Origin of the sequence: Halorubrum sp. Ib24 (assembly GCF_002252745.1) — an archaeon.
In the GTDB taxonomy this organism is placed as follows: domain Archaea; phylum Halobacteriota; class Halobacteria; order Halobacteriales; family Haloferacaceae; genus Halorubrum.
Map to the genome: position 1 here is coordinate 55,094 of NZ_NHOX01000024.1, position 84,410 is coordinate 139,503.

General features: G+C 67.7%; 79 protein-coding genes, 2 tRNA genes and 2 pseudogenes (1 of these 83 cut by a window edge). 45 read left to right on the plus strand and 38 right to left on the minus strand.

Annotated features, from left to right (window positions below; translation table 11 throughout):
* A protein-coding gene (locus tag DJ82_RS05685) for a YeeE/YedE family protein (RefSeq protein ID WP_094525479.1) crosses the window boundary here: on the minus strand, positions 1 to 825 show its 5' portion. 384 nt of this gene lie to the left of the window's left edge; the window shows 825 of its 1,209 coding nt (coding positions 1–825); the start codon lies at positions 823 to 825; the stop codon falls past the left edge of the window.
* Between the two features lie 155 nt (positions 826 to 980).
* On the opposite strand from DJ82_RS05685, the gene DJ82_RS05690 reads away from it, so the two are divergent.
* The 4 genes from DJ82_RS05690 (at position 981) to DJ82_RS05705 (ending at position 5,080) form a co-directional block, all read left to right on the plus strand.
* Positions 981 to 2,360 carry a twin-arginine translocation signal domain-containing protein gene (locus DJ82_RS05690; RefSeq protein WP_094581268.1) on the plus strand — a complete coding sequence of 460 codons (1,380 nt, stop codon included), beginning with the start codon at positions 981 to 983 and terminating at the stop codon, positions 2,358 to 2,360.
* Positions 2,338 to 3,537, plus strand: coding sequence for a sulfurtransferase (locus tag DJ82_RS05695; RefSeq protein WP_094581269.1), 1,200 nt, complete (start codon positions 2,338 to 2,340; stop codon positions 3,535 to 3,537). Before DJ82_RS05690 ends, DJ82_RS05695 begins: the two co-directional genes overlap by 23 nt.
* Complete coding sequence (locus DJ82_RS05700) at positions 3,534 to 4,598, plus strand: YncE family protein (RefSeq protein WP_094581270.1); 1,065 nt, start codon at positions 3,534 to 3,536, stop codon at positions 4,596 to 4,598. Before DJ82_RS05695 ends, DJ82_RS05700 begins: the two co-directional genes overlap by 4 nt.
* 98 nt (positions 4,599 to 4,696) lie before the next feature.
* Positions 4,697 to 5,080 (plus strand): SaoD/DsrE family protein, encoded by a 384-nt coding sequence (locus DJ82_RS05705; protein WP_094525475.1) that lies wholly within the window; start codon positions 4,697 to 4,699, stop codon positions 5,078 to 5,080.
* Between the two features lie 86 nt (positions 5,081 to 5,166).
* Here the strand turns inward: DJ82_RS05705 and cmk are convergent, their stop codons facing one another.
* Together cmk and DJ82_RS05715 are read right to left on the minus strand one after the other, a co-directional pair.
* Positions 5,167 to 5,781: a (d)CMP kinase gene (gene cmk / locus DJ82_RS05710; RefSeq protein WP_094525474.1), complete on the minus strand. Its 615-nt coding sequence runs from the start codon at positions 5,779 to 5,781 to the stop codon at positions 5,167 to 5,169.
* 237 nt (positions 5,782 to 6,018) lie between these two features.
* Positions 6,019 to 6,306: an amphi-Trp domain-containing protein gene (locus DJ82_RS05715; RefSeq protein WP_094558142.1), complete on the minus strand. Its 288-nt coding sequence runs from the start codon at positions 6,304 to 6,306 to the stop codon at positions 6,019 to 6,021.
* Positions 6,307 to 6,658: 352 nt separating this feature from the next.
* Here DJ82_RS05715 and DJ82_RS05720 point away from each other — a divergent pair, with 352 nt between their 5' ends.
* On the plus strand, positions 6,659 to 7,027 hold the full coding sequence (locus DJ82_RS05720; RefSeq protein ID WP_094522319.1) for a hypothetical protein: 369 nt from the start codon (positions 6,659 to 6,661) through the stop codon (positions 7,025 to 7,027).
* 249 nt (positions 7,028 to 7,276) lie between these two features.
* On the opposite strand, the gene DJ82_RS05725 is transcribed toward DJ82_RS05720, so the two are convergent.
* Complete coding sequence (locus DJ82_RS05725) at positions 7,277 to 7,867, minus strand: DUF4397 domain-containing protein (protein ID WP_094558141.1); 591 nt, start codon at positions 7,865 to 7,867, stop codon at positions 7,277 to 7,279.
* Between the two features lie 520 nt (positions 7,868 to 8,387).
* On the opposite strand from DJ82_RS05725, the gene DJ82_RS05730 reads away from it, so the two are divergent.
* Positions 8,388 to 11,291, plus strand: a complete 2,904-nt coding sequence (locus DJ82_RS05730) for an ATP-dependent helicase (protein ID WP_094581271.1) — start codon at positions 8,388 to 8,390, stop codon at positions 11,289 to 11,291.
* A gap of 24 nt (positions 11,292 to 11,315) precedes the next feature.
* Here the strand turns inward: DJ82_RS05730 and DJ82_RS05735 are convergent, their stop codons facing one another.
* Entirely contained in the window at positions 11,316 to 11,504 is a 189-nt protein-coding gene (locus DJ82_RS05735) for a hypothetical protein (RefSeq protein WP_094522322.1), read from the minus strand.
* A 104-nt stretch (positions 11,505 to 11,608) separates the two neighbouring features.
* Positions 11,609 to 12,592, minus strand: a complete 984-nt coding sequence (locus tag DJ82_RS05740) for a formyltransferase family protein (protein ID WP_094581272.1) — start codon at positions 12,590 to 12,592, stop codon at positions 11,609 to 11,611.
* A gap of 180 nt (positions 12,593 to 12,772) precedes the next feature.
* Here DJ82_RS05740 and purS point away from each other — a divergent pair, with 180 nt between their 5' ends.
* The 3 genes from purS to DJ82_RS05755 all read left to right on the plus strand — a co-directional run bounded on the left by purS (position 12,773) and on the right by DJ82_RS05755 (position 14,222).
* The gene (gene purS / locus DJ82_RS05745; RefSeq protein ID WP_004595793.1) at positions 12,773 to 13,024 is read left to right on the plus strand and encodes a phosphoribosylformylglycinamidine synthase subunit PurS; all 252 of its coding nucleotides are present in this window, start codon (positions 12,773 to 12,775) and stop codon (positions 13,022 to 13,024) included.
* A gap of 73 nt (positions 13,025 to 13,097) precedes the next feature.
* A complete protein-coding gene (gene purQ, locus DJ82_RS05750) occupies positions 13,098 to 13,775 on the plus strand; it encodes a phosphoribosylformylglycinamidine synthase I (RefSeq protein ID WP_094581306.1) in 678 nt (225 codons plus the stop codon).
* A gap of 54 nt (positions 13,776 to 13,829) precedes the next feature.
* Complete coding sequence (locus DJ82_RS05755) at positions 13,830 to 14,222, plus strand: VOC family protein (RefSeq protein WP_094526783.1); 393 nt, start codon at positions 13,830 to 13,832, stop codon at positions 14,220 to 14,222.
* Positions 14,223 to 14,235: 13 nt separating this feature from the next.
* On the opposite strand, the gene DJ82_RS05760 is transcribed toward DJ82_RS05755, so the two are convergent.
* On the minus strand, positions 14,236 to 14,781 hold the full coding sequence (locus tag DJ82_RS05760; protein ID WP_094526782.1) for a YfcE family phosphodiesterase: 546 nt from the start codon (positions 14,779 to 14,781) through the stop codon (positions 14,236 to 14,238).
* Between the two features lie 138 nt (positions 14,782 to 14,919).
* Between DJ82_RS05760 and ilvD the strand changes: the two genes are divergently transcribed.
* Positions 14,920 to 16,713 (plus strand): dihydroxy-acid dehydratase, encoded by a 1,794-nt coding sequence (gene ilvD, locus DJ82_RS05765; RefSeq protein ID WP_094581273.1) that lies wholly within the window; start codon positions 14,920 to 14,922, stop codon positions 16,711 to 16,713.
* Positions 16,714 to 16,801: 88 nt separating this feature from the next.
* On the opposite strand, the gene DJ82_RS05770 is transcribed toward ilvD, so the two are convergent.
* Positions 16,802 to 17,053 (minus strand): hypothetical protein, encoded by a 252-nt coding sequence (locus DJ82_RS05770; protein WP_094522327.1) that lies wholly within the window; start codon positions 17,051 to 17,053, stop codon positions 16,802 to 16,804.
* 176 nt (positions 17,054 to 17,229) lie between these two features.
* Here DJ82_RS05770 and DJ82_RS05775 point away from each other — a divergent pair, with 176 nt between their 5' ends.
* Positions 17,230 to 17,784 (plus strand): NYN domain-containing protein, encoded by a 555-nt coding sequence (locus DJ82_RS05775; RefSeq protein WP_241881434.1) that lies wholly within the window; start codon positions 17,230 to 17,232, stop codon positions 17,782 to 17,784.
* Between the two features lie 14 nt (positions 17,785 to 17,798).
* Here the strand turns inward: DJ82_RS05775 and DJ82_RS05780 are convergent, their stop codons facing one another.
* Positions 17,799 to 18,461 carry a S26 family signal peptidase gene (locus DJ82_RS05780; RefSeq protein ID WP_094581274.1) on the minus strand — a complete coding sequence of 221 codons (663 nt, stop codon included), beginning with the start codon at positions 18,459 to 18,461 and terminating at the stop codon, positions 17,799 to 17,801.
* 145 nt (positions 18,462 to 18,606) lie between these two features.
* On the opposite strand from DJ82_RS05780, the gene gcvT reads away from it, so the two are divergent.
* A complete protein-coding gene (gene gcvT / locus DJ82_RS05785; protein ID WP_094581275.1) occupies positions 18,607 to 19,788 on the plus strand; it encodes a glycine cleavage system aminomethyltransferase GcvT in 1,182 nt (393 codons plus the stop codon).
* 18 nt (positions 19,789 to 19,806) lie between these two features.
* Here the strand turns inward: gcvT and DJ82_RS05790 are convergent, their stop codons facing one another.
* The gene (locus DJ82_RS05790) at positions 19,807 to 20,457 is read right to left on the minus strand and encodes a hypothetical protein (protein ID WP_094522330.1); all 651 of its coding nucleotides are present in this window, start codon (positions 20,455 to 20,457) and stop codon (positions 19,807 to 19,809) included.
* Positions 20,458 to 20,687: 230 nt separating this feature from the next.
* Between DJ82_RS05790 and fdhF the strand changes: the two genes are divergently transcribed.
* Positions 20,688 to 22,835 (plus strand): formate dehydrogenase subunit alpha, encoded by a 2,148-nt coding sequence (gene fdhF, locus DJ82_RS05795; protein WP_094522331.1) that lies wholly within the window; start codon positions 20,688 to 20,690, stop codon positions 22,833 to 22,835.
* A 68-nt stretch (positions 22,836 to 22,903) separates the two neighbouring features.
* Here the strand turns inward: fdhF and moaC are convergent, their stop codons facing one another.
* Both moaC and DJ82_RS05805 read right to left on the minus strand, forming a co-directional pair.
* Positions 22,904 to 23,416 (minus strand): cyclic pyranopterin monophosphate synthase MoaC, encoded by a 513-nt coding sequence (gene moaC, locus DJ82_RS05800; RefSeq protein ID WP_094581276.1) that lies wholly within the window; start codon positions 23,414 to 23,416, stop codon positions 22,904 to 22,906.
* On the minus strand, positions 23,409 to 24,881 hold the full coding sequence (locus DJ82_RS05805) for an NAD(P)H-hydrate dehydratase (protein WP_094581277.1): 1,473 nt from the start codon (positions 24,879 to 24,881) through the stop codon (positions 23,409 to 23,411). Before DJ82_RS05805 ends, moaC begins: the two co-directional genes overlap by 8 nt.
* Before the next feature lie 325 nt (positions 24,882 to 25,206).
* On the opposite strand from DJ82_RS05805, the gene DJ82_RS05810 reads away from it, so the two are divergent.
* From DJ82_RS05810 to DJ82_RS05820, 3 genes are all read left to right on the plus strand, one after another.
* Positions 25,207 to 26,241, plus strand: a complete 1,035-nt coding sequence (locus DJ82_RS05810) for a glycosyltransferase (protein ID WP_094522334.1) — start codon at positions 25,207 to 25,209, stop codon at positions 26,239 to 26,241.
* The gene (locus tag DJ82_RS05815) at positions 26,242 to 27,891 is read left to right on the plus strand and encodes a DUF2070 family protein (RefSeq protein ID WP_094581278.1); all 1,650 of its coding nucleotides are present in this window, start codon (positions 26,242 to 26,244) and stop codon (positions 27,889 to 27,891) included.
* Between the two features lie 132 nt (positions 27,892 to 28,023).
* Positions 28,024 to 28,488 carry a pyridoxamine 5'-phosphate oxidase family protein gene (locus DJ82_RS05820; protein ID WP_094522336.1) on the plus strand — a complete coding sequence of 155 codons (465 nt, stop codon included), beginning with the start codon at positions 28,024 to 28,026 and terminating at the stop codon, positions 28,486 to 28,488.
* Positions 28,489 to 28,557: 69 nt separating this feature from the next.
* On the opposite strand, the gene DJ82_RS05825 is transcribed toward DJ82_RS05820, so the two are convergent.
* Entirely contained in the window at positions 28,558 to 29,571 is a 1,014-nt protein-coding gene (locus DJ82_RS05825) for a lysylphosphatidylglycerol synthase transmembrane domain-containing protein (protein ID WP_094581279.1), read from the minus strand.
* 123 nt (positions 29,572 to 29,694) lie between these two features.
* Between DJ82_RS05825 and DJ82_RS05830 the strand changes: the two genes are divergently transcribed.
* The 11 genes from DJ82_RS05830 (at position 29,695) to DJ82_RS05880 (ending at position 41,916) form a co-directional block, all read left to right on the plus strand.
* Positions 29,695 to 30,561, plus strand: coding sequence for a hypothetical protein (locus DJ82_RS05830; protein WP_094522338.1), 867 nt, complete (start codon positions 29,695 to 29,697; stop codon positions 30,559 to 30,561).
* Between the two features lie 103 nt (positions 30,562 to 30,664).
* Complete coding sequence (locus DJ82_RS05835; RefSeq protein WP_094581280.1) at positions 30,665 to 31,660, plus strand: glycosyltransferase family 4 protein; 996 nt, start codon at positions 30,665 to 30,667, stop codon at positions 31,658 to 31,660.
* A gap of 96 nt (positions 31,661 to 31,756) precedes the next feature.
* Positions 31,757 to 32,533: a pyrroline-5-carboxylate reductase gene (proC, locus tag DJ82_RS05840; RefSeq protein WP_094581281.1), complete on the plus strand. Its 777-nt coding sequence runs from the start codon at positions 31,757 to 31,759 to the stop codon at positions 32,531 to 32,533.
* Positions 32,523 to 33,413 (plus strand): glutamate 5-kinase, encoded by an 891-nt coding sequence (gene proB / locus DJ82_RS05845; RefSeq protein ID WP_094522341.1) that lies wholly within the window; start codon positions 32,523 to 32,525, stop codon positions 33,411 to 33,413. Before proC ends, proB begins: the two co-directional genes overlap by 11 nt.
* Positions 33,406 to 34,740 (plus strand): glutamate-5-semialdehyde dehydrogenase, encoded by a 1,335-nt coding sequence (locus DJ82_RS05850; RefSeq protein ID WP_094581282.1) that lies wholly within the window; start codon positions 33,406 to 33,408, stop codon positions 34,738 to 34,740. Before proB ends, DJ82_RS05850 begins: the two co-directional genes overlap by 8 nt.
* A 200-nt stretch (positions 34,741 to 34,940) precedes the next feature.
* Positions 34,941 to 35,774: an MBL fold metallo-hydrolase gene (locus DJ82_RS05855; RefSeq protein WP_094581283.1), complete on the plus strand. Its 834-nt coding sequence runs from the start codon at positions 34,941 to 34,943 to the stop codon at positions 35,772 to 35,774.
* A 101-nt stretch (positions 35,775 to 35,875) separates the two neighbouring features.
* Positions 35,876 to 37,561, plus strand: a complete 1,686-nt coding sequence (locus DJ82_RS05860) for a hypothetical protein (RefSeq protein ID WP_094581284.1) — start codon at positions 35,876 to 35,878, stop codon at positions 37,559 to 37,561.
* A 126-nt stretch (positions 37,562 to 37,687) separates the two neighbouring features.
* Positions 37,688 to 38,593, plus strand: a complete 906-nt coding sequence (locus DJ82_RS05865) for a hypothetical protein (RefSeq protein ID WP_094581285.1) — start codon at positions 37,688 to 37,690, stop codon at positions 38,591 to 38,593.
* A gap of 509 nt (positions 38,594 to 39,102) precedes the next feature.
* Positions 39,103 to 39,483, plus strand: a complete 381-nt coding sequence (locus DJ82_RS05870; RefSeq protein WP_094581286.1) for a DUF5805 domain-containing protein — start codon at positions 39,103 to 39,105, stop codon at positions 39,481 to 39,483.
* Positions 39,476 to 40,510 (plus strand): tyrosine-type recombinase/integrase, encoded by a 1,035-nt coding sequence (locus DJ82_RS05875; RefSeq protein WP_094581287.1) that lies wholly within the window; start codon positions 39,476 to 39,478, stop codon positions 40,508 to 40,510. Before DJ82_RS05870 ends, DJ82_RS05875 begins: the two co-directional genes overlap by 8 nt.
* A 311-nt stretch (positions 40,511 to 40,821) precedes the next feature.
* Positions 40,822 to 41,916 (plus strand): radical SAM protein, encoded by a 1,095-nt coding sequence (locus DJ82_RS05880; protein ID WP_094581288.1) that lies wholly within the window; start codon positions 40,822 to 40,824, stop codon positions 41,914 to 41,916.
* 64 nt (positions 41,917 to 41,980) lie between these two features.
* On the opposite strand, the gene DJ82_RS05885 is transcribed toward DJ82_RS05880, so the two are convergent.
* From DJ82_RS05885 to DJ82_RS05900, 4 genes are all read right to left on the minus strand, one after another.
* Complete coding sequence (locus DJ82_RS05885) at positions 41,981 to 42,784, minus strand: MarR family transcriptional regulator (RefSeq protein WP_094526766.1); 804 nt, start codon at positions 42,782 to 42,784, stop codon at positions 41,981 to 41,983.
* A gap of 214 nt (positions 42,785 to 42,998) precedes the next feature.
* Entirely contained in the window at positions 42,999 to 44,198 is a 1,200-nt protein-coding gene (locus tag DJ82_RS05890) for an LEA type 2 family protein (protein ID WP_094522354.1), read from the minus strand.
* A 52-nt stretch (positions 44,199 to 44,250) separates the two neighbouring features.
* A complete protein-coding gene (locus DJ82_RS05895; RefSeq protein ID WP_094522355.1) occupies positions 44,251 to 44,448 on the minus strand; it encodes a DUF5800 family protein in 198 nt (65 codons plus the stop codon).
* 106 nt (positions 44,449 to 44,554) lie between these two features.
* A complete protein-coding gene (locus DJ82_RS05900; RefSeq protein ID WP_094522356.1) occupies positions 44,555 to 44,737 on the minus strand; it encodes a DUF5786 family protein in 183 nt (60 codons plus the stop codon).
* A gap of 220 nt (positions 44,738 to 44,957) precedes the next feature.
* On the opposite strand from DJ82_RS05900, the gene DJ82_RS05905 reads away from it, so the two are divergent.
* Positions 44,958 to 46,190, plus strand: a complete 1,233-nt coding sequence (locus tag DJ82_RS05905; RefSeq protein ID WP_094522357.1) for a polymer-forming cytoskeletal protein — start codon at positions 44,958 to 44,960, stop codon at positions 46,188 to 46,190.
* A 28-nt stretch (positions 46,191 to 46,218) separates the two neighbouring features.
* Here DJ82_RS05905 and DJ82_RS05910 read toward each other — a convergent pair whose 3' ends face one another.
* Complete coding sequence (locus DJ82_RS05910; protein ID WP_094581289.1) at positions 46,219 to 46,983, minus strand: ribonuclease H-like domain-containing protein; 765 nt, start codon at positions 46,981 to 46,983, stop codon at positions 46,219 to 46,221.
* A gap of 111 nt (positions 46,984 to 47,094) precedes the next feature.
* On the opposite strand from DJ82_RS05910, the gene DJ82_RS05915 reads away from it, so the two are divergent.
* A complete protein-coding gene (locus DJ82_RS05915) occupies positions 47,095 to 47,859 on the plus strand; it encodes an SOS response-associated peptidase (protein WP_094522359.1) in 765 nt (254 codons plus the stop codon).
* Between the two features lie 35 nt (positions 47,860 to 47,894).
* Positions 47,895 to 48,176: a hypothetical protein gene (locus DJ82_RS05920; RefSeq protein ID WP_094522360.1), complete on the plus strand. Its 282-nt coding sequence runs from the start codon at positions 47,895 to 47,897 to the stop codon at positions 48,174 to 48,176.
* 61 nt (positions 48,177 to 48,237) lie between these two features.
* Here DJ82_RS05920 and DJ82_RS05925 read toward each other — a convergent pair whose 3' ends face one another.
* The 4 genes from DJ82_RS05925 to DJ82_RS05940 all read right to left on the minus strand — a co-directional run bounded on the left by DJ82_RS05925 (position 48,238) and on the right by DJ82_RS05940 (position 52,570).
* Positions 48,238 to 49,680 (minus strand): small ribosomal subunit Rsm22 family protein, encoded by a 1,443-nt coding sequence (locus tag DJ82_RS05925; protein WP_094581290.1) that lies wholly within the window; start codon positions 49,678 to 49,680, stop codon positions 48,238 to 48,240.
* 46 nt (positions 49,681 to 49,726) lie between these two features.
* Entirely contained in the window at positions 49,727 to 50,500 is a 774-nt protein-coding gene (locus DJ82_RS05930; RefSeq protein ID WP_094522362.1) for a prephenate dehydrogenase, read from the minus strand.
* 52 nt (positions 50,501 to 50,552) lie between these two features.
* Complete coding sequence (locus DJ82_RS05935) at positions 50,553 to 51,803, minus strand: MFS transporter (RefSeq protein WP_094581291.1); 1,251 nt, start codon at positions 51,801 to 51,803, stop codon at positions 50,553 to 50,555.
* An 86-nt stretch (positions 51,804 to 51,889) separates the two neighbouring features.
* Entirely contained in the window at positions 51,890 to 52,570 is a 681-nt protein-coding gene (locus tag DJ82_RS05940) for a thioredoxin domain-containing protein (RefSeq protein WP_094581292.1), read from the minus strand.
* A 115-nt stretch (positions 52,571 to 52,685) separates the two neighbouring features.
* Here DJ82_RS05940 and DJ82_RS05945 point away from each other — a divergent pair.
* Positions 52,686 to 52,979 (plus strand): annotated as a pseudogene (locus tag DJ82_RS05945) (DUF5779 family protein); the annotation flags it as partial.
* A gap of 79 nt (positions 52,980 to 53,058) precedes the next feature.
* Complete coding sequence (locus tag DJ82_RS05950) at positions 53,059 to 54,033, plus strand: sugar phosphate nucleotidyltransferase (protein WP_094581293.1); 975 nt, start codon at positions 53,059 to 53,061, stop codon at positions 54,031 to 54,033.
* 48 nt (positions 54,034 to 54,081) lie between these two features.
* Here DJ82_RS05950 and DJ82_RS05955 read toward each other — a convergent pair whose 3' ends face one another.
* On the minus strand, positions 54,082 to 54,309 hold the full coding sequence (locus DJ82_RS05955) for a hypothetical protein (RefSeq protein WP_094522367.1): 228 nt from the start codon (positions 54,307 to 54,309) through the stop codon (positions 54,082 to 54,084).
* Between the two features lie 83 nt (positions 54,310 to 54,392).
* Positions 54,393 to 55,862 (minus strand): DHH family phosphoesterase, encoded by a 1,470-nt coding sequence (locus DJ82_RS05960; RefSeq protein ID WP_094581294.1) that lies wholly within the window; start codon positions 55,860 to 55,862, stop codon positions 54,393 to 54,395.
* A 193-nt stretch (positions 55,863 to 56,055) separates the two neighbouring features.
* Between DJ82_RS05960 and DJ82_RS05965 the strand changes: the two genes are divergently transcribed.
* Positions 56,056 to 56,129 (plus strand) — tRNA-Lys (locus DJ82_RS05965).
* A 202-nt stretch (positions 56,130 to 56,331) separates the two neighbouring features.
* Here the strand turns inward: DJ82_RS05965 and DJ82_RS05970 are convergent.
* Positions 56,332 to 56,748 carry a thiol-disulfide oxidoreductase DCC family protein gene (locus tag DJ82_RS05970; protein WP_094522369.1) on the minus strand — a complete coding sequence of 139 codons (417 nt, stop codon included), beginning with the start codon at positions 56,746 to 56,748 and terminating at the stop codon, positions 56,332 to 56,334.
* A gap of 164 nt (positions 56,749 to 56,912) precedes the next feature.
* Here DJ82_RS05970 and DJ82_RS15685 point away from each other — a divergent pair.
* The 3 genes and pseudogenes from DJ82_RS15685 (at position 56,913) to DJ82_RS05985 (ending at position 61,003) form a co-directional block, all read left to right on the plus strand.
* Positions 56,913 to 58,601: pseudogene (locus tag DJ82_RS15685) on the plus strand (HTTM domain-containing protein).
* A gap of 115 nt (positions 58,602 to 58,716) precedes the next feature.
* The gene (locus DJ82_RS05980; RefSeq protein WP_094581295.1) at positions 58,717 to 59,457 is read left to right on the plus strand and encodes an SDR family oxidoreductase; all 741 of its coding nucleotides are present in this window, start codon (positions 58,717 to 58,719) and stop codon (positions 59,455 to 59,457) included.
* A 247-nt stretch (positions 59,458 to 59,704) separates the two neighbouring features.
* Positions 59,705 to 61,003, plus strand: coding sequence for an MFS transporter (locus DJ82_RS05985; RefSeq protein WP_094581296.1), 1,299 nt, complete (start codon positions 59,705 to 59,707; stop codon positions 61,001 to 61,003).
* 61 nt (positions 61,004 to 61,064) lie between these two features.
* Here DJ82_RS05985 and DJ82_RS05990 read toward each other — a convergent pair whose 3' ends face one another.
* The 4 genes from DJ82_RS05990 to thrS all read right to left on the minus strand — a co-directional run bounded on the left by DJ82_RS05990 (position 61,065) and on the right by thrS (position 66,370).
* Positions 61,065 to 61,787, minus strand: coding sequence for a methyltransferase domain-containing protein (locus tag DJ82_RS05990; RefSeq protein WP_094581297.1), 723 nt, complete (start codon positions 61,785 to 61,787; stop codon positions 61,065 to 61,067).
* A gap of 145 nt (positions 61,788 to 61,932) precedes the next feature.
* Positions 61,933 to 63,042, minus strand: coding sequence for a guanosine monophosphate reductase (locus tag DJ82_RS05995; RefSeq protein WP_094581298.1), 1,110 nt, complete (start codon positions 63,040 to 63,042; stop codon positions 61,933 to 61,935).
* A gap of 93 nt (positions 63,043 to 63,135) precedes the next feature.
* Entirely contained in the window at positions 63,136 to 64,296 is a 1,161-nt protein-coding gene (locus DJ82_RS06000) for an alanine--glyoxylate aminotransferase family protein (RefSeq protein WP_094522792.1), read from the minus strand.
* A 97-nt stretch (positions 64,297 to 64,393) separates the two neighbouring features.
* Positions 64,394 to 66,370: a threonine--tRNA ligase gene (gene thrS / locus DJ82_RS06005; protein ID WP_198948020.1), complete on the minus strand. Its 1,977-nt coding sequence runs from the start codon at positions 66,368 to 66,370 to the stop codon at positions 64,394 to 64,396.
* Between the two features lie 123 nt (positions 66,371 to 66,493).
* Between thrS and DJ82_RS06010 the strand changes: the two genes are divergently transcribed.
* The gene (locus DJ82_RS06010) at positions 66,494 to 67,474 is read left to right on the plus strand and encodes a PLP-dependent cysteine synthase family protein (RefSeq protein ID WP_094581300.1); all 981 of its coding nucleotides are present in this window, start codon (positions 66,494 to 66,496) and stop codon (positions 67,472 to 67,474) included.
* 19 nt (positions 67,475 to 67,493) lie between these two features.
* On the opposite strand, the gene DJ82_RS06015 is transcribed toward DJ82_RS06010, so the two are convergent.
* The gene (locus DJ82_RS06015) at positions 67,494 to 67,916 is read right to left on the minus strand and encodes a CoA-binding protein (RefSeq protein ID WP_094522786.1); all 423 of its coding nucleotides are present in this window, start codon (positions 67,914 to 67,916) and stop codon (positions 67,494 to 67,496) included.
* 158 nt (positions 67,917 to 68,074) lie between these two features.
* Positions 68,075 to 68,677, minus strand: a complete 603-nt coding sequence (locus DJ82_RS06020; protein ID WP_094522784.1) for a recombinase RecA — start codon at positions 68,675 to 68,677, stop codon at positions 68,075 to 68,077.
* 209 nt (positions 68,678 to 68,886) lie between these two features.
* Between DJ82_RS06020 and DJ82_RS06025 the strand changes: the two genes are divergently transcribed.
* Together DJ82_RS06025 and DJ82_RS06030 are read left to right on the plus strand one after the other, a co-directional pair.
* Positions 68,887 to 68,961: transfer RNA gene (locus DJ82_RS06025), tRNA-Arg, on the plus strand.
* A 350-nt stretch (positions 68,962 to 69,311) separates the two neighbouring features.
* A complete protein-coding gene (locus tag DJ82_RS06030) occupies positions 69,312 to 70,328 on the plus strand; it encodes an NAD-dependent epimerase/dehydratase family protein (protein ID WP_094557248.1) in 1,017 nt (338 codons plus the stop codon).
* A gap of 134 nt (positions 70,329 to 70,462) precedes the next feature.
* Here DJ82_RS06030 and DJ82_RS06035 read toward each other — a convergent pair whose 3' ends face one another.
* Positions 70,463 to 70,885, minus strand: coding sequence for an ester cyclase (locus tag DJ82_RS06035; RefSeq protein WP_094522726.1), 423 nt, complete (start codon positions 70,883 to 70,885; stop codon positions 70,463 to 70,465).
* A gap of 90 nt (positions 70,886 to 70,975) precedes the next feature.
* On the opposite strand from DJ82_RS06035, the gene DJ82_RS06040 reads away from it, so the two are divergent.
* Complete coding sequence (locus DJ82_RS06040; protein ID WP_198948021.1) at positions 70,976 to 71,887, plus strand: winged helix-turn-helix domain-containing protein; 912 nt, start codon at positions 70,976 to 70,978, stop codon at positions 71,885 to 71,887.
* Positions 71,888 to 72,048: 161 nt separating this feature from the next.
* Here the strand turns inward: DJ82_RS06040 and DJ82_RS06045 are convergent, their stop codons facing one another.
* Positions 72,049 to 72,855 (minus strand): winged helix-turn-helix domain-containing protein, encoded by an 807-nt coding sequence (locus DJ82_RS06045; RefSeq protein ID WP_158217281.1) that lies wholly within the window; start codon positions 72,853 to 72,855, stop codon positions 72,049 to 72,051.
* A 135-nt stretch (positions 72,856 to 72,990) separates the two neighbouring features.
* Here DJ82_RS06045 and DJ82_RS06050 point away from each other — a divergent pair, with 135 nt between their 5' ends.
* The gene (locus DJ82_RS06050; protein WP_094581301.1) at positions 72,991 to 74,385 is read left to right on the plus strand and encodes an FAD-binding oxidoreductase; all 1,395 of its coding nucleotides are present in this window, start codon (positions 72,991 to 72,993) and stop codon (positions 74,383 to 74,385) included.
* A 204-nt stretch (positions 74,386 to 74,589) separates the two neighbouring features.
* On the opposite strand, the gene DJ82_RS06055 is transcribed toward DJ82_RS06050, so the two are convergent.
* Complete coding sequence (locus tag DJ82_RS06055; RefSeq protein ID WP_094525841.1) at positions 74,590 to 75,012, minus strand: ester cyclase; 423 nt, start codon at positions 75,010 to 75,012, stop codon at positions 74,590 to 74,592.
* 236 nt (positions 75,013 to 75,248) lie between these two features.
* On the opposite strand from DJ82_RS06055, the gene DJ82_RS06060 reads away from it, so the two are divergent.
* Positions 75,249 to 76,046: a winged helix-turn-helix domain-containing protein gene (locus tag DJ82_RS06060; protein ID WP_094581307.1), complete on the plus strand. Its 798-nt coding sequence runs from the start codon at positions 75,249 to 75,251 to the stop codon at positions 76,044 to 76,046.
* A 728-nt stretch (positions 76,047 to 76,774) separates the two neighbouring features.
* On the opposite strand, the gene DJ82_RS06070 is transcribed toward DJ82_RS06060, so the two are convergent.
* The 4 genes from DJ82_RS06070 to DJ82_RS06085 all read right to left on the minus strand — a co-directional run bounded on the left by DJ82_RS06070 (position 76,775) and on the right by DJ82_RS06085 (position 79,714).
* On the minus strand, positions 76,775 to 77,272 hold the full coding sequence (locus tag DJ82_RS06070) for a hypothetical protein (protein WP_094525845.1): 498 nt from the start codon (positions 77,270 to 77,272) through the stop codon (positions 76,775 to 76,777).
* A gap of 5 nt (positions 77,273 to 77,277) precedes the next feature.
* Positions 77,278 to 78,045, minus strand: coding sequence for a methyltransferase domain-containing protein (locus DJ82_RS06075; protein ID WP_094581302.1), 768 nt, complete (start codon positions 78,043 to 78,045; stop codon positions 77,278 to 77,280).
* Positions 78,046 to 78,058: 13 nt separating this feature from the next.
* Positions 78,059 to 78,664 (minus strand): OsmC family protein, encoded by a 606-nt coding sequence (locus DJ82_RS06080; protein ID WP_094581308.1) that lies wholly within the window; start codon positions 78,662 to 78,664, stop codon positions 78,059 to 78,061.
* A gap of 237 nt (positions 78,665 to 78,901) precedes the next feature.
* On the minus strand, positions 78,902 to 79,714 hold the full coding sequence (locus DJ82_RS06085) for a winged helix-turn-helix domain-containing protein (protein ID WP_094581303.1): 813 nt from the start codon (positions 79,712 to 79,714) through the stop codon (positions 78,902 to 78,904).
* Positions 79,715 to 80,074: 360 nt separating this feature from the next.
* Between DJ82_RS06085 and DJ82_RS15475 the strand changes: the two genes are divergently transcribed.
* The 3 genes from DJ82_RS15475 to DJ82_RS06100 form a co-directional block, all read left to right on the plus strand.
* A complete protein-coding gene (locus DJ82_RS15475; protein WP_254921573.1) occupies positions 80,075 to 80,200 on the plus strand; it encodes a hypothetical protein in 126 nt (41 codons plus the stop codon).
* Between the two features lie 1,683 nt (positions 80,201 to 81,883).
* Complete coding sequence (locus DJ82_RS06095; protein WP_094581304.1) at positions 81,884 to 83,068, plus strand: sodium:calcium antiporter; 1,185 nt, start codon at positions 81,884 to 81,886, stop codon at positions 83,066 to 83,068.
* Between the two features lie 126 nt (positions 83,069 to 83,194).
* The coding region (locus DJ82_RS06100; protein WP_094581305.1) for an ABC transporter substrate-binding protein at positions 83,195 to 84,410 on the plus strand (1,216 nt) is incomplete at its 3' end.

The following is an 84,410-nucleotide window of genomic DNA, read 5'->3' on the forward strand; positions in this document are numbered from 1 at the left end:
GCGCGCCTCGCTGCCGGTGATCGCCCAGTGGCCGTGCACGTAGAACCAGAGGCTCGCGACGACCGCCATCGCGACGCCCGCGGTCCGCGCGTCCCACGAGTCGCGGAGCCGGACTCTCACCGGTCGGTCGTCGCCGCGGAGGCCGCGGACGTACTCGACGGTGCCGTCGGCGATGCCACGCAGGCCGACCGAGACGGCCGAGAGCGTCCGAGAGGCGCCGAGAACGGCCTGCGCGCGTGTGTCGGCCCCCACGCCGGTCCCGCCTGAGGGGTCGTCCGGGAGCCGGCTCCGCCCCTTCACGAACGCGTACGCGACGGTGCCGGCCGCGACCGCCAGCGTCCCCGTGATCGCCGGCGAGAACGGCAGCGAGAGGTACAGCGTCCGCCCTTCGAACGGGTTCAGCGTCTGGAAGTAGTACGTCTCCGCCACGGGGAACGCGAACGCGAAGAGGACGTACCCCACGAACATGAAGAGGAGGACGAGCCAGAACTGGAGGTACCCCTGTCCGGCCCGATAGAGGGTGCCGGACGCGCAGCCGCCGGCGAGCGTCATCCCGAGGCCGAAGACGAAGCCGCCGAACAGCGACCCCAGCCCCCACGCGGGCGTCCAGAAGCCGCGGAAGTAACCGAACGTGGCCTGCAGGCTCCAGAACACGGTCATCACCGCGAGCCCGGCGAGCAGTCCCTTCAGCACGCGCGTGTCTTTGAACGCGACGAAGTCCCGGAACGCGCTGACGAAGCAGAACCGCGCCTTCTGTAACAGCACGCCGAACGAGAGGCCGACCGCGATCGATATCCCGACGTACGCGACGGGAGACAGTATCATTACGCGGGTCGAGTGCTCCCCGGCGTAAAACGTCGCTGAAGACGGTAACGGTGCGCGATGATCAGAGGAACAAACAACACTTGCCGCTATTTGACACACGGGGCAACGAAGCGCGCCTCCGGGAGCCCTTTAGGCGCGAGCCGCGTCGTGCGGATATGAGCGACGACTGCGGATGCGGATCGAACGACTCGGCGCCGCGCGACTCCGGCGAAGCCGCGCCGGACGCGTCCGCCGACGCGGGGCCCCGTTCCGCGAAGGGGAGCGGGCTGGCGAACGACGACCGGCGCAACCCCTTCGCCGACGGGATCGACCGGCGACGACTCCTGCAGGCGTCGGGCGCCGTCGGCGCGACGACGGCGCTGGCCGGCTGTTCCGGCGGCGGTGGCGGCGGTGACGGCGACGAGCCCGCGCCGACGATGTTCGTGTTCAACAACGGCGACCGAACGCTGAGCGTCATCGACACGGAGAGCGACGAGCTGCTCAACACCGCGTTCCTCGGCACGACCGCCTCCTTCCCGGCCAACCAGTACGCCACGGGCGTCGAGGACGAGCACGACGTGCTCTGGCTGAACGTCTCCGGGGGCGTCCGCGCGTTCGACCAGCGCACCCTCGAGGAGCTCGCCTTCGTCGAGACCGGATACGGCCCGAACTATCCGAACGTGACGCCCGACGGCGAGCACCTCCTCATCGCCTCGGGCGGGACGACCGGAATGGCGCCCGAGGGCGACGAGGCCCACGCTATCTTCCGCGTCGACGCGGACCGCGACAGCGACGCGTTCGGCGAGGTGACCGCCGAGATCGAGACCGGCTACGTCGGCCCCTGCGACATGACGCTCGGCCCGGACGGCGACTACGCCTTCGTCGTCGACGTCGCCGACGAAGCGGTCCGCGTGCTGAGTGTCGACCCGTTCGAGACGGTGACGCGGGTCGACGCCGGCGAGCCGGTCACCGAGGGCAACGTCCTCCCCTTCATGTGCACCGCCTCGTTCGACGGGGAGCTCCTGCTCGTCGAGAACGGGGAAGGGACGCTCGGCGGCGACCCCGAGGTGCCCCGCGAGGGCTCCGAGAGCGTCTGGGACATCTCCGACCCGGAGAACCCGGAGGAGATCGCGAAGGTCACCCGCGACGACGGGCTCCCGGGCGCGCCGATCACGAGCGAGGTCGCCCCGGACAACTCGGCGGCGTACCTCTTCATCCCCGGCGAGGGGGTCGGCGTCGTCGACCTGGAGGCGAACGAGTACGCGACGACGCTCGACGTCGGCGGCAGCAGCATCGCCGGCGCGTGGGGGCCGAACCGCGAGAAGCTGTACGTCCCCGTGCAGGACGCGAACCAGGTCGCCGTGATCGACCACGCGGAGCGGGAGGTCGTCGCGACCGTCGAGGCCGGCGAGGCGCCCACCGGCGCGGTCGCCGGCACGGTCCGCCCGGAGGAGGACGCGGTGTCGAGCCTCCAGGCGTCGCTCGCCTCGCTCGGCATCGCGTTCGGCGAGATGGAGGCGTCGTGGTGCATGGATGACCACTGCTACTGCGGGTAGATGGCCTCGGATAACGTGCGCGACGACGGTCCCGCCGACCCCGCCGAGAGCGACTCGCCCCGCCGACCCCCGCCGAGAGCGACTCGCCCGCCGACCCGCCGAGAGCGACGCGGCCGGAGCAGACGAGACGAGCGGGTCCGATCCCGCGTCGACTCGCCGAGGCCTCCTCCGCGCCGCGGCGGGTGCGACGGCCGCCGGCGCGGCGAGCACGGCCGGCTGTCTCGGGATCACCACCCCGGCCGACACCGCCGCGCAGTACGGGCTGAGCGGGAACGTCTCGCACTTCGTCGGACCGAGCTGGCTCGCCGAGAACCGGGGGGACGTCGTCGTCCTCGACGCTCGCGACACCGAGCGCTTCCGCGAGGAGCGGATCTACGGCGCCAGGCGCGTCCCGTTCGACGCGGTCACGAGCCGAGCGTCGACCGACGCCGGACTGGTCCCGGACGTCGAGGCGCTCGCCGACGCGTTCGGCGGAGTCGGCGTGTCGCCCGACGACGACGTCCTCGTCTACGGCGCCAGCGTCGGGTCGCGAGTCACCCGGACCGCGTTCGCGCTCGTCGCCTTGGGCCACGCCGGATCGGTCCGCGTCCTCAACGGCGGCCTCTCGGGCTGGAACGGTCGGCTCGGAACGGGCTCCCGCGACCGGGTCGAGCCGACCGAGTACGAGGCCGACCCCGCCGCGTCGGCGTGGGTCACCCGCGAGTGGCTCGCCGACCGCGTCGGGACGTTCAACGGCGACGGGCCGGGGCTCGTCGACGTGCGCGTCCCGGAGGCGTACCTCGGAGCGCCCGCCGCCGACGCCCTGAATCCCGACAACGACCGCCACGGACATCTCCCCGGGGCGATCGGCGTCCACTGGGTCGGCAACGTCGACGGCCGGCAGATGACGGACCCGGGCGAGCTCGTGCAGCTGTACGAGAACCGGGCGGGGCTCGACCGCTCGGGCACCGTGGTCGTCTACGGCGACGACAACGTCGACCCCACGTCCACGTGGCTGACGCTGCGGGCGATCGGCTTCGAGGACGTGCGGCTGTACGAGGGCGGGTTCGGCGAGTGGTCGAACGTCGAGGGGGACCGCGGGCGGTACCCCGTCGAGACCAAGACGAGCGCCGTGATCGAGACGGAGGGGAGCGTCGGCGGCGACGACGGCGGCGGCGACTTCTCCTGTACCGGATGAGCGAGAGCGGCTCAGACGGTCCGCCCGACCGAATCGTCGCGGTCCCCTGCGAGGGCGACGACGCGCTCGCGCTGTTCGCGCTCGCCGACGGCGCGCCCCTCGGCGAGGTCCCGGTCGGCAGCCACCCGGTCCACGCGACGACCCGCGGGGGACGGACGTTCGTCGCGACGATGGGCGAGCGAGCGGTCACGGCGGTCGACGCGGACGGCGCCGTCTCGCGGGGCGAGACGGGCGTGCTCGGCCCCTCGCACTTCGCGACCGCGAACGGGGAGCTGTTCGTCTCCTGTACCGCCGGCGACGCGCTCGCCGTCGTCGACCCCGAGTCGCTGACCCTCGTCGCCCGGATCGGGGTCGGCGCCGAGCCCCACGAGGTCGCCGTCTCTCAGGACGGCGATCGGCTCTACGCCGGCAGCCGCCGGGAGGGCGTCGTCGACGTCGTCGACCCCGCGGCCCGCGAGCGACTCGGCGCCGTCGATGTCGGTCCCGACGCCCGAGTGCAGGGCGTCGCGGTCGGCCCCGAGGGCGACCGCGGCTACGCCGTGGATCAGGCGGGCGCCCGCGTCGTCGCGTTCGATCCGGAGGGAGTCGACGCGCCGGGAGGGGCCGACGCGCCGGGAAGGCCCGACGCGGCGGGAGGCGCCGACGAGCCGGGCGACGCCTCCGACGCTTCCGTCCTCGGCGAGGCCGCGGTCGGCGCCGACCCGTACGACCTCGTCGTCACCGCGGACCGGGTGTTCGTCCCCGGCCGCGGCGACGGCGTCGTCCACGAGTTCGACCGCGACCTCGGGCTCGCGGCGGTCCACGAGGGGTTCGACCGGCCCGTCGACCTGTTCAGGATCGGCGGCGAGCGGTGGGTGCTCGACGCGGCCGCCGACGGCCTCCGTTCGCTTTCGGGCGCGATCGTCGACACCCCGGCGCCGGGGCTCGCCGCGACCCGCGTCGGCGACCGGCTGGTCGTCTCGCACTACGACGACGACCGGGTCTCGCTCGTCGACGTCTCGCGGGGTCCGATATGGACGGCGGAGACGGGCGCGTATCCCTTCGGGTCCGTCGTGGTCTGAGCGCGGTCCGGCGGTCGGGGCCGCGAACCGTCGTCACAGACACCGGGGAACGCTGCCGATGCCCGCGGAGCAATCAGCGGACCGCTCGACCACGCGGTATGAAGGTCGCTTACGTCTTCGCGACGGCCGGACAGACCATCGACTACGTGCTCGGGGACATGATCCTCCCGCAGCTGGAGGCCGACGCGCACGGCGCCGACGTGGTCGGGATGTTCTTTTTCCACGACAACACCTACGCGCTCCGCGGGGGCGACCCGCTGGGGCAGCGGCTCGCCGACGTGGCGGCCGAGCGGGACATCCTCCTCATGCTTTGCGATCAGTGCGCGACCCGCCGCGGGCTCGCCGAGTTCGACCGCACCGACGAGCACGGCCGGGACCGGTACGAGCCGACGAACACGGTCGAGGGCGCGACCGTCGGCTGCTTCCCCGACCTCTACGCGGCGCTCGGCGAGGTCGGCGTCGACCACGTGATCACGCTGTAGGCGAGGGACCGCAGGGCGAGAAGGACGGGTCCGGAAAGACAGGGCGAGAAGGCCGGGCCCGGAAGGACGCGGGCCGAGAAGGTCCGCTAGATCTCGAAGTCGGGCGTGTCGAACGCGCCCTCGTCGGCCTCGACGTCGTAGCCCTCGATCGCGGTGAGCGCGACGTCGAGCGTCGTCTCCGGATCCCACCGTCCCGTGTTGATCGCGAGGTCGTAGATGGAGCGGTCGGAGAGGTCGATCCCGTAGTACGACTTGTACCGCTTCTCCTCTATCACCTCGCGGACCTGCATCTCGGAGGTCATCTCCTCGCGGTCGAGCGTCCGGTCGGCGCGCACCTCGTCGGGCGCGTCGAGCCAGATCCGGACATCGGCGCGGTTGCCGGCGATCCAGCCGGCGAGGCGCGACTCCAGGATGAACGCCTTGTTCGCGGCGCCCCACTTCTCGGCGATCCGGCGGAGCCGGCGGTCGAGCGCGCGGTCGATCTCCTCGGACTCGCCCGTCTTCGCGATGAGCTGCGAGAGGCTCATGTCGCGCTCGGCGGCGATCTCTCGGAACAGCTCCCCCCCGGAGACGTAGCCGCAGTCGAGCGCCTCCGCCAGCGCCTCGACCAGCGTCGTCGCCCCGCAGCCGGGCGGGCCGGAGACGGTGACGAACAGGTTGCGGTCGATCTCCCGCTCCGTCGCCGGCGAGGTTCCACTCATACGTGCGCCGCCACGGACGGATCCCGGATAAACGGGCCGGTTCGCACACCGCGACGAGGGGGCCGCGTCCGGGGCGTCGGCGGAAGCGGTCGGCTCCACCGACACGGCGGCTCTCTTAAAATCGTCAGTGATTGATCGGTTCCGGCTGCTGTATATAGAGGGTGAAGTAAGCACAGAGGCTACATTTGTTCCAGAGAAGTTCGCTTGAACCACCCGCTCAGCGTGCGTGCGGAGTGACTACTCGATTTCTAACTGATCACTTCCGCCACCCTCCTCACCGTCGTTCTCATCCCATTCGAGTTCGAACTCGATACTTCGTTCAGTCATGTTGCCAGCCGGGCCTTCGCGTTCAGCTTTGACTTCGAAGGTCGGTCGGGCCGGGGGATTCAGCGTTACAGACTCGGAGCCTGCTTTCAGGTTGATAGCATCTCCGCTGTCGAGAGTATCTGCGACTTTCCGAAGGTACGATGCGATCTCTTCTCGACTCTGGTCGCTCTCTGATTTGAACAGAACTTCTTCAGGCATACAAGAGAGAGTACACAGCCTGCACCAATAAATGCGCCCGCCAAACCGACCAATCTGATTGAATCGGCAGATATTCTGTGCGAGATACGCGCCTTGTATCTTGCACGTCCGATTCAACGTTTTCGGAAGCTGTCAGAATAAGCGTGCAAGACTCAGAGCGTACAGTCAGCGCGGGGATTGCGTTATTTTCTCCATCTGAATCCTGAATTAGCCGATAGAATTCGCTTACACACTGAGCAGTAGACTCGTGGCTTCACTACCGAGAAGAATGAGTTGTTGATCTACGTCTAAACAAGGTCGGACGATGAGAACATACCTTATTTAAACATGTGATTAAAAATATACTAATCGAATGCCCTCCCCCAAACGTCGTATTCAGATAGGAGCAGCGCTAATCGTAGCCGGCGTCGTTGCGCTTCTATATTCGATAGTCGTCACACAGGAACTCCTCCTTGGCGTGAGCATCGCACTCTCGTTCCTCGTTATTGCTGTGTTCGTATATTATGGAGGTACTGACCGCAAGACACTCACCCGTGTCACAATCGGTGTCACAATCGTCTACGGCGCTGTCTCACTACAACTTCCTCTCGCCATCATCGCCGCCTGCGCTGTCTATCTCTCCGCATGGCTGACTGGGCCGGATAGTCCATTTGACGCACCTGACACGGAGATTTTTCCAGTCAAACAAACAGCTACAGAAGACACCGGTGAGGAACAATAGAGCGTCTGTACTGAGCAATTACTCTCTCCCGTAACTCGGCCTCGGTTCGTACCACATTCGCGCGCTGTATTCAGCAGGACACCGAGAACAGATCACTTGTTGAGAATTTCAACGGAGCCGTAGCGAGGCATTTCAAACTCGGTGAGTGCTGCTCGTTCATATTGGTGTGTAACGCATGGAGACATCGTGCGAAGCCGACTAAGCGGCCAGCTCTAGCGACCAGTAGCGTGAAAAATCGAGGTCGGGAGACTACTGGGTGTCGTCCGCGAACACTGCGCCGAGCGAGTCGTCACCTGCCTGCCCAACCGCGATTGCTGAGACTGCGGCGCCGCCGTCAAGTTCGGTGTCAGGCAGCGAGAGCGCGATGTCGTCGCTTCCGTGCGGGAGGACCTCAAGATCGTAGGAGCCAGCGTCAACAGGAACGTACTCGCTGGCGCTTCGGAATTCGATATTTTCACACAGGGTCGGACCACCGTTAGCGACTCGCACGTCGACGGCGGGAGCGTCCGGTGAGGCGTGGACAAACCGGACGTGAGTTTGGTCGGCTGCGACATCACCGGGGGCGTCGGAAAGTACTGTACACTCGGCTTCAGCGAGCATACCAGTCGCAAGCGCCGAGTACGCGCGGTCTGCCTCAAGTTCGACTGTCAGATCGAGGACTGCCTCGTCGTCGCCATGCGGCGTGACAGCGATCTCGTGGCTTTCAGCTGGCAGCTCGGCGTACTCGCTGATGGTTTCGAATGGCACGTCTTCGAAGGCGATTTCGCCGTCGACGTGGACATCGACGTTCGGTGCGTCCGGACAACAGTGACCAACGCGGACGGATGCGGTTTCTGCCATAGCAATTCCTATTGCTCGCGCCAGAAGTTTCAATCTGTATATGTGAACAAAATATATTATATATGGGTATGAGCCGTACGGGGGACACCGGAGCACGCAGTTCGTGCTCCCCGAAGCGGCGTTGTATACCGACTTCAGCTACAAAGCTGAAAGCGACCGCAACACCAACTCGGCCAGCGAGCGATGGACCGGGTCCGAGCAGGACATCGGTCAGGGGGCCAGTCGTTTTCGTGTGCGTGAGACCAGAACCGACTCAGGTTATCGAAGACGAAGGGCGCGTCGCGGGCCTGTCTTCTCATCAGACTCATCGGTTTCCTCGCTGTCTCGGCATTGGACTGGAGCTGCCGCGTGGTCGTCCAGCGAGGGTTCATCGGTGTGCTGTTCCGCTCTGGTCGAGATAGTCGTCTGGGTGCTCGACTCGCGCCCTGTAGTCAGCGTAGCCTCTCCAAACCATCAGCGGCCGAGGGCTTCTACAGAGCCGACACAACCGATATCCCTCCGCACGCCCACGTACGCGGTAGTGAGCGAACTCACGGATCGCGAGGCGGAGCGGCCCTCAGCGCGAGCGCTCCTCCGGGAGGCGCTCGCCGGGGACAGCGAGGGACGAAGTCCCTCTAGCAGTCGGACGCAGTCCGACGACGGAGAGGTGCGAAGCGCCTCCGGCGACGGCGCCCCGACCGTGGAGTTCGACCCGGAGACGGTGCCGCTCCCGGACGCCGACGTGCTCGACCGGCTCTCGCCCCCGGTCCGCCGCTGGTGGGTGTCGGAGTTCGGCGCGTACGTCGGGGAGAACGGCGGCTTCTTCACCCCGCCGCAGCGCGAGGCGATCCCCCACGTCGACGCCGACCGGAACTGCCTCGTCGCCGCGCCGACTGGCAGCGGCAAGACGCTCGCCTCCTTCACGGCCGTGCTCGACGACCTCTTCGCCCGGGAGCGAGCCGGAGAGCTGGAGAACTCGGTGTACTGCCTGTACGTCTCGCCGCTGAAGTCGCTCGCGAACGACATCAAGCGGAACCTGGAGGTCCCGATCGAGGGGATCGCGGCAGAGACGTGCTCCGGAGACTGGGACGGAGAGGGAGACGGGGACGGGGACGCACACGACCCCGGCGTCCGGCAGGCGATCCGCCACGGCGACACGAGCAAGGCCGACCGGCAAGCCATGTTGGAAGAGACGCCGCACGTGCTCAACACCACGCCGGAGACGCTGGCGATCCTGCTCAACTCCCCGAAGTTCAAGGAGAAGCTCCGGACCGTCGAGTACGTCATCGTCGACGAGATCCACTCGCTGGCGGCGAACAAGCGCGGCACCCACCTCTCCGTCTCGCTGGAGCGGCTGACGGAGCTGGCCGACGGGTCGCCGACCCGCATCGGCTGTTCCGCGACGGTCGAGCCGCTCGACGAGGTCGCCGAGTTCCTCGTCGGCCGCGAGCGCGTCGCCGGCGGGGTCGGCGACGAGTCCGGCCTCGAACCCCGACCGTACGAGCTGGTGGACGCGCGGTTCGTCCGGGAGTTCGACCTGGAGCTTCGCACCCCGGCGGCCGACCTGATACACACCCCCCGGTCGGCCGTCACCGACCGCTTCTACGACGCGCTCCACGAGCTTATCGCCGACCACGAGAACACGCTGGTGTTCACGAACTCCCGCTCCGGCGCGGAACGCACCCTGCAGGAGCTCCGCGAGCGGTACGGTTACGACGAGTCGGACTCGGGCTGTCACCACGGGAGCCTCGGCGAGGGGCAACGCACTCGGATCGAGGAGGGGCTGAAGGCGGGTGACCTGGACGTGGTCACCACGTCGACGAGCCTGGAGCTCGGGATCGACATGCCCCACCTCGACCTGGTCGTGCAGGTGGGCTCGCCGAAGTCGGTCGCGGCGCTGCTCCAGCGCGTCGGCCGCGCGGGCCACAGCCCCGGCGAGACGGTCGAGGGGCGGGTGTTCGCACTGGACCGCGACGAGCTGGTCGAGTGCGCGGCGATGCTCGCCCGCGCCGAGGACGGCTTCGTCGACCGCGTCTTCCTCCCCGAGGGCGCCTACGACGTGGCCGCCCAGCACGTGTACGGGATGGCGATAAACCGGATCCGTCCCGACCGCGAGGTCCGCGAGATCCTCCGGCGCGCCCACCCGTACCGCGACTTCGGCGAGGCCGACTACGAGCGGCTGATGCGGTACCTCACAGCGGGCTACGAGGGGCTCGCGGACCGCAACGTCTACCCGAAGGTGTGGCGCGACGAGAACGACCCGCCGGGCGGGGAGCACCACCACGAAGAACATCCCGTAGGCGAACTCCTCGTGGGGAAGCGCGGCCGGCTGGCGCGGGTGATCTACATGACGAACGTGGGGACGATCCCGGACTCGTTCAGCTGTCAGGTGCTCACGCGCGACGGGGAGCCGGTCGGGACGCTCGACGAGAGCTACCTCGACACGCTCGATCCGGGCGACGTGTTCGCGCTGGGCGGCGAGCGGTTCGCCTTCCGGTACCGCCGCGGCTCGAAGGTGTACGTCGACCGGACGAGCGAGCGCCCGACCGTCCCCTCGTGGTACTCCGAGCGGCTCCCGCTCTCCTACGACCTCGCGCGCGAGGTGCTCGCGTTCCAAGGCGAGCTGCTCGACCGGCTCCGGGACGGGGGGCCGCCCGCGGTCCGCGCGTGGCTCCGGGAGTTCCCTCTCGACGGGAGCGCGGTCCGCGCGATCACCCGGATGTACGACGAACAGGTCGCGTACGCCGGCGCCGAGAGCGTGCCCACCCCCGGGCGGCTCGTCGTCGAGGAGGAGCTCGACCGCGCCGAGTACAAGCGCCGGTTCTACGTCCACTCGAACTACGGCCGGCGGTTCAACGACGGCCTCTCGCGGCTCGTCGGGGCCCGGGTCGCGAACCGCACGGACGCGACCGTCGCGGTCGCGGTCGCCGACCGCGGCTTCTCGCTCGCGCTCCCGCTGAACCGCAAAGTAGACGTCGCCGGGATCCTCCGGGAGCTGTCCCCCGACACCGTCCGCGAGGACCTCCGGGAGGCGGTGCAGGGGACCGACCTCCTCCAGCGCTACTTCCGCATCGACGCGGCCCGCTCGCTGCTCATCCTGAAGCGCTACAAGGGGTACGAGAAGACGGCGGCCGAACAGCAGGTGTCGGCGGAGATGCTGCTCTCGTTCGCGGAGGAGCTCGACGAGTTCGCCGTCACCGAGGAGACGTACCGGGAGCTGTTGGAGGACCGGCTCGACCTCGCCGGCATCCGCGAGGTGCTCGTCGGGGTCGCCGACGGCGACGTCGACGTCGTGCACCACACCGTCGACTCGCCGGCCCCGCTCTCGTTCGGGCTCGCGACGCTCGTCGACTCCGACACGGTGCTCGCCGACGACGAGTCGGCGGTCCTCCGGGAGTTCCACGCCCGCGTCACGGAGTCGATCGAGGACGGCGACGGCGAGTGAGCGTCGACGTCGGAGCGCGCCCGCTCACGGTCGCGGGGGCTCCGAGGGGATCACCTCCGGAAGCCCGTCGAGGATCAGCGTGGTGTAGTGGAGGAACACGGCGAGGGCGACCACCGAAAGAAGCAGGAGGAACAGCAGGATCAGTCGCTCGTCGCTCCGGACGACGGCGCGGGCGTCGCCGGCGATTTCCGAGAGAGATCCGCCGATCGGCATCGCCCGCTCGTACGCGCCCGGTACGGTAAAAGGGTCGCACGACGCGAGTCGGAACCGCGTTACACGGAGCGAGTCGGTCGGCGGTCGCCGCCGACTGCCGCCGGTCAGTCGCTCTCGACCGGCGGCGTCCCCGAGCGCGACAGCGGCTCGCCGTCGACCGGCTCGTCGGGGTTGGCGTCGATCGCCGCCTCGCTGAGCCCGAGCCGGGCGTCGACGTCGGCGTCCTCGCGCACGTGGACCGTGCCGCGGTGGATCGCGATCGCGTCGGCGAGGTGGAGCCGGACGGCGTCGAGCAGCACGTCGGCCTCGAGCGGTTGCCCGCGGCGCTTGATCTCGTCGACGCCCGCGCCCGCGGGGACATCGAAGGCGCGCTGGGAGATCACGGGCCCCTGATCGAGGTCCGTGGTCACGTAGTGGGCGGTGACGCCCGCGATGCGGACGCCGGCGTCGTTCGCCTGCCGGTACGCCTCGGCGCCGGGGAACGCCGGGAGCAGCGAGGGGTGGACGTTGATGATCCGCCCCTCGTAGCGGAAGACGACCTCGGGCGAGAGGATGCGCATGTAGCGGGCCAGCGCGATCAGGTCGACGTCATACTCGGCCAGCAGGTCGAGCAGCCGCCCCTCGTCGGTGTTGCCGTTGCCGTCGCCAACGTCGTAGAAGGGCTTGTCGTAGCGCTCCGCGAGCGAGCGGAGGTCGCCGCGGTTGCCGATGACGACCGGGATCTCGGCCTCCTCGCCGTCTTCGGCGAGGTCGCCGTTGGCCTCCGCCTCCAGCAGCGCCTCGGGCGCGTGCGTCTCCTTCGTGACGAGCAGCGCGATCCGGCGCGCGTCCCGGTCGCTCGGGAAGCGCACCTGGATGTCGACGCCGAGCTCGCGACCGAGCTCCGCGAGGGCGCGGCGGAGCTCGCCGCGCGAGGTCTCCATCTCCGAGGCGTCCACGCGGGTCGTCATCCGGAAGACGCCCTCGCGGACCGCCTGGTCCAAGTCCTCGATGTTGATTCCCCGCTCGAACAGCAGGGAGGTGACCCGCGCGATGAGTCCGGTCTTGTCTCCTCCGACGACCGTGATCTCGGTCAGTTCGCGGGTCATGCGACGATCACCTCCGCGGGTTCGAGCGGCTGCATACACTCCGGCCAGAGCGCGGAGGGGTTTGCCCCTTTCGTTCCGCGCGGGGTCTGCCACCGGCATGATCGACCAATATATACCCACGAACATGGATATAAGAGGCGTTCCAAAACGGTTTTTACACACGACTTCGCAGTATCGAGCATGACGGCATACACCGCGACGGTGACGGTCCGGCTGAAGCGGGGCGTCCTCGACCCGGAGGCCGAGACCACCCAGCAGGCGTTGGAACGCCTCGGGTTCGAGCTGTCTGACCTCCGGTCGGCCGACCGCTTCGAGGTGGACCTGGATGCGGCCGACGCCGACGAGGCCGCCGACCGCGCCGATGAGATGGCAGAGCGGCTCCTCGCGAACCCGACCATCCACGACTACGACGTCGCGGTCGCGGAGCGATGACGGTCGCCGTCGTCGAGACGACGCCGCTCGTCACCGGCGCGGTCGTCGCGGCCGCCCACGCGGGGTGGTCGGCGTGACGGTCGCCGTCGTCCAGTTCGGCGGCTCCAACTGCGACCGCGACGCGGTCCGCGCGCTGGAGCACCTCGGAGTCGAGGCCGAGCGCGTCTGGCACGAGGACGGTCTCCCGGCCGACACCGAGGGCATCGTCCTCCCCGGCGGCTTCTCGTACGGCGACTACCTCCGCGCCGGCGCGATGGCCGCCCGCGCCCCGGTCATGACCGAGGTGCGGGAGGCCGCCGCCGACGGCGTCCCCGTGATCGGCGTCTGTAACGGCGCGCAGATCGGCGCGGAGTCCGGGCTCGTCCCCGGCGCGTTCACCACCAACGCCTCCGCGCGCTTCCAGTGCGAACCGGTCCATCTGCGCGTCGAGCGCGCGGACACGCCGTGGACCGCCGCCTACGACGAGCGCGACGTCATCGAGGTCCCGATCGCGCACGGCGAGGGGAGATTCGAGATCGGCGAGGACGCCCACGCCGACCTCGTCGCCGACGACCGCGTCCTCTTCCGCTACTGCGACGTCGACGGGAACGTCACCGACGCGGCCAACCCGAACGGCTCGACCGACAACGTCGCCGGCGTCATCGGCGAGCGGGAGACGGTCGCCGTCCTCATGCCGCATCCCGAGCGCGCCACGCTCCCGGACCTCGGCCGGAGCACGGACGGGGCGGGGATCCTGAAGGCGTTCGCCTGACGGGTCCCGTCGCCACCGCCGCACCTTTTGCGCCGCGCCGACAAATCTCCGGGTATGCAGGCACGTCACATCGACCACGTCAACGTCCGGATCCCCGAGGACGGCGTCGCCGACGCCCGGGAGTTCTACGGCGAGCGGCTCGGCTTCGGCATCGAGGACGCGCTGTACGCGGCCGACGAGAAGCCGTTCTTCGACGTGCGGCTGTCGGCGACGGCGGTCGTCCACCTCTGGCCGACCGACGAGTTCGAGCCGCCGACGGCGACGAACTACGACCACGTCGCCGTCGTCGTCGAGGAGTCGATCGACGAGATCGAGGCCGAACTGGACGCGGCCGGCGTCGAGATCGAGAAGACGCTCGACGAGCCGCTCGGCGCGACCGGGGAGGCGCCGGCGGTGTACGTCAGGGACCCGTTTGGCTACCGGGTCGAACTGAAGGCGCGGGTGTGAGTTCGCGGGCCGCTCAGGCGGTGTGGTCCGTGACGTCGACCTCCCCGGCCGCGACCTCGGCCGTCAGCATGGTCGCCGGGACGTCCTCGCCGCCGACGCCGGTCGCGGTCCCCGGGTTCAGGACGGTGACGTCGCCCCGCGTCTCGGTTACGACCTCGTGAGAGTGACCGGCGACGCCCACGAGGGTCTCGTCGCCGTCGGCACGCGCCCGAGCGACGTCGACGACCGCGTCGAACCAGTCGTCCTCGTCGAAGACGACGCCCTCCGTGCTCCCGATCGCGCGCTCGACGAAGTTGACCATCCCGTGTGAGGCGACGAACGAGACGCCCTCCACGGAGACGGAGGCGACGGGGGGCAGGTCGATCTCGGCCGGGTCCGCGTTCCCGTACACCGCGGTCAGTTCCGTCGCCGCCGACCGGACCGCCTCGAACGCCTCGACGGAGCCGAAGTCGCCGGTGTGAACGACGTGATCCGCCGTCGCGATCCGATCGCGGAACGGCTCCGGGAGGCCCTCCGCCTGTTCGGGGACGTGCGTGTCGCTGAGGATTGCGAGTTCCACGCTCGGTACAGCCGGCCCGTTGACATAGTTCTTCGGTCGGTCGAGGGACCGATCGGACTGGGCCCGAACCGGTTCGTCTCCGCGAGCAACCCTCGCCCCCTTGCGGTCGTTTAAGACCCCCGAGCGACAGGGTCAGGTATGAGCGAACAGCAGCCACGATCCGACGAGGGGGAGGCCCCTCGGCGACGCGGAGGCGACGCGGACCGGTTCGCGGGGGAGAAGGACGAGGACCTGCGGAGCAGAGACGTGACGGAGGGCGCCGAGCGCGCCCCCCACCGCTCGATGTTCCGGGCGATGGGGTTCGACGACGAGGACCTCTCCGCGCCGCTCGTCGGCGTGCCGAACCCCGCCGCCGACATCACGCCGTGTAACGTCCACCTCGACGACGTCGCCGACGCGGCGATCGACGGGATCGACGCGGCGGGCGGGATGCCGATCGAGTTCGGAACGATCACCATCTCGGACGCCATCTCGATGGGGACGGAGGGGATGAAGGCGAGCCTGATCTCCCGCGAGGTCATCGCCGACTCGGTCGAGCTCGTCTCGTTCGGCGAGCGCGTGGACGCGCTGGTGACCGTCGCCGGCTGCGACAAGAACCTCCCCGGCATGCTGATGGCGTCGATCCGCACGGACCTCCCCTCCGTGTTCCTCTACGGCGGCTCGATCATGCCCGGCGAACACGAGGGGCGCGACGTCACCATCGTCCAGGTGTTCGAGGGCGTCGGCGCCTACGCCGAGGGCGACATGAGCGGCGAGGAGCTCGACGAGCTGGAGCGCCACGCCTGCCCCGGCGCGGGCTCGTGCGGCGGGATGTTCACCGCCAACACGATGGCCTCCATCTCCGAGGCGCTCGGGATGGCGCCGCTCGGCTCGGCCTCCGCGCCCGCCGAGGACAAAGAGCGCTACGAGGTCGCGGAGCGGGCCGGCGAGCTGGTCTTGGACTGCATCGAGAACGACCGCCGCCCCTCCGACGTCCTCTCGCGGGAGTCGTTCGAGAACGCGATCGCTCTCCAGACCGCCATCGGCGGTTCGACGAACGGCGTCCTCCACCTGCTCGCGCTGGCCGCCGAGGCCGACGTCGACCTCTCGATCGAGGACTTCGACGAGATCTCGCGGCGCACGCCGAAGATCGCCGACCTCCAGCCCGGCGGGAGCCGCGTGATGAACGACCTCCACGAGGTCGGCGGCGTGCCGGTCGTGCTCCGCCGCCTCCTGGAGGCCGATCTGCTCCACGGCGACGCGATGACCGTCACCGGCCGCACCCTCGCCGAGGAGATCGCGGAACTAGAGGAGAGCGGCGCGCTCCCCGACGACTCGGAGATCGAGGCCGACTTCCTCTACACCGTGGACGAGCCGAAGGAGGAGGAGGGCGCGATCAAGATCCTCAAGGGGAACCTCGCGCCCGAGGGCTCCGTGCTGAAGGTGACCGGCGACGACGAGTTCTACCACGAGGGGCCCGCCCGCGTGTTCGAGCACGAGGAGGACGCGATGGAGTACGTCCAGTCGGGCGCGGTCGACTCCGGCGACGTGATCGTGATCCGCAACGAGGGGCCGACCGGCGGGCCGGGGATGCGCGAGATGCTCGGCGTCACCGCCGCCGTCGTCGGCGCGGGCCACGAGGACGACGTGGCGCTCCTCACCGACGGGCGCTTCTCCGGCGCGACGCGGGGCCCGATGATCGGCCACGTCGCCCCCGAGGCGGCCGACGGCGGCCCGGTCGGCCTCATCGAGGACGGCGACCACGTCACCGTCGACATCCCCGAGCGCGACCTCAGCGTCGACCTCTCCGACGAGGAGTTCGAGGAGCGCCGCGAGGCGTGGGAGGCGCCCGCGCCGCAGTACGAGGGCGGTATCCTCGCGAAGTACGCTCGCGACTTCGCCTCGGCGGCCGACGGCGCGGTGACGAACCCGCGGCTGACGCGGGACCGTTAGGTAACCGGAGTTCGTTTGAGATAGAGGGCGAGGAAAGACCTGAGGCGCGCGGCCGTGAGAGCGGCGAGACCGGACGATTCGCCGCCGTCTACTCCCGTTTTCCCCCGTCAGTGTGCGCGGTCCGGACCGACTCGGCGCGCCAGACGTTGCTGCGGCGACCGGCGCGCGACAGCTCCATCTTGACGACCGAGCCGACCGGCAGGTCGGCCACCTCCTCGCGGGCGTCGTCGTCGGCGTAGTCGACGACGTGGTACGTCTCGTTGCGCGGATGTGCACGAACCGTGGTGCATTCGTGATCGTTCTGTTCGGAAATTACAGTGAAGGTGTCGTAGTTCGACATCTTAACCCGTTATTCTTGGACATACTACTTTAATTCTCCGTATATTCACTACGGTCGTCAATCAGGTGGTAAAACGGATATAAGGTGTATAACGCCGCTGGCGACGCGGGGAACGGAGCGGTCGGCGGTCGTCTCGGACCAGCACGCATATTTCCGCCCGCCGCCGACCCCGACGCATGGAATCCAGTCGGGAGGACGAGGAGCCGGTCGGCGTGGCGCTGTTCGTCGACGGACCGAACGTGTTGCGCGAGGAGTTCGACGTCGACCTCGACGACGTCCGACGGGCGGCCGAGGCCGAGGGGCCGCTCGTGACGACGCGGCTCTACCTCGACGAGCACGCGACCCCGGGGCTGATACAGGCCGCGGAGGCGCGCGGGTTCGAGGTCGTGATCACGAGCGGCGACGTCGACGTGAAGCTCGCGGTCGACGCCGCCCAGTTCGCGGCCGAGAACCGGATGTCCGTCCTCGCGATCGCCTCCCGCGACACCGACTTCAAGCCCGTCGTCGAGACGGCGAACGGCTACGGGATCCGGACCCTCGCCATCGCGCCCGGCGAGTTCGGGCGGTCCGACGCCCTGCGGAACGCCGCGACCGGGTCCGTGACGCTCGACGAGGTCGGCGCGGACGACGGGGAGGCCGGCTCGGACGGCGGCGAGCCCGGCGAACCGAACGCGGTCGAGGGGGACGCGGCGATCGGGTCGGACGCGGCCGCGGACTCCCAACCCGAGTAACGTCCGGCACCGAGCTACCTCCGCCCGCCGCCGCGAACGCGACCCGCCCACCCGATCAGCACCGCGCCGAAGCCGCCCGCGATCGCCGCGGCGCCGCCGATACCGACGGCGGTCGGGAGGAGCCCGAGGCGGGCGAGCGCGGCGTCGACGCCGACCCGGAACCAGCCGAGGTTCGGGACCGACACCAGCGCCTTGGCGGAGATCCACTCCTCCCGGACGACCGGGGCGATCCCCGCGCTCTGGTCGTACTCGCCGTTCGCGTCGCCGAAGGTGATGTAGCCGTCGTAGGGCGCGGGACAGCTCGCCAGGTCTGCGCAGTCGCCGTCGAGCAGCGCGGGGTCAGCGCGGTCGGTCCAGTCCTCGCCCGCGCTGACCCGGAACGCGAGCCGGTGGAGGATCGGCCGCGTCTCCCCGTCCGGGGGGTCGAAGACCACTACGTCTCCCGCGCCCCCGAGCCGCGCGGGCGCGTCGGGCTCGGCGTGTCCGACCAGCCCGCGCCAGGGGAACCGCTCCGTCGCGGTGACGACCACGAGGTCGCCGCGTTCGACGGTCGGCTCCATGCTCCCGCTCTCGACGGCGACGAACGGGGGCCACACGCCCGCGGCCGCCGCGACGACGAGCGCCACGAGCAGGACCGCCGCGGCGGGCGCGAGGAGTTCGGAGACGTTCCGCTTCACGCGAGTCAGGGAGTGGGGAAGCGGCTTGAGCCTGTCGGCGCCCCCGCCCCTTCCGGCGGCGGTCGGGCGCCGAGACCCTGCGACTCCGGGCGCCGAGACCGCCCCGATGGCAAGACCTTAGGCGCGTCCCGGCGACCGTTCGGCCATGACCGATCGGCTTCCACCCCTCCACGAGACCCACGAGGCGCGCGGCGCGAAGTTCACCGACTTCGGCGGCTGGCAGATGCCGGTCGAGTTCGGGTCGATCCGCGAGGAGCACGCCGCGGTCCGAGAGTCCGTCGGCGTCTTCGACGTCTCGCACATGAGCGAGGTCGAGGTGTCCGGCCCGGACGCGACGGCGCTGATGAACCGCCTGACGACAAACGACGCGGCGGCGCTCGATCCGGGCGACTCGCAGTACGCGGCGATCACGGACGAGGAGGGGGTCATGCTCGACGACACCGTCGTCTACCGGCTCCCTGACGGGATCGAGGCCGGGACGGGCGCCGACGCGCTGGCCGGCATGGACCGCGACCTCGACGCCGCCGCCGGCGACCCCGCGTACCTCTTCGTCCCGAACGCGGGCCACGACGACCAGATGACCGACCGGTGGACGGAGTACCGCGACGAGGCGGGGCTCGACGCGACCGTCGCGAACGTCACCGACGACTGGGCGATGCTCGCGGTGCAGGGCCCGGACGCGGCCGACGCGGTCGACGACGCGACCCCCGCCGACCGCGTGGTCGGCCTCCCGAAGTTCGAGGCGACGGTCGCCGCGGTCGCGGGCGCCGACAGCTGGGTCGCCCGAACCGGATACACCGGGGAGGACGGGTTCGAAATACTGTGTCCGACCGACGCGGTCGAAGACGTCTGGTCGGCGTTCGCCGGCGAGGGCGGAGCCGAGCCGGCCGCACAGCCGTGCGGGCTCGGCGCGCGAGACACCCTCCGGACGGAGATGGGCTACCTCCTCTCCGGGCAGGACTTCGACCCCGACGACGAGCCCCGAACCCCCTACGAGGCGCGGATCGGGTTCGTCGCGAAGCTGGACACGGAGTTCGTCGGCCGCGACGCGCTCGAGCGACAGAAGGCGGAGGGGGTCGACGAGCGGTTCGTCGGCGTCCGCCTCCTGGAGCGCGGCGTCCCCCGCGGGGGCTACGCGGTGACCGACGGCGACCTCACTCGGATCGGACACCTCACCTCCGGGACCATGAGCCCGACGCTCGACGAGCCGATCGGCCTCGGCTACCTCCACGAGAGCTACGTCGAGCCGGGGGCCGAGGTGAGCGTCGTCGTGCGCGGCGACGAGAAGCGCGCCGAGATCGTGATCCCGCCGTTCCTCGACCGGTAGCCGTCCGGCTACTCGCGGTCACCCGTCGGCGTCGCCGCCCTCGCCGCCGAACTCCTCCGCGTACACCCGCTGTATCACCATGTAGAGTCGCCAGTGGTCGACGCCGAGCCGGTCCGCCAGCGTCCGGGCCGCGTCGAGGTAGCGGTCGTACGCCGCCGGCGTCATCGGGTCCGGATACGCCGGGTCGAGGTCGGTGAGCGCCGCGACGACTCGCCACTCGCGGTCGCCGACGACGAGGAACCGGTCCGGGTCGAGGAACCAGAGCAGCGCGGAAGCGATCGCGACGTCGACGCCGGGCAGGTCCGCGAGCGCGTCGAGGGCGCGGTGGTGGGCGGGCGCTCGCGGGTCGCCGTCGCCGCCCTCCTCGGGGGCCGCCTCGTCGAGCGCGTCGATCGCGTCCCACATCGCCCCGCGGAGCTCGCTCGGGTCCGCGTCCTCGACGGCCCCCTCGACCGCCCGACGCTCTTCCTGGTCGATCGCGTCGACGCGGCGCCGGAAGTACCAGCGGACGACCCACTCGACGTCCCGCCTGCCGTAGTCGCCGGCGCGGAACGCGTCCGGGAGCGTCTCGATCGACTCCGCCTCGACCGGGTGGAAGGGGGCGGTCTCGCGGTACGTCTCGACGTGCTCGTCCACGCGCGCCTCGACGTCGGCGAGTGTCGTGTCCATACCGGCCGAACGCCGGCCGTCGACAAAACGGTTCGGCGGGCGTTGGCGGCGAGCGTCCGGAGTGCGAGCGTGCAGCGAGGGGGCGTTGGGAGCGGGCGTCCGGAGTCCGAGTCGGCCTTCGCGGGCGCGCCGCCCCCGCTCACGACGCATCACACTGTTGAAACGACCGATACACTGATGCAGGAGGCATCACAAATCGTGATATATGACTGCACGTCAGGGTGAGTACCATGTCGACTGAGGGAGACGAGGCGGTGAAAACGATCTGCCCGTACTGCGGCGTCGGGTGCGGGATCAAGGTGAACCAGGGCGACGACCCCGGCGACGTAAACTTCATGCCGTGGGGCGAGGCCCCGGTCAACGAGGGGCGCGTCTGCATCAAGGGCGGCGCGGCGACGCAGGTCGTCGACCACGAGGACCGTCTCACGGAGCCGCTCATAAAGGAGGACGGCGAGTTCCGCGAGGCGACGTGGGAGGAGGCGTACGACCGGATCGTCTCGGAGATGGAGCGTATCCGGGACGACTACGACCCCGACGCGATGGGCTTCTTCGGGTCCTCGAAGACGATGAACGAGGAGAACTACCTCCTCCAGAAGCTCGCTCGCCGGTACGGCACCAACAACGTCGACAACTGCACGCGGATGTGCCACGCCTCGACGGTGTGGGCGCTCCGGACCAGCCTCGGCGCGGGTGCGATGACGAACAGCATGGAGGACCTCGAGGAGGCGGCCGACGTGTTCTGGATCCAGGGGGCGAACCCGGGCGAGCAGCACCCGATCGCCAACAGCCAGTACTTCCGGCAGGCCGTCCTGGAGGGCGCGACCGTCATCCAGGTCGACCCCCACGCGAACAAGACGACCCGGTCGTTCGAGATCGACGAGACCGACCGGCACATGCACCTCCAGTTGAACCCGGGAGCCGACATTCCTCTGCTCAACGTCGTTCTGAAGACGATCCTCGAACGCCACGAGGAAGAGCCCGACGCGGGCTGGATCGACGAGGAGTTCGTCGAGGAGCGCACCGAGGGGTTCGAGCACTTGAAAGAGACGCTCGCGGACTTCGACAAGGAGGCGGCCGCCGAGGAGGCGGGCGTCCCCCTCGAGGACATCGAGCTCGCCGCGGAGAAGTACGCGATGGCGAACAACGCCGCCATCTTCACCGGGATGGGGATGAGCCAGCACACCTGCGGCGTCGACAACGTGCAGAACGAGATCAACCTCGCGCTGATCACGGGGAACCTCGGCCGGCCCGGCACCGGCGTCAACCCGCTCCGCGGCCAGAACAACGTCCAGGGCACGTGTGACGTCGGTGCGATGCCGAACGTCCTACCGGGCTACCAGCTCGTCGACGACGACGAGGCCCGGAAGAGCGTCGAGGACGTTTGGGGCTTCGAGGTGCCCGACGAGCCCGGGCTCACGAACGTCGAGATCTCCCACGAGGCGGGCCACTCCGTCCACGGCCTGTACGTCATGGGCGAGAACCCCGTCATGAGCGAACCCGACGGCAACGAGGTCGAAGAGCGGCTGAAGTCGCTGGAGTTCATGGTGGCCCAAGACATCTTCATGACCGAGACCGCGAAGTTCGCCGACGTCGTCCTGCCGGCGACGACGTGGGCAGAGCGCGGTGGCACAGTCACCAACACCGACCGCCGCGTCCAACGGATGCGCGGCGTCGACACGGTCCACGAGAACACGAAGCACGACCTCGACATCCTGATGGAGGTCGGGAGCCGCCTCTTCAGCGAGGACGAGTTCCGCTTCGAGGACGCCGAGGCCGTCTTCGAGGAGCTCCGCCGGGTGTGTCCGAGCTACCACGGGATGACCTACGACGCGCTCGGCGAGGAAGGGATCCAGTGGCCCTGCTACGAGGAGGGCGACGAGGGCGATCAGTACCTCTACGAGGACTCCTTCGACACGGAGAACGGCCTCGGTCAGATCGAGGGCGTCCGCCACCAGCCGCCGGCCGAGGTGCCGGACGAGGAGTACCCGCTGATCCTCACCACCGCGCGACTCGAGGAACACTACAACACGGGGACGATGAGCCGGCGCTCGCCGACGCTGTCGCGTCAGCACCCGGAGAACTTCGTCGACGTCCACCCGAACGACGCCGCGGAGTACGGCATCGAGGACGGCGACGTGGTCACGCTCCGCTCCCGTCGCGGCGAGATCGAGGTGAAGGCGCAGGTGACCGAGGACATCAAGGAGGGCGTCGTCTGGACGACGCCGCACTTCGCCGCCGCCTCGGCGAACCGCCTCACGAACGACGTGCTGGACGACCGCGCGAAGATTCCGGAGTACAAGGCCGCGGCGGCGGACATCGCGGTTACCGTGACAGACGGCGGAGAGTCCGCGGACGACGCGGAGCCCGCGGACGACTGACGGGACGGACCGCTCCCGTCCGCACCGGGACCGTCGCTTCCGGCCCGCCGTCGCCTCGCCCGGAGCGGTTACCCGTCGATCGCCCGCTTCGTCTTCTCGACGACTTCGACGTCCGCGATCCGCGTGTCGGGGTAGCCGCCGTCCGCGTCCTTCTCGGCGGCCTTCACCATGTCCCAGACCGTGTTGAGCCCGGTGGTGACGCCCTCCAGCGCCTCCATCTCACAGCCGGTCTTGCCGGTCGTCTCCACCGCGACGGTCAGCTCGATCCGGTCGTCGCCGACCGCGAAGTCGGTGTCGACGTTCGTGATCGGGATCTGGTGGCACATCGGGATCGTCTCCCACGTGTGTTTGACGGCCTGCACGGCGCCGATCCGAGCGGTCGCGAGCACGTCCCCCTTCCCGACCTCGTCGGCCTCGACGGCCGCGATCGTCGAGGGCGTCAGTCGGATCTCGCCGCGCGCGACCGCGCGGCGGCTCGTGTCCGGCTTCGCGCCGACGTCGACCATCCGGACCTCGCCGGAGTCGTCGGTGTGGGTCAGCTCGTCGGTGGCTCCGTCGGCGGGCTCGCGCTCGTCACTCATCACGCATCGCCTCGGGAAGCCGGTCGGGTAAGTCCGTCGCCACGAGGCCGTTCCCGCGGGCGGTGGCCGCGGCGTCGCCGGCCCGCCCGTTGACGTACGCCCCGATCGCGGCCGCCCGGAACGGGTCGGTGACGGCCGCCAGCGCGCCGACGGTCCCGGCGAGCACGTCGCCCGTTCCGCCGACCGTCATGCCCGGGTTCCCCGTCCGGTTCAGTCGCACGGCGTCGCCGTCGCCGTCGCTGATCACGTCGACCGCGCCCTTCACGAGCAAGGTGTGACCGAGGTCGGCGGCGAACGCCCGAACGAGCGCCGCGCGCTCGTCGGGGTCGGCCGCGGTCTCGCCGCCCATCCCGACGAGTTCGCCCTGATGGGGCGTACAGACCAGCGTCGCGTCGGTGTCGACCTCGGGGACCGCGCGGAGCGCGTCGGCGTCGACCACGGCCCGGCCGTCGTAGCCGGCGAGGAACTCGCGGACGAACTCCAGCGTGGCGTCGTCGTCGCCCAGTCCCGGCCCGAACACGACGACGTCGTTGTCGGCCGCCAACTCCGCGACGCGGTCGACGTGGGCCGGGCCGAGCCGGCCGCCCGGGAGCCCGCGGACGATCAGGTCGGCCGAGTACCCCTGCACCTCCCGCGCGACGGTCTCCGGGCAGGCGACGCGCACGAGGTCGGCGCCGGCCCGGAGCGCGGCCCGCGCGGCCAGCGACGGCGCGCCGGTGTAGGGGCCGCCGGCGACGACGAGCACCTCGCCGTTCTCCCCTTTGTGCGAGTCCGGGTCGCGACCGAGCGCGAGCAGGTCGCCGGGCCCGGTGTACCGCTCCGCGGCCGCCGGGATTCCGATGTCCGCGACCGTCACCGCGGCGTCGAGCGCGCCGAGCCCCGGCTTCTCGTCGTGGAAGGTGACGACGCGGTCGGCCTCGACGCGACGGCCGGCGTCGGCCCGGCCGTCCGAACCGCCACCGGCTCCCGTCGGTTCGCCCGTGTCGGCGTCGATCCCGGAGGGGACGTCGACGGCGACGACCGTCGCGTCGCTCTCGTTCGCCAGCCGCGCCGCCGTCCGCTCGGGCTCCCGGAGCGCGCCCGTGACCCCCGTTCCGAGCATCGCGTCGACGACGACGTCGGGGTCGCCGAGCGACAGGTCCGCCGAGTCGGTGACGGTCTCGGTCGGGATCTCGGCCGCGTCGAGCGCCGCCCAGTTCTCCCGCGCGATGTCGCTGCGGATCGATTCCGGCCGGCCGAGCAGGTGCACCGTCGCGTCGTACGCGGAGAGGAACCGCGCGGCGACGAACGCGTCGCCCCCGTTGTTCCCGCGCCCGCACAGCAGCGCGACCTCGGCGCCCGAGTCGGCGACGGCCCGGACCTCGCGAGCGACCGCGTTGCCCGACGACTCCATCAGCTGCTTGCGCGGCACGCCGAGGGCGGCGGCGTTGGCGTCGACCGCGGCCATGCGTTCCGTCGATATCATGCCTCTGGATCCGCGCCCCGTCGGATTAAGCGTGGGGTCGCGGCGAGGTAGCGGCGAGCGGGCGGCGAGGGGGGTGGCAAGGGACGGCCGCAGGCCGGCCCCGCGGACTCGGTCGCGCTCGGAATGAAAATGTTGAAGCTTTTCGGTGGGGAATCCGGGAGACAGAACCCGTGCGACCCGCTGCACATCCAGACGCGCCGACGCGGCCCGACCGGCTCCCGTCCGCCGCGGACGCGGCGGTCGGCGGATCGGCTCGTCAGAACGTCGTCCGCACCCCTCCGCAGAGCGGTCTCCGGCGGACGACACGCGAACGACGGACCCTCGTATGAACATCGGATTCTTCACAGACAGCTACTTTCCCGGCGTCGACGGCGTCACCTACACGATCCGCGCGTGGCGGGATCGCCTGGAGGACCGGGGCCACGACGTGTTCGTCGTCTACCCGGCGAGCAGCCACGAGCCGGACGAGCGGGAGATCCCCGTGCGGTCGCTGCCGAACCCCTTCTACCGCCAGTACCGGGTTCCCGTCTACCGCCGGCTCTCCACGCTTCCCGACCTCGACGTGGTCCACTGCCACGGTCCCGCGTCGACCGGACTGATGGGACGCCGGTACGCGAAGAAGCGCGGCGTGAAGTCGGTGTACACCCACCACACGCCGGTCGAGGACTACTTCGTTCAGGGGCTGAAGCTGGAGTCGCTCTCCGACGTCGCCGGGCGCCTGTACGTCGCCTACGAGAACCGGTTTCTCAGCTCGTTCGACTGCGTCACCGCGTCGACGTCGCGGATCCGGCGGGACGTGGCCCCGCGAAAGCTCCCCGTCGGTATCGAGATGGAGACGTTCCGCCCCGTCGAGGACTCGCGGTTCGAGCGCGACGGGCCGACCGTCGGCTACAGCGGCCGGATGACCCGCAACAAGAACGTCGACGAGATACTGCGACTGGCCGAGCGGATGCCGGACGTGCGCTTCGAACTCGTCGGAGAGGGGCCCGCGCGTGACGCCCTCGAACGCGACGCCCCGGACAACGCCCGGTTCCGAGACTTCCTCCCGCGGGAGGATCTGCCGGCGTTCTACTCCGCGCTCGACGTCTTCGCCACCGCCTCGACCTGCGACACTCTCGGTCTCTCGACGCTGGAGGCGAACGCCTGCGGGACGCCGGTCGCCGCGGCCGACGTCTCCCCGTTCGACGAGACCATCGGCGAGGCCAACGGCGCCCGCTTCGCGTACGGCGACCGCGACGACATGGAGCGCGCGGTCAGGGACTGTCTCGACGGCGATCGGCGGACTCGGGAGGCGGTCGAGGGGTTCTCCGTGACGCGCACGATAGACGAGCTCGAGTCCATCTACGGGGTGTCCTCGTAGATGGGGGCGGACAACGTCGACGTCTTCCAGCGCCTGGTGTTCAGCGTTCCGCCGCTGAAGGTACAGATACCGGCGCTCGTCGGGCTCAGCGGCGTGTACAGCCTCCTCGCCTTCGTCGCGTTCTCGATGTTCACGCCGCTCTCCCCGGCGCCGTCCAGCGTCCTGCCGGTCGCGGTCCTCCTCTTCCTGCTCCCCTTCCTGTTCGCCGGGGAGCTGTTCCACCGGCTGCTGCCTAGCTACCCCCGGTCGTGGAGCTTCTTTCTCGCCGCCGTCAACCAGTTCGTCCTGTTCGTCTACTCGCTGGTGCTCTCCGGCGCCAACGACGTCGGGAACGTCTGGAGTATCGTCTGGCTCCTCTTCATCACGATCTACCTGATCAACATCCTCGCGCTCGTCGTCTCGACGGGGATCGACCGCTACAAGCGGATCCTCCTCGTGTCGCTCGCGGAGCCGGCGGCGCTGATCGCGGCCTTCTACGCGTTCGCGGGCGGCGACCTCGGCTTCTCGACGTACCGTCACGTGTTCGCGTTCGCGTCGCTTTTGATCGCGGCCGCGTTCCTCGTGTCGGTGCTCGCCCTCGTCGACTACCTCATCCGGAGCAACACGGACGTCTCCGCGTTCGCGCTAACGTCCGGGATCCTCCGCAACGACCGGGAGTCGTTGGACCTCGGCGTCGAGGCCGAGCCCGTCGTGGAGACCCTCGCGATCGACAACGGGCGACGGCTGACGCTCGCCGCCCCGTGGGTCCACCCCGGGCCGCTGGGCGGGTTCGGGGGCGGTCAGCTCAGCGGCAACGTCATCGAGGCGCTGAACGAGGGCGAGAGCCACGGCTTCTTCCTCCACGTCCCGTGCACGCACAAGGAGGACCTCTCGAACCCGACCGACGCCCGGAAGATCCTCGACGCCGTCGCCGATCCCGACGGCGTCGGTCGCGCCTCCAGGCTCGTCCACGAGGACTACGGCGAGGTCGAGTTCTACGGGCGACGGATCGGCGACAAGCAGGTCGTCTACCTCCACAGCGAGGGGATCGACGACTACGACACCGGGGTGTTCATGCGGGACGTCGACGAGTCCGAGGTGCTCTTGGTCGACCTCCACAAGCACGACATCCAGGACGGACCGACGAAGGAGGTGCAGTACGGCTCCAGCGAGGCCGACCGACTGAAAGACCGCTTCGACGACTTCCGCGAACGGCTCGCCGAGGAGTCGCTCCACGGCTACGCCGCCGGGTTCGCGGTCGAGCGCACCGATCAGGACATGATCGCGGTGGTCGAGACCGTCGACGGCCAGGACGTGCTGACGATCGGGATCGACACGAACGGCGTCACGCCGGACATCCGCGAGATGGAGGACCGCTACGGGGAGGCGTTCGACGAGGTCCTCGTGTTCTCGACGGACACCCACGCCTCGATCTACGAGCTCGCGAACATGAAACAGTCCAACGTCGACGCCCTCGAAGCGGCGATCGAGCGCGCACTCGACGACGTCTCGCCGGCGACGGTCGGGCTGGAGAGCCGGAAGACGGACCCCCTCAAGCTCCTCAAGAACGACTACAACGGGCTCGTGTTCAGCGTCAACATCCTCATCCGGCTGACGGTGATCGCGCTGCTGACGCTGTACGCGCTGCTCGTGCTGTGGCTGTTCTTCTGAACGAGCTAGACCGCGGGCGATCGTTCGGAATACGGTACGCGTCGCCGCCGTGGACGGAACCGAGGCCACGGGTCCGGAGAGACCCGACGACGGCCGCGATGGATTTAGGTTGTCTCTGACACATGTGCGCGCATGACACGACTGACGGGCGAGGCGCTCGACGACGCGGCGATCGAGTCGTTTCTCGAAACGCAATCGGTGGGGACCCTCTCGTTGGCGAAGGGGAACGAGTCCTACGCTATCCCGGTGTCGTTCACCTTCGACCCGGACGACCGAGACGTCTACTTCAGGCTCGGATACGCCCCGGGAAGCCGCAAGCGGGAGTTCATCGACGCGACGGAGCGCGCGACGTTCGTCGTCGCCGCCGAGACCGAGGCGGGCTGGAAAAGCGTCCTCGCGCGCGGCGAGCCGGAACACCGCAGCACCGTCGACGACTTAGACACTCACCGCCCGAGCGACCGCTCGGTCAGTCAGGCTGAGCGCGAGATGGAGATCCCGTTTTATCACGTGTTCGACGCGCCGGCGGACGCGGTGTTCGCGCTCGTGCGGCTCCAAGCCGACGAGCTGACCGGCGTCGTGGAGGCCGACGGTCGCTGAGGGCGAGCGCAGGGACCCCCTCTCCTCTCCCACCGACGGGACGCTGGTCCGGGTCGTCGCGCGCCTCGCTCACCGCATCGCGTCGATCCCGATCGCCGAGACGGAGATCCCGCCGATCAGCGTCGGGAGCCAGTAGACGGCGCCGCGGAACACGAGCACGGCGGCGGTGACGGTCGCCGCGGCGACGCCCGTGGTCGGGACGAGCAGCGCGACGAACGCCGCCTCGATCCCGCCCAGTCCGCCGGGCAGCGGCGTGGCGCCCGCGACGTACGCCAGCGGGACCGCGAACAGGGCGACCTCCGGTGCGATGGGACTGCCGACGGCGGCGAACGCGACCGCGAGCGCGGTCGCCTGGAGCGTCCACCCCGCGAGGGAGAGCCCGACCGCGGCCGCGAGGCGCCGGGGTCTCGTGCCGACGCGCTCGATGTCCTCGAAGAAGTTCCGCAGGCGCGTCGCGAGCGCCGTCTCGACCGCGGCGGCGTCGAACCGCCGCAGCCGACCGAGGAGCCCGCCGACGGCGGCCGGGAGGCGGTCGACGAGCTCCCGACGGTAGCGCCAGCCGAGCGCGATCGCGGTCGCGATCGACGCGATCAGCGCGACGGCGACGGCGACGGCGACCTCCAGGCGCTCGCCGATGGCGGCGGTGGCGGCGTAGGCGCCGACCCCGAGGAAGACTAAGGAGATCGAGGGAACGACGTTGAGCACGTCGACGCTCGCGATGCCGACGAGCCCCGTCTCGTATCGCGAGCCGGACACCTTCGCGATGAGCGCCGCGGTGACCGGCTCGCCGCCCGCCTGTCCGAAGGGCGTGACGTTGTTCGCGAAGACGGCCCCCGCGTACACGAGGAACGACGTCGCGACCGGGAGGTCGACGTCAAGCGAGCCGAGCACCGTCCTGAGCATGAGGCTCCACGCGATCAGCCAGCAGAGCGCGAGCCCGAACGTCGCCGCGACCAGCCAAGGGTCGGACGCCAGCAGCGCGTCGACCACGCGGCCGGCGCCGACGACCGCGAACAGCACCGCGAGAATCGCGACCGCCGCGGTCGCGCCGATGACCAGTCCGCGCCGGCGGTTTCCGTCCATACGGTGCGGTGCGTCGGTGGCGAACTTGAAACGTCTGATCGCGGCCGTCCGGCGATTCCGGGACGGCGGCCGACCGAGCACCAACAAGAATACAACCGTCGGTGGAGAAGCGTCGCGCAACCTATGGAAGACCAGCGGTTCCTCGAGTCAGAGTGGGACTACTGTCTGGTCCTCGACGCGTGCCGCTACGACGTGTTCGAGGACGTGTACGACGAGTACCTCGACGGCGACCTCGAGAAGCGCTGGAGCGTCGGCTCGTCGACGCCGGAGTGGGCTTACCGGACGTTCACCGGCGACCACGACATCGCCTACTTCTCCGGCAATCCCTTCATCAACGACCTGGGAATCCCGCTGAACGAGCTGAAGTGGGGCGCGAGCTGCGACTACGAGTGGACCGCCTCCGAGCACATCAGCGACATCCACGACGTCTGGAAGACCGGGTGGGACGACGACCTCGGCACGGTCCCCCCTGAGGGGATCGCGGAGGCGTTCCGGAACAACGCCGAGGCGGTCGAGCGGGCCGACCGCACGGTGCTCCACTACATGCAGCCGCACGCCCCCTACCTTTCCCGCGGGAAGGGCCAGAAGCTCAAGCAGATACAAAAGGGTATCAGAGAGCAGGAAGCGGAGGAGGCGGCCGGCGACGACGACGACGGCGGCGGACTCCTCTCCTCGCTCAGCGACACGGTCCGGCCCAAGATCGAGAGCCGGCTCGACGACAGCGAGTTCGCGCAGAAGGCGGGGCTGTGGCTGGAGCTCGACCCGGCCGACCTCGTCACGGACGGCACGCGCGTCACCGCGCTCCGCCTCTACGAGGAGAACCTCCGGATCGCCCTCGAATCCGTCGCGGAGCTGGTCGAGGAGCTCGACGGGACCGTCGTCGTCACCGCCGACCACGGCGAGGCCTTCGGCGAGGAGGGCGTCTGGGAACACCACATCGAGACGCACATCCCACCGCTGATGGAGGTCCCGTGGCTGGAAGTGAACTGAACGCTACGGAGCCGACGCCGGCGTCGCCCCTCGCGGTCGCGTCCGCGACCGTCGCCGACTCGACCGCCGCGGACTCGACCCCCGTCCCGTCCTCGATTCCCCGATGAAGGTCAGCCACTACTTCGAGTTCGAAGACCACGTCACGGGCGGGATCCGCGAGTCGGTCGTCCACCAGCGGAAGATGCTCGACCGGGTCGGCATCGAGTACACCACGGCCCCGACCCTCGACGCCGACGTGCTCCACTGCAACCTGATGGGACCGCGCTCGGCGTGGTACGCGAAGCGCGCGAGCGACCGCGGCGTTCCGGTCGTGGCGCACACTCACGTCACCGCGGAGGACTTCGGCGACAGCTTCCGGTTCACGAACGCGCTCGCGAAGCCGCTCCGGCCCTACCTGCGCCGGGCGTACGGGCTCGCCGACGCGCTCGTCTGCCCCTCGGAGTACAACCGCGGCGTGATCGAGGGGTACGCGGACGCCCCGACGACCGTGATCTCGAACGGCGTCGACCGCGAGAAGCTGGCGGGCTTCGAGTCGCTCGAAGCGGAGTACCGCGAGCGGTACGACCTAGAGCCGCCGACCGTCTTCCTCGTCGGCCACGTGATCAAGCGGAAGGGGTTAGAGACGTTCGTCGATGTCGCCCGCGCGCTCCCCGACGTCGACTTCGCGTGGTTCGGGCCGCTCGACCTGTCGCTGAAGGGCCGCGAGACGACCCGGCTCATCGAGGAGTCGCCCGACAACTGCAGGTTCACGGGGTTCGTCGACGACGTCCGGGGCGCGTTCGCCGCGGGCGACGTGTTCCTGTTCCCGACCCACGAGGAGAACGAGGGGATCGCGCTGCTGGAGGCGATGACCGCCGGCAAGGCCGTCGTCGTCCGTGACATCGAGACGTTCTCGTGGCTCGACGACGGCGAGGACTGCCTCAAGGTCGGCCCCGTCGACGCCGACTCCGAGACCGAGGCGTTCGCGGACGCGATACGTCGGCTCTCGGACCCCGCGCTCCGCGAGCGACTCGGGGCGAGCGCGGCCGCCCGCAGGGAGGCGTTCTCGCTCGACGCCATCGCCGAGCGGTACCGGTCGCTCTACGACGGACTGATCTGAGGGCCGATCGACGGCTCTCGGGGGTTTCGGTCACTCGCCGGCAGTGTTGTCCAAACCGCAGTTGGTTTGACCCTGAGCGTTCTCGGTGCAGGTAACATGACACGCGTGAGCGTCATCGGCTGCGGGAACATGGGGGGTGCCCTGTTGCGCGGCCTCGCGAGAACCGACTCGTATCACCTGACGGCGATCGACCTCGACCCGGACGCGCTCGCGGCCGTCGAGGACGCCGCGGACGAGACGACGGACGACGTGGCGGCGGCGAAAGCGGCCGACGTCGTGGTCCTCGCCGTGAAACCGGACGTCGCCGAGCACGTCCTCGCGGACCTCGACCTGGGCGCCGACCAGCAGCTCGTGACGCTGGCCGCGGGGCTCCCCCGCGAGTTCGTCGCGGAGCGGACCGCGGCGAGCGTGGTCCGGATCATGCCCAACCTCGCGGCGGAGACCGGCGACATGGCCGCGGCGGCGACGAACGAGGGCCTCACCGACGAGGTCCGCGCGATGCTCGACGACGCCGGGGAGTTCGTCGAGGTCGACGAGTCGCTGATGGACGTCTCGACCGCGGTCAACGGGAGCGGTCCCGCCTTCGCTTTCTACCTCATCGACGCGGTGAAGCGGGCCGGGATCGACGGCGGCCTCGAGCCCGAGCAGGCGGAGACGCTCGCCGCGCAGACGTTCAAGGGCGCCGCCGAGACCGTCCTCCGGGACGACCGGAGCGTCGACGAGCTGATCGACGCCGTCTGCTCGCCGAACGGGACGACGATCGAGGGGATGGAGGTCCTCTGGGACAGCGACGCCGACGAGGCAGTGGTCGACGCCGTCGCGGCGGCCGAGGAGCGCTCGCGGGAACTGGCCGAGGCGTTCGATGACGAGTGACGGCGTCGCGGTCGGGGCGGTGGACCCGGACGCCGTCGACCGCGCGCGGACCGCGGCCGCCGAGGCCGACCGCGTGGTCGTGAAGGCGGGGACCAACTCCCTCACCGACGATGACTCGCGGCTCGACCGCGTGAAGCTCGACAAGCTCGTCGCCGACGTGATGGACCTTCGCCGGCGCGGAAAGGAGGTCGTCCTCGTCTCCTCGGGCGCCGTCGGCGCCGGCATCGGTCGGCTCGGTAACGGCGGCGGGACCGCCGCGGTCGACGTCGACATCGACCGGGGAAGCGACGTGATCGACGAGCGCCAGGCGCTGTCGACGGTCGGTCAGAGCCTCCTGATGCGCCACTACACGCAGAGCTTCGACCGCTACGACCAGCCGGTCGCGCAGATCCTCGTGACCGGGGCCGACCTCGACGCGCCCGAGCGGTTCGACAACTTCACCAACACCGTCGAGACCCTGCTCGAGTGGGGCGTCGTCCCCGTCATCAACGAGAACGACGCGGTCGCGACCGACGAGCTGCGGATCGGTGACAACGACATGCTGTCGGCGTCGGCCGCGATCGCGCTCGACGTCGACCTGCTGGTCACGCTCACCGACGTCGAGGGGGTGTACACCGGGAACCCGAAGCGCGATCCGGACGCGACCGTCATCGAGGCGGTCGGAGCGAACTACGACGCGGTCCGGGAGCTGGTCGGCGACAGCACGGCCACCGACTTCGGCGGGATACAGACGAAAGTCGAGGGCGCCCGCGACGTGGCGGAGAGCGGCACCCCCGGAGTGATCGCCGGCTCGGCGACCCGGGACGTCTTAGAGCGGATCGCAGCCGGTAAACCGACGGGCACGCTATTCGTCCCGACAGCGGGTGAGACGAATGAGTGAGACAACGGAAATCGAGCGCGACACGGACGAGTTGGTCGAGCGGAGCCAGCGGGCCGCCCTGCGGCTCGCCAACGCCGACGAGGCGACCCGGGACGACGCGCTCCGGGCGATCGCCGACGCGCTCCGCGCGAACGAGGCCGAGATCCTCGACGCGAACGCGCGGGACGTCGAGGCGGCCGCGGCGATGTTGGAGCGCGGCGAGTACACGCAGGCGCTCGTCGACCGCCTGAAGCTCGACGCCGCGAAGCTCGACGACATCGCCGGGATGGTCGAGTCCGTCGCCGAGCAGACCGACCCCCTCGGTCGGACGCTCGCGGCCCGCGAGCTCGACGAGGGGCTGGAGCTGTACAGGGTGTCCGTGCCGATCGGCGTGGTCGCGACCGTCTTCGAGTCGCGGCCGGACGCGCTCGTCCAGATCGCGGCCCTCGCGCTGAAGTCCGGCAACGCCGTCATCCTCAAGGGCGGCAGCGAGGCGAGCGAGTCGAACCGCGTCCTCCACCGGGTGATCCGCGAGGCGACCGCCGACCTCCCCGACGGGTGGGCGGGGCTCGTCGAGGCCCACGAGGAGGTCGACCGCCTCCTCGAACGCGACGACGCGGTCGACTTGGTGATGCCGCGGGGGTCCTCGGAGTTCGTCTCGTACATCCAAGACAACACCCAGATCCCCGTGCTCGGCCACACGGAGGGCGTCTGTCACGTCTACGTCGACGACGACGCCGACCTGGAGATGGCCGCCGACGTCGCGTTCGACGCGAAGGTCCAGTACCCGGCGGTGTGTAACGCGGTCGAGACGCTGCTCGTGAACGAGGCGGTCGCGCCCGACCTACTCCCAGAACTGGTCGACCGCTACGAGGCCGCGAACGTCGAGCTCCGCGGTGACGCCGCCACCCGCGAGATCGTCGACGTCGGCGCGGCGACCGACGACGACTGGGTCGCGGAGTACGGCGACCTCGAACTCTCGATCAAGCTCGTCGGCGACGTGTTCGAGGCGGTCGACCACGTCAACGCGCACGGCTCGAAACACACGGAGTCCATCGTCACCGAGGACCGGTCGGCAGCCGACGCGTTCATGACCGGCATCGACGCCGCGAGCGTCTTCCACAACGCCTCGACGCGCTTCGCCGACGGCTACCGCTACGGGCTCGGCGCCGAGGTCGGCATCTCGACCGGCAAGGTCCACGCGCGCGGCCCGGTCGGGCTGGAGGGGCTCACCACCTACAAGTACTACCTGGAGGGCGACGGGCACCTCGTCGCGAGCTACAGCGGCGAGGACGCGCTCCCGTTCTCGCACCGCGAGCTCGACGCCGAGTGGGAGTTCGGCGGCTGAGAGACGCGCTCACACCACCGTTTTTCGTCGATTCTCGTTCCGTGCGTTCGCGTCCCAGTCCGCTTCGGATTCGGGCGCTATTTTATATAGCGATATACGGTTTATGGGACTGGTCTCGGACACGTTTCTGACCCCGTGTGCGAGTCGGAATTTTGGCGCACTCCGGAATCATTACCCCGCGCGCCCGCACAGCGTGGGACATGGCCGACTCCGACTGGGGCGACTGGCTGCCGCGCGCGGTCGCGGACGCCGACCCCGACACGGTTGCGCTGTGGTACTTGGGCTGTAACGGCTTCGCGATCAAGGGCAGCGAGGGCACCGTCCTCTGGATCGACCCCTACGTCGGGACGGGCGACCCGCCGCGCACGGTCCGGATGATCCCTGTGCCCTTCGACCCCGCCGACGTCGACGTGGCGGACGCGGTGCTCGCGACCCACGAACACACCGACCACGTCCACGGCCCCTCGCAGGCGCCGATCCTCGCGAACACGGACGCGGACTTCGTCGCCCCCGACGACTCGCTCGCGGTCGCGCGAGAGGACGAAGAGTGGACCGCACACTGGGACGTCCTCGGGGAGGCGTTCCTGGAAGTGACCGAGGGCGACGAACTGCGGATCGGCGAGTTCACGGTCCACGTCGTGGAAACGCACGACTCGGACGCCACGCACCCCGTCGGCTACGTGATCGAGCACGACGCCGGCACCGTCTTCCACGCCGGGGACAGCAAGCCCTCGGCGTCGTTTCCTGCCCTCGCCGACGAGTTCGACATCGACCTCGGGATCCTCGCGTTCGGTTCCGTCGGTAACATCGCCGACAAGGAGACCGGCGAGCCCGTCCGTACGAAGTGGTACAGCGACGAGAACGAGATCGCGAAGGCAGCGAGCGACCTCGAACTGGACCGGCTCGTCCCGACGCACTGGGACATGTGGAAGGGGCTGACCGCGGACCCGACCGCGCTCCACGACCACGTGCGGAGCTTCGAACACCCGAACCGGCTGGAGATAGTCGAGATCGGCGACCGGATCGACCTGTAGGCGGACCGGCCGAGACGGGCGAAACGCCTCCCCCACCCGGGGTTATCAACCCCGAAACCCGGCCCGTGGAATTTAAGCCCCTGCTCCGGGAGGGACTGATTATGAGCGAACGGACGGCAGAAGCGACGACGACCGTCGACGAGGACGGTATTCGCGTCGAGAAATCCTTCACCGACGACGCGTTCCCCGTACCCGCGGTGATGTACGAGCTCTCTTCGACCCGCGAAGAGCCCGTGCGCGTGCGCATCGTCGACCGGATCCCGGAGTCGTTCCCGATGGACCGCATCGGGTTTCACCCGGAGTACGAAAGCGAGAACTGGACGGCGTACAAGGACCACCGCGTCGAGTTCGAGCGCGTGCTCGACCCGGGAGACGAGATCGAGACCGTGTTCGGCATCCGCGACGACGATCCGGACCTCGACGGCTTCCTCGGCACGCCGGTGATCGAACACGTCCCGGTCGGCGAGGAGATCGAGGACGTCCTCGGCACCGGCGACACCGACGCCGTCAGGGAAGTCCTCTCGGGCGACCGCGCGACCCTGCCCGGCATGGAGGGGTCGGTCGCGGAAGAGGAGGGCGCGGAAGCGGCCGATTCCGACGCGGAGGCGGACGCGGAAGCGGAGACCGTCGCCGAGGCGGATCCGGAAGCGGAGACCGCCGCCGAGGCGGACGCCCCGGAACCCCGGACCGTCACCGCGGGCGGCAGCGCGGCGGTGACGATGCACGACGAGACGGGCGACGACGGAGTCGACGACACGGAGCAGGCGGCGGAGTCGAGAGCGGATGACACGACAGAGGCGAGCGACGCTGACGAGGCGGCCGAAGCGGCCGCAGCGACAGACTCGACAGACGCCGACGACGCGACCGACGCCGACAAAGCGACCGAAGAGTCTCCGGAATCGGACGAGTCCGCCTCCGACTCCGCCCCCGATCCGTCGCCCGAGAGCGGTCTCGCGGCCGCGCTGGCGGCCGAGATCCGCGCCGGCGACGTCGCGGACGAAGACCTCGAGACCATCGGCGAGGAGCTCGACGTCGGCGTCCCGCGGAGCGTCGACGTCCGCATCTCGCGGCTCCAGTCGAGCGTCGCCGACATCGAGGCGTACGCGGACGCGCTCGCGGAGTTCATCGACGGCGAGGGGACGGCCCGTGAGATCCTCGACGAGCTCGACCGAAAGGTGGAGACCGTCGAGTCGGAGATGGCGGCGCTCGACGACAGGGTCGACGCGGCCGACGCGGACCGCGATGACCTGCGCGAGACGGTCGGTCGGGTGGACGACTCCGTCGAGACGGTCTCGACGGAGGTCGACGGCGTGACCGAGCGCGTGGACGGCGTTTCCGAACGCGTCGACGGCGTGACCGAACGCGTCGACGGGGTCGAATCGACCGTCGAGGGCGTCGAAGCCAGCGTCGGCGACGTGGAGGCGACGGTCGAGGAGGTCACCGACGACGTCTCGCGGATCGACGCGGAGACGGACGCGCTCGACGAGGCGCTCGACGACGTCGGCGACGACGTGGAGACGCTGTACGAAGAGGTCGACGACGCCGCCGCCGCGGCAGAGGCGACGGCGGACCGCGTCGAAGACGTGGAGTCCCGGCTGGGCCGCTTCGACGAGGAGTTCGACGACCTGTGGGACGACCTCGCGGAGGTCGACACCCGGCTGACGGAGATCGAAGACCGGCTCGGCGAGGACATCGACGACGTCGAGACGGAGCTCGAATCCATCAACGACCACCTGGAGGAGCTCGAGGCGTTCCGCAAGCGGCTCAACGAGGCGTTCGGACCGTAACGGCGCCCTCTCGACCGAATTCGCTCTATTCGTTCGTTCCGATCCCGACCGCTGTTCCCGTCGGATCGCCGTTCTCCCCCGACCGAAAGCGCAACCCGTTTTAGCCGCGGTGACGCAACTCGGGTAATGAGCGAACCGGTACCGGTCGCCGTCCCGCGGAAGGGCCGGCCCCTCGAAGCGGTCCTCGAACGGATCGCGGCCGTCGGCCGCGAGGACCGGCTGGAAGGGCTCGCGGACGGCGTGAGCAACACGCTCCGCTACGAGAAGGCGATCACGAAAGGCCGCGTCGAGGCGGACGACGGCCCCTACGAGCGGCTGGCCGAGTACTCGGACCCGCACGCCGCGTCCGAGCCGGAGTTCACGCTGCTCCGCGACGACCGGGACGGGAAGCCCCGCCGCATCGTCTTCGACGCGGCGACCGTCGACCTCGGCGATGTCAGGCTGAAGCTCGTCGGCCGCGAGGAGCCGTTCCGCGCCCTCCGGACCCATGAGTTCGCGCTCGGATTCGATTCGGCGGACCTCGTGCTGGAGGAGGTCGTCGGGATCCGCCCGGAGGGGCTCGGCGAGATCGCCGACATCAACGAGCGGATCGACCCGGTCGACACCGACGTCCGCGTCGTCAACGGGCTCGGTGACACCGTGTACCACACCCTGATGGCCCGACCGGAGCGGATCCAGCCGGGGACCGACCTCGACCGCGCGTTCCTCGCCGGCTACGAGGGGCGGCTCTGTATCTCGCCTCGGTACGAGCGGCTCGTTACCGCGGTGCTGGGGACGGACGCGCTCGACGGCGTCGAGTTCGTCTACCCGGACCCCGACGAGGAGGAAGAGGCGGGCATCGCCCGGGCTGGCGTCGGCGTCTATCTCACCGTCACCGGGTCGACCGCCCGCGATCACGGCCTCGTCGTCGGGGAACACCTCTTCCCGAGCGAGACCGTCCTGATGCGGAACGCGGTCGAAAGCGACCCGCGGGTCGAGCGCGCGATAGCTGCCCTCGACGTCGAGGACGCCGCCTCCGAGATCCGAATCTGATCCCCACTGTTTCTATAGCGACATACGATACATCTGTTGCGGACGACCCGTGAGACGGGGCCCTCTGCTTCTTCAGTGAGGAGGCGCCAACTCTCATGCCGGGTGAGACGACGAGAGGACCCCTCAGTGTGAGGGACGGGCACTCGCTCCGGGAGCCGACCAGGGCCGGTCGACGCGGCGCTGTGCGCTTCTCAGCGGCGCGGTGGTCGCAGTGGGAATGAAAACTCGAAGGGACGCGTCTCGACGCGTAGGCCAAACCGAAAAGCGAGAGCGCGGCCTCCTGAGCGAGAGGTTCTACTCGAATTATGTCCCGCAGTATCCGGCGGTTTTGAGAACGGCCCCTATAATATATCCCATATTCTAGGACTAATAGACGATCAGTAAGTCCTAGAAACCAAGATACACACATCTTGGCGCCGCATCGAGAGACCTATAACTCAGTATAAGTGACCTTATCCGGAATTGTGGGATAGATTGAAGTCGGCGGCCGGAGAAGCCGAATCCGAACGATGAGCGACGATCGCCGCTCGGTGAAGACGTACGTTCCCGCCGAGCAAAAGGATCGGTGGCGAGACCACGCGGACGAGCTCGGGATGTCACAGAGCGAGTTCGTCAGGACGATGGTACAGGCCGGACGCCGCGGGTTCTCGACGGGCGATTCCGGGAAGCCGGCCGAACCCGATCCTTCCGGGTCTGACCCCAGGGGTGACGGCCTCGAAACACGGGTGGAAGCGGCCCTCGCCGACGGGCCGCTCTCGTGGGAGGAACTCACCGAGGCGGTGGTCGGCGATTTCGAGGACCGGTTGGAGGGCGCGCTCGACGAGTTACAGGATCGCAACCGCGTTCGGTACAACGGCCGGAAGGGCGGGTACACTCTCACCGATGAGTAGTGCCCGCGCGCCGGACGAGGTCTCGGACCCGGTGGGGTACTTCATCGAGGACCTCACGTATCACGGGAAGACGGAGCGCACCCGCGAGTCCTACGAGCGCGTCCTCCGCCGATTCGAATCGTTCCTCGGCCCGGAGACGACGCCCGCGGCGGCGACGCACCGCGACTGCATGTCGTTCGTCCATTCGCTGCGCGGCGACGTGGCGGACAGCACGGTGGCGACGTACGCCGCCTACCTGCACCGGTTTTACGGATACATGACCGAGGTCGGCGTCTTCGAGGGGAACCCGATGACGCTCGTGATGGAGGAAATGGACGAGACGGTCGATAAGGACCCCGCTCGCCGAGACATTCCCGTGCCGGTGATGCGGGAGTTCGTCGCGGGGATCCGCCATCCGCTCCATCGGGCGCTCGTCGTGACGCTCCTCAAGACCGGGATGCGGGTCGGAGAGTGCTGTAACCTCGATCTCCGCGATCTCGCCGTCGACGACGCCGAGATCCGAGGCGAGTACGACCTCGGAACGCGTCACGTCCTCGCGGACCGCCCGAATTCGCTGTACGTGACCCCGGACGCGACTGTCGGCGAGGAGCTGAACGGCGAGGTGCGGACGGCGTCTAACAAGCGGAAGCGCGGGACGGTGATCCCGGTCGACGACGAACTCGCCGGAACCCTGAAGCGATGGCTGGCGATCCGCCCCGACAGCCCCTCGCCGGCGGACCCCCTGTTCCTCGGGACGGCGGAGGGATGGGGCGAGCGGCTCGATCCGCAGGCGGTGCGACACGTCGTCGAGCGGTACGCCCGCGATGCGGGCTGGTACCGGACGGGCGGCGGCGCCGCCGAGAACGTCACGCCCCACTACTTCCGGCACTTCTTCACGACGCACCTGCGCGACAGGACCGGTGACCGCGGCGTGGTCAAATACCTGCGGGGCGACGTCGCCGACGACGTGATCGACACTTACACGCACAACTGGGGCGATCAGGTCCGGGAGACGTACGAGGCGAACGTCTACCGACTGTTGGGATAGTTTCGGGGACCGAATCGTATTTTGTTGGCTTGAAGGCAACGTGGATCGCGTCTCGAGTCGGACGTATAAATCATATGCCGCTATACGAATTTTCGCCCACGTCTGAATTCACGCTGTCCCCCCGGATCCCTCAGAGAGAACGGGAAGAGCGGCGCTCCCCGGAACGCCGATCGCACATCGTCGGTACGCGTTTCTCGATGACCGATCGCAGGCGGAGCGAGGGCTGAGCCGCGGTCGGGGAAGCGGGACGTTACCTGAACACGTTCGGGGTATTCCCCAAGGGGGCAAAGGTCGTAGCGCGGGACGAGCACATGTTCGACGACTTCGACGTTGACCGGCGTCCCTTCGTCCTGATCTGGGAGGTGACGCAGGCGTGCGGCCTCGCCTGTCGTCACTGTCGGGCGGACGCGAAGCCGGAGCGTCACCCCGACGAGCTGACGACCGCCGAGGGGAAGCGGCTCCTCGACGACGCCGCCGAGTTCGGCGACGGCCAACTGGTCGTCCTGTCGGGGGGCGACCCGCTCGCCCGGGAGGACCTCACGGAATTGATCTCGCACGGCGACGACCTCGGCCACCGCATGACGCTTACGCCGAGCGGGACGGCGTCGCTGACCCCCGACCGCGTCGAGGCGCTCGCGGAGGCCGGCGTTCAGCGGATGGCGGTCAGCCTCGACGGCGCGACCCGAGAAAGCCACGACCGGTTCCGCGGCGAGCGGAGCTTCGGCGATACGGTGACTGCGGTCCGAGCGGCCCGGGAGGACGGGCTCCCGCTGCAGATCAACACCACCGTCTGCGCCGAGACCGTCGAGGAGCTCCCGGCGATTCGCGATCGGGTCCGCGACCTCGGCGCGGTGCTCTGGAGCGTCTTCTTCCTCGTGCCCGTGGGCCGCGGGCGGATCCTCGACCCGATCTCCCCGGAGCGCGCGGAGGCGGTCATGGAGTGGCTCCACGACGTCGCCGAGGCGGAACGGTTCGGCGTCAAGACCACGGAGGCGCCGTTTTACCGCCGGGTCGGTCTTCAGCGCGACGGCGACGACGCCGGGGTCCGTCGACGCGGCGGCATCACGGCCGGCCGGGGGTTCGCCTTCGTCAGCCATACCGGAGAGACGTACCCGTCGGGGTTCCTCCCGAAGTCCGCGGGCAACGTCCGGGACCGGTCCGTGGTGGACATCTATCGGAACTCGGGCCTGTTCGAGTCGCTCCGGGAACCGGATCAGTTCGCGGGCAAGTGCGGCGCCTGCGAGTTCCGACGGGTCTGCGGCGGGAGCCGCTCCCGGGCGTTCGCGGCGACCGGGGACCCGACCGGAAGCGACCCGCTCTGTCCGTACGTGCCGGAGGGGTACGACGGTAAGCTACCGCGGAGGCTGGAAGGCGAGAGTCGGGGCGTCACCGACGCGGCGGATTGAGAGGGCGTATCGAGACCGCACCGTCGCCGTCTTGTTCGGCGGCGACCGCGGGCCGAACGCCCGATCAGCGGTCGTCCGAATCGAGTACCCGGTGCGGGATGTTCCTGTCGCGGAGTTTGGACGTGTGACGCGGGATCTCGTCTGTAACCGCCACCAACAGGACGTCGAGGCCGAGCATGCCGGCCTCGGCGACGCCATCGGCGGTTCCGAACCGGACGTCCGGGGTCGCGTCGCTCCGGGAAACGAGCGCGTACGCCTCCGTCCCGGCGACCGCGAGAAGCCCGCCTTCCGGGACGTGATCCGATATCACGTCCGGATCGGGCGGGGCCTCGTCGGTGACGGTGGGCACGGGAAGCACGGAGACGGTCCCGGTGTCGTAGTCGACGACGCCCTCGAAGTCGGCGACGCCGACGGCCTCGCCCTTTTTACCGCTCGTGACAGTGACCGCGGTCGCGGTCCCGCCCGAGGGGTCGGCGTGGAGGACGCCGTCCCGCATCACCAGTCCGACCTCGCTCCCCTCCGCCACGTTCCCGAGCGCGATGGCGGCGTCGACCTCGACGCTCCCGAGGACGTCGGAGTTCACTCGCTCGAGGTACGTCTCCAGGTCGTCGGTCCGGGAGATGAGCCAGTCGACGCCCTCCTTGGTCACCTCGTACCGGCCGCGACCCCCCTTCTCGACGTATCCGGCCTCGACGAGGTCGCGAACGTAATCGCTGACCGCCTGCGAGGTCACCCCGATCGTCTCGGCTATCTCGCCCTGACTCACGGCGGGCTGGCGGGCCGCGATCTCCACGAGCACCTGATACCGCGTCGCGCTCCGCTTGTTCTCGAGGACGTCCGGCGATCCTCCGCCATCGGCGTCGGCCATTATCGGCTGTTCGGCGGCCGCAAATAAAGTAGTGTTGTATATCTGGCGGCCCGTTTGCGGCAGACGAGCCTGCTCGCCGATCGATGAAAACAGCGTTTCATTCGGAGGGGGTCGATCGCGTCGACCGCGGTCGCGTCGTATGGCTCGACGCCGCGTACGAGCGGGCGTCACGTCGGTCGCTCCCGACTATCAGTCAGAGATACCGGCGGCGGTCCTACAGCGGGAGGACGCCGTCGTCGCCGTCGTCCGACCCGTCGTCGGTGGTGTCGTCGTCGGTTGCGTTCCCGTCGTCAGTGGTGTTGCCGCCGGTGGAATCCCCGTCTCCCGAGGTGTCGTCGGTGGCGCTTCCGTCGTCGGTATCGTTTCCGCCGTCGGTGTCGTCCGTGCCGGACCCGTCGCCCTCGGTCCCGCTCCCGTCGGTGTCGCCCGAGCCCCGAACGTCCTCGCCCTCGTCGAAGATGTCGGTCTCGATAGTCTCCTCGTAGGTCAGCTCGTCGAGCGGAACGGTGACCTCCTCTCCGCCCGGGAACTCGATGACGGCGTAGAATTCGATCCGGAGACCGCTCACCTGGTGGCCGCGGACCTCCTCGTCGAGGTGCGTGACCCACCACTCGTCGAGCCGGCGGTTCTGGAGCGCGGTCGTGAACTCGATCGTCTCGGAGCTCCGCGAGGGGATCACGTACCCCTCCTCGGTCCGTCCCGTGGCCATCTCGACCCCGTTCATCGTGACGTCGTAGCCGATCTCAGTGACGACGTACGGTTCGAGGTTCGGGTTGTACACCGTGAACGCCATGTCGATGGGCGTCTCGGCCTCGCTGACGCTCCCCCACTCGCCCCGCGTCTCGTTGACGTAGAGGACGGGATCGTCCGTCAGCGCGCTGTCGGCGTTCACCGGTCTGGTCTCGTTCGAGTCGAAGGCGCCGAGCAGGTCGGTCGTTATCTCGCGGTCGCGACTGAACTCCACGGTCCGCCCGAGCAGGTCCGAGGTGACGCTGGCGTCGATGCCGACCTCGGTCCGCTCGCCGTTGCGGACGTGACTGACCCACCACGGCGGGATCGCGTCGTTCCGCAGTTCCGTTTCGAGGGGGACGGTGGAGTTGCCGGCGTCGACGGAGACGCCCTCGCGACCGCCCTGCGCCATCTCGATGTCGTTCATCGACACCGTGTAGTTCACCGAGACGCCGTCGAGCCCGACGCCGATCGGGTTCGGATTCGAGACGACCAGGTCCGTCTCGACCTCGGTGGTCTCGTTCGTCACGTCGCCGAAGGTGTTGTCGACTGTCGCGACGCTCGGGACGCCGAGCATCCCGACGGCGAACGCGCCGCCGACGGCGCCCACGAGGACCAACAGCCCGACGAGAGCGGTCCGTAGTTTCGAACTCGTGAGCGCGGAGAGAACGGTGCCGATACTCATACCGCGGCGGAACCGACCGTCGCGTAAAATCGTACCGCTTCGCGGAGCCGCCTTACAAGACGTCGCCGATCCGGACGGGCTCGCCGTCCAAGTCGGGCTCCTCGGCCACGATCTGTAACACCTCGTGGTCGGTGACGTCGCGGAACCCCTTGCCGGTCGCCTCCTCGATCAGGTCCTTCTCCAGCTCGAACTCGGTCCCCTCGTAGACGACGTCGACGCCGTCGTCCGTGAAGGTCAGGTCTGTGCTCATGGGCCGTCGTAGGCGTCGACCGGATAAAAGGAGCGTGACACGGCCTCGGTCCGGCGCTCGCGGGTCCCCGGTCGCCGGTCTCGATTCGGCGAGGGGGCGGTGGCGATTACTCCTCGTCGCCGTCGTCTTTCATCTCCGAGAGCCGCCCGACCAAGTCGTCGGTGGACGCGCCGCCCTCGATGGACACCTCGCCGTCGTGGTCGTGCTCGTGGACGTTCACCGCGGCGTCGTCGTCGGTGTCAACGTCCTGGTTCTTCTGCTCGCTCTCGTCGTACGATCCGAATCCCATACCTGACCCATCCGCGCCGGACTCAAAAGGGTAGTGACCTGCCGACGATCCGAGGGGGAGTCGCACGCGCGGCGCTGGGGGTCGACCGCTCGGGCGGGACCGACCGCTCGGGCGAGACCGACCGCTCGCGCCCGCCGGGGCGTCGACCCTTCCGCGCCGGCGTCCGACGCGCGTCGGACGTCCCCACACGGTTTATACGCGCGGAGGGAGTTCTCCCGGTGTGTCGCTGCGAGGGGACGGTCCGATAGAGGAGCTCGCGGTCCCGTCCGGGACGACCGTCGAGGAGCACGACCTCGTCGTCGACGGCGACGTGCTCGTCGGCGGCCAGTCGACGGTGGAGTTCGGCCTGCGCGGGCGCAACGTCGCCATCGGCGAGCGCGTGCGCGTCGGGAACGACATCGAGGCCGAGGGCGACTGCCGGCTCGACACGTGGTGTACCGTCGACGGCAACGTGCTCGTCGGCGAGGACGCGTACCTCGGCGAGCGGGTCACCGTCACCGGCCGGCTGATGGTCTCCGGGGACCTCGACATCGGCGACGACGTGTCGATCGAGGAGGGGTTCGAGGCGAACGGCTGGATCGTCATCCGGAACCCCGTCCCAACGATCGTCTTCTACTTCATCGTCCTCTCCCAGCTCCTGCGCGTCGGCGAGACCGACGCGGCCGACGAGCTCGCGGAGGCGCTCGCCGACGGCGACGACGTGCGCGACCCCCTGTTGGTGCCGCGCGGCGCCGAGATCTCCGACGACGCGTGGCGCGTCTCGACGCCCGCGACGGTCGGGGACGACTGCCGGCTCCACGGCAACCTCCGGGCCGAATCGGTACACGTCGGCGAGCGCAACGAGGTGTTCGGCTCCCTCCGCGCCCGCGAGGGCGTGACCGTCGGCGCCGACACGGTCATCCACGGCGACGTCACGACTCGCGGCGGGACGGTCACCATCGAGGCCGGCGCGCGGGTGCTCGGCGACGTCTCGGCGGGCGACCTCGTCGTCCACGACGGCGCCGAGATCGACGGCTCTCTCCGGGCGCGCGGCGAAATGAAGCTGGTCCAGGAGGCGGGAGAGGAGTCGGACGAGGGCGTCGAAGCGGCCGACGACGGCGAGGACGCCGCCGAGAGCGACGAGGAAGGCGCCGGGGAGGAAGAGAGCGCCGGAGGCGAGGAAAGTGCTGAAGACGGAGAAAGCACCGTCGACGAGGAGAGCGCCGGAGACGACGACGCGGCCGAGTCCGACGAAGCGTCGGACCCCGACGGGGAGTCGGTGCCAGACGAGGAGTCGGATCGCGAAGACCCGCCGATCGTCAGCGCGGAGGCGGCCGCGGGGGAGGAACCGGAGAGCGACGGCGAGTCGGTCTCCGAGGAGACCGACGCGACTCCTGACGGGAACGGTGAGGAGGACGGTACGGGCTCAGAGACGGCCGAGGCGCCGGTCGACCCCGACGCGGAGCCGACGTAGCCGCCGTCGAGCCGTCGGTCCTCTCTCCTTAGCGCTCCGCGGCGGCGCCGACGAACACGTCCTCGTGGAGCCGCTCGCTGACGACGTCGGCGAGCGTTCGGAGGTTCTCGGTGTCCTCGCGGTTGTACGAGACGAGGGTGTCGAGCGCGTCCGCGTCCCCGCGCTCGTACTCGCGCCAGAGCCGGACCGCGTCCCGGCCCGACAGGTCCGGGCGGTCGCGGTCGATCCCGATCTCCTTCTCGATGGGTTTCAGCCCGCCGGAGAGCCCGATCCGCTTGCAGGGGTACATGAGGTCGAGATGCGGCGTGTCGACGTCGATCCCGAAGGAGGCCTCCAAGAAGGGCACGTCGAACCGCGCGCCGTTGAACGTCGCGAGCAGGCTGGCGTCGGCGAACTGCTCGCGCAGGCGGTCGGCGGTGAGGTCGTCGCCTGCGACGAGCGTCGTCGTCTCCCCGTCGCGGTGGAAGCTCACGGTCGTCACGCGGTCGCGGTGCTCGTCGAGCCCCGTCGTCTCGATGTCGAAGAAGCAGGTCTCCTCGCGGAAGTTCTCGTAGAGCCGCCAGCGCTCCCCGCTCGGGAACGTCCGGTCGAAGTAGGCCGCGTCGCCGTCGTCGAGGCGCGTCAGCGCCTCGGCGATGAACGACTCGATCCGGTCGGCGGTGGTCGAGCCGACGCCCGCGACGTCGACCGCGGGGTCGAACGCCTCCCAGGTGGTGACGCCCTCGCGCCAGAGCCTGCGCTCCGTCGTCTCGCCGACTCCCTCGACCGGGATGAAGCTGTTCTCGATGCGCATACCCGACCGCGGCGGCGCGCGGGCAAAAACCCGACGGGAGGCGGCGCGGGTGGGGACCGACGCCGAGGCCGACCGTTACTTAAGTATCGGCGGCGCCAACATCCGCTATCAATGTGCGGCCGCTATACGCTTTTCACCGCCGCCGCCGACTTGGAGGCCCGGTTCGGCGCCGACTTCGGCGGCGTCGAACCCAGCTACAACTGCGCGCCGGGCCAGGAGCTCCCGGTGATCACGGACGAGGACCCGACCGCCGCGACGCGGATGGAGTGGGGACTCACCCCCTCGTGGGCGGACGAGTCGTTCGGCCTCATCAACGCCCGCGCCGAGACGGTCCGCGAGAAGCGGAGCTTCGCCGACGCCTTCGAGCGACGGCGGTGTCTCGTGCCCGCGGACGGCTTCTACGAGTGGGTCGACGGCGGCGGACCGAACGGAGCCAGTGAGCGGAGCGGATCCGGCGGACGGGGCGGCTCCGGAAAGACGCCCTACCGGGTCGCGTTCGAGGACGACCGGCCGTTCGCGATGGCGGGACTCTACGAGCGGTGGGAGCCGCCCGAGCCCGAGACGACGCAGACTGGGCTCGGGGCGTTCGGCGGCGGGTCGGCGGAGAGCGACGACGGCGAGACCGACGGCCCCGTGGAGACGTTCACGATCGTTACGACCGAGCCGAACGACCTCGTCACCGGCCTCCACCACCGGATGGCGGTACTCCTGGCGCCGGACGAAGAGGAGACGTGGCTCCGCGGGGACCCCGACGAGGCCGCCGCGCTGCTGGACCCGTACCCGGCCGACGAGCTGACGGCGTACCCGGTGTCGAGCCGGGTGAACTCGCCCGGAGTCGACGCGCCGGAGCTGATCGAGCCGGTCGGCGGGAAGTAATCCTTTTTTACCTATTTTCCAAATGAAAGGACAGCATGCCCTCCACCCTGCAGATCGGTGTCGCCGGCGGTCCGGAACTGCTCGTTGCCGCCCTCCTCCTCGGGATACTGGTCGTTCCGGCGCTGCTCGTGTCCCTGCTCGTCTATCTGGACGCGACGGACCGGAACAGCCGCCACGCGATCGCGTGGACGCTCGCCGCGCTGTTCGGCGGCGTCGTCGTCTGGGTCCTCTACTTCGCCGTCCGCGACGAGGTCGGTCCGAGCGGGTCGGCCGTGAACGGCGGTCCGAACGGGTCGACCGCGAACGGTTTTCCGTGATCCCGGGGGAGGGCGATCGGCGTTCGGTCGCCGTCGCGTCGCGACGGAGGCCGACCGGTCCTCAGGGCGCGACCATGTCGACGACCGTCTCGTCGTCGACGACCACGTTGTACGCGTCCTCGTCGTCGTTCCAGAGCACGAGGCCGTTCTCGACGAAGACGACCGCGCCGTAGTCGGCCCGCCGGAGGTCCTCGTTGAGCACGGTCTCGCGCGTGCAGACGAGGTAGTGATCCACGGTCTGCGAGCCGTCGCCGACGCGGTAAAGGGCGTTGTCGCCCGCGCTGAGGTCGTGGCTGAGCTTCACCGCGAGAAGGTTCACGCGGTCGGTGACGTGCTCCTCGGAGTCCGCCATCCGCGCGCAGCGGCCGTCGTTCGCCCGGACGTCGACCCGGCGTTTCCCGTCCGGTCGGAGGATCGCGTACGCGAACTGCACGTCGACGTTGACGAACTCGCCCGGCTCGTCGGTCGCGCCGCGGTCGGCGCCCTCGTCGAGCCGCCGCTGGAACGGGGGCGCGTCGAGGTCGTCGGCGACGTCGAACGACCAGCCGCCGTCCGAGGGCGTCGCATCCGGCCACAGCCGGACGGTCGGCGAGTACGTGTCGACGTCGCTCGTCGGCGTGACGACCGCTCGCTCGATCTCCCGGAGCCCCATCGCGGTGTTGCGGTCGGCGGGCGCGAAGGCGGCGACGCTCCCGTCGTCGGCGAGTCGGTCGAGCGCGGCGTCGACCACCGCCACCGGGTCCGCGAGCTCCGAGAGCACGTTCCCGAAGACGACCAGATCGAAGGGGTCGTCGGACGTGAACTCCGCGTCTCTCCCGCCGGTTCCGAGGAACGACTCCGCCGTCGTCTCGTGGATCGTCGCGCGGAAGTTGCGGCCGGTCTCGTCGAGCAGCCGGTCGAGGACGTCGGCCCCGGCGCTCGGCTCGACCGCGTGGTAGTCGACGACGGCGTCGTCTGGGAGGTAGTCGTGGAGGCCGAGCGCGGGCCCGCCCACGCCGGCGCCCACGTCGAGGACGCGGAGCGTCCGGTCGAGCAGCCCGTTCTCCGCGAGGTCGTCGAGGACGTACCCGATCGTCGCGTAGTAGGCGGGGAGGTGGTATATCGCGTAGCCGAGCGCCGCCATCCGACCGTACTCGACGTCGTTCTCGTAGAGGTAGTCGGTCTTCAGCCGCCGGACCGCCTCGCGGAGCTCCGCGCCCGACTCGCCGCGGTGCCAGTTCGCGCCGAACTCGGCGACGAGGAGGTCTTCGAGGGCGAACGCGTAATTTTCGGGGAACGCCGTCGGCGACCACTCGGAGTCGGGGATCGGCCCCTCGGGGACCGGCTCGAAGCTCCCGTCGTCCCGCTCGCGGAGCCGGAGGTCGAACGCCTCCTCGCGGAGCGTCTCGCGGACGACCGCCGGGTGCGGCGTCCCCTCGACGTACTCCGCGATCTCCTCGGGGTCGATCGGCCTGACGTTGCGCAGGTAGTTGGCGTTGTTCCGGACCGCGTCTCTGTCTATCATGGAATCACTGTTGTGGTCGGTCTGCTCACTCGTGGTCGTCGGTCGGTCACTCGTGTCGCTCCCGTCCCTCGCGGTCGCCGCGCGCCGCCTCGTACAGGTCGGCGAACTCGTCCGAGTCGGCGTCGGCGATCTCGCGGGCCGCGGCGGCCACGTCGTCGGCGCCGTCGAAGGCGCGCTGGATCTCGGCGTACACGCCGGGCGCGCCCTCGGTGACGGTGTCGGCGACGTCGTCGAGCGCGGCCGAGACGGGCGTGTGGAACTCCTCGCGCACGTCGTCGCCCGCGAGCCGCCACGCGAGGACGGCCGCGTGCGCGCCGGCCTGCACCGTCTCCATCGCCCGGTCGTGTTCCGCGGCGGTCGTCTCGAACACCTCGTTGCCGCCGGCCTCGATCGCGGCCGCGATCCCCTCGACGACCGGGCCGCCCTCGTCGACCACGCAGGCGACGTTGCCCGGGACCCGCGGCGGCGCGAACAGGGGGTGGAAGCTCGCGCGTTCGAGCCCCGGCGCGTGCTCGCGCATCGCGGCGACCGCGTCGGTCATCTCGCCGGAGACGTCGAGGATCGCCTGATCCGCGCGGGGCGCGTACGCCTCGACCGCGGCCGGGACCGCCGACATCGGCACCGCGAGACACACCGCGTCGTGGGTCGTGTCGCCGTCGACCGGGACCGTCGTCGCGTCCCGCGAGGCGGCGGCGTCGCGGGCGACGTCCGGGTCGCGGTCGGCGAACGCGAGCGTCGCCTCTACCGGCGACTCGTCGGCCGACACCGTGTCGGCGATCCACCGGCCGATCTCGCCCGCGCCCGCGACGAGTATGTCCATCGGTTGCCCGAACGGAGGGCGCGCGAGGCTTAAAAAGGCTCGACTCGGCGACCTACTCCGAGGTCGAACGCTCGGCGTCGCCGCGGAGCCCGAGCAGGCCCTCGCCCGGCGCGAGCGCCCGCACGGCCGGGAACAGCGCCAGCGCGATGGCGAGCTCCAGTCCGCCGACCGCGAGGAACGCCGGCGTGTAGCCGAACGCCTCCGTGGCGCTCCCACCGACGAGGAAGCCCGCGAGGAACCCGAGCGAGCCGAACACGTTGAACAGCCCCATCGCCGCGCCGCGGGCCTCGGGCTCGACGAGGTCGGTGACGAGCGCCATCGTCGCCGGCGCCATCAGCGCGCCGCAGACGCCGACGAGGACCATCAGCCCGGCCGCGAGCGGGTAGACCGGCGCGACGCCGACGCCGACGGTGGCGACCCCGTAGGCGACGGAGCCGACCACGACTGGCAGGAACCGCCCCACCCTGTCGGAGAGCGATCCGAACGGGGACTGGAGCAGCGCGAACGGGACGAAAAAGAGCGCGAGCGTCGCCCCCGCACCGGCCGCCGAGAGGCCGAACGTCCCCGGGTCCTGGAAGTAGTAGACGCCGACCAGCGCGAAGAAGCCGGCCGTGAGCCGGTCGACGAACCCGAACGCCAGCGGAACCAGGAGCCCGCGCGTCGTCCGGGCCCGCGAGAGCACGTGACGGAAGCCGGCGTCCTCACGGCTGTCCTCGACCGACCGCCCGGGCGTCGCCGTCGAGTCGTCGACGATCGACGCGAGCAGCCCCGCGACCGCCAGCACGGCCGCCCCGGCGTACACCGGGTAGAAGGGGTCGAGGTCGGCGAGCGCGCCGCCGACGACGGAGCCGACCGCCGCGCCCAGTCCGATCGCCGTGCCGGCGGCGCCCATGTTCCGCCCGTTGCCGCCGCGCAGATCCATCAGCGACGTGATCGCGAGCGAGAACGCGCCGATCGTGAGCGCACCGCCGACGACGCGGACGACGAGGGCGGCTCGGAATCCGAGTCCGAGCCCCGGAACCGCCGCCAGCGCGAGGTAGGAGGTCGCCCCGCCGAGCGCGCCGGCGACGATCAGCGGGACCCGCTTCCCGAGCGCGTCGCTGGCGGCCCCCCAGACGACCGCGAAGGAGACGAAGGCGCCGAACTCCGCGACGAGGAACCACATCCCGGCGTCGATGCCGGCCGGCGCGCCGAGGGCGACCACGAGGTCCGGCACGCCGGGGTAGAGGAGTACCTGCGATATCAGCACCGCGAGCACGACGGCGCCGAGCAGCCGTCGCTCCCCGCGGTCGTCGTCGCTCATTGCCTTATAAAACGAGTCGAACGGGCAAAAGACCGACGCTACAGGGTCATCGGCGCGAGATACGGGAGGGGGCGTCGTCGTCGCGACTACAGCGCCTCGTCGATCGCCGCCCCGACGGTCGCGGCCTCGTAGGTGTCGACCGGCTCGCCGTTCACGAATATCGTCGGCGTCCCCTCGACGCCCATCGACGTTCCCTCCGACCTGTCGTCCGCCGACGCCTCCCCGTACGCCGCGAACCGCGCGTCCGACATCGCCGCACAGGGGTCAGCGCCCGCGGCCTCGGCGGCGGCGCCGATCGCCTCGCCGCTGTAGCTCCCCTGCGACTCGTAGGCCGCCGAGGCGAACTCGAAGAACGCCTCGGAGCCGTTCCGGGCGCCGACGCCGCGGGCCGCGCTGGCGACGGGGACCGCCCACGTCTCGTTGACGGGGATCGGGAAGTCCCAGTGTTCGTACCGGATCTCGCCGGACTCGACGTACTCCTCGCGGATCGCCGGGAAGTGATCGAGCGTGTAGCTCGCACAGTGACCGCAGGTGAAGTCCTCGAACGCCCGAACGACCACGTCTGACTCGGGGTCGCCGAGGGTCGGCCGGTGGTCGAGGTTCGGGTCCGACGGCTCCGCCAGGTCGCAGTCGTACTCGCCGGTGTCGAGGTCGACGCCGCTGATGTCGAGGGTAGTGCCGCCGCCTCCGCCGCCGAGACATCCCGCCGCGCCGACGACGCCGACCGACGCCGCGCCCGCGAGCAGGGACCGCCGCGTGCGTTCCATGTTGCCCGCTGGGGCCGGAGCGCACTTAACGACTCCGCGACCGGGCGGTGGCGCCCGGCGTGCGACGCACTCGGCGGGTCCGAACGTTTTTGCCGCCGCCTCGCGACCCTGAGGTATGAGCGACTGGGACCTCGACTTACGCGACGCGGAAGAGCAGATGGACGAGGCGTTCGCGGCCGCCGGCGACGTCGTCCTCGGCGTCCTCGACGGCACCACCGATCCCGAGGAGTGGGTCCGCAGCGTCGACTACGGGAACACGCTGGTGTTGTCGATCGACGGCGACCTCAACGAGCTCGCCGCCGGCTTCGCCCGCGAGGTGAAGGACATGGGCGGCGAGCTGATGCACTTCCGCGGGTTCCTCGTGGTCACGCCGCCGGGCGTGAGCATCGACACCGAACGCCTGAGCGACTAAGACGAAGCCGCCGCCTGCGTTTTCGGTGGTTGACACGAGCAAAAGAAGTATGTCACCGGGGTGAGACGGGGGTGATATGAAAGCCGTCGTACTCGCGGGGGGTTACGCCACCCGACTCTGGCCGATCACCGAGCACCGACCGAAGATGTTCCTCCCGGTCGGGGAAAACACCGTCATCGACGAGATATTCGAGGACTTCGAGGCGGACGACCGCGTCGACGAGGTGTTCGTCTCCACGAACGAGCGGTTCGCGGACACGTTCGACGAGTACCTCAGCGACAGCCCGTTCGAGAAGCCGACGCTCTCGGTCGAGGAGACCGTCGAGGAGGACGAGAAGTTCGGCGTCGTGGGGGCGCTCGAACAGCTCGTCGACCGCGAGGGAGTCGACGACGACCTCATCGTCGTCGCCGGCGACAACATGATCAGCTTCGATCTCGCCGAGTTCGCCGACTTCTTCGAGTCGAAGGGGGCGCCGACGCTGGCCGCCTACGACGTCGAGGACCGCGAACGCGCCAAGTCGTACGGGCTCGTCGAACTCGACGGCGACGAGGTCGTGAACTTCCAGGAGAAGCCCGACGACCCGAAGAGCACGCTCGTCTCCATCGCGTGTTACGCGTTCCCGGCGGAGACGCTCCCCGACCTCTCGACGTACCTCTCGGACGGGAACAACCCCGACGAACCGGGCTGGTTCCTCCAGTGGCTCCAGGGGCGCGGCCCGGTTCACGCGTTCACCTTCGACGGCGCGTGGTTCGACATCGGCACCGCCGACAGCTACCTCGACGCGGTCGAGTACGCGCTCGAGGGCGGCACGCTCGTCGCCGACGACGCGACCGTCGAGGGGTCCGACCTCGGCGACGTGGTCCACGTCATGTCGGGCGCGACCGTCACCGACTCGACGCTCGACCGCTCGGTCGTCTTCCCGAACGGGACGATCACCGACTCCGATATCCGTAACTCCGTCATCGACGAGGGCGTCACGCTGGAGGGCGTCGACCTCTCCGGCGCGCTGATCGGCTCGTACACCTCGATCACCGACGGCGACGACTTCTGACCGACGGCTTCTGACCGACGGCGACCGAACCGCTCGTCGGGTGCGACGTTACCTGCCTTCCGACCGCTCGCCCGCCGAGCCGCCGGCCTGTCGGTGGGTGTGGTGATAACAGTCGAGCGCGGGGCCGTCGCCGTCGCTCGCGGGATCGAAGCACACACGCTGATACCGCTCGTTGTCGAGCAGGTTGACGACGAACCCGTCGGCGTGGCGAGACACCGACTCGTAGGGATCGCCGCAGGCGGGGCAGGCGTCCGGCGTGTCCTCGGGAACGTGCATGGTGATCGCGCAGCCGCGTAGCTCCGGGTACGGGTCAGACGAGTAAAACGGATCCGGCGGTGGAGGCCGAACCGGTAGCTGGTTTACGACCCGTTCCCGCCGTCGCTCCCGCTCCCGGCTTCGACGCCGAGCGCGTCGAACAGCTTCCGGCGGACCGCCTCCTCGGTGAGGTGGAGGAGGGTGTCGCGGTTCTCGCCGCTCGCCTCGATACCGGTGAAGATGCCGAGCGGGATCTCCAGCGACCCCTGCGTGGAGTGACCGGCGGCGTCGCCCATCTCCGAGAACGCCTCGTCGAGGACGTTCCCGATGTTCAGGCGGATGTCCTTCGAGCGCGCGGCGAGGTAGATCGTGTCGTCGGCGATCCCGAGGACGGCGGTCGTCGTGATCCCCTCCAAGTTCAGCAGGTGTTGGGCGGCCTGCGCGAGCGCCTCCCGGTCCCGGATGAAGCCGGCCGTCGAGAAGAGGTGGCTCCCCTGCACCTCGCGGTTCTGGATCGCCTCCGCGAGCACGTCCAGCGTCTCGGGGCTCATCGACGGCGACTCCACCTGTTCGAGCGTGTCGTGGTTCGCGAACGGGTGGAGGTACGCGGCCGCGGTCAGGTCCGCGGGCGTCGTGTCCCGCTTGAAGTCGAGCGTCTCGGCGCGGATCCCGTACAGGAGCGCGGTCGCGACCGCCTCGGTCGGCGACTGGTCGAACTCCTGGAGGTACTTCGTGAGGATTGTCGACGTCGAGGAGACGTTGGTCCGCACGTCGACGAACCGGGCGTCGAACGGGACGTCCGCCTTCAAGTGATCGATGTACACGTCGATCCCGACGTCGAAGTCGAAGCCGTCGTCGGCCGACTTCGCGAGGTCGACCGCGGCGACCGTCTCGTACTCCGAGAGGTCGGGCGCGTCCGACCGCGCCACGAGGTCGATCCCGAGGAGGTTGACGAACGCCCGGTTCTCCTGGTGGCCCACGTCCCCCGAGTAGAGGATGTCGGCCTCGACGCCGAACGCGTCCGCGATCGCCTGGAGCGCTGTCGCCGACGCGATCGAGTCCGGCTCCGGGTTGTCGTGGGTCAGGATCGCCATCCGGCCGCCGCCCTCCTCGATGATCTCCGCGAGCTGGCGCGCCATGTACTCCAGCTCGCCCGTTTCGAGCGACTGGAGGGCGCTGTCGGCGATCACCGTCGAGGGGTTGATCACCACGTCGGCGCCGCGGTCGCGGAGCTCGTCCTCGCTGACGGGGTCGGAGGCGCGGACGACGACGTGGTGGTCGCCGCCGACGTCGCGCACCGCCGAGACGGCCGCCTTGTTCGCCTCGACGTCGCTGGCGAGGATCAGCACGATGTCGCGGTCGTCGAGCTCCGCGACAACGTCGGGCTCGGCGATGTCCTGCACGCGGGCGTTGAGGTCCTGGTCGCGGAGCGCCTCGACGCGGCTCTCGTCGCGGTCGAGGATGAGCACGTCCTTGCCGCGGTCCGTCAGCTCCTCCGCGACGGCGTGTCCGACGCTTCCACAGCCGAGGATCGCGTATCGGGTCCGCGCGGATCCGGATGCCCCACTACTCATTGCACGTGATTTCCCCGGGACCACACTTAACGAGTGCGCTCTCCGCGTGGGACGGGGAGCGGCGCCGGCTTCGGGCGACTCCGACGACGACGCTGGCAGGGGGACCCACCGACGAGAAATGACCGTGACACCGCGTGAATCGACGCCGCCGAATGAAAAGGTCTTTTACGTCGACACGGGTAGAATTCGGTGAGGGCCGGTAGCTCAGTTAGGGAGAGCGACGGACTCTTAATCCGTCGGTCGCGTGTTCAAATCGCGCCCGGCCCGCTTCTGCGAGGAGCACTCCGCGACGAGCGAAGCGATTCGCGCGATTTGAAGTAGAGAAGTCGCAGCGCGAGCGAAGCGAGCGATCGTCTTCTCGTAGTTCAACATTCGCGCCCGGCCCGCTTTCTGAAGGACGGATACCGAGTCAGCGAGCGATGAGCCACTTAGGTAGCCGTCGCAGCGCGAGGGGCCCGAGCGAGCCCGCTCACTCCAAGAACCGCGACTGGACGTCTTCGGACGGCATCATACACCGGTCCTTCTTGCCGAACCACCGGTATCGGTGGTCGGCGACGAAGTCGTAGAGACGGTCGCGGACCGATCGGGGCAGGTACCGGAACGGCGAGAGGAGCCGGTAGAAACCGCCCAGTCCCGTCGCGATCCGGAGTATCGCCGCCGACTTGACGTAGCTCTCTCCGTCCTCGATCAGGACGACCGAGTCGAGCTCGTCCCTCGGCAGGTCGTGCTCGGCCAGCAGCGCCTGTCCGACGTCGGACTGCAGTGAGGCGAACCGGTACTTGCCCTCGTCGTCGCGCGGGAGAATGAACTGCACGAACCCGCTACAGAGGTTGCAGACGCCGTCGAAGAGCACGATCGCGTCGGCCTCAGCGGTCTCTGCGTCCATCGGTATGGTCGTACGCACCCGCCCCAGTTCACGCTTCCGGTCGCCGCGGCCCCGACTGTATCCCGCTCGCGGCCGACGCGGCGAGAGTCAAACGAACGTTTCAATATACAACAAGCTTATCCCGGCCGAACTGAGATTCCTGCTGAACTCTCCGCTACGAAATTATGGAACGAACGCCCTCCACCGACACCGCTCGGTCCCGACTCTCGAACGCCGTCGATCGGCTCTCCGCGGCGCTCGCCGCGCGAGTCGCGGTCGACCTGCGCGCGCTCGCCGCCTTTCGGATCGGGCTCGCGACGCTGTTGCTCGCCGACCTCGCGCGGCGCTCGCGTTCGCTGACGGCCTTCTACACCGACTACGGCGTGCTCCCGCGACGCGCGTACGTCGTGGACTACTCGACGACTCCCCTTTGCCGCACACGCTCTCGGGGAAACCGTGGGCCGGCGCTGCTGTTCGCCGTCGCCTGGCGCGTTGCCCTCACCTCCTCGTCGGGTATCGACGCGGCGCGGTGGCGCTCGTCTCCTGGCTGCTGCTGCTCTCCGTGCAAGCCCCGGCAACCCGCATGGTGTTGAACGCGGGGGACAGCCTGCTGCCATGCTGCTTATCTGGAGCGTGTTCTCCCGCTCCGCGAGCGCTGGTCGCGTCGACGCGCCCGGCGGGGGCGGGCGGGTCGGGACGGATCCGACGCGAGTCCGCGGCTGAAGAGCGACGCCGACTCCGCGACGCGGAACGACGCCGGCTCCGAGACATCCGGTCCGACCGGCCCCGCCGTGGCGAACGTCGCCACGATGGCGGTCCTGCTCCAGATGCTGATCATGTACGTGACGAACGCCGTCCACAAGCGCGGGGGCGACCTCTGGATGAGCGGCGAGGCGGTCGCGTACGTCATGCAGGCCGACCACTTCACCTACCTGCTCGGCAATCACATCGCCGAGTTCCACGGCCTGCTGCGCGTGCTCACGGTCGCGTGGCTCGCCCTGCTGTTCGCGTCGCCCCTGCTGCTCCTGCTCAGCGGCGTCCCGCGCGCCGCGATCGCCTCGCTGTTCGTCGGTATGCACCTCGGGATGGCGGTCACGATGCGGATCGATCTGTTCCCGATCGCGGTCGTCGTCGGCTTCATCCCGTTCTTTCAGACGGCGGTCTGGGACGCCGCCGAACGCGCCGTCGCCAGTCTGGGGTGGTCGACGCCGCTCGCCCGCTGGCGCGCCCGTCTCGAGTCCGCGGCGAGAGCGATTCCGTCGCTCCCTCGGCGCGCGCCGTTCTCACGCCCGGTCGCGCCGGGACGCCTCGACGGTCTCCGCGATGCGGACCTCACCGGGACGCTCGCCGGCGGACGCGTCCTCGTCTCGACGGTCCTGCCGTACGTGTTCCTCGTGTTGATCGTTCTCTCCGGGGCGCAGGCGGTCGATTACGCCGAGGTCCCCGAACCCGGTGAGGACGTCTTGGAGGCCGTCGACATGGACCAGTCGTGGCGGATGTTCGCCCCCGATCCCACCCACACGACCCGATGGTTCGTCGCGCCCGGAACCCTCGAAAACGGGACCGAACGGGACGTGTTACGGAACTCGGCGGTCGATTTCGAACGGCCGCCGCGTGCGGAGGCCACCTACCCCACCTCGCGCTGGCGGAAGTACCTCGGGAACGTCCGCTCCACCGACAACGAGAACCACCGCTCGTACCTCGCGAACTACCTCTGTGCGGACTGGAACCGTTCCCACGAGACGCGCGTCGAGAACGTGACCGTCTACCAGCGGTACGAGCGAGCCGATCCCTACAACGGAACGGTCGAGGCCGAGGGAAAGGTGAAACTGATCGAGTACGACTGCTCGGGCGAGTTCGTCCAGAACGAGTGAGGGCCCGGTCGGGCTCATCGGAGGATCGGTCCGGACCCGCCCGTCCGAAGCCGTCGAGTGGGCCGGCGGTTCCCCGACGCGACGTTTTATACTCGCCCCCCGCGATCCGTCGGTCATGACCACGCTCGACGACGCGACGGCCCTGGTGACCGGCGCGAGCTCCGGAATCGGCGAGGCGACGGCCCACGCGCTGGCGGCGCGGGGCGCGAACGTCGCGCTGCTGGCTCGCCGGCGCGAGGCGCTGGAGTCGCTGGCGGCGGATTTGGAGGCGGAACACGACGCGAACACGTTAGTCGTCGACGGCGACATCCGCGACCGGGCGACGAGCGAGGCGGCGGTCGAGGCGGTGATCGACCGGTTCGGCGGGGTCGACGTCGTCGTCTCCAACGCGGGGGTCGGCCGCGGCAGCGACGTGGCGGAGATGACCGACGAGGAGTACTTCGCCATGCAGGAGACGAACGTCGACGGGACGTTCTTCCTCACGCGGGAAGCGCTCCCGCACCTGACGGAGAGTCAGGGGACGCTCGTCGTCGTCGGGAGCTTCGCGGGCCAGTACCCGCGGTCGTTCAATCCGGTGTACGCCGCGACGAAGTGGTGGGTGCGCGGCTTCGCGCACAGCGTCGCGGCGCAGGTCGGCGACGAGGGGGTCGCCGTCTCCGTCGTGAACCCCTCCGAAGTGCGCACGGAGTTCGGCAGTGAGGACGGCGAGCCGTTCGAGGAGCGGTTCGAACCCGGCACGGTGACTGAGCCCGAGGAGGTGGCCGAGGCGATCGCCTTCGCGGCCACGCGCGAGGGGTCGTCGGCACAGGAGATCGACCTCTTCCGGCGGGACAAGTTCGGCGACGCGCTGTCGTAGAGCGGCCGGGACAAGTTCGGCGACGGTCCGGTCTCGGTCGTCGTCGGGAGTGTCGATCGGTGCGCCACACTCCGGACAGGAGTCGTCGACCCGCGTTACCGCGAGGTCACACTCGAGGCAGAACCGACGGTCGCAGGCGGGGTCGCCCACGCCGGGAGAACGCTGTGGCCGATTCATAACTCCGTCGACGATCCGGCCACGTCCGTCGGATCGAAACCCACTTTGACCGCCTGCGCGCCGATCCGGTGTGAACAACGCGGACGCCGGGAACGGGGCGATCCGATCACAGTTCTGGGCGCTCTACCTCACGCGGTTCGCCGAGGGGTTCGGCTTCATCACCCTGATCACGCTTCTCGGGCCGTACATCAACGCGCTCGACCCGCAGGCGACGACGGCGCTGGGCGTCTCCATCTCCGCCGGGTTCATCATCGGGATGTACACTACGGGGTTCACGCTCGCACAGACCGTCGCCGTGGTCCCGCTGGCGTGGGCCGGCGATCGGTTCGACAAGCGGACGGTCCTGCTCGTCGTCCTCGGCGTCGGCGCCGGCGTCTACGCTCTGTTCCCGCTCGTCGACTCCTCCGCCTCGTTCATCCTCGTCCGGGCCCTGCAGGGACTCGTCGTCACCGGGGCGGGACTGATGACGCTGTCGCTGGTCGGCCAGATCGCTGACGTCGGGACGCGAGCGGACAAGATCGGCAAAGCGAACGCCGCCTCCTTCGCCGCCTCGATCGCCGGGTCGCTGTCGGCGGGCGCGATCTACGACGCGCTCGGCTTCGGCCCGATCTTCGCGATCATCTCCGGGCTGATGGTCGTCGGGTGGGTCGTCACGTGGCTCGTCTTGGACGACGACGACACCAGGGTGGAGGGGTTCCCCTTCTCGGAGCTCGCGGTCAACCGGAAGATCCTCACGATCACGGGGTTCCGCGCGCAGTACGCCTTCGCCGTCACCATGGTCCGGACCTGGGTGCCGATCTACGCCGGGACGTCGATGACCGGCGGCGGCCTCGGCGTCGCGGCCGTCGCCATCGCGGTGACGGTCACCGCCGAGAAGGCGACCAACATGGTGGGCCAGCTGTTCACCGGTCGGCTCTCGGACGCCTACGGTCGCTCGCTGTTCGTCTTCACCGGGGGCGGCGCGTACGGCCTGATCGCGATGGTGATCCCGTTCTCCGCCGCAATCGGGACCGCGCTCGGGGCCGACGTGACGCTGCCGGTCCTCGGAGAGTTGCCGCCGGCGTACCTGCCCCTCGTCGCCTTCTCGGGACTGCTCGGCGTCGCCGACTCCTTCCGCGAGCCGGCCAGCATGGCGCTGTTCGCCGTCGAAGGGACCGACGACGGCGGCGTCGCCTCCAGCTTCGGGATCCGCGAGCTCGTCTGGCGGCCCGGCTCCGTGGCGGGACCCCTCATCGCCGGCTGGCTGATGGTCGAGGTGAGCATGGCGTCCGTCTTCCGCGTCGGCGGCGCGTTCGCGGTCACCGGCGTGTTGACCTTCCTCGTGCTCCTCGCACGCGATCACGGACGCGCGGCGCTGACGGCGTGGTAGCGGACCGCGACAGCGACGCGATGGCAGACGGCGACGGCAACGCGGGGGGTCTTTCCAGTTCCTACCGCTTCCGCAGCGCGGCGCGGTAGTGGTACCCGTTCTCGTCGTCGCCGCGGGCGACCTCCTCGACCGCCCAGCCCGTCCCGACCGCGGCCTCGCGGAGGCGCGCGGGGCTGAACAGCCGGAGCTGGAGGATCGGGTTCGTCTCGCCCTCGTACTCGAAGAACATGACGCGGTGCGCGAGCCCCGGCGTCGGGTCGTCCCGGTAGCCGACGAGGTCGGCGGTCGCCGGGTGCGTCGGGTCGTAACAGTCGACGACGGCGGTCGCGTCCGGCGTCGTCACGTACGCGAGGTCGCCGAGGAACTCGGTGAGTCCCCGCATCGATCCCGCGAGCCCGATCTGGGTCCCGTTCGCGAGCGCCGAGCCGAACCGGTCGCGCGGGAACGCCTCGCGCAGGGCGAACATGTCGCCCTCGCGGGCGTCCTCGACGCCGCGCTCCCGCATCGTCTCGACCAGCGCGGGGCTCGGCTCGATCGCCACCGTCTCGAACCGCTCTTGGAAGTACAGCGCGTGTCGCCCGGTCCCGGCGCCGAGGTCGACGAGCGGACCCCGCAGGCGGGACGCCAGCCACTCGTGGGCCGGGTCCTCGCTCGGGTCGAAGTCGGCGAAGTAGAACGCCTCGATCGGGTGTTCGACCGTCTCCTCGGCGTCCCGGTGCAGGAGGGGCTCGTCCCGTTCGCCGCGGAAGTGGTCTCGGATCGCGCGGCCGAAGGCGTCCGTCATGCGTCGAGAGTGCGGGGTCACCGTGAAAAGTCGCTCGCGAGTGAGTCAGACAGACGCATGGCCCCCACGCGTCCCTCGATCGGCGACTCAGTCGTCGGTCGGGCGTCTCCGGTCACTCAGTCGTCGGTCGGGCGTCTCCCGCGATTCAGTCGTCGCTTTCGGCCGGCCTCTCGTCGGTCGCGTCGCCGACCCGCTGCGTCTCGCTGTCGACGCTGATCCCCTCCCAGTCGTCGTCGGTGTGGAACCCCTCGCGCTCCTTGGCGCCGGGCGCGACGCGGATGAACTCGGCCTCGGTGCGGGCGCGCCCGATCGTGTGCCCGCCGCAGTACGACAGCCCCGAGCGGATCCCCTGACAGAACTCCTTGGCGACGGCCGCGACCGGCCCCTTGTACGGCGTCAGCGCTTCGACCCCCTCGTCGGCGACCACGTCGGTCCCCTTGTCGTCGCGGTCCTCGGCGGCGGCGGTCGTCGCCATCCCCCGCGAGCGCTTGTACCGCGTGCCGTCGACCTCGACGACCGCGCCGGGCGCCTCCGTCGTCCCGGCGAAGAGGCTCCCGAGCATCACGGTGTCGGCGCCCGCCATCAGCGCCTTCACCGCGTCGCCGGAGGTGCGGATCCCGCCGTCGGCGCAGATCGTCGCGTCCAGGTCCTCCGCCGCCGTCGCGCAGTCGTCGACGGCGGTGAGCTGCGGGACCCCGGCGCCCGCGACCTTCCGCGTGGTGCAGTGCGAGCCGGGGCCGATCCCGACCTTCACGCAGTCCGCGCCGGCGGCCGCGAGGTCCGCGACGCCCGCGGGCGTCGCGACGTTGCCGGCGACGAGGTCCGTCTCCGGGAACTCCTCGGCGATCGCCTCGACCGCGTCGATCGTCCGCTCGAGGTGCCCGTGCGCGACGTCCACGACGACGGCGTCCACGTCGGCCGCGACCAGCGCGGCGCTCCGGGCCACGTAGTCCTCGTTGATCCCCACGGCCGCGGCGACCCGCTCGCCCGCGGCGGCGACGCGTTCGACCCGTGCCGCCTGTTCGTCGACGGTGAGAAACCGGTGAAGCACGCCGAGTCCGCCGGCGCGAGACAGCTCGATCGCCAGCTCCGCCTCGGTGACGGTGTCCATCGCCGCCGAGACGAGCGGCGTCTCCAGTTCGAGGCTCGGCGTGAACGGCGTCGAGAGGTCCACGTCGCTCCGGCTGTCGACCGGCGACCGCTGCGGGACGAGCAGCACGTCCCCGTAGCTCAGTCCGGTTCGTAGATCGTTCATCCCCTACCAAGGAGAGGGACCCGTATTAATAAACCCCGCGCTGGCGAGTCGGGTGTGGGCCGGAGCGAGCGGGTGCGGCGCGCTCCCGACCGCTCAGAACCCCTGCTCGGCCAGCGCGTCCGCCAGCGCCGCCAGCACGTACTCGACGTTCTTCCGGCGAGCGGAGTGACCCATACAGCCGATCCGCCAGATGTCGCCTTCGAGGTCGCCGAGCCCGGAGGCGATCTCGAGGTCGTACTCCGCGAGGAGGCGGTCGATGACGACGCCGTCGTCGACGCCGTCCGGGACGCGCACGGCGTTCAGGCTCGGCAGCCAGTACTCCTCGGCGGCGTTCATCTCAAGTCCGAGGTCCCGCAGGCCGGCCTTCAGCTCGCCGGCGACGTCGCGGTGGCGGGCCCACCGTTCCTCGATCCCCTCCTCGGCGACGAGTCGGAGCGCCTCGCGGAGCGCGTACACGTTCGTGATCGGCGCGGTGTGGTGGTACGCGCGGTCCTCCCCCCAGTACCCCTCCAGCAGCGAGAGGTCGAGGTACCACGAGCGGGCCGGCTCGTCGCGCGAGAGCACCTTCTCCATCGCCCGGTCGTTCAGGGTGAGCGGGCTCGCGCCGGGCGGACAGGAGAGGCACTTCTGCGGGCCGGAGTAGGCGGCGTCGACGTCCCACTCGTCGACGCGCATCTCGACGCCACCGAGCGAGGTGACGCAGTCCGCGATCACGTACGCGTCGTGGGCGTGCGCGATATCGGTCAGCGCGGGCACGTCCGGCTGGCGGACGCCGGTCGACGTCTCGGCGTGGACGAAGCCGAAGACGTCCGGCTGGTGCTCGTCGAACGCGCGCTCCACGTCGACCGGATCAAGGGGCTCGCCCCACGGCGCGTCGACCTCGACGACGTCGCCGCCCGCGCGCTCGGCCATCGACCGCATCCGCCCGCCGAAGTAGCCGTTCGTGGGCACCAGCATCGTGTCGCCCGGCTCGACGAGGTTCCCGATCGCGGCCTCCATCGACGCCGACCCCGTCCCCGAGACCGGGATCGTCCACTTGTTGTCGGTCCGGAAGGTGTACCGGAGCAGTTCCTGGACCTCGTCCATGATCTCGACGAACGAGGGGTCGAGGTGACCGACGAGCGGCGTGCTCATCGCCTTCAGCACCCGCGGGTGAACGTCGCTCGGACCCGGCCCCATCAGCGTGCGATCGGGCGGCGTCAGCTCCCCGACGTCGGGCGGCCGTTCGTCGACCGTCGGAACCTGATTCGACATACGCGACAAACGAAGCGGAGATGATAAAAACGCGACGGAACGCGCAACGGGATCCCCAACCGAACCGCACCGGCTCGGGGGTCGCGCGCGGCCCGCGTCAGTCGTCGCCGACGAAGTCCGGCTCGGTCCGCTTCTCGTCGCGCTCCGCGACGAGGTGGTCGACGAAGGCGTCGAGTTCGACGTCGCCGCGCTGGTTCTCGAAGCGGTCGCGCACGGAGACGGTCCCGGACTCCTCCTCGTCGTCGCCGACGATGACCATGTACGGGAGCCGGTCGTCGTGGCCCGCCCGGATCTTGCGGCCGACGGTCCAGTCGCGGTCCTCGACCTCGACGCGGAAGCCGGCGTCTTCGAGCTCGTTTTTCACGCGGTGCGCGTAGCCGAGCGTCCCGTCGGAGACGGGGAGGATGCGGACCTGTTCGGGCGCGAGCCACAGCGGGAAGTCGCCGTCGAAGTGCTCGACGAGCACCATGAAGAAGCGCTCGTAGCTCCCGTACAGCGCGCGGTGGATCATCACCGGCTGGTGGTCCTCGTTGTCCTCGCCGGTGTAGGTCAGGTCGAACCGGTCGGGCATGTTGAAGTCGAGCTGGACGGTGGGGCCGTCCCAGACGCGGCCGAGGGCGTCCTCGAAGCCGAAGTCGATCTTCGGGCCGTAGAAGGCGCCGTCGCCCGGCTCGACGTCGTAGTCGTAGCCGCCGGACTCGAGCACGTCGCGGAGCTGCTCCTCGGCCGACTCCCAGATCTCGTCGCCGCCGACGGACTTGTCTGGGCGGGTCGCCAGCGCGACCTCGACGTCCAGGTCCAGCGTCTCCACGACCTCGAAGATCATCTCGATGACGGACTCGATCTCCTGGCGGATCTGGTCCGGACGGACGAACAGGTGCCCGTCGTCGATGGTGAACGACCAGACGCGCGAGAGCCCGGAGAGCTCGCCGCGCTGCTCCTTCCGGTACACCTTCCCGTTCTCGAAGTAGCGCTGCGGGAGGTCGCGGTACGACCACGACTGCTGGTCGAAGATGGTCGCGTGGCCCGGGCAGTTCATCGGCTTGAGCCCGTACTCCTCGTCGTTGACGTCGAGGAGGAACATGTCGTCCTTGTAGTTCTCGTAGTGTCCGGACTGCTTCCACAGCTCCGTCCGGAACACGTGGGGGGTCTCGACCTCCTCGTAGCCGTTCTCGCGGTTGAGCTCGTTGGCGAAGTTCGAGAGCTCGCGGAGCACGGTCTTCCCCGGCGGGTGATACAGCGGGAGCCCCGGCCCGGTCACCGTCGGGATCGAGAAGAGGTTCATCTCCTGACCGATCTTCCGGTGGTCGCGCTCTAACGCCTCCTCGCGCAGTTCCAGGTGCTCCTCGAGGTCGGACTCGGACGCGAACGCGGTCCCGTACACGCGGGTGAGCGTGTCGTTCTCCTCGTCGCCGCGCCAGTAGGCGGCGGAGACCTCCAGTAAGGCCGCCGCGCCGATCTCGCCGGTCGACTCCACGTGCGGGCCCTGACAGAGGTCCTGCCAGTCGTCCTGCACGTAGAAGGTGACCTCCTCGTCGTCGGCTTCCTCCTCCAAGATCTGTCGCTTGTACTCGTTGTCGGCGTAGATCTCCGTAGCCTCCTCGCGGGACCGGACCTCGCGTTCGATGTCGTAGTCGGCCTCGATGATCGCCTCCATCTCGTCCTCGATGGCGTCGAGGTCGTCCTCGTCGAGGTCGACGTCGGTCACGTCGTAGTAGAACCCGTCGTCGGTCGGGGGGCCGATGGTGAGCGTCGCCTCGGGGTGGAGCCGCTGAAGGGCCTGCGCGAAGACGTGGGCGGCGGAGTGGCGAAGCACGGTGAGGTACTCGTCGGACTGGTCGGTGACGATCTCGATCCGCGCGCCGTCGTGGACCTCGGCGTGCTTCTCGACGAGTTCGCCGTCGATCTTCCCCGCCACGGTGTCGCGACCGAGCCCGGGGCCGATCTCGAAGGCGACGTCCTCGACTGTCGCCCCCGCCGGAACGTCCAGCTCTGATCCGTCCGGAAGGACGACCGTCACGTCGGCCTGCGCATCGGTCTCGCTCATACCTCTTCGGAACCGGACGAGGGGCATAAGTTTGTTCGATCCCCGGCACGCCGCCACTCACCGGCACGGCGTCACTCACCGGACCGGCGTCGCACCCTGATCGACGCGCTCATGGAAACACGCAAAAGGGGCGGCAACGATCTCGGGAACATGACGACCCATCGGGAGCCCCTGTCGTCGGTGTTGGAGACGATCGGGGAGACGCCGCTCGTCCGGGTGCACGACTCGCCGGACGCGGTGCCGGTGTACGCGAAGCTGGAGTCGTTCAACCCCGGCGCGAGCGTCAAAGACCGGATCGGGAAGCACATGCTCGAACGCATGCTCGAGCGCGGCGACGTCGGGGAGGGCGGCACCGTCGTCGAGCCGACCGCCGGCAACACCGGGATCGGGCTGGCGGTCGCGGCGAAACAGCTCGGGCTGAACGCGGTGTTCGTCGTCCCCGAGCGGTTCTCCGTCGAGAAACAGCAGCTCATGCGCGCGCTCGGCGCGGAGGTCGTCAACACCCCGAGCGAGGACGGGATGGGGTTCGCGATAGATCGCGCACACGCCATCGCGGAGGAGCTCGACGACGCGGTCGTCCCCCAGCAGTTCTCGAACCCGCTCAACGCCGAGGCCCACTACGAGACGACCGCCCCCGAGATCGACGAGGCGCTGGACGGCGAGGTGGGCGCCGTCGTCGCCGGCTGCGGCACGGGCGGGACGCTGATGGGAATGGCCCGCTACTTCCGCGAGCGCGACCCCGGCACGCACGTCGTCGCGGTCGAGCCCGCCGGCTCCGCGTACCGCGAGTTCCTCGGCGAGGAGGTCGAGCACGAGGAGTACAAGACCGAGGGGATCGGCACCCACGACATCGACCGCAACGAGCTTTTCGACCCGGACGTCGTCGACGACATCGTCACCGTCCCCGACCGCGAGGTCCACGAGGAGATGGGCCGACTCGCGGCCGAAGAGGGACAGCTCGTCGCCTCCTCCGCCGCGGCGAACGCCATCGCGGCCAAGCGGGTCGCCCGCGACATCCGCGACGGCGCGATCGACGCGCCCCACGACACGGTGGCCACCGTCTTCTGCGACTCCTCCGAGCGCTACCTCTCGAAGGGCGTGTACCGCTCGTTCGAGGAGTGGGAGGGCTAGTCGCGACTCGGGCCGGGCCCTATCCGCGGAGGCGGCCGTGTTCGATCTTCATACAGCGGTCCTGTACCACGGTTATCCCGTCGGCCTCCGCGGCCGCGGCCGCCTCGTCGTGGGTGATCCCGAGCTGGAGCCAAGCCGCGCCCGCGTCGCCGCGCGCCGCGTGTCGCTCGCGCACCGCGTCGAGGATCTCGGGCACTTCCTCGCTCGGGCGGAACACGTTCACGATGTCTATCTCGGCGTCGACGTCCGCGAGCTCGTCGTGCGCCGGCTCACCGAGGACCTCGTCGGCGAACGGGTTCACCGGAACGATTCGATAGCCGTGCCGCTGGAGGTACGCCGGCACGTCGTGAGCCGCCTTGCCGGTGGTCGTGGAACAGCCGACGACGGCGATCGTGTCGGCGTCGAGCAGTCGGTCGAGTCCCTCGTCGTCGGTGACGGGCATAGCTTAGCGTTCGCAGCGGCGGCGATTAAATCCATCACTCGAACTCGATGGCCGGCGGAGCGATCGAGGCCACAGCGATCGAGGCCGCAGCGATCGAGCCCGGCCCGGCCGGAGTCGGGGAGGTCGAAACGAGAAGAAGAGGTATCGAACCGGCTGATTCAGGCCAGCCGAATCTCGGGCTCGCCGTCCTCGGAGAGCGTGATGACGCCGTCGAAGAGCTGTTTGAGGGTGTTCATCGCCTGGTCGTCGTGGGAGGTCGAGTCGATGCTGAACAGCCCGAGTCCGTTCACGCTCTGGATGCGCCCGGTGAACACGTGAAGGAACCGAAACACCGTCTGGAGGTCCGAGTACATCAGCAGCGTCGACAGCGAGTGGACCATCACGCGGTTCTCTTCGATGCCGCGGTCGCCGAACGCCTGCAGGAACTCCGAGAGCTTGATCCCGATTCCCGTCATATCCACCGGCGAGGAGGCGTACTTGATCCGATCCGACTCGCGGGCGTCGCTGACGCCTTGTTGGCGCGTGACGCAGTCGACGACGGCGACCGGCTTTCCCCCGTAGGGCGTCCGCTTCTCGTATTCTTTCAGGACGCGGTCGGCGCCGTCCTTCGTGGTCACGACGATCGCGCCGTCGCCGCGGTCGGTCCCGGCGGCCAACACGTCCATCATCATGGACCGCTTGCCGGTCAGCGGCGGGCCGGTGAGGAGGAGGTTCGTCCCGGGGTCGACCTCCTCGTCGAAGTGCGGCCTCAGATCATACATGGGCGCACCTCGACGACGGGAGCGAACCGGGCCACTCATTCGGCTGGCAGGCCGGACGACCAAGACACATCTACTAAGAGATACATACCCAGTCCCGATAATATTCTTTTTGATCGCTCGCGGTCACGAACCCGAGAGCCGTCGATGACGACTATCCGACGCTTCCGAACCGCGGGACTTAAAACGTCTAACGAGATAGCAAACGGTACGGGCGCTTAGCTCAGTCTGGATAGAGTGCTTGGCTTCGGACCAAGCTGTCGCGGGTTCAAATCCTGCAGCGCCCATATTTTTGAGGATGTAATCGCCTGACCGCGGCGGGTTATGTTCCTATCGAACACAGCGCCGGTGCTTTCGTTCGATGTGTGAACGATCGAGTGAACGTCACGGGAGTTCGCGTACAGCCAAACTGGTGGTAGATGAGAAAATCAATCGCCGACTGATGTCACGGTCGCTGCTCCGGTAGGAATCCCGGGACAGAGGCCATCTATAGTCTGTCAAATATCTCATGCTGAATATAGAGGATTTGTACAGCAAGGGGTTAATTAGAAGTGAGGTATGAAATAGCTGAACCTACATGGCGGAAAAGAGTGATCCACCCAAACATATATGAAGATTCATTATATAAATTTACTTTATGAGATACTTTGTCACTGGTGGTACCGGGTTCATTGGTACTCATCTCGTGGAGATCCTCGTGAACGATGGGCATGAAGTAGTTGTGCTTACCCGTGACCTCACTAAGGCTGAACATCTACCAGAACCCGTTGAAATAATTGAGGGTGACATTACAGATAAAGAGAGTATGCGCGACGCCATGGATGGCGTCGATGGAGTGTTCCATCTGGCTGCTTGGTTCCAAGTCGGGCCTGGGCCATGGAATGCTGAGAAGGCCGAACGCATCAACGTCGATGGGACCCGTAATGTTCTCGAATTGATGGACGAGCTGGACGTGCCAAAGGGCGTCTACGTGAGCACCGTCGGAGTCTACGGTAATACGGGCGGCGAATACGTCACTGAATCATACCGATCTCCAAATACCTTTAGATCGGTGTATCAGCGAACGAAATGGCAGGCACACTACGAGGTCGCGGAGCCGATGATTGACGATGGACTTCCACTGGTAATAGTCTCACTCGGAGCGATTTTTGGACCAGGCGACAAGGATTACGGTGGCACTCCACGGACTGGCTTTACTGGCTACCTCAAACAAGAACTCCCGATGATCCCGAATGATTTCGTCCTCCCGTTCGACTACGTTGAGGACACAGCCGCAAACATCAAACGGGCAATGGACGAGGGCGAGCTAGGGGAAGAATACATCATTGCGAGCGAACCGCGTAACTTCGTCGATGTCTTTGATCTCGCGGAACGACTTACAGGGATTCCGGCTCCGCGGGCGGTGCCCGGGACGGTCTTTCAGTTGATGAGTTACGGGGTGGCAGGACTGGAGTCCTTCACTCGTCCACCGGAAGGGTTTGAAAGCGAGCTACTCGGCTTTTTCGCTACTGGTGGAGTGCTCGTCGATAACTCGAAGGCCAAACGCGAACTCGGAATCGACCATCGGCCTTTCGAAGAATCACTGCAGCGATACCTCGAATGGGAGATCGAACAACAGGGCCTAGAGCCGAAGATCACGGAAGAAATTGCCTAAAAACCACGAGTAGGGGTTTTATGATATCTACCTCGATGTCCGATTTTGAAATGATCGGACTTCCGACCTCAGCTAGCTAAACAGGTCTATTTACACTCAGTCCTCTCCAACTCGAAAACGAGTAAGAATCGATCTCACCTATCTGTAAGACCAAGCTGCTCGATCACCTCGTGGAAATCGTAGTAGAGGCGATCTTCTTGCACTTTGCCGTTCGTGATCAGGATCTTTGCCATCCCACTGATCTCGATGGTGCGCTCGGTCGGGGAAATCCCATTATATTCCCCTTCGTGTGTGGCCGTCACCGTCCATTCCTTCACCACCACCCCGTCGTTAGCGAGCACATTGTCCATCGTGACGTGCCAATCGGGGAATCCCGCTCGAAGCTCTCGGAGGTACGCTTCGAAGGCGTCGCGTCCGTGAATCTCACCACCAGATAGCGACGGAAGATGGACATCGACCGATTCGGCGACGACGTCTAGGTTTGAGAAGTCCCCGTTCCACAGCTCGGTATACTCGTGCATGAGCGATTCGTGATCGATGGTGTCGGGTTGGGACATTCGTTAGCACCCCAATGTCTCATTTGTCATGTGATGTCATAACATTATTTTGTGAGAATACTTGGGTTCCCTGCAAATGTTTGCAGTCTGTTGAACGATCATCGACTGTTCACGTGGGAGCCAATCACCTCACAGGCGTTCGTTCTCGGGAATACCTTTAGATACGGTACGGGCGTACTCCACCACACGCTAACAGATACCATGGATTCCGCGCGGAACGTGCTTCAGTTCTTCACGAATTCGGCACACAGTGTGCCGGTCTTCGAGGCGCTTGACGACGGCGTTACAACGGGTAGTGCCCTCGCCGACCGAACGGGTGCCTCCCGGGCGACCGTGGCCCGGATTCTTGACGAGGGCGAATCACGGGGCTGGATTGACTCCGAGGGAAGCCGCTACGAACTGACGACTAAGGGAACGATCACGCTTGAAGCGGTTCGTGACTCTCTGCAGACAATCGAGGGTATCGAGCATCTCGGGGAGGCGATAACGTGGTTACCAGCACCGACACGCGACCTCGATTATCGATTATTCCGTGAAGCCGAGATTATCACCGGACGCCCAGCCAATCCGACCGAGCCATTCGATTTCGTCTCTGATCGAATCCGTACGGCGGACCGGATACGAACGCTCGCGTGGACCGGCGTGCCTCGGTTGACAGAACTGATTAACGAGCAAGCCATCGCGGGACAGCTGGAGTGTGAAGCCGTCATGAAGGCCAGTTTTTTCGATACCCTCGTTGGGAGGCCGGAAGTGGTGCCACACTGGCGTGCGCCAGCGGAGCGGGATGAAGTGTGGAGATACGAGGGGGACGTCCCGATCAGTCTGCACATTATCGATGGAACCGTGATAATCTGGTTGGATGAACAACGCGGAGATGAACTGGTGGTCCAAGGGGCGTTGGTCACCGAGAGCCGTACCGTTCTCTCGTGGGCAGAGTCGTTGTACGAGGAATACCGAGCGGGAGCGGAGCTGGTCGATCCGGCGACGTTACCCGAGACATGACCCTGCGTTGGCGCGTTCTACTCCGAGTCAGAGATATATCGGTGGAACGGGCGCTATCCGTGTGGCACGACCAGAACCGACCGATCCGATTACCGTCAAAACACCGTGTCGAAGAGGTTGTGCATTCATCACAGGGAATCGTCTGGTGGGCTCGTCGGCGCTCAGGCGAACGCCGTAGCATCGAGTCGTTCGGCATCTTCCCGGTGCTCGGAGATCAGCTCTTGGGCCCACGACCGGACTACCGAGTTCGTGCTCTCGATCCCCTCCACGGCTTCTGGCTGCCGATCGAGAATAAGCACGGTATTGTCGATAACGAGGAGATTGCACGGGATTCGACCCGTATAACAGTACAAATTGGCTCCCGCCTCAACGTACGTCTGCCAGCGGGATACGCGGTCTGCGTCCTCCCGGAGAACGGCGAGCTCCCCGTCGGTGATGACGTGGGTCGTCGTCAGGCGTCCGTCAAGGACTCCGTTAACCATGGCGTCTTCGAACCCTACCGACGGGAGCGTATTCACGAGACACGCGAATTCAGTCGCTTCCCGCATCAGCTTGGTCGCAAACGTGGTCGGAGCGTTCATCGCGTTCGGCTCGGGACGCCTGACGGTCGCCTCCGCGAAATGGCGGAGCCCGATCGCTAGCCCGTCCGGAAGCCAAGCTACTGCGTCACCGAGCGTTCGGATAGCCCGTATCGCTCCGACGAAGTTCTTACTCTCAGCCGCGACGCGGTCACCGATCGGTGTCGCCCCGTAGTTCCCGTCGGGAGTACGGACGACCCAGCCTCGCTCCTCGAATTCGTTGACGGTCCGATCGAGCGTCGTCCGGGGGATGCCCGTCGCGTCTTCTAACTCGCGGCGCGTACAGGGCCTCGCTGCGAGTGCGGCGAGGATTGTGACTCTACTCTTCGACCGCGAGAGATAGGCGATGTCCTCTAATGCCCCCTCGGGAAACGTGTCTGGGTCGGTCATATTCGCTAATTCCGTGTGAATTGACATCAATATACAATATGTTAAAGATACTCATGCCGTGGGCATTCGCCCAGAGAGTAATGGAAAGTTCCGCTTCGTTCTATGTAGGGCTGGACAGCGGACAGGAGGGAATCCATGGTGACAGCAAACCTCGAAGAAACGACCGTGGAATCGTTCAGCGACCAATTGCACGGGGACGTGCTCCGACCCGGCGATGCGGGATACGACGACGCCCGGACGGTGTGGAACGCGATGATCGACAAGGAACCGGCACTCATCGCCCGGTGTACGGGAAGTGCCGACGTGATCGCCGCGGCGAACTTCGCTCGGGACCTAGACCTGCCTTTGGCGGTCAAAGGCGGCGGACACAACGTCGCGGGCGACGCTGTTTGCGATAACGGCCTAGTGATCGATCTCTCACCGATGAACGCCGTTCGGGTCGATCCCGAAGCACAGATCGCGCGGGTCCAAGCAGGAGCGACGATGGCCGACCTCGATCACGAGACGCAGGCGTTCGGTCTGGCTACCACGGGCGGGATCGTCTCTCCGACGGGAGTGGCCGGTCTCACGCTCGGCGGTGGGCTCGGGCGACTCGATCGGAAATTCGGCCTCGCTATTGACAACCTCTTATCGGCAGACGTCGTCACCGCCGAGGGCGATCTCGTCCATGCCAGCGAGAGCGAGAATCCGGACCTGTTCTGGGGGCTCCGCGGTGGCGGCGGAAACTTCGGTGTCGTCACGTCGTTCGAGTTCCAACTACACGAAGTCGGGCCAGACGTACTGACCGGGCGTGTCATCCATCCCGTTGAGGCCGCCCCGGACGTCCTGCGCTTTTACCGCGATTTCATGACCGACGCCCCTGACGCCGTGCAGTGTTACGCGGCCTTCACGCAAGTACCACCGCTCCCGGAGTTCCCGGAGCCGCTCCACGGACAGACCGTTCTCGTGTTGATACCGTTCTACGCGGGCGACATCGAGAATGGGAGAGCGGCGCTCCAACCACTCCGAGAGGTTGGAGATCCGATCGCGGACACCGTACAGCCCCAGCCGTATACGGTTTCTCAACGGAGTTCCGACGATATCTATCAGGAGGGCCATCGGAACTACTGGAAGTCACATAACCTGGAAGGGCTCTCCGATGAGGCCATCGAGACGATGGTTGAACACGCTACGCCGATCCCATCACCGTTTACGACGGTTTTTCTGGAGTGGATGGAGGGAGCAATCAGCCGTATCGACCCTGACGCTACCGCCTTCCCGCACCGGGACGCCGCTCTATCCTTTACCGTAGCACCGAAGTGGACCGACCCCGAGCGCGACGACGAACTTATCGGGTGGGCCCAGTCGTTTCACGAGGCGATGGCTCCGCACGCGACCGACAGCGTGTATGCGAACTACCTCAGTCGTGATGAGAGTGAGCGAGTCAGGGCCGCTTACGGCGAGAACTACGACCGCTTGGTTGAGGTCAAAAACGAGTGGGACCCCGAAAACGTGTTCCGAATGAATCAGAATATTGAGCCAACCGGCTGAACGTTCATCTGCTGCAGACGTGCTATAGAGGGTGTTTCGGTACAGATGGAGTCTACTCGTTTGCGTTTCGAGGATGTCTCAATCGTTTCGATTCCATATTAAACTCGCGCCGCTACGCGAGTGATGCGTTTTACTGATCTACTGGGACTGTCCCCCAATTCAAAAAGAAACGTGCCCGAAACGGTTCCTCAATCTCACGCTAACTCACTCGGATAGTCCAAGCTGTTCAAACACCTCCTGCTGATCGAAGTAGATTCGGTACTCCTGTATGCGACCGTCTGCGACGCGACAGTTGGCCATTTCCCGAATCTTGACCTCGCGTCCCGTCGGGGGGATCCCCTCGAATTCTCCCTCGTGGGTCATTGTGAGTTCCGCTTCGTACATCACCTGATTCTCGCCGGCCAACAGATCAAGGATCGTCACGTGAAAGTCGGGGAAACCCGCTGTGACCCCGCGCATGAATGCCTCCAGCTCGTCCCGGCCATGGATGACCCCTTCCGGAGCCGTCGGATTGCGCACGACGACCGATTCGGAAACGAGTTCCGGTATCGCCGGGTAGTCCTGTTCGTTCCACGCTTCCACGTATCCGGTCACAAGTCGTTCGGACTCCATGGTGGCTTGTGTCATAGTTTGACCTCAACGGCGATTGTGACCGGCGTTGCTAAGCCTTACTCCGTAGGAATCCTCTCATGGTCTGAGATCGGATATCTGATTTCTATCTCCCGGTCGTCTTCGAAGCCAGCCGTGTACAATTACGCTGACTCTCTCACCGGACAATTCGGGCGATAAGGAACCGACATTCGCCGTTGATACCTCACGTATCCCACGATGGTTTTTTGTCAATGATTGTGTTAGAGTTTAGCATGGAGAGTGCACTGGAAGACATCCAATTCTTGGCTAACTCAGAGAATCGGATTCTCGTCCTGAGTGCGCTCACTCAAGAGCCTGCCTCCCGGCGTCAGTTACAACAGGACACAGGTGTTCCACGGTCGTCAGTAGCCCGAGTCCTCAATGAAGCGGAAACACGGAAATGGGTTGGCTCGGAGGGCAGTAAATACTGGATCACTCCGAGGGGAAAGGCGATGATCACCGAAATTCGACGGTCAATCGCGGCTACGGAAGGCGTCAAGCATCTTGGGACGGCGATTAACTGGCTCCCCGAACCGGTCTACGATCTTGATTTTTCCTATTTCAACGACGCACGGATCACGTTGCCGACGCAAGCGAATCCGACTGCCGCGTTCGATCGAGGGTTGGATCGAATCAGCGACGCAAACACGTACCGAGGTCTGACTCAGAACTCCCTTCCCCAGTATATGCAAGTGATCCGCGATCAAGTAGAAGCGGGAAGCCTCGAATTTGAAGGTGTTATTGAAGAGCGGTTCATCGAAATCATTCGGAACGACCCGGAACGGGCCGAGACTTGGTCGGCAGTAGCAGACCAGATGTGGGTCTTCGAAGGTCACGTACCAATGAACATGCATCTGGTTGACGACACTGCAATGATCTGGTTATGCGAAGAAAATGAAGAAGGGAATGACGTCGTGCCGAAGGGGCTTCTGGAAACGGAGAATCCTCACGTAGTTTCTTGGGCGGAGTCGTTCTATGAGGAGTACTTGGACGCTGCGAGACCACTTTCCTTCGAACGGTTGGAGACCTAGCGACCTCTGATTCCCAATTTAACGGGTGGCCGAGACGCGCCCCAAATTCAACACAACTCCAGAAATCCATTTGTTTCCTGCCAATTAGGCGCTTCTCAGCCCCTCGAATTCGAGCGCCTCACGCCGGAGAGGTCGATTCGTTCGACAGTCGAACCGGAGCCTGCAGCGCCCATGATTTGAGGCGAAATAATCGCCAGACAGCGCGGCGATTATCGGTCGAACGGTCTAGACCTTGCTTTCGTTCGATGGGCGATTGGGCGAGTGGATGTCACCGGGATTCGCGTACAGCCAAACTGGCCACATTTAAAAAAATTAATCGCCGATTGACGAGTGGCCGTAGTTTTGCTTGTGAGCACAGAAACTAGACGGTAGATGTGGTTTCACACCCACTCGTGTTCTTCCCACCTTTCGTAATAGACGGTTCACAAGTAGATTGTGGCCACGTTTCCCGTGGGACGAGGTTCTGATGACACAGGTTCTTACGAACGCATCAGAAGTCTATGAGGTGTCACAGTTCATTGTCATTGATACTTCCCCGCCTGCCGTTCTCCGAACGGATGGTTTCGATCGCTCGGATACCCCAGTGGACTGTTACACCGATGCCGACGACGGCGAGTAGATGAACGATCACCCGAAACAGGTACTCCCCAAGGGTCAACCCCTGACCAGTGTGCAGTACGACGCCCGATATTAAACTCATAAATGAAGGCAGGACTCGGTGAAATCAGCTACGTAGTCTGAACTCCTCGGTACGACAGTACGACCCCGACGATGAAGATAATCGTCGCCAGGTAGATCGGTCCGAGATGCGTCACCCAATCGTGAGCGAACGCATCTCCCGTCCAATGCATCGGTAACGCGAGCGCCAGGCCGACGACGGCACTGACGATCGCCGTCGCCCACGCCCACGTGCGCCCCTGGCGCACGCCGTACCACGAGAGGCCCGCGACGGCGATGCCCGTTGAGATGATGAACGCAGCGGTGGCCACGTGGAGGTGACTGATGTAGTACGCCACCGTCGGATCGAGATCGGCGGCCGTCATCCCGGCCAGCGTACTGACTCCGAGTTCAAATCCACTCCCCACAAAGTTCAGCACGAGAAACACGACACCGTAGCCGACGAACGCGATTCCGGCGAGAGCCATCAGCGCCGCCCCCTTCCGGACCTGCGACTCGAACTGGACCTGTTCTCCCTGTTCGTCTGTGACTGATTTTTCTGTCGCCATACTGATCACTTCATTGCCCCGACCGTGACGCTCTTGACACCGTACTTCTCGCACGCGTTGGCCGCCCGATCAGAGAGGAATTCGTACTGTGTGTTCTCTCGGATCTCCGTCACTGAGAAGCCAGCAGCTTCGATGAACGTCGTGTAGCTGTCGATCTGTTCGGCACCACCGATACAGGCAGCCCACAGGTCCGCGTCGGACTTGATGCTCTCGGGCATCTGTTGTTCGCTGATGATGTCGGACAGAGCCAGCTGCCCACCCGGTTTGAGCACCCGGTTCGCCTCCTCGAAGACCGTTCTCTTCTCGGCGGAAAGGTTGATTACGCCGTTCGAGACCACCGCGTCGAACGATGCGTCCTCGAACGGGAGGTCCTCGATATACCCTTCGCGGAAGGTGACGTTGTGGAAGCCGTTGTCCACTGCGAGGTCGTTGGCCTTCTCGACTTGCTCTGTGGTCATATCGATGCCCGTTACTGCACCCGTCTCAGTTGCGTGTAGCCCGGCGACGAAGGCGTCCATCCCCGAGCCACTGCCGAGGTCAAGCACGTCCGCACCTGATTCAAGCGCTGCCAAGTCGAAGTAGTAGCCGACACCCGCGAACGAGTCGATCGCCGCGTCCGGAACGTAGTCAAGGTCGTCGGGGTCGTACACGAGGCGGACGGCGAGATCGCGCCCCGTCTCGAAGTGGAACTCGGCGTCGGCGGACTTCGCGACATCCTGATATATCGACTTGACCTCGCGTTCGAGTTTGTCCGTGTCGAGTGATTCGCTCATTGGTTGTCACCGGTTAGTCGTCTCCGGCCACCTCGGCGGGCGAAGCGACGGCCATTTCGACGTCCTGAGCGAGCGAGACGAGCGTGTAGACGGGTGCCCGCCGTGCCCACTCGTCGATCTGGTCTTGATCAAGGTCCTCGCCGTCTATTTCAATTTCGGCGGTTAGGTTCTCGAACGCCGAGTCGGCCTCTTTGAGTTCCTTGAGGCTGAACAGCACCGCTGGATCGAAATCGGTCCGGACACGCGTCTGGAGGTGGTCGATGTCCACGTCATTGGCGGCGGCGTTGATCGTGATGCCGACGTTGATACAGGCGGCCAGCGCCGACAGCGCCGCTTCAATTGGCTCCATCCGGTCGGTCGCTCCGATCCATCCTCCCGCCTCCAACACTTCTTTCCAGCCCCCGTAGGGAATCGTGTATTCGCGCGTATCACGAGCGACCGTCTCTCCCCCGAGCTCGTAGCTATCGATCTTTGCCAAGCTGTGGGCGGCCGTCCCCTCGTAGGTTGCTGACGCTTCGAGGCCGAGCTGGACAGCTTCGGGGTCGTCAGCTGCGTGTTCGGCGAACCCTTCGAGTGTTTCGAGGTCGATGCCGTGCGAGGTGTGCTGGTCGTCGGTCATGTGGGTCACCTCCCTGCCAGCGACGATACGACGGCAAAGATACTGTAGTTAATTTGTGATAGTTCGCCAGGAACTGCTGGCCTGGCAGTCGCTGCAAAATCATCACCCTCTGCGACCCGAGGACGGTCGGGACCGAACGCCTCCCCGGTCAACTCTAGGACGAACCCTTGGAACGAGCCGAGATTACAGCAGCCTACGTACGGATCAGTTTCAGTAATGAAATCGGTAATCTCCATTCTATGGGGGTTCGACTGGCTGAGCCTCTGACGCGTACGTGTCGCACACCGACTGTGCCCACTCACGGATAGCCGCTACGTCGGTGTCGATCAACACGTGGACCGTCCCACTGTCCTGTTCGTAACAGCTGATGGCGGCACGCTCATCGAGAAGACCAGTTCCACATGGAGGGAGGGAATCGTGCTCCAGAACGGTGAAATTGTCCTGTTGCATCATTTCTACGCTTCGCTCCGGGTACGTCGAAAGAAAGTACGTATGACTCTCCGGTCGAGCCACCAAGACCACGTCAACCCCCTCATCGATCAGTTGAACGAGAACCTCAAAGCACGGCTCCATCAAAGCAATTTCAGGGCGAACTAATCGAAGATCGTTCGTCTCTTTGAGAAGCGACTCGAATCGGTCGATCGGGCGGTACGGTGAATCGGGTTCGGCAACAGTGATGGTCATCGCGTCCCACGTCTCGATGGGAAAATCGCTGACCTCCTCAGGAAGCCAGTGCCAGACGTCACGCAATTTTCGTTCTGTTTCGACCTGTTCGATCAGGTCCTGCATTGCTGAAGCTATCGCTTCACCGAGCCGGGTCGCTGTATACTGGTAGCCGTCTTTGCGGATCCAGACCCGGTCTTCGAACTCATCCAGTGTCCGCCGTATCGTGGAGGAGGAGACACCGGCCAACTCACAGAGTTCAGAGCGACTCCGGGGACGCTCTGTCAGCGCGACGAGTGTCGGAACGCGGTGTTCGGACCGCGCTAGATACGCGATGTCACTAATTGGTGACTCCGCATTTTGATGTGGTATGCTATCGTGACCCATAAATCAAGTACGTATACGAGCCTGAAAACGATTTACCCCACCTACACAACGATCGATAATAGAGTAGCCGAGTCATTTGCTGTGTTTGTCGAGGCAGCTAATTCGGGTGACTCTGCGCTATGTATCTCTCATCTGGTCACAGGACAGCATGTTAAGTGTCAAATTCTGTCCACATAAACTCTCCAATTCGGCCGCCTCACGTCTGAAAGGTCGATTCGTTCGGCGGTCGAACCGGAGCCTGCAGCGCCCATGTATCTCTGCACCGCGAACACTCGGGTAGCAAGGCGTTTTTCGGCCGATTTAGCCTCCGTTTGGCACCGGCACAACCGTTATGAGTGGCGGAGATGAATCAAATCCCGCATGCGAACCTCGACGATCGTCATCGTAGTGGGCGTGGTCGTGTTCGCTCTCCCGCTTCCGGGAACGTTCATCCTCGGCGGGATACTCGTGCTCGCGGGTGTCGTCGCGCGCTTGCTGGGCGCGTGAGAGCCACGGGAGAATTGAACGCAATTCGTCCGGCTCGCCCTTCTCTTCCTCTCTGCGAGGACCCGTGACTCCCGGAGTCGCGCGTCTCGGGTGAGCCGGCGTGTCAGTTCACGGTTCGCGAGCACGATCCCTGAGCCGCCGGGACCCGACCGCTTTTACTTGCGTCACTCTCGGCCGTGCGAGTTCGAAACGAGCACCGTTGAAACCCGCAAAACCCGAGGGGAGTGACGGGCGACCGAGGGCATACGTATTACGAGATCGACACGGTCATGCGAGCCGGATGCGGTGCGAGGCGTCCGTCCCGACGGACGGTGAACTCAGTATCCGCCTCCGTCATCGAAACAGCGACCGCATTTCGTGGCGGTCGCCACGAGGCTGTCGGTGGACACTCGACGAAGGTGCTCGTCTGCGACGTTGTACGTGACGCCACACGGAGTTTCGACGGCCGATGCGCCGGGCGTCCGTTTGTGGACTGTGTTCGTTACCTCGTTTAGGATACGATCCATGTCATCAATACACATGCAAGAGGAATAACTCGTTGACTTGGTGGATCAGGGCTCATGACCCCGTCTAACTACTGCTCGGACTAGAACGGCTCCGCGCCCGACGGCCGGCACGGGCCTGCGACTCCCGGGGCGGCGCGATCGATCCGTGCCACCGAGCGATACATTCAGACGAATGAGTCGTCTCCGACGTAACGGCCCGACATTCAGCCGATATTTCGTCACCCCGGGGACGACACCGTCAGTGCTACCGAAGCCCGGGATTCGATCTCTCTCGGCCGAGCTACCGGTTTAATATACTACTATAAGATTTTATGTATTCGACTCCAATCAAAGTAGCGCTCCGTTCACGACTGGAGACAAGAGGTCGGTCCGCGGAGCGTCGCCAACAAAGTTCGTCAGAAACTGACAACGTCCGATAGCGTCTCCCTCGATGAGTTCGCGATTCGCCTCGACAGGCGGAGATATCGGCCGTACGCCGCCGTGGACCCCGGACTGACCGATTCGTCACACGTAGAGCTTGACTTGACGGGATCGAGACCGCCTGGAGCTCGTTCGCGACGATTCACGACGAACACGACGCAGACGGCGCGACCTCGGGCGTCGACGGCGCGGCGTCCCCTCGTCGGTGGCGCGACATCTTCCCGTCGAATACACGACGTTCCCTCGTCGACGGCGTGATACTGTACGTCGGCGAAGCGGTTCCACATCGGCGGTCCTCTGCGAAACCGGTCGTCTGTTTTGGGGACGAACGACGCGGAAATCGGCAGACAGATAGAAGTATGTGTTAAAATATATTACGACGGAAATGCCATATTTCTATAATAATAAGGCTCCTGAACAGAAACCGCCGATGAGCGGTTCGATCCGGTCGCTTTCAGATGGGCGTCGTTCGTCTGAACGACACTCCGGGACCGATTCGCGAATCTATCCGATCCGTCGCATCGGTTCGGACGCTTCGGCAAGCGGCGACCGTCGACCCCCCCTGCAGTGGGACGCGCGCCCGACGAGTCGGGTTGGACCCGATCTCGGAGGCGTCCGTTTTCGAGCGAAGGACTGCCGGATTGGCGGCCAGCACTCACCTCCGACGGCCGCTGAGCGGAATCGCATGTACAGTCGTTCAACGGAATTCGATACATGACTCCGTATTTTCATATCGGATCCCGACGTGTCGACGGCCATGAACGTCTCTCGGCTGATCGTCGCCTCGCTCGTCGTCGCGGTGCTCTTGGCGGTCCCGGTCGCTCCCGCGGCCGCACAGGAGGGGGGCGAAGCGGCGGAGGAGTCGGGTGAAGGCGGTATCGAGGGACAGATCGAGGGCTTCGTCGAGGAGCTCGGACCGGCGGGCGCCGTGGCCGCGCTCCTCGTGGGTGCCGTTGTACTGACCTTCTGTGTCGAGAAGCTGATAAGCTATCTCACTCGGGCCGCCCTGGGATTGCGAGTGTCGCTGTTCACCCTCGCGATCGTCTTCACCGGGATCGAGTTCGACGACACGGTCCTCGCGCTCGTGTTGTCCGCGGGCGATCTCGAGGGGGCTGCGCTCGGAACGGCGCTCGGCACGGGACTGGCGATCGTCGGCGTCACGCTGGCGCTCGCCGCGATCGTCAGGCCGTTCCCGGTCGACCTCCCGACGGACTACGTCGTCCTCTTCGCGCTGGGCCCGATACTACTGATCCCGTTCGTGCTCGCGGGGACCCTGACGACCGTCCACGGGCTGGCGCTTCTCGGCTTCTTCGTCCTGGCGTTCGGGTACATCGTCCTCCGCGAGCGCCAGCGCGACACGCCGGTGTTTCGCAACACCGACCTCGGCGAGTCGCTCCGGGCCGACGGTGGGGTCACCGCGCCGGGGTCCCTCTCGGAGATCCCGGAAGATCGGCTCGTCGGCGGTCGGTCCGCGTCCGGGTGGCCGTGGATGGCGCTCGCCGTCCTCGCGCTGGCCGGGATCGTGTTCGCGTCGATGCTGCTCGAGGCCGGTTCGGAGGTCGTCGTGGAGGGGTTCGGCCTCGAACAGACCGTCTTCGGCGCCACCGTGCTGACGGCGATCCTGACGTTCGAGGACGTCATGCTCACGATCGAGCCGGTGCGGCGGGGCGTCCCGGAGATCGGCGTGGGGAACGTCATCGGGAGCGTCCTCTTCTCGGTGACCGGCAACGTCGGCGTCATCATGCTGCTCAGCGACATCGAGATCTCTCGGTCGGTCCTGACGTTCCACCTCCCGTCGGTGATCCTCGTCACGACGCTGGCGGCGTACTTCCTCTACTCGGGAGAGCTGAAGCGCTGGCACGGGGTCGTCCTCGGCGGACTCTACGCCGTGTACTGGGTGGTCGCGATCCTCGTCTTCGGCGGCGTTCCGATCGGCGGGTGACCGGCGGCGTTCCGATCGGCGGGTGATCGGTGGGAATTCGATCGGTTCGACCCGCCCCCGAAGACGTGGGCGCCCGCCGGTCGCCGAGGCGAGCATTTTTATCTCGCTTCGACACATACGTGAACGATGGACACGGTTGAACACTGGGTGCTTGACGGCGACGACCGCGCGCTCGTCGAGCGGCTCGCGGCGGGGCTCGGCCGCGACGCGGCGCGCGTGCTGGCGTACCTCCTCCTGCGCCGCGACCACGACCGGATCGAGCGGGCGCGGGCGACGTCGATGGCGATCCGCATCGGGACGGGGCTAGGGGAGAAGGCCGTCGGCGACGCCGTCTCGAAGCTCGAAGCGCGGGACTTAGTCGAGCGAGCGACCGTCGAGTCGTCCGGCGGGGGACGGCCGCCGAACGCGTGGCGACCCGTCAGCGACCGACGAGAGACCGTCGACCGCGTGTACCGCGCCCACTCGGCGGCCCTCCTCGAGCGCGGGACCGCGGTCGCGGGCGTCGAACCGGGACCGACGGAGGGTTCCGACCCCTTGGTCGGACCGGACGACGACTCGGCGATCGAACGCGACCGCGGGGTCGTCGTCGCGCTCAACTGGCGCCCGAACGCGCTCCACCTCCCGCTGTACGCCGCCCTCGGCGAGGGGGCGTACGAGCGACGGGGGCTCGACACGAGGGTCACCGCCCACCGCGGCTCGCACCGAGCGCTCGAAGCGGTGCTCGACGGGGACGCCGACGTCGCGCTCGTCGGGGCCGGATCGGTCGTCCGGGCGCTGGCCGCGGACCGCCCGGTCGTGCCCCTGGCCGTGGTCCACCAGCGGACCGCGACGGTGCTGTACACGGTCCGCGACCGCTTCGGCGAGCCGTTCGAGAGCGTTGACCAACTGCGCGGACGGCGGATCCTCACGACCGCGGGCTCGGAGACGTGTCTGCTCGCGAGGCTGTTCCTCTCGCAGGCCGACCTGCTCCGCGACGTCGAACTCGTCGACGCCGACGGCGAGGAGCGCGGCGGGCTGATCGCGGGCGACGCCGACGTGGCGACGGGGTCGTTCGCCGACCCGCTCGAACTGGAAGCGGACGACCGGACGGTCGACGTCCTCTCGATCGGCGACCACTTCCCGATATACGGGCTCACGCTCGTCGGTCCGGCGGCCCCGCTCCGGCGGACCGACGACCCCTGGCGACAGTTCCTCGCGGGGACCGCGGCGGGCTGGGCGGCCGCGCGGACCGACCCCGGCCCGGCGGCCGCGGCCGTGGCCGCGGAGACGGACGACTCCGCGAGCGCCGTGAGCGAGCGCTTCGCGCGCGGGGTCGAGTCGTTCGGGACCGGCGACGCGGTGG

What these genes read in the sequence shown, in the direction of transcription:
- DJ82_RS05950 (WP_094581293.1), top strand. Translation starts at nt 53,059, where the DNA reads ATGAAAGCCGTCGTACTCGCGGGGGGTTACGCCACCCGACTCTGGCCG.
- DJ82_RS05735 (WP_094522322.1), bottom strand. Translation starts at nt 11,504, where the DNA reads ATGCCGATCGGCGGATCTCTCTCGGAAATCGCCGGCGACGCCCGCGCC.
- moaC (WP_094581276.1), bottom strand. Translation starts at nt 23,416, where the DNA reads ATGAGTGACGAGCGCGAGCCCGCCGACGGAGCCACCGACGAGCTGACC.
- DJ82_RS05700 (WP_094581270.1), top strand. Translation starts at nt 3,534, where the DNA reads ATGAGCGAGAGCGGCTCAGACGGTCCGCCCGACCGAATCGTCGCGGTC.
- DJ82_RS05810 (WP_094522334.1), top strand. Translation starts at nt 25,207, where the DNA reads ATGAACATCGGATTCTTCACAGACAGCTACTTTCCCGGCGTCGACGGC.
- proC (WP_094581281.1), top strand. Translation starts at nt 31,757, where the DNA reads ATGACACGCGTGAGCGTCATCGGCTGCGGGAACATGGGGGGTGCCCTG.
- purS (WP_004595793.1), top strand. Translation starts at nt 12,773, where the DNA reads ATGACGGCATACACCGCGACGGTGACGGTCCGGCTGAAGCGGGGCGTC.
- DJ82_RS06000 (WP_094522792.1), bottom strand. Translation starts at nt 64,296, where the DNA reads ATGTCGAATCAGGTTCCGACGGTCGACGAACGGCCGCCCGACGTCGGG.
- DJ82_RS05935 (WP_094581291.1), bottom strand. Translation starts at nt 51,803, where the DNA reads ATGAGCGACGACGACCGCGGGGAGCGACGGCTGCTCGGCGCCGTCGTG.
- ilvD (WP_094581273.1), top strand. Translation starts at nt 14,920, where the DNA reads ATGAGCGAACAGCAGCCACGATCCGACGAGGGGGAGGCCCCTCGGCGA.
- DJ82_RS06010 (WP_094581300.1), top strand. Translation starts at nt 66,494, where the DNA reads ATGACGACCCATCGGGAGCCCCTGTCGTCGGTGTTGGAGACGATCGGG.
- DJ82_RS05815 (WP_094581278.1), top strand. Translation starts at nt 26,242, where the DNA reads ATGGGGGCGGACAACGTCGACGTCTTCCAGCGCCTGGTGTTCAGCGTT.
- DJ82_RS05990 (WP_094581297.1), bottom strand. Translation starts at nt 61,787, where the DNA reads ATGACGGACGCCTTCGGCCGCGCGATCCGAGACCACTTCCGCGGCGAA.
- DJ82_RS05915 (WP_094522359.1), top strand. Translation starts at nt 47,095, where the DNA reads ATGTGCGGCCGCTATACGCTTTTCACCGCCGCCGCCGACTTGGAGGCC.
- DJ82_RS05875 (WP_094581287.1), top strand. Translation starts at nt 39,476, where the DNA reads ATGAGTAGTGCCCGCGCGCCGGACGAGGTCTCGGACCCGGTGGGGTAC.
- DJ82_RS05980 (WP_094581295.1), top strand. Translation starts at nt 58,717, where the DNA reads ATGACCACGCTCGACGACGCGACGGCCCTGGTGACCGGCGCGAGCTCC.
- DJ82_RS05930 (WP_094522362.1), bottom strand. Translation starts at nt 50,500, where the DNA reads ATGGACATACTCGTCGCGGGCGCGGGCGAGATCGGCCGGTGGATCGCC.
- DJ82_RS15475 (WP_254921573.1), top strand. Translation starts at nt 80,075, where the DNA reads ATGCGAACCTCGACGATCGTCATCGTAGTGGGCGTGGTCGTGTTCGCT.
- DJ82_RS05865 (WP_094581285.1), top strand. Translation starts at nt 37,688, where the DNA reads ATGAGCGAACCGGTACCGGTCGCCGTCCCGCGGAAGGGCCGGCCCCTC.
- DJ82_RS06030 (WP_094557248.1), top strand. Translation starts at nt 69,312, where the DNA reads ATGAGATACTTTGTCACTGGTGGTACCGGGTTCATTGGTACTCATCTC.
- DJ82_RS05805 (WP_094581277.1), bottom strand. Translation starts at nt 24,881, where the DNA reads ATGATATCGACGGAACGCATGGCCGCGGTCGACGCCAACGCCGCCGCC.
- DJ82_RS05970 (WP_094522369.1), bottom strand. Translation starts at nt 56,748, where the DNA reads ATGGACGCAGAGACCGCTGAGGCCGACGCGATCGTGCTCTTCGACGGC.
- DJ82_RS06045 (WP_158217281.1), bottom strand. Translation starts at nt 72,855, where the DNA reads ATGACCGACCCAGACACGTTTCCCGAGGGGGCATTAGAGGACATCGCC.
- DJ82_RS05705 (WP_094525475.1), top strand. Translation starts at nt 4,697, where the DNA reads ATGAAGGTCGCTTACGTCTTCGCGACGGCCGGACAGACCATCGACTAC.
- DJ82_RS05755 (WP_094526783.1), top strand. Translation starts at nt 13,830, where the DNA reads ATGCAGGCACGTCACATCGACCACGTCAACGTCCGGATCCCCGAGGAC.
- DJ82_RS05900 (WP_094522356.1), bottom strand. Translation starts at nt 44,737, where the DNA reads ATGGGATTCGGATCGTACGACGAGAGCGAGCAGAAGAACCAGGACGTT.
- DJ82_RS05820 (WP_094522336.1), top strand. Translation starts at nt 28,024, where the DNA reads ATGACACGACTGACGGGCGAGGCGCTCGACGACGCGGCGATCGAGTCG.
- DJ82_RS05835 (WP_094581280.1), top strand. Translation starts at nt 30,665, where the DNA reads ATGAAGGTCAGCCACTACTTCGAGTTCGAAGACCACGTCACGGGCGGG.
- DJ82_RS05695 (WP_094581269.1), top strand. Translation starts at nt 2,338, where the DNA reads ATGACCACTGCTACTGCGGGTAGATGGCCTCGGATAACGTGCGCGACG.
- DJ82_RS05960 (WP_094581294.1), bottom strand. Translation starts at nt 55,862, where the DNA reads ATGAGTAGTGGGGCATCCGGATCCGCGCGGACCCGATACGCGATCCTC.
- thrS (WP_198948020.1), bottom strand. Translation starts at nt 66,370, where the DNA reads ATGCCCCTCGTCCGGTTCCGAAGAGGTATGAGCGAGACCGATGCGCAG.
- DJ82_RS05925 (WP_094581290.1), bottom strand. Translation starts at nt 49,680, where the DNA reads ATGATAGACAGAGACGCGGTCCGGAACAACGCCAACTACCTGCGCAAC.
- DJ82_RS06095 (WP_094581304.1), top strand. Translation starts at nt 81,884, where the DNA reads ATGAACGTCTCTCGGCTGATCGTCGCCTCGCTCGTCGTCGCGGTGCTC.
- gcvT (WP_094581275.1), top strand. Translation starts at nt 18,607, where the DNA reads ATGACCGATCGGCTTCCACCCCTCCACGAGACCCACGAGGCGCGCGGC.
- DJ82_RS05770 (WP_094522327.1), bottom strand. Translation starts at nt 17,053, where the DNA reads ATGTCGAACTACGACACCTTCACTGTAATTTCCGAACAGAACGATCAC.
- DJ82_RS06060 (WP_094581307.1), top strand. Translation starts at nt 75,249, where the DNA reads ATGGAGAGTGCACTGGAAGACATCCAATTCTTGGCTAACTCAGAGAAT.
- DJ82_RS05910 (WP_094581289.1), bottom strand. Translation starts at nt 46,983, where the DNA reads ATGCGCATCGAGAACAGCTTCATCCCGGTCGAGGGAGTCGGCGAGACG.
- DJ82_RS05855 (WP_094581283.1), top strand. Translation starts at nt 34,941, where the DNA reads ATGGCCGACTCCGACTGGGGCGACTGGCTGCCGCGCGCGGTCGCGGAC.
- cmk (WP_094525474.1), bottom strand. Translation starts at nt 5,781, where the DNA reads ATGAGTGGAACCTCGCCGGCGACGGAGCGGGAGATCGACCGCAACCTG.
- DJ82_RS05890 (WP_094522354.1), bottom strand. Translation starts at nt 44,198, where the DNA reads ATGAGTATCGGCACCGTTCTCTCCGCGCTCACGAGTTCGAAACTACGG.
- DJ82_RS05740 (WP_094581272.1), bottom strand. Translation starts at nt 12,592, where the DNA reads ATGACCCGCGAACTGACCGAGATCACGGTCGTCGGAGGAGACAAGACC.
- DJ82_RS06020 (WP_094522784.1), bottom strand. Translation starts at nt 68,677, where the DNA reads ATGTATGATCTGAGGCCGCACTTCGACGAGGAGGTCGACCCCGGGACG.
- DJ82_RS05995 (WP_094581298.1), bottom strand. Translation starts at nt 63,042, where the DNA reads ATGAACGATCTACGAACCGGACTGAGCTACGGGGACGTGCTGCTCGTC.
- DJ82_RS05920 (WP_094522360.1), top strand. Translation starts at nt 47,895, where the DNA reads ATGCCCTCCACCCTGCAGATCGGTGTCGCCGGCGGTCCGGAACTGCTC.
- DJ82_RS05880 (WP_094581288.1), top strand. Translation starts at nt 40,822, where the DNA reads ATGTTCGACGACTTCGACGTTGACCGGCGTCCCTTCGTCCTGATCTGG.
- DJ82_RS05870 (WP_094581286.1), top strand. Translation starts at nt 39,103, where the DNA reads ATGAGCGACGATCGCCGCTCGGTGAAGACGTACGTTCCCGCCGAGCAA.
- DJ82_RS05775 (WP_241881434.1), top strand. Translation starts at nt 17,230, where the DNA reads ATGGAATCCAGTCGGGAGGACGAGGAGCCGGTCGGCGTGGCGCTGTTC.
- DJ82_RS05715 (WP_094558142.1), bottom strand. Translation starts at nt 6,306, where the DNA reads ATGCCTGAAGAAGTTCTGTTCAAATCAGAGAGCGACCAGAGTCGAGAA.
- DJ82_RS06080 (WP_094581308.1), bottom strand. Translation starts at nt 78,664, where the DNA reads ATGACCGACGACCAGCACACCTCGCACGGCATCGACCTCGAAACACTC.
- DJ82_RS05690 (WP_094581268.1), top strand. Translation starts at nt 981, where the DNA reads ATGAGCGACGACTGCGGATGCGGATCGAACGACTCGGCGCCGCGCGAC.
- DJ82_RS05885 (WP_094526766.1), bottom strand. Translation starts at nt 42,784, where the DNA reads ATGGCCGACGCCGATGGCGGAGGATCGCCGGACGTCCTCGAGAACAAG.
- DJ82_RS06050 (WP_094581301.1), top strand. Translation starts at nt 72,991, where the DNA reads ATGGTGACAGCAAACCTCGAAGAAACGACCGTGGAATCGTTCAGCGAC.
- DJ82_RS06055 (WP_094525841.1), bottom strand. Translation starts at nt 75,012, where the DNA reads ATGACACAAGCCACCATGGAGTCCGAACGACTTGTGACCGGATACGTG.
- DJ82_RS05955 (WP_094522367.1), bottom strand. Translation starts at nt 54,309, where the DNA reads ATGCACGTTCCCGAGGACACGCCGGACGCCTGCCCCGCCTGCGGCGAT.
- DJ82_RS05790 (WP_094522330.1), bottom strand. Translation starts at nt 20,457, where the DNA reads ATGGACACGACACTCGCCGACGTCGAGGCGCGCGTGGACGAGCACGTC.
- DJ82_RS06015 (WP_094522786.1), bottom strand. Translation starts at nt 67,916, where the DNA reads ATGCCCGTCACCGACGACGAGGGACTCGACCGACTGCTCGACGCCGAC.
- DJ82_RS05825 (WP_094581279.1), bottom strand. Translation starts at nt 29,571, where the DNA reads ATGGACGGAAACCGCCGGCGCGGACTGGTCATCGGCGCGACCGCGGCG.
- DJ82_RS06035 (WP_094522726.1), bottom strand. Translation starts at nt 70,885, where the DNA reads ATGTCCCAACCCGACACCATCGATCACGAATCGCTCATGCACGAGTAT.
- proB (WP_094522341.1), top strand. Translation starts at nt 32,523, where the DNA reads ATGACGAGTGACGGCGTCGCGGTCGGGGCGGTGGACCCGGACGCCGTC.
- DJ82_RS05725 (WP_094558141.1), bottom strand. Translation starts at nt 7,867, where the DNA reads ATGGCAGAAACCGCATCCGTCCGCGTTGGTCACTGTTGTCCGGACGCA.
- DJ82_RS06085 (WP_094581303.1), bottom strand. Translation starts at nt 79,714, where the DNA reads ATGGGTCACGATAGCATACCACATCAAAATGCGGAGTCACCAATTAGT.
- DJ82_RS06070 (WP_094525845.1), bottom strand. Translation starts at nt 77,272, where the DNA reads ATGGCGACAGAAAAATCAGTCACAGACGAACAGGGAGAACAGGTCCAG.
- DJ82_RS05720 (WP_094522319.1), top strand. Translation starts at nt 6,659, where the DNA reads ATGCCCTCCCCCAAACGTCGTATTCAGATAGGAGCAGCGCTAATCGTA.
- DJ82_RS06075 (WP_094581302.1), bottom strand. Translation starts at nt 78,045, where the DNA reads ATGAGCGAATCACTCGACACGGACAAACTCGAACGCGAGGTCAAGTCG.
- fdhF (WP_094522331.1), top strand. Translation starts at nt 20,688, where the DNA reads ATGTCGACTGAGGGAGACGAGGCGGTGAAAACGATCTGCCCGTACTGC.
- DJ82_RS05895 (WP_094522355.1), bottom strand. Translation starts at nt 44,448, where the DNA reads ATGAGCACAGACCTGACCTTCACGGACGACGGCGTCGACGTCGTCTAC.
- DJ82_RS05830 (WP_094522338.1), top strand. Translation starts at nt 29,695, where the DNA reads ATGGAAGACCAGCGGTTCCTCGAGTCAGAGTGGGACTACTGTCTGGTC.
- DJ82_RS05860 (WP_094581284.1), top strand. Translation starts at nt 35,876, where the DNA reads ATGAGCGAACGGACGGCAGAAGCGACGACGACCGTCGACGAGGACGGT.
- DJ82_RS05940 (WP_094581292.1), bottom strand. Translation starts at nt 52,570, where the DNA reads ATGGAACGCACGCGGCGGTCCCTGCTCGCGGGCGCGGCGTCGGTCGGC.
- DJ82_RS05850 (WP_094581282.1), top strand. Translation starts at nt 33,406, where the DNA reads ATGAGTGAGACAACGGAAATCGAGCGCGACACGGACGAGTTGGTCGAG.